The sequence below is a fragment of the Halodesulfovibrio sp. genome (assembly GCF_025210605.1).
Lineage (GTDB): Bacteria > Desulfobacterota > Desulfovibrionia > Desulfovibrionales > Desulfovibrionaceae > Halodesulfovibrio.
In genome coordinates, this window is the sequence record NZ_JAOARI010000036.1 from 1 (window position 1) to 85163 (window position 85163).

Below are 85163 nucleotides of genomic sequence, written 5' to 3' on the forward strand. Positions count from 1 at the left end.
CATATATAATACAGAACGTCCTCACCTGAGCTTACAGATGAAGACGCCTGGATACGTACATCAAAAATGGCTGCAAGACATTCGTCCTACAGCCATCTAGATAACCTTATTACCCGTCAACTTATTCTAGGACGGGACAAACAAAATTCGTGTCGATTGACAGCAGCTTTCATTATTCAGACTGAAGCAACATTACAATTCAATAAGAAAAAACAGCTGTGCAGAAGAGTTAGTCCTTCAACCATCTATTTTTTAGCTGATATCGTAACATGCAAGCCCGTCAATCTGAATTAATGACCGTGCCCGTGGCTGTCGTGCTTAGCATGCATAATGGACTTAAGAATTACATATCCCAGTCCACCAAGAATTACGAACAGAACAGCGTAGAGTGCGCCGAAAAATACAAAATGGTCAGGCATCCACCAAGGAATATCCTGAGGCAGTGCGCTATGCAGAGTTTCACCGTGCAGCATAATGAGCCTCCTGTTACTACTTAACAGCTTCTTTAAGCAGCTTTCCTGGGCGGAATTTAACTACTTTGGTTTCTGGAATGATAATTGCCTCACCGCTTTGCGGGTTGCGTCCTAAACGTTCCTTACGCTCTTCAACAACAAACGTACCAAAGCCTGTCAAAGTCAATTTGCCTTCGGCTACAAGAACATCCTGAACAGATTCAAGAAATGCGTTCAGTGAACGTTCTGCATTTGCTTTAGTAAGATTTGCTTTTTCAGCAATTCGTTCTACGAGTTCCGCCTTGGTCACGGCCACGTCCTCCTCTCTGGGGTTGCAATAAATTTCGCCAAAGCGCACACACTCCAGCTACAATAATTATTACTGTTATTTGAGATATAAGCCCAAACTTGTTAGTCGATACCAGATGCATGCAGCATATGCAACGGTTTATACGCCCCAGAGCCTTACAATTGGGGCTTTCCTACTTCTTTGGGCAAGATTTCAATGCATCTGCGAGCAGTTGGAACTGACGTGGCGTAAGTGTCTCCGGTCTCGCAGTTCCTTGCACACCAGCAGCTTCAAGAGCTTGTTCGATACCGGAGGCTATGCAGCCCTTGAGAATTTTCTGCAATTGCTTGCGACGCTGCTGAAATGTAACTTTAAGTAACCATGAAAGCGCAGCAGGGTCAAAGTCACGTTCTTCCGCAGGAATCGGCATAAAGCTCAGCACAGCAGAATCAACTTTCGGACGAGGAATAAATACCCCAGGAGGCACAATAAATTCTCGTTTCGGTTTACTATGGCTTTGCAACCAAACAGACAACGCACCATATTGCTTAGAAGAAGGAGCAGCAACAATCCTGTCCCCGACTTCTTTTTGAATCATAAATACAGCGCGCTTAAGCCCTGTTGTTTTACTTAAAATATCCCACATAAGCGGCGATGCGACATTGTATGGAAGGTTACCAATGACCTTCCAAGGCTTTTCAGGAGTCAAATTTTCCCACGGAAACAACAAAGCATCAGTAAGCACAACCTGCAAATCAGGAGAACCGGCAGGCGGCTGCCTTTTATGTTCATGTGCCCAGTGATGATCTTTTTCCAGAATAGTAAACCATGCTGGTTTGCGATCATGAATAAGGTGTGTCAACGCACCCGGTCCCGGACCAATTTCAATTACATGATCTTCTGCTTCAATCTGAAGTGCATCAACAATACGGTTCGCGGTGTTTTTATCCTGCAAAAAGTTCTGACCCAAACTTTTCTTTGCGCGAGGTCCCTGCTTAATATCCAATGCCATGTGTATATATCCAGACGGGTAAACTACGTTGTAAAAGCAGATGCAAAAAAACTGTCTACCCATTTAAAAATGTCGTTTTTGCGGATTGATTCCCGCATCCTATCCATCCGTCTGCGCCGTTCACCTTCTTCCATCATATAAGCCTGATGAATAGCAGCAGCAACACCTTCTACATCAAAAGGATTCACCAGTATAGCCCCATTTCTCAACTGTGCCGCAGCACCAGCAAACTCGCTTAAAATCAGGGTTCCGTTTCGCTCTACATTCGCAGCACAGTATTCTTTGGCTACCAAGTTCATTCCATCCCTAAGCGGGGTAACCAGCGCTATCCTGCTGGCGCGATAATATGCGAGTAACTCATCAAATGCCAAATTGCGGTACTGATAATGAATAGGAACGTATCCCGGTTTTGAGAACTCACCGTTGATCTGCCCTACCAGCCGCTCAATTTGCTTTTTTAATTTTGCATATAACGGAATAGTAGCCCTGCTCGGCACAACAACTTGAAGCAGGCTTATTTCACCTTGCAGTTCAGGATACATAGTTAAAAGCTTATGCATCGCTTGAAGGCGTTGGGGGATACCTTTGGTATAGTCAAGACGATCCACACCCAGCACAATATTCTTATGCGGAAACGCATTGTGTACTTCCTGTGCGTAGGTTCGCACTGCCGCAGACCGTGCTATGCGATAAAATTTTTTGTAATCAATACTGATAGGAAACGCGCCAATTTTAACAGATCGTGTCCCGACCTTTGCAGTTACAACCTGCCCACGTCCAGTAACTTTTATATGCGGAGCAAGTACAGATATGGCTTGGATAAAATTACGTCTGTCATGCAATGTTTGAAAACCAATCTGATCGTATTCAAGCAGTCCATGTAGTAACTCGGATCGCCACGGAAGCCGCCTAAAACTATCCGCAGAGGGAAACGGAATATGAAGGAAAAATCCTGTCCGTCGGTTGTCCCCTGCCTCGCGCATATATTTTGCCACATGCATAAGGTGATAATCATGCACCCACACATAGTCGTCAGGTTCACCACTTTCGACAGTGCGACAGGCAAACAGCGCGTTTACATCTAAATATGTCTGCCAAAAATCAGGATCAAAATTACATTCAAATTGCGAATCATGAAATAATGGCCAGATAATTTGATTAGTGAATCCGAAATAAAATTTTTCTATCTGCTCAGAGGTTAAGCCTACCTGCTGCAACGTGTAGCCAGTCTCTTTTGAAAAAAGACGTAATGCCTCATCAACACCTTCAACATCCGGCGCACCAGACCAGCCAATCCATGTGCCCTTGTTCACTGTCAGCACTGGCGACAATGCGGTAACTAACCCACCTGAAACAGGTGATGAATAGCATGTGCCACCTGAGCACTCTAAAGAAACAGGCAATCTGTTTGAAACAACAATAACACCCTGATCGGCTCCAAACGTCTTAGACATGGGGACTCCTTTACTGTTATTCAGCCTATTAGAATACCCATGGAGTGAAATTGAAACAATGAGAGTATCATCCTCTCCGCATAAAAAAATCCCGTACTACCCAAAGCAGTACGGGATTAAAAACGCATATAATATTTACGACAAGGCAGATGCAGCGGCATGTATAAAATCAATAATATGCCTGCCATCAGCGCTTGCTGGCAACAACCATTTTGCCTCAGAGGAACGCTTCTCACGACCAACCAAAATAGAATGCCCCATATTTCCTAGGGCACGAAATGCATCTTCGTCTGTCACATCATCACCAATATAGGCAGTGACTGCATCTTTAGGTTCTTCCGAAAGAACTGAATAGATTGCACGCGATTTATTCATTCCCGGAACACGAATTTCTACACCTTCATGAAAATCCAAAAGTTCCAGTCCAAAATCTTCGGCAACGGGTTCCCACAGTTCTTCAATATCCACAAGAAATTGCGGAATAAGCTCTGCATTAACAGCACTTACGTGCGCAGCAACACTAGCGGGCTTACGCTCTATAGCGTCTGCCGCTAACAAGGAAGCAACTCTCGCCGCCGCAACGTGTAGTCCTTCCTGTGCTTTTTCTGGAATAGAAGCCTGACAAAACTGCCCTGTTGCGCGCAAATGTTCGCCACCATGCGAACCCCATGCTTCGAAAGGTAATCGAGACTGCAAGAGAGGCTGAAGCTCTGTAACACTTCGTCCACTCACAAGCACAGTACGACAATGCTTTATCGCGAGAAGACGTTCAAACGCTTCCCGAACGCCGGGGTATGGACGAGCGTTATTCCTATCTTTCACTATCGGTGCAAGTGTTCCATCGTAGTCAAAAAAAAGCACCGCTCTACGAGAAGCAGCAAGTTGTTGTCCGAAATCAGCCTGTTGCTCAGCTGTCCATATTTTGGTCATTATCTTTGTGGTCTCCATGCTTGCTCTTATACTTATTGATAAGGCGTATCATGCGACGCTGACGAAATCTGTTAACTGCCCTAAACGTAACGAAATAGGAGATAATGGAGCATGGCACTGCCATCACCAATCCCCCAGCCATCATAACAACGACAATTCCCCAGCCCTGTTCGAGCAAATCCTTCAGCTCCATATGCTGAGGGTCAAACGTTACATCAATAGGGATAAGCCAATTGCCGATGATAAAACACGCTGTGTAGAACGGCACCCAGTTCAGTGGATTAGATATCCATGTACCTGCTGCCGCTGCCACTTTGCTGCATCGTACCACAAAAGCCAGCGCAACAGCCACTACAGTTTGAAACGGAAGAATAGGCAGGCAACCGGAAAAAACGCCTACTGCCATACCCAGTGCAACGGAATGCGTTGAAACTTTCAAACGCATCACGCGAAGATAATTGTATCGAATCGCGCGTTTAAATGAGACCCAAAACCGCACCCAAAACTCCTTAGTACTAACCCTTACGACAGACTGTCGAATCGCAAAAATTGAATGACCAATCCTGCACGCCCCTGAGTTGCAGAACGTAAATCTGTTGAAAACCCGAAAAGACTGCACATAGGGGCTAATGCCTGCACCATTTTTAGCCCAGCACGGTCAAACAAGTTTTCAACCTTAGCACCTTTTGCGCCAAGCAAGCTGATAGCGTCCCCGACATTTTCATCCGGAACAGAAATTTCTACATCCATGATAGGCTCAAGCAGTTCCGGCTTTGCATTTTCCAACGCAGCTTTAAGAGCCATGCCCGCAGCCATCCGGTATCCCGGTTCAGAAGAGTGCTCACTCCGCTTGATTTCCTGAATACTTACTTCAACATCCTGTACTGGGTATCCTTTAATCACACCGCATTGCAGACCATCCTGAACACCCTGCTCTACAGCGTCAACCCACGTTTCAGACCATTCAGACACATCAAACGCAAATCTGACAACATTACCGGAACCTCGTTCTCGCGGGGCAACAGAAAGGCTAACATATCCATAATGACGTTTGTCACCAAGTTCACGGTCAAATTCTTCAATACCGGAACCGGAACCTGTCACTGATTCCTGATACACAACCTGCGGATTACCCACACGAGGTGCCACATGATACTCCCGACGGAGACGATCTACAATAACTTCTAGATGCAATTCTCCCATACCAGAAAGAACACGCTGACCTGTTTCAGGGCTTTGCGTATATTGTAAGGTAGGATCTTCCAGCAGCAGTTTTTCCAGCACTTCGTCAAGCTTATCGGCTTCTTCCGAATTTGCTGGTTCAAGCGCACGGGAAATAACTGGACGGTAGCCTGTTATGTTTTCAAGAAGGTACGGAAATTCTTCTGTTGCAAGTGAGTCACCAGTCTTTGCAAACTTCATCCCTGCAAGGGCAACAATTTCACCAGCCCGAGCTTCATCAACCTGTTCTCTGTGACTTGCATGTAGTCGATATAATCGGCTCGGCTTCTCTTTTTTGCTCTGAGTACTGTTGTGGACAGCCTCACCAGAACGCAAGATTCCAGAATAAATACGGGCAAGCACCATTTTTCGCCCTTCATCCATATGCACTTTAAACGCAAGTGCTGCCAACGGTGCATCAGGAGAAACAACAAGCTCTTCGCTTGTCCCTGTTTCCCGTATAATTGCTTTAGGAGCAGGAACATTCACCGGTGCAGGAAGATAGTCAAACACGCCATCCAAGACACACTGCACACCTGCATTTCGCAATGCTGAACCACAAAAAACAGGAGTTATCGCTAATTCAAGCGTCGCTTTTCGGATACACTCTTTCATCTGCGAGATCGGGACTTCTTCACCACCAAGGTACAATTCCATGATGGAGTCATCGATATCTGCAAGAGTTTCCAACGCCTTTTCACGCCATTCTTCAGCAAACGCTAACTCTGCACCTTCCAACGGAGTACGAGTGTACTCACGCCCTTCAGATGCCTGATCGAAGTCAAGGCGTTCCAGCGTCAACACATCGGCAAGCCCAGAAAATTCATCGCCCTCACCAAGAGGTGCAACAAGGAGAAGCGGAGAAGCATGCAGACGCTCTTTCATAGAATCAAGCACAGCAACAAAATTTGCTCCGAGCCTGTCCATTTTGTTAATCAAAGCAATTTTTGGAACGTTGAATTTTTCAGACTGACGCCACACAGTCTCTGACTGCGGCTCAACACCACCTACAGCACAAAAAACGCCAACAGCACCGTCAAGCACGCGCAAGGAACGTTCAACTTCAATGGTAAAGTCTACATGCCCCGGGGTATCGATAATATTAATCACCCCGCCGTTCCATTCACAGGAAGTACAGGCAGAAGCAATGGTGATGCCTCGTTCCTGCTCTTCCGGCATAAAGTCCATGGTTGCAGTGCCTTCATGCACCTCACCCATGCGATAAATTTTATCAGTGTAGTACAAAACACGCTCAGTGAGCGTCGTTTTTCCTGCATCAATGTGTGCAATAATACCGATATTTCTCAAATTTTTCAGATACGAAGTCGTGCCCTTGCTCATTGAATTCACCTTCACTCAAGCGAGATGTTATACTTCAGAAAGAAGAGAAAACCGACGGTGCATAAACCACTGCGGCAAAAGATCAGCCCAAACCCAGCAGCCTTCCTGCCCTGCTCCAAGAGAGACAGGTACTGAATCAGAAACGGAATCCACAATATCAGCTTCACAACAAACCGCTGCAAGCGAAGAGATAGTAGCAACGTCTTCCGCCGCAACGTCCACGATAGTAAAATCAGGATGCGCCCAGGCAAGCAAATCGCGATCAATCATTCCGCCAGAGATCACGCCGATAGTATCGTACTGAGGCTCGAACCATGCACGAAGCCCATTACTCAATACCCCTGCACTATGCACAGCTTTTCCAGCAGCACGCCCGACTGCCAGCAATCTCCCGCTGACATCTTCTGCTGTTATCTCTTGTAAAAAGGCAGCAGTTTTTTCGGTATCAAGCTGCACAGCAGTTTCAATACCTGCCAATTCCAACGCGGCAAGACACTCCGGTGCAACCTGACTCTCACCAGAAAAAACGACAAGTATATCTTCTACGCCACTGAGCAACGGCATCATTGCAGCCGCGAGAAGACGCACACCAGATGCATACTCAGAATCAACAACAACCACAGTCCAATCAACAGGACGAGTTTCTGCAATTGATACATGCCCCTGCCGCCAGTGATTTTCCTGTCTACCCCATGTAACTTGAGGGGTTCCATGAAGAACGTGCAACCGAGCAATGGTCGTTTTCAGCCACGCCCGACGGTTGTCCGGTACAGCGTCATACGCTGAGCCAAAACGTTCATCATCAATCAAAAAAGACTCTAACCATTCAGGAAAAAAACTATCATCAAACATAGTAACTCCATACACCCATATGTGAATGTATGACAAAGATTATTACAATCGAAAAACTGAAATTGTTGTCAGCTCTTAACTCGCCTGTTGGAATCTATGACGCGATGTGTGGCACAAAATGACTTACACAGACAAGATTATTACCCTGCAATACCATTTTGTAACGCGCCACACATCCACGCATTATAATCAATCAGGAAGTTATGCGTTGCTACCGGAAAGAGTCATGGAAGAAGTCTTCTTCACACGAGATCGTGTATACCAGAGAATTCGCCCAAGGGTGACCGTCGCAAACAGGATATTCGAAAACCATGCACCAAGAACCGGATTAATAAATCCACGCTCACCAAGTGCACCAAACCACGTAAAGAGTGCATAAAAAGCGAATGTAAGAATTAGCCCTACAGACACATTAATATACAGGCTATCCCGCCAAGTAAGCAGCATGAGCGCTACCAGCCCCATAATAACAACGGCAGCAGCATACGCTATTTTTTGATGATACGTAGTTCGAAGCGCCTCAACGTTCGACCCGGACTTTTCCAGCCTGTCAATCGCTGCGCCAAGTTCCCACAAAGCCAGACGGTTTAAGTTAGTATTTGTAGAAACAGTTTTGAATACAGCCAGCTTCTGTTTAATCGGCAAAACAAACTCAGGGCTATTGGTCACGGCATAGCTGCCGGGCTGAGTGCGGACAACATCGGTCAAGAGCCAGTCACTCTCCTGCACTGTTGCCCCTGTAGCTTTAATTACTTCTTTAATGGCATTGCCGCTATCTGTTAACTGCATAACAGTCACACCTTCGGCTTTTCCTTTAGCTAAATGGGCAACTTGCAGATTTATGACGTAATTATCTTCAAGAAACCAAATGTCTCTTGCGGTCATATTCTCCGCAACTTCACCTTTAACCTCTTCTTTCCAGATGCGTCGTGATTCCACATCACCCATCACACCGAGGTACTGAGAAAAGCCAAGCTGAACCACCGCCCAGAAAAAGCCTATATATAAGATAAAACGGGCAAGCGACACAAAAGAAACACCGCCAGCCTGCAACGCCACCAATTCTTTGTTGCGGGACATTACACACAACTGCACGGTACATGACAGCAAAAATACCGCAGGAAGGATTTGTGAAATAATCAGCGGCAATTTACAGATAAAATACAATGCGACTGTTGAAAAACCGAGTCCGACCTCGATAAAGTCATCCAGCTTTTCGAATAGGTCTGTCAGTAAATAAATGGCAGTACCTATACCAAGAATGAGCGACATCAAAAAAAAGTTCTGTCGAAGCATGTAGCGAGTCAACAATGTCATCTTACTGTCCCCCTTTCTTCTTGCGCAAATTAAGCGTCAAATGAGTAATCAAGGCAGTAAGATTCACAGTTCGTTCCTTGGCAGTAAAATACAACCCCGCCACAGCCAGCACCGCGAAAAGTGCATTCGGAATCCACAAGCTGATATCTGGTGAAATTCCGCCGCCCCCTTCGCCACTTTTCATACTGATAGAAAGCAAACTGTAGTAGACAAGGAAGTTACCAAGTGCCATCACAACGCCCATCTGTTGACGCATCCCTTCAAAAGCACACGCCAACGGCATAGCAAAGAGTCCCAGTACAAGGCAGGCAAACGGCATTGCCCAGCGTTTAGGAATTTCTACATCAGTCTTACGAATAAACGAACGGCTTTCAGCCAATGACGGGTCTTTCTTAATCGCCAGCAATTGGGAATATGACATGCCGGAAGGGCGAAGCTTCCCTAAATGCACACCCTTTACAAGCTGCGATAATGCAAGCCGCACAACGTATTGATTGAAACCGAGCACGCTAATCTGATTTTTATCCTGACGATAAATTTTACCATCATTCAAAACAAAGCGGATTTCACCATGGTCTGTGTCTGATATAATTTTACCACTCGGCGCAATAATAGTTACATCACCTGCTTGGCTGCTGGCATCACGCACAAGAACGTGTTCCAGCTCACCGGAGGCAAGGTTTGAACTCCGTGAATAGATCATCAGATTGGGAATAGATTTATTAAATATCCCCGGCTGCAACACCACTTTTGCGCGGGTCTGAGCAAGCTCAAGAATTGAAGAGCGGAAATTGTCCATACCCCATGCAATACCGAACATTGATACCCATAGCGTAAGCAGAGTACACAATGAGCCAAACACCACAGGAGCCGGAAGAAGTTGGTATAAGCTGATGCCACTTGCTTTTAACGCCACAAGCTCTCTATCTGAACTCATACGCAAAAAAGTAAGAAACACAGACAACATAGTTGCTATAGGAATAATCATAAGCAGAACAGCCGGTATCAGGTACCCGAAAAGCTTGAGCATTTCGACCAACCCGATATCCAGCCCTAGGAACAACTCTCTAAGCTGTAATACTTTTCCGATTACGATCAGGAAAACCAGTGAAAACATTGCCAGACAAAAAATGGAGATATGCTCCTTAAAAATTTGTCTATGCACTAAACTGACTCTAAACAGAACAGCCCCCTAATGGTCACTTTCTGATTGTTTAAAAAAATCTTTCAGCATTTCTGCTTCCTTAGGACTCAGGTTGAACCGCATCCCCGCCTGATCCAGCAACTTATGAAAGTTTTCTGGATTCTCACTAAGACGTTCCTGTATGTACGCTACAGCTCTTTTCACAAGTTCTTTCTGCGGCATAATGGTAACCATCTGCAACTCCTTGTTACTTGTTGAGGATACAACCTGATCCGTTTACATAGAAAAACACAACAACTTACCCCAGTAACCAACACCTTGCAACTCACTCTACTATGCGGTATTTTTGTAAGATTGTTGCCATTAACACTAACCACATACTATATATATGACTGAACTTTATTCTGCTGTTATTCTTGGTATTATTGAAGGCTTAACGGAATTTCTTCCCGTCTCTTCTTCAGGACATCTCATTATTGCCGGTCACCTTCTTGACTACACCGGTCCTAAAGCGGCTGTCTTTGAAGTATTCATTCAGCTAGGGGCTATCCTTGCAGTTGTCCTGCTGTATCTTAACAGATTCCTAGGACTGTTAAAAAACACACCGGAAATCCCTTTTTCCGGAATACGCGGCTTATGGATGCTTTTCCTCACATCGCTTCCCGCGGGTCTTTTAGGATTACTGTTAAGCGGATTCATAAAAACATACCTTTTCAATCCGGTGACAGTATCCTTCGCGCTTGCTATTGGTGCTGTTTTTATTCTGGTTGTCGAAAAGTACGCTCCATCACATTCAGTTGAAAAAGCGACATTTCATACTCTGGACGAAATGACCCCAAAACTCGCATTCGGCATCGGCTGCTTCCAATGTCTTGCGTTGTGGCCCGGTTTTTCCCGTTCCGCAGCGACTATTATGGGGGGCATGCTTTTAGGTGCGCGAAGAACTCTCGCGGCTGAGTATTCTTTTTTAGCAGCCGTACCTATTATGTTTGCTGCAACCGGCTATGACATGCTGAAACATTATCATCTTTTCAGCACTGCCGATCTTCCTTTTTTTGCTGTAGGATTCATAGTCTCATTCATTTCCGCACTTGTTGCAGTAAAAACATTTATTTCTCTTGTTGGCAAAATGACATTCAAACCATTCGCGTGGTACCGATTAATTATTGCTCCATTAGTATACTTGTTCTGGACATAATTTTTTTTGAAACGCACCCTAGGCAAACTTTTTTTCAAAAAAGACTTGCATTGTGTGTAAGATTTCCTTAAACACTCTCCCGTTGCAACGAAGTGCGACGCACAAGAGATGGCGAGGTAGCTCAGTTGGTTAGAGCATGCGGCTCATATCCGCAGTGTCGGGGGTTCAATTCCCTCCCTCGCTACCACTCAAATGCAGAAAATTTCGGTAGCGACATATAAAAATTGATGGCGAGGTAGCTCAGTTGGTTAGAGCATGCGGCTCATATCCGCAGTGTCGGGGGTTCAATTCCCTCCCTCGCTACCATCAAATTTTACGCACTTGCGAATCATAAAATAGACCCCATTAAATGGTGTGAGCAAAACGCTTATACACTACTTAATGGGGTTTTGTGCGTTTAATGAAAATTCTTTGCACAATCCTCACTCTGAAAAGTCATTCACCTGCCTTCTCCCTATCATGCTACGGTCACGCCTATCTTTTTTGTATGCAAAATAGCCCACTGAATATATTCCCACTCCACTAGAAATACATTACACACCTACACCATTCTTGCTAAGCACAACCATTTGTTATTAATGCTGTTCCCACAAAAGTAGCTTTTGATGCACTAGAAAAATGTAAAATCCTATACATGGTTCGACGTAGTCCAGTACGACTTCTTACTTAGGGGCTATACACATTTTTCAACAGAAATAATTTCCACGTTTATTCCGATGTACTTTCATCGCTTGTTTTCTAAAACCACTTCAACGGCAAAAACATTGTTTGCATCTTTGTACCTGTACTATCTGCTAACAATCACATCCACTATTCTTTTTCTAACATGCTCGCACTACAACTTGTTTGTATTGCAGCATAAAAGAAAAAAGATGCGTTGACGTAACGTCGTTACATTACACTTACTGTACTAGTATAGAGCATAGCCGCTCTCTTTATTTGTAATACAGTAAGTTTTTTTTGAACCATAAGGTTCAAATTTTTGAACGGCTTTGTTTTTGAATTCATGAAATTAAGAAGGAATTACCATGAAACGTATTATCACTCTTGCACTTGCTGCATGTATGATCTTCGGTGCTGCATTTAATGCATCTGCTGCCGATATCAAAGCTTCCGGTGGCTTCTGGGTTGGTTACGACTATGTAAACACAGACAACACTGGTAAAACAAACGACTTTATTCAGCGTTTCCGTGCTCAGATTGACATCATCGCTTCTGAGAATCTCTCCGGAACTGTATTCTTCGAAATTAACAACACATGGGGACAGGCAAACGGCAAAGTTGGCCCTGGTTCCGGTGGTGCTCTTGGTGCTGACGGTGTAAACGTTCAGACCCGCCGCGCTTACATTGATTTCGTTATCCCGCAGACAGCTGTTAAAGTTCGTGCTGGTATTCAGGGACTCGCACTTCCTGGTGCAGTATTAGGCAGCCCAGTGCTTGCTGATGACGTTGCAGCAATCGTTGCATCCGGTGCAATTAATCCAAACATCTCCCTCACAGGTTTCTTCGCACGTCCATACGACGCTGACGAAAGCCAGACAACTATCGACCTGTTCGGTGGTATTGTGAACGCAGATCTTGGAATGGTAAACGTATCCCCATACTTTGTATTTGCAAACGCTGGCGACAAAGCTCAGAAAGGCAGCAGCAATCAGGGTGACCTTACCTTTAATGAAGACGCTCAGTGGTACGGTGTAGCTTTTGAAGTTACTCCTATGCCTAACCTTATTCTGTCTCTCGACGGTGTATACGGTAAAGCATCCGGCACTGACGCAGGCTTCCTCGTTGCTGGTAAAGCAGCTTACACAACTGACCACTTTGTTCCAGCTATCGTAGGTTGGTACGCTTCCGGTAACGACAGTGACGGCGAAGGTCTCATGCCTACCATCGATGGTCAGGACTTTGCTCCGGCAACTCTCGTTGGCGAAGGTGCAACCGGCATCACTTCTGATGCAATCTTCGGTGACGCACTCGGCAAATGGGGTGTTTCCCTTCAGGCTGACGAAATCACCTTTATTGAACGTGTTTCTCACACAGTTCGCGTAACATACGTACGCGGTACAAACGATGACTCTAAAGACATCAAAAACTGGGGTGAAGACGACAGCGCTGTAGAATTTGACCTTGTTACAACTTACAGCATGTACGACAACCTCGACTTTATTGTAGACCTCGCTTACGTTGCAACCGACTTTGATGACGGTGCAGCTGAAGACGTAGACGATGTATTCAAAGCTGGCATTCTCGCCCAATACAGCTTCTAACAATTAGCCTCTTTTTAAAAACAAAGCCTATAGTGAAAGGGAGGAAGCCAGCCAGCTTCCTCCCTTTTTACATTGTCTTCCGCAATTGATTAAATCCACGATCAAAAACTTGAACGAGCAAAACCTATCACCGCCAGATACGTTTGCAATTCAAAGCTATCTACGCCTTATTTAACCAAGTCTAAAAATGCACCATACCCTTCTTTTTCCATAGAATCCTTTGGAATAAATCGGAGTGCCGCAGAGTTGATGCAGTAGCGCAAATGATTTGGAGGAGGTCCATCGTTAAACCTGTCTCCTAAATGAGAATCCGATGTATTACTACGAACTTCATAAGTCTCGCCAAAAAAAGAAAACTTTTTGTGCAACGTTATGTACTTAGGATCAATCGGCTTGGTGAATGACGGCCACCCCGTACCCGAATCAAATTGATCCGTTGTGCTGAACAATGGGGCACCCGAAAGCAAATCTACATAAATGCCCTTTTTTGTGTAAAACTTATAATACGGATTTTCAAAGGGAGTCTCTGTTCCATCTTCCTGAGTTACGCGGTATTGAAGCGGAGTAAGTAGTTCTTTAAGCTTATCTTTATCTGGTTTTTTATAATCATCCCAAGGTGCTGCACTTGCCACAATTGCACCGCTTGCAAAACAGAATATTGTGCATACGGAAACGAAAAGAGTTAGCATACTTCCTATTTTCATTATTCCTCCAAAACCTGCTCACAAACAAAATCAATTATGCCGCAGCAGGTCAGTCAGACCAGTTATTACTCACTGTTGTTATACTCCATCTTAACAAACGGCTCATAGTATATTTGCAGCTGTACTTTCTTCAACGCCTACGTCTTGTATCGGTATAGCACCCCTTCTTGCCAGATAGCAGAATCAAGACTTTCTCGCGAACTTCATCCTGTATAAGTTGATACAGAACAATATGGATATTTCACAACAAAACGCGAGTACTACAAGTTTGACGTCGCTATTTGCGGTATGGGTTGGGGAGAATAAAAAATCTGACTACCGATGAATTCGATATTATATAATGAAGATCAGGCGAATGCCTATAGTGATGAGAGAATAAGATATACTTAAATGACGTGCGGAACTGAGTTGTTTGTAATGCGAACGAAACACACTAGCTACTCAGAATCCGCACAAAATATCGCTAAGATCAGAGTACGTACTGGTGAAAAATTATACTAAGCTGGGAATAATACGAATATTGCACAGCGTCCCCCTGCACAATAATATACTGGTATACTGTGCCCTACTGAGCTTTATTCCATTTAAAATACTTCCAGCTACCTTGAGCATTAAGCCTACGCTTTCCAATGGAAACAAGATTACGGTTAATGTGCGCCAGTAACTGTGGAGTTACAAACGGCAACTCACTGCGCGTATCAGTAATATCAACAGCGCGTTTATTCAGCGTAAATATGCGACGCTCGTCATCTACCCAAAAGATAGCTGTATCAGCCCGCACAATCACTCCGTCACTTAATACTTCTTCAGACCATACTTCAATCTTATCTTGTTCAACTGGAAGCACTACTGAATGTACTAAGCGGCTATACTCTCCTTCAGGAAGAGTTTCTCTGCACCCCATAAGCAACATGCAACACACTGAGATAATAAGTAAATATTTATAAATCATCATTCACCTCCATCCTCAACTGTTGTGCTACCACTAACATAGCAAAAAAAATATGCAACCTAGAGTCACAATATCAAGTTAGATTTTAATCTGTTTCTTACAGAATTTTTTTTTGATATCAATACGCGCCAAGCTGCATATACTTACACCTGCAACCATTGGCACCACTTTATACTTCCAGCTACATTTATGTCACTGCATCCTGTCGTAGACGCTACTGTTTTTATGGCGTATAGACATTGCATGGAACAAGTTCATCAGCAAAAAGCGGCTAAAATGCCGCCATTTACAAAATACACATATTCACGTGAAGGCATTGATTGCGTGCTGTTCTTCGACGACCGAAGAAAATGGCGCATCACTATCAACGGCATTACACCTGATGCAAAATTCAAAAAACCAGACACCTGCCTCGAAGAACTCGTTGGCAATGAGGTTATGACTGCATGGGGTGTAGATTCCGAAATTCTTGCTCTCGTACCGATTGATCTGGATCTTTGGAAACGCCACAAAGCATAAATTTATTATACGCTTGCTGTACAGCGGTGTTGCAAACAAAAGTCCCTGATAAAAATGTCAGGGACTTTTTTTACGTGTCAGCAATACACCATCGCATTGCACGCTTCACAAAGCCATTTATTGCAAACAGCTAGTATAGTAAAGTTAAAAAATATATTAAATATTTCGCTTTTTCAGGTGGTTACATTTTTCAAAAACGTAAAAAAAATGAGACGCTGCACTGTTAACCACACGCACTACGTGTCTTTATCGTGGGATGTGAACAGTGCGCTATGCCACTACCATCTCAAAAACTCGTGCCACTTAATCACTGTCGTTTAGAAGCTGCCCCGCATGTTCCACTCGAACACAACGGCGTCCTATTCCAAGGCATAAGAAGCAACACACGCGCCATACCACAATTGCCAGTGACTCCGGCAAAAATCATTCCTGCACCAAAAAAGGCAACTATAAATAAAAAGGCTGAAGATACCGTGTAGCTAAGTAACAAGGTAATCAGCAATAAGGTTCCCAAAGTGATAAGCACCTGACGATCCAGCGGGATAATTTTTCTACCTTCTTTAAGAGGTAACCCTGTTTTGCTCCACGCAATAATGCCGCCATCCAACACAGCAGAGTCAACAGCACCTGCTACAGCCTGCGCCGCCTGAATTGCTCTACTTCCAGATCTACAGACAAAGACAACCTTTTTGTCTGTCCCGACTGTATCTTTAATCCTATCGGCTGAGACAAGATCAAATGGCATCACAATAGAATCAGGAATTTCTTGTTCTAAAATTTCAGTAGGTGTTCGTATATCTAATAAAACTGCTTTATTATTTTGAACCAACTCTTCTACAGCAGTTGCTTTCATCTTTTGAATGTTGTCCATATTTTTAACCCCTTTTACATAGATAGAAAATTTAGTAGGAATAGTAACTACTAACTGCACGATGTCAACCCTCACAGCTACACATACATTGTAATAAGCATCCGAGCAAACATACAAAAAAAGAAACCATATATATAACAAATTCCGATAAATAGACGACACAAAAGCGTGTAAAAATAACACCGCCACTGAGAAAAAAATTGTGTTTCGCACTAAAAAGAATTATAGCCGCGCGGAGCCAAAGATTTTGAAATTATTTTGGAGAAAAAGTTATGGCACTGAGCATCGGTATCGTTGGGCTTCCCAACGTGGGTAAGTCTACCCTTTTCAACGCCCTCACAAAGGCACAGAACGCAGAATCTGCGAACTACCCTTTTTGTACAATCGAACCCAACAAAGCGACTGTTCCTGTGCCGGACAAGCGCATTGACGTTCTCACAGAAATTGCAAATCCACAGCGCACATTGCATGCAACTGTAGATTTTATTGATATTGCCGGTCTTGTACGCGGCGCAAGTCAGGGTGAAGGTCTTGGTAACCAGTTCCTTGGCAACATTCGTGAAGCGGCTGCTATTTTGCAGGTTGTCCGCTGCTTTGAAGACGAAAACATTACGCACGTTGACGGCACCGTTGACCCTATTCGCGACATTGAGACCATTGAAACAGAATTGTTGCTTGCAGACGTTCAGTCTGTAGAAAAGCGTCATGACAAATTGCAGCGCTCCACTCGTGGCAACAAAGCAATGGTTCCAGTTGTAAACGGCATGAAAGAGCTGCTCGACCACCTTAACGAAGGTAATCCTGCATCCACTTTTGCTAAACGCGACAGCGACGTGCTTGCTGGTCAGCTGGCAGAGCTTGCTTTGCTCACTGACAAAAAAATCATCTACTGCGCTAACGTTGATGAAGACGGTCTTGCAGAAGATAACGAGCATGTAACCAAACTGCGTGAATTCGCAGAAAGCCGCGGCTGTGAGCTGGTAAAAATTTGCGCAAAGGTCGAAGAAGAGCTTCAGGGTCTTGAAGATGAAGAAGCACTGGAACTTCTTGAGTCATACGGCATCAGCGAAAGTGGTCTTGTACAAGTAATTCAGACTAGCTACCGAACTCTCGGACTCATCTGCTACTTTACAGTGGGTGTTAAAGAGGTTCGCGCATGGACTATTGTTGATGGCTACACTGCACCACAGGCTGCGGGTGTTATCCACACCGATTTTGAACGCGGATTTATTCGTGCAGAAGTTATCGCGTATGATGCATTTGTAGAAAATAAAACTGAAGCAGCATGCCGTGCCATCGGAGTTTTACGCTCTGAAGGTAAGGATTATATTGTTAAAGATGGGGATGTTGTTCACTTCCTCTTCAATGTATAGTACACACTTCCCAAATCAATATGGTTACCCTGTTTTTTTAAATAGGGTAACCTGTTTGGGAGGAAATTTTGAAAAAACTATTTGCAGGATTCACTGCTCTTGTCTTCTGCGCCTTATCTGTTCTGCTACTTTCCACACCAAGCTATAGCATTACTCTTTCCGAAATCCGTGCCCGCGGAGAACTACGTCACTTAGGCGTTCCCTATGCCAGATTTGCAGACAACAATGCTGACGGACTTGATTGCCTCCTCATTCGACGCTTTGCGGAACATCTTGGTGTAAAGTACACCTTCATTTCCACCAACTGGGAAAACGCAATCTCAGACCTCACCGGCATCAACCCCTATTCACCAGATCAAAGCCTCGCAGTGCGTCCCCCAAAAGGCGATTTACTCGCAAATGGATTCACAATCCTGCCACAGCGCGAACGCTTTGTACTATTTTCCCACCCAACATTCACCGCCCAAGTGTGGCTACTGGCAAAAGCAAATGCCGACATCCAGCCCATATCTCCCACAGGGAACATTCAAGCAGATATTGAAAAAACGGTTGCCAAAACCATCGGGAAAACGGTGTACGGCATCGAAAAAATCTGTATTGATGTCAATTTATTTCCAAGCCTTCGTCAAGCAGCCGGTTCTGCGGAAAACATCCCGCTTCACACATTTCATCAGCCACTTTCCTTTGTTACTTCGGAATATAATATATTTCTCATGGAATCTCCCAGTGCTTTAATGGCATTAGGTTCTTGGCCCTACACTTTCAAAATTATTGGACCAGTTGCTAAACCACAAAATATGGGCGTGGCATTTGCGAAAGATTCTGCTGAACTAAGAGATGAATTTAACCGTTTTTTCGAACAATTCTGGAAAAGCGGAGAATACCAAAAACTCGTAAACTGCTATTTCCCTAATTCTTTCATTTACTTCAATAAATTCTTTACGAAGAGCTTTCCTTGATGAACAAACCGCTTGAACAACTTTTTTCGGGTAAAAAATCGTTCAATATCATATTGATACTCTGCGTAATAATTGTCTCTGCGTTTCTAATGCTCGGTATTTTACTGCATCGTTCGCAAGGCTCGTTACAACAGATGCGGCAGGAGCAGTTTCGGAATGACTCGGAAAAAGTTGCAAGTGCGTTTAAAGGATACTTTGCAGAACGGAAAAGAGACCTGCGCACACTTGCCTCAGCTCAAGCTTTTTCAAGCTATTTTCATAACAAAGCGCTCGGTATTTCACTAGACTACGGCATGCGTGCCATCATTTGGAATATTGAGGTGGTGCTAAAACGTTTTATTATGGAATACAAAGTCGAAGATGAATTCTTTTTTTCCGAAGTTGCTTTCATCGACTATAAATACCGGATGCGTATCCGCGTACTATCCAACAAAAACGCTGAACCACCTATTTCAATTAAAACAATAACAGAAAAACAACTCATTCCCCCCAGTACTCCCCTTACATTGGAACAGAGTGGCGACAACCCAGAGCTACGCATCTCAATCCCCTACTTCATTATGGGAAAACACGTCGGCGAGCTGTCAGCAACCCTCTCGTCCACAGCAATAGAAAAATATCTTCAACTGCTCCAAAACTCTGACAGCTTCAACCTTGTCTTGCTGTACAATAATATCCTTTTTGCACACACCACGTCACCAGATCTGCAATTCAGTATTAACAAGCTTTCGGAAGTACCTCCAAACACGCTGCTGCAATTAGACACCGCAGCCCACATCAACGACACACTTGTTCCTATGACAGCGCGTCTTATGCCGATCATACAACGCAAGATTGTCGCCATATCTTTCATCGAAAGCGAAAAACTGAATCGAGGGCAGCTACCAGACGGCATTATGCTTATCTTTTACGCCATCTTCTTAGCGGCGGCAGCAAGCATTACATTTGCGGCACATATGATTGTCAAAAATACTTCTCTTGCGCGTAGCCTCAAAGAGGCAGCAGACAGTAAAAAATCAACGGCGGAACATCTGGCAACGCTACAGCAAGAAATTATTGTCCGCCGAAATGCTGAAATGCACGCGCTCACAGCACAGCAAAAAGCAGAACAATTAACACATGTGGTACCGAGCGCAGTCTTTACAATCACAATGGACCGCAAAATAGATAGCTGGAATAAAAGAGCTGAAGAATTAACAGGCTACAGAGCAATCGAAATGATCGGGCAAACCTGCTCGTCTCTTTTTTTAGATACGTGCAAGGACGAATGTGCACTGTTTCCATACAAACAAAAAACAACATGCGGTAACCAGCACACACTGCGGCAAAAAAACGGTTCTCTGAGAACCATCATTAAAAATACCGAGCCGATGCTTGATGGTTTCGGTCAAATTATCGGACTGATCGAATGCTTCGAAGATATTACAGATCAACAAAAGACACTGGCTGCGCTAGCAAAAACAGAAGCCAACTACCGTGATATTATCCAGAACGCACAAGACGGTATTTTTCAAAGCACATTATCGGGTGAAATTTTGAATGCAAACCCAGCGTTCTTGAACATTTTTGAATTTAACACTGTTGAAGAGATGCGCCGGTCATTTCGGGGATTTGAAAACCACTTTTATGTCTGCTCAACGCGCAGAGCAGAATTTGTTAATGCAATGCTCAAAAACCGATTTGTGACTAACTTTGAATCACAAATACGCACCAACAGCGGGCGGTTACTGTGGGTGCTGGAAAGTGCTCGTTTGCGCACCGCACCGGATGGTTCCATCCGCTTTGAAGGCTTTGTGCGCGATATAACCGTTCAAAAAGAAGCTGAACAAAACCTGATCGCTGCAAAAGAAGCAGCAGAAGCAGCCAGTACAGCAAAAAACAACTTCCTCGCAAATATCAGTCACGAATTGCGTACCCCCATGAACGCAATCATCGGGATTTCAGAGTTAGGTTTACGATCTGAAACTGACCCAACCCGCAAGCGCAACATGGAAGTCCTTTATAGAGCCTCTAGCTCTCTGCTCAATCTATTAAATGACTTGCTCGATTTTTCCGCAATCGAAGCGAATGTCCTTTCGCTCAAATCTGCACCGTTTTCCGTTCCAGAAATCATGTGCAACATTCGTGATCTCATGCGAGGGGAAGCTCGCAAAAAAAATCTAGAATTCACTGTCACAACCGACCCATTCTTTCCTCCACTCGTTGTCAGTGACAAAGAACGCGTGAAGCAAATCCTCGTCAACCTTATATGGAACGCGATTAAATTTACAAATGCCGGTGCTATTTCTGTACATTGCTATGCATCGCCCCTTGAATCCGGTGAAGTTGAGACACAATCTCACCACACCAGTACCATTGCGCAAGAAAAAGTGCTGTTAACCTGTTCGGTTTCAGATACAGGAATCGGCATCCCTTCTGATAAGTTAGAAGAAATTTTCGAAAGCTTTGCGCAACTGCAATCTTTTGATGCAGCCCCACATGGTGGCATAGGATTAGGTCTTGCTATCTCACAGCGCCTAGCTCTGCGGATGGGTGGAACGATTACAGTAAAAAGTACCCTTAATCAGGGTTCTACATTCACTGTACAAATCCCGTGCAGTATCCCCTCAGATAACGCTGACCAACCACACTTGCTGTTTGCAGAGTCGCAAGACACTATTTCTTCCATGCCTCCACTTAATGTACTCGTAGCTGAAGATAACGTGTTCAGTCAGGAAGTATTGATACAAATGCTTAAAGAAGACGGGCACACTGTATTTCTCGCAGAACACGGGGAGCAGGTTCTCGAAATTCTTTCCCATACCTCAGTGGATATCATCCTGATGGATGTACAAATGCCGGTACTGGATGGGTTAGAAACAACAAAACGCATACGCGCGGGAGAAGTTCCCAACCTTGATGTCACTATTCCCATCGTTACAATCAGTGCTCATGACCCGATAACCTCAACTGATAGTTTCCATAATGGAGAAGTAACGGAATGGCTTCAAAAGCCTATAACCCTTCACGCGTTGCAACAAGTTTTGCGCTCCATATTCACGCCAAAACACCATATAGCAGTCGATACTCATGATTCTGAATTGCTAAAAGACCAAGATTTTACTACTGCAATGCATATTGATTTTGATGTTATTATCGAGATGGTTAACGGAAAGCATAAGATAGTTGGAACGATACTACGTACGTATTTATCGTCACTTCCTGCCACACTGGAACTTCTGCAAATAGCATGTAATGAGGCTGATGCTGAAAAAATAGCAAGCATCACCCATACACTAAAAGCTACTATGGGGTCTGTAGGCGCGGTTGCACTCGCGCAGACCGCACAACAAATGGAACATTTTGCTCGCAACAATAATATATATGAAGCACAAAATCTTCTTGCAGATTTTATGGAAGGTGCACAGCAGTCTATGGAAGAAGTTACAGACTACTTAGCCCAAAATACTAGAGCGTGTTCGTAAGTTGTATACGTAAAGATTCTAAACAGCTTTTTTCTTACAAGTCAGAGGTAAAAATATCTTGAAGGCATAGCAACGCTACGTCGAAATAATTTTTTTGCTTATGGCGCATCAAAGGAAAAACACTGACAGCAGCACAAGTTTGCTTGTTAGAATCAGGCGCTAATCATAAGCTTCGTAATCGCTAAAAACAGCCGTTTGCCTCAGGCAGCAGTGCCTGCAATCAGTACAGTTATCCTTTCGTACATAAAATGCCCCGTGATAATATTCTATTCTGTCCGTACACATTATTTAGACCACCATACCAAGGATACGCACGATGCCAATCAGTCCCAAAGCCGGAAAAAAAGCACTTCCGTCCGATCTTATAAATGTTCAGAAACTAGTTACAGCCTACTACACAATAGCCCCAAATCCAGATGAACCACAGCAACGGGTTGCTTTTGGCACATCAGGTCATCGTGGTTCAGCATTCACAGCAAGCTTTAACGAGCCGCACATTGCCGCTGTAACACAGGCTATTTGTGAATACCGTAAAAAAGAAGGCTACACTGGACCATTATTCATGGGTAAAGATACCCACGCGCTTTCAGAGCCAGCACACCAGACCGCTCTTGAAGTTCTGGCAGCCAACGGCGTGACTGTAAAAATAGAAAAAGACGATGCCTATGTGCCAACCCCTGTCATTTCTCATGCCATCCTCACATATAATCGCGATAATTCCGATATCGCAGACGGCATTGTTGTCACCCCTTCCCACAACCCGCCACAGGATGGTGGATTTAAATACAACCCACCAAACGGTGGACCTGCTGACACAACAACCACGAAATGGGTTGAAGACCGCGCAAACGAACTCATCCGTAACGGAAATGCAGGCGTCGCACGTATCCCTCTTGCCGATGCGCTGAGTGCCTCAACTACACAGAGATACGACTACCTCACCCCGTATGTTAAAGATCTTGAGAACATTATCGATATGGATGCTATCAAAAAAGCTGGCATCCGCATCGGTGTTGATCCCCTCGGTGGAGCTGGCGAAGCATACTGGGAACCAATTGCAAAGCATTACGGACTCAATATTGAAGTTGTAAATAAAGAGATTGATCCTACCTTCCGCTTTATGCCTATGGACAGAGACGGGGTTATTCGTATGGACTGCTCTTCGCCTTGGGCAATGGCAGATATGATTCGCCTACAGCCACATTATGACATTGCATGCGGCAACGACCCAGATACAGATCGGCATGGTATTGTTTGCAGCAAAGGCCTGATGAACCCGAACCATTACCTTGCAGCTGCAATTGAATATCTATTCACGCACCGCCCGCAATGGAACAAGGATGCCGTGGTCGGCAAAACCCTTGTTTCCAGCCATATGATTGACCTTGTGGTCGAGTCTCTTGGGAAAAAAGTTGCAGAGGTTCCTGTAGGCTTTAAATGGTTTGTTCCGGGTCTTATTGATGGCAGCTATGGTTTTGGTGGTGAAGAAAGCGCCGGAGCAAGCTTCTTACGTAAAGACGGAACCGTTTGGACAACAGACAAAGACGGTATTATTTTGAATTTGCTCGCAGCAGAAATTCTTGCAGTAACCGGTAAAGATCCGCAACAGCACTATGATGCCATGACTGAAAAGTTCGGCACTCCACTTTATGAACGCTTGCAAGCCCCTGCTTCTCCAGAACAAAAAGCTGCTCTTAAAAAGCTTTCACCAGAAATGGTTGAATCGGACACACTTGCCGGAGAGCCTATCATAGCAAAGCTTACACAAGCTCCTGCTAACGGAGCATCAATCGAAGGACTAAAGGTCGTAACAAAATCTGGATGGTTCGCAGCGCGCCCTTCCGGCACAGAAGATATTTATAAAATTTATACCGAAAGCTTCAAGGACAAAGAACATCTCGCACTCTTACAAAAAGAAGCGCAGGACATGGTTTCTGAAGCATTCAAGGTTGCCGGTGTGTAGGCACATGTAGAATTATTACACACAGGCGCGCCTTGCCTTCTTCACCGCGAACCCGTAAGTATGCTTATTGCCACAGATTATAACTCGCAGACACTTTGCAAAAACTAGGCGCAGTGGTATAGCGATAGGCCTATATGGAGGTTTCCCAAATGAAGTTTCTAATCGTTGATGACGACTTCGACAGTCGCCGACTCGTACAAAAAATCCTTCATGCATACGGATATGCTGATCTGGCAGCCGACGGCGAAGAAGGCGTGGAAGCATTCCGCCAAGCGCTGCAAGCAGGCGAGCCTTATGATGTAATTACACTCGACATAATGATGCCGAATATCGACGGACAAGATGCTCTGCGCGAAATCCGTGATCTTGAAAAAGAATATGGGATTCCTCCTGAAAACAGTGCAAAGGTAATCATGATATCCGGATTAGATGACAGTCAGGAAGTACATGATGCTTTTTTCCTTGGTGATGCAACAAGTTACATCGTCAAGCCTATCAGGAAAAAAGTACTCATAGAAGAAATCCAAAACTTGGGAGTCCAGCTGGAGTCCTGATAGAGCGCACAATCCATCAATTTTTGATAAAAAAATGGCCAGATCCAACATTTTTTGTGATCTGGCCATTGTTTTTCCTTCAAATTAGACTTATGACCCAAGTATCTGTTAGACAAAAATTAACCATGTCATAACGATAAAACAAACCATATCCACACAACAATACAAACCTTTTCAGGAGGACTCCAATGGCCTACCCAGAAAACCTTCTTTACAGCAAAAGCCACGAATGGACAAAAATTGAAGGTGATGAAGCGACCATCGGCATCACCAGTTTTGCTCAGGAGCAGCTTGGCGACATTACATTTGTAGAGCTTCCAGAAGCAGGTGACACCCTCGATGTTGGTGATGAAATGGGTTCTATTGAATCTGTAAAAGCAGCAAGCGAACTCTACATTCCTGTCAGCGGCGAAGTTCTCGCTGTTAACGAAGATCTCGAAGATGCACCGGAAAAAGTAAACGAATCTCCTTTTGAAGGCGGATGGCTTATTAAAATCAAGCTGAACGGTGAACCAGCAGACCTCCTTTCTGCTTCTGAATACGCAGAACTGGTAGCTAACGAAGCACACTAGTAATAAAAAGGAGGCGTTATGCCGTTTACTCCGCATACAGCTGAAGAAGTGCAAGCAATGCTTGACGTTATCGGTGTAAGAACCATTGAAGATCTGTTTGCAGACATCCCTGCGGACATGCGTCCTAAAAGCTTTGACCTGCCTCAAGGCTTAAGCGAAATGGAAACATGTGCTTACCTTGAACAGCTTGCAGGTAAAAACAATACTGATCTTGTAAGCTTCTTGGGTGCCGGATTCTACAATCACTATATTCCTAAAGCCATCGACAACCTTGTTGGTCGTGGCGAATTCTACACTGCGTACACTCCATACCAACCTGAATCCTCACAGGGAACGCTTCAGGCTATTTTCGAATTCCAGACTGCAATCTGCCGTCTCCTCGAAATGGATGTAGCTAACGCCTCTGTCTACGATGGTGGAACCGCTATCTTTGAGGCTATGATGATGGCAGTTCGTGCTGGTCGAAAGCGTAAAAAAATCGTAATTGATGAGTCTATCAGCCCGATTTACCGCGAGATGCTGGACACTTACACAAACAACATCGACGTAGACGTTGTTGTGGTACCGCATACAGAGGGTTTGTCCAATGTAGAAGCGCTTAAAGCAGCTATTGACGGTGACTGTGCGGGCGTTGTTGTTCAGAACCCTAACTTCTTCGGCAACGTTCAGGACTTTACAGAATTATTCGAGCATGCCCACGCTAACAAAGCATTAGGCATCATCTCTGTGTACCCTGTCATGCAGTCTGTCATGAAAACTCCTGGAGAAATGGGAGCAGACATTGCCGTTGCAGAAGCCCAGAGCCTTGGTCAGCCACTTTCATTCGGTGGACCTTACCTTGGCGTCATGTCCTGTTCAAAAAAAATGATCCGCCAGATTCCGGGACGCATTGTTGGACGCACAGAAGACATCGACGGCAAAACAGGCTACGTGCTCACGCTTCAAGCTCGTGAACAGCATATCCGACGCGCAAAAGCCACATCAAACATTTGTTCCAACCAAGCCCTGTGCGCTCTTCGTGCCCTTATTCATATGTCATTACTTGGTCCTGAAGGGCTTATACGCACTGCTGAATTAAGCATGGAGCGTGCTCATTACCTTGCAGACCGCCTGACAATGATCGAAGGGGTAGAACTGCTTAACGGTGCGCCATTCGGTAACGAATTCGCTATCCGTCTGCCTATCAAAGCTGAAGAAGCTATTGAGGCACTTATGGACAAAGGCTTTGTAACCGGCTTCCCTGTTGGTCGTTATTACGAAGACATGGACGACGTTCTCCTTGTTGCCTGTACCGAGCTGCATTCATTCGAACAGATTGGTGTATTCACCGAGCTGTTGGGAGGTATTCTCTAATGAAAACCATTTTTTCCCAATCCGTTCCCGGTCGTTCCGCATGTCTGCCGCCAATGCCGGAAGAACGTGCAGAACGTTTTCTTCCTAAAGAGCTTATGCGTGCCAAGCGTCCGGCGTTGCCGGAAGTAAGTGAGCTTGACGTTGTTCGCCATTTCACCAAATTAAGTACGTTTAACTACGGTGTAGATTCTAACTTTTACCCGCTCGGCTCCTGCACAATGAAATACAATCCGAAATTTACGGAGTATGTTGCAGCATTGCCGGGTTACACCACCCCTCACCCTGCTCTTGCACAGCTTCCTAAAGGCTCCCAGTACACACAGGGTTCCTTGGAAGTTATGTACGAGACAGAAAAAATGCTTTGTGAACTTACTGGCATGGATGCTTTTACATCCCAGCCAATGGCAGGTGCTAATGGCGAGCTGACAGGCGCGCTCATTATTGCCGCATACCACAAAGACAAGGGTAACAAAAAAACAAAAATCATATGCCCGGATGCAGCGCACGGTACGAACCCTGCTTCTGCTGTTCTTGCTGGATACGAAGTTATCAACATTGAATCCAAAGACGGCATGGTTGACCCTGAAGCATTAGAAGCAGTCCTCGACGAGGATGTAGCAGCGGTTATGATGACATGTCCGAACACACTCGGACTGTTTGAAAACCACCTGCCTACCATTGTAGAAAAACTGCGCAAAGTTGATGCACTTCTCTACTACGATGGCGCTAACTTTAACGCTATCATGGGTAAAATGCGCATCGGCGATGTAGGGTTTGACGTAGTACACCTTAATGTCCACAAAACACTCGCTACTCCGCATGGCGGCGGTGGTCCGGGTGCAGGCCCTGTTGGTGTATGTGCGCGTCTGGAACCATACCTGCCGAACCATCGTCCAGCTAAAGCAGCGGACGGCACTTTCTATTTAGATACTGACAATCCTAAATCTATCGGACACATGTCACCGTTCTACGGCAGTTTTGCAGTAATGCTCAAAGCATTTGCCTACATGCTCCGTCTCGGTGGAGAAGGTCTGACCAGAGCGACTGAGCTTGCAGTACTGAACGCAAACTACATGCGTAAGCGTCTGGAAGAACACCTGCACATTCCATACAACCGCATTTGTATGCATGAATTTGTTGCATCTGCCTGCAATCAGCAATCAGAATGCGGCGTACGCGCTCTTGATATCGCAAAAGCTCTGCTCGAAAAAGGACACCACGCACCTACTATCTACTTCCCACTGATCGTAAAAGAGTGCATGATGTTTGAACCGACAGAAACAGAAAGTAAAGAAACTCTCGATATCTTCCTTGATGATCTTATTGAGATTCTTGAAACTTCTAAAACAGATCCTCAATCTCTCTTTGATGCCCCTCACAACACTCCTGTACGTCGGCTTGACGAAACAAAAGCAGCTCGTGAAATGGTGTTAGTAGATGAAATATGATCTAATTATAGTTGGTTCCGGACCCGGTGGACTTAAAGCAGCTACCCGTGCTGCGTCTTCCGGTCTGAAAACCGCACTCATAGAAAAAGCCGACATTGGTGGAACATGCCTCAACTGGGGTTGTATTCCTACCAAGATGTATCTTGGCGCTACGGCTGCCAATCCGCTACTGCATACGCAGATAAAAGCAAAGTCTGCCTCAGGAAGCATTGATTTCAATCTGCCTAATATTGTGCAGAAGAAAGACCGCTTCATAAAAGGCACTCGCTCTGCCGCAGAAAAGCAATTGGTCAATCTCGGCGTTGATATAATCAAAGGTGTTGGAGCGTTTAGTAGTCCGAAAGCTATTACTGTTACAACCGATGATGGTACAACAGAAGTTACTTTCGAAAAGCTAATCATTGCCACAGGCTCTATGCCTGCTGCATTTCCAGGGTTAGAGCCTGATGGAGATTGTGTTCTCAACTCCACCCATGCGCTTATGCTTACGGAAGCACCTGAGTCTATGATCGTTGTGGGTGCAGGAGCAATCGGGCTTGAAATGGGCGATTTCTTCAGCCGTCTTGGTGCAAAAATCACCATTGTTGAAGCGCTACCTAACCTTGTACCAACCGAAGATCCTGACGTTGGTGATGCGTTCCGCAAAATTCTCAAACGAGAAAAGTGGGGAGTTCGCACCGGTGAAAAAGTACAGAGCGTCAAAACTGTTGACGGTAAAGCTGTGCTCACGTTTGAATCCGGTGAAACTCTTACAGCGGATAAAGCCCTTATGGCTGCTGGTCGTCAACCTGCATCCAAAGAGCTTAACGCTGACGCAGCAGGTATTGAATGCGTGGGCGCAGGTTGGATTACAACCAACGACTATTTGCTCGCAGCAGAGAACATTTACGCCATCGGAGACGTAAACGGACGCACACTGCTTGCACATGCAGCCGACCACCAAGCTTGCTATGCTGTCGATCATGCTGCTGGTAAAATTACTACAGCATACGACTCTGGTCCAATGCCTGCTTGCTTCTACGGACATACAGAAGTAATGCGCGTAGGTCCAAACACCGCTGACCTGCAAAAAGCAGGGCATAAGGTAGAAACCTCTACCGCAATGCTTGTTGCAAACCCAATAGCACAGTCTTACGGTACCACTCAGGGGTTCGTAAAAGTACTATGGGTCGACAACAAAGTGCATGGTATCGTAGCAATTGGTCACGGGGTTTCTCACCTCGTAACAGCAGCAGCCATCATTGTTAAGCAACAGTGGGCACCAGAAGATGTACATTCCATCATATGGGCACACCCAACGCTTGATGAAGCGCTGGAAATGGCGCTAGTTGCTCCACGTAACCCTGCATAATCTTAGATCACACAAAAGACCGCCTCACAGAGGCGGTCTTTTTTTGACTTCACGTTTCCACTCTAGTTAAAACGTACTAATTTTTTTCCATCCACTCACCCACGCTTTGTACTTAAAATCGAATCACTACCCCTGCTCCCTCTATATTCCTATAACTTCATCTGTTACAACAAGTTGCCACAATCATAGCGGTAACAATCATTAGCGCAAATAAGGAGTTCTTTGATGAACATCACAATACGAGAAACACAGCACAGCGACCTTACCGAAATTATGCGTGTTGAAGAGGAAGCATTTGGCTCCAAAATAGAAGCAGAGCTAGTACAAAATTTATTAAATGACCAAACAGCAGAGCCACGCCTTTCATTATTAGCTTTTGATGGCGAAAACGCTGTAGGGCACATCTTGTTTACAGCCATTACGATTGGGGAATCGACCGTAAAAGCATCAATTCTAGCGCCTCTGGCTGTTACACCTGAAGCTCAAAAGCAAGGAATCGGCGGTAAGCTTATTAAGGCTGGGTTAGCGCAGCTGAAAGCACAAGGCGTGAGCATTGTTTTAGTATTAGGGCATCCAGAGTATTACACTCGATACGGCTTTTCCCCTGTGTACCCTCACCCTATTAATGCACCATATCCTATTCCTGAAGAACACAGGGATGCATGGATGATGCATGTACTTGATGACACCGACCTGAGCAGCATAGCAGGAACAGTCACTGTTTCTGACGAGTTAGGCAAACCTGAATACTGGCAAGAATAGTAAAAAGTCACTCGTAAAACACACATGCCTCTTTTCAAAATACTCTGAAAGAGGCATGTTCAGCAGATTTTTTCCCGTCCCACTCCCTACAAAATACCGCCTTGCAGAACATCTAGAGGATATTACGGATATACTCCGTCTACAGTACAAAAGCAGTAATTTGTCTTTGTATTACAATACGTCAAATTCTAGATCACATCACTACTCTATCTACATGTAATAATTCTCGAAAAAAACGCAAAAAACACTTACAGAAATATAATACTCTTTAACTATGCAATATTTGTATGAATATAGACTGTAGAAATGGAAAAATCCGCATCAAATCATCGTTTTTTACATCATGTTACTTTTGTTAATTGAATTATTCTTATGAAAATAAGCACATAGTTTCATAAACATCCTTGTCGCGCTCCTCTGGTTGCCATATATTACATCTTGACCACGCATAATTTGACCTAAACCAGAAAACTATACTAGCCGGAGGGGACCAGTATGACGATTAAGAGAACATTGCTTATCGCGCTTTCTCTTGTGTTGTTTGCGACATCCGTAGTCCAGGCGCAAGAGTACATCCTTCAACCTAAAGTTGCCAGTTTCAACTTCCTTATTGACGACTCTGGCTCCATGATGATGCACGAAGCGCAAACAGGAGTTAAAAAGATCGTCCTTGCAAAACGAGTAATGCAGATGATCAACCAAGCGATGCCACCATTTGGTTGTATGATGGCAGCAGCGCAAACTTTTACTCCTTTCCAGCCAATTGTCGGCTACGGACCTTATGATCCTGCAGTAATGGCAAAAGCTATTAACTCCATTACTACAGATAAAGAGATCCGCGCACGCTGGACAAGAATTGGTGAAGCATTCCAACTGCTCACACCAATGGCAACTCAGATGGCGCCTAAGAGTGCTGTAGTTATCGCAACTGACGGTGTTAACAACATGGGTCCAGACCCAATTGAATCCCTGATGGGCTTCTACAATGCTAACCCGCAGACCTGCGTACACTTCATCTCTTTTGCTGACACTGCGGAAGGAAGCAGAACAATTATGGAGATGTTCAACCTCAACACTTGCTCAGTAATGGCAGACGGTAAAGCACTGCTTAACGACCCTGTTGCATTCAACGAGTTCATGGTTGACGTATTCTACACTCCTACTGAAGTTGTTGACGAAGTCATGGTAATTGACAACGTGCTCTTCAAGTTCGATTCCTCTAAAATTCTTCCTGCAGCACGTCCTATCTTAGATGAAGCAGCACGCCTCATTATGTGCGGTCAGACTTGCACCACTGTTATCGGCCACACCGATTCCATTGGTACACCAGAATACAACATGGGTCTGTCACTCCGCCGTGCAGCCTCCGTACGCAACTACCTCATTAAGAAAGGCGTACCGGCTGACCGTATCAAAGTGATCGGTAAAGGCGAATTCGACCCTGAATTCTCAAACGATACAGCAGAAGGACGCAGACACAACCGTCGCGTAAACATCCTGCTTAACTAGTACATAAAACAAGTGCCCGGCAGCTCAGGCTGTCGGGCATTTCTGTGCGTCTAACTTAAAATGGCAACACCCTCAGCAGTTGGCCCCTGTAAATTACCAACATCAGCTACATTCGGTTTTGTCACCTAATCTTCAGGAGATTTTCATGAAAAAGATTCTGGTTTTGTTCGTTATTGCGTGTGTTACATGTTTACTCAGCACTCCATCCAGCGCTATCACTCAGGAAGAATTAGAAAGCACATTACGCGTTCACGCAGCAAATAATCTCGACAGCATGTGCAAACAGATGCCGAACTGCGGTGGTAAAGTTGAAACAGAAAAGAAAACAAACGGTCAGTGGGCTCGCTCCTACTGCGACTTGAGAAAAGACACCATTCAAGTTGCTGTGCATCAAGTTAAAGAAACAGGAGCGTATGTCGGCGTTATCAAATACGTTAAAGTAAAATATGAGGCTGTCGGCGATTCAAAAGAATCTGCAATGCAACAGCCTTTCCGCGTGGTTCAACGAAACCGCATTACTAAAATTCGTCAATATAAGAACGGACACTGGGAATAGAGAATAGCCACGCATCGAAGCGACATGACACTGATCGCGCCCTCTGTCGACTGAGACCTGGCACCAACGCTTTTCGATGCTTCTCTTCCCACCCTATTACACACTAAAAAAGACCTGATACATTTCGTATCAGGTCTTTTTTATAACTTTTTTTGACAATCCAAAAATATCTTTAGCTTCGCTTGGTCAACCCATACTTACGCAATTTGTACTGGAGCGTACGGCGACTGATACCAAGTGCATCAGCTGTGCGCTCCCTGTGTCCACCATTAGCATTCAATGCTTCAATCAATGCCTGACGTTCAGCGTCATCCAAGGTTTTCGGGCGGGAAATAGTACGATTTCCGACACCAGCCTGTGGCGGCATAGGTGCTCCCTGCCTGCTATATCCTTGCTGCATGCCATAATTTGATTGACTATTGTACCCGCTCTGCCCACCAAAATCTGTACGGTTAAAGTCAGTAGGTGCAGAATAATTATTTTGTCCGGTGGAATAATCAACTCCAGACGGAGCAGTAAAACTTTGCGCAGAATACGATGATCCCGCTGCCATTGATTCTGCCTGACCATATTGCGGTTGCTGAACAGGTTCAGGCGGAGCCGTAAGTAACGGCGGCAACGATTCTACATTAAGAATTTCCGAACGGGACAAAATAAGTGCACGCTCCAGCACATTCTCAAGCTCACGAACGTTACCCGGCCACGGATGCATGGTAAGCTTCTGCATAAAATCAGGGCTGACACCTCGCACGCTCTTACGGTTTTTCCGTCCCAGTTTGTCGAGGAGCCTGCTGACAAGCAGTGGAAGATCCTCAAGACGCTCACGCAGAGGAGGTGAGATGATTTCGAGAACATTAAGGCGGAAATATAAGTCTTCTCTAAACTCGCCTCTTGCCACAGATTCCCGTAAATTACGGTTTGTCGCAGCAATAATACGTACATCCACTTCAACAGGCTTTACCGCACCAAGCGGTTCAACCACACGTTCCTGCAAGGCACGCAACAATTTTGCCTGAAGTTCAATCGGCATTTCACCGACCTCATCAAGAAATAATGTTCCACCTTTTGCAAGCTGGAAGCGCCCAGGCTTATCCTTTACCGCTCCCGTAAAAGCACCACGAACATAGCCGAACAATTCACTTTCCAGCAAATTGCCCGGTAACGCAGCGCAGTTGACCTTTACCATTGGAAACGCCGCACGGTTGCTCCGCTCGTGCAAGGCTTCTGCAATAAGCTCTTTCCCTGTACCGGATTCACCCATTACAAGCACGGTTGCTTCTGTAGGGCCTACCTGACGGATAAGCTCAAGCATATCCTGCATAGCAGCGCAGCCACCGATGATTTTTTCTGATGGATCATTCCCAATAAATTTTTTGCGTAAATTATCGTTTTCAGCCAGCAGCCTGCCATGTGTGTAGGCTTTTTCAAGCACAGCAATAAGTTCATCATTATCAGCAGGCTTACTCAGGTAATCAAATGCACCGCGCTTCATAGCTTCTACCGCCGACCCTACAGTTCCAAAAGCGGTAAGCATAATAACAGGAAGATTAGGATATTTTTCCTGAATTATTGCCAGAGTCTCACTACCGTCAATACCAGTCATTCGCATATCTAAGAGAACAACATTCACATTGTGGGATGCAAGATGCTCAATACCAGCTTCACCGGAGCTTGCCTCCGCAACGCTCCATCCAGCATCTTCCACAACAGCGCGCACCATCATTCGCAGCGCCGGTTCATCATCAATAACTAACAATTGCTTATTATATGACATACTGTTCCTCATCTTCCACGTCGGGGAAAAAGAGTGCAATGGTGCAACCGCGTCCGGCATTTGATTCAATTAATGCCTTACCTTCGTGCTCCATCATTGTTTTATGTACCAGCGCAAGCCCAAGACCAGTGCCTTTTGACTTCGTGGTGAAAAACGGCTCAAACGCCTGATCTATCTGCTGCTTTTTCATACCTGGACCATTGTCCCGAACAAAAATCCATACACCGTCTTCACCATATGCAGACGCAATATGAATATGCTTGCTCTCAATGTCCGAGGCATCCAGCGCATCCAGACTATTTAACATTAAATTAATAAGTGTCTGCTTCAATAAATCAGCATCCGCCTGCACATACGGAGATTCTAGGCTTACCTCAAACTGTACGTTTTTGCCTTCCAAATCGAACCGCAGCAAGTTGCTGATACCTTCAGCAAGTTCGATAAGATCAACTTCTTCTTTTTGCACAGCACGAGGGCGAGAAAGATACAACAAATCAGTGATAACTCGGTTCAGCCTGTCAGCTTCCGTAATCATTGTTTGCGCGTACGTTTCATCCGGTTCGCTGCCTTTAAATTTTTTCGCAAAATATTGAGCAAACCCACGCAGCGCACTCAGTGGATTTCGAATTTCATGCGCCATGCCCGCTGCAATTGTACCCAGCGCAGCCATTTTTTCGGCATCTTGTAGACTTTTTTCCAACTCACGGAATCGTGTTCGATCACGAACAAGTACAAGGCGCGACCCTGCTTCTTTATGTTCTTTAAGTGGTACAGAAAGAATCTCCAGATGCGTTCCCTGAACAGTGACCTGCTCCCAGTTAGCATTGGAATCTTCCGGCAAATTTTTGAAGCAGTTGGCTAAATCTTCCGGCAACGCGGAAACAGATAATCCGGCGAGTCCGCTACCTTTTGCTTTAAACACATCATGTGCCGCAGGGTTTGCTGCTCTAATTACGTTATCTGGACTGACAATTAGAAGTCCGTCCGGCAGATTATCCAGCAAGCGAGCCTGAAAACGCTCAAGCTGCAACGCTTTGCCAGCAAGCTCGCGTCGTTTAAGCAGAGCCATAGCAAGCGCCCATGTAAAAATCGCAGCTACGAGAATATAAGCAGCCTGAAACAAAGCGTTTTGCTTAAACCCTTTGTACACTGCAAAGTGCTTGGTCATATCCAGACCAACTACAAGAAATGTATTTTTAGAAGGCACATCAGGCTCAAGCGAATGTACATCTAACCCTTTGCTATGCTTTGCATAAACATACACACGGTGTTTTCCGAATTTAGCAATCCCATTCCATGTGCCAGTCTGCACCATTGTCGGAATTGCTTGTTGTGGAAAAAGGATACTATTTGCTGCTCCGCCTTCAAGCGATGAAAGGATTTGTCCGCCTTTTTCATCAAGCAGACCTACAAACATTACTTCTCCGCTTTTTTGAAGCTCGCGGAAGAACTTAGCAGTGCTTGGCAAACCAGCTACTTGCCCATTTTGTGTCAAGATACCAGTGCGCAACGAAATATCAACAGATTGGAGCACAGAACGCGCTGTAAGCTGAAGGTGCTGTAACCGCGCCTCTTCCTGCTGCCGTAATGTTTGTCCTGTTGAAACAATGAGCGAAAGCCCGATGGTAATCAATGTTACAATCGCAATAATAATCGTGCTTCGCTCTTTACTTAAATCAGCAATTTCCATGTAAATCCTAATCTCGTCAAAATAGAAGGGAACTGGAGCAATACACTTGCGCCCGAGCATCTGCTACGCATTTATGAAAAAGTCATGCCAAAGTGACTTTTTTTGCACAAGTGCAGTCATCCCTGCAAGTTATTACACATTTCGTATAATAAAAAAGGTCTTCAACCATAACGGTTGAAGACCAATGTGCATTTTATATCACATTTGCACAAGTTTTTTGTGCAATCAACTGCACAACAAACTTGCACTTAACGCAAAGAAGGCAATAAATCCACAGCCCTGAACGGAATCAAAAGCGCATCTTTGAGTATTGAGAACACACCACCACCAATTTTACCAAAGGTACGTGGAACAACACTCAAGCCATCCACTGTAATCTGAGGGTTATCCCAACTTCCGGTAATCGTGACAGGTACAGTAGGAATACGTGCATAGGTAACACTCACCTTGTAGTCAATATTTCGATTCGGCAGATCAATTTTTCCACCGCCGCGCATATCAACAAATGGAGAAGTTACAGCAAAATTATTGCTACTCATAATCCCCTGTCGGATATTTCCATCGCTGACAGCAGATCTGAATGTTGTTTTATCAATTTCACCTTGTCTGTTTTTACTAAAGCCAAAGAAACCGTCTCTGATAGCTACACCCCATATTCCATCAAGATTAGCTAGAATATCATGGCTGGAGCCAAGGTTTCCGCGAACTTCCAAATACCCTGTTGCTGTACCGCCAAGATAATCCTGTCCAGCTGCTCCTTTAGACGCAAGAGCAAGGTCTACACCATTAATGTTCGCTACAAGGCGACTTTCCAGCCTGTTTTTCAAGACACCTGAAAACTCGCCGGAGAACGTTCCTCTATACATTTGCGCTTCCAGCGGACCTATCTGAACTTGTCCACCGCTAATCGTCACTGGCGTAACAAGCCGCTGCAATTCAATAGGCTCAAAGCGCAAGTTATTGACTTTAAGACTTCCTTTAACATCAACGTCTCTCAGCCATGCAAGATCCCAAGGTTTTTTATTAAAAATTTTAGCGCGATAATTAATGTTATCAGGTGGGAAATAGCGTTTGAGCATAACATCACCGAGTGCAACATCTGCTCGCACTGTCGGTATGTCATTGTTCAGATTGACTAAAAGAGATCCTTGGAGCGTAGAATTATCTATCGTTCCGACAACATTATACAAAGCATAGCGCCCGTCACGAAAATCAAACTCACCGCGCAACGTTGCCCGACCAAAGACTGTAGGGTCGCGCGGCTGCCAGCGTAGTAAATTCATGATACGCAGTGTCGGGCGTAAATCGATGCCGGTTCCGACGAATCTTCCTCGAAATTCCGGTGCACTAACAAATTTTTTGACATCTCCGCTAACAGAGACGCGCTGATTTTGAAACGCAAACACACCATCGCGAATAGATACGTCTTCCGTTTCCAGATTATACGTTGCCTTACTTACTAGCCGTGCAGAAAGAGGTATTACCTGCGCCCGTGAAGTTACATTACCGTACCAAGTTGTATCCAAATCAATGTCAGTACCACGAACAGGCAGCACCCGTTCTGCGCTCATGATAATTGGACCTTTTACTCTGGTAAGGTACGAGTCGTCGCCACTTTTTGTTTCAAAAAATACGGACAAATCCCAATTGTACGGTAAGTCGTTTCCTGCTTCATCTGGCTTTTTGCTCAGGCTATTTCCTGACAAATCAATTTTAAGCTGCTTAAAAAAGTTTTGTTTAGAAACCATGTTGCCGTCAGCATCTTTTTTCGGAAGAGATTTGACATAGCCATTAGTAAAAATGGCGTTAATCTTTCCTCCAAGCCCTGCGACCAATCCATACACAGTACGAGCCTTAGCACGCACATCAACTGTGCCATCCGCAACACCGGAAATAATGGAGTCCCCTGCTAAAATCCGGCTTATATCTTGTGTCTGCACCTTGTTAAAAGTAGCCTGTAGCCGCAAATCATCTGCAATGGTCAAAAGCGCATCCACACTTCCGCCATACGCATTACCTATTTTATATGATGTTAAGGTATCCTCATTGGGAGCAGGCCAACAACGGAAGGCAAGACCACCTATGGTAAAGCCATGTGCAGTCGCTTCTTTTGCACCTATACGAATATCGTATCCAACAGAAAGCTCGGCAAGAGACTGTTCATCTTTTTTTGTTGTATCATCTGAGTCAAGTCGAAAGACAGGTGGCGCATCATTCGCCGGTTTCGGCAATACCTTTGGCGGGTTCACTCCTATCTCAGGAAAGATTTTATTTACATCAACACGGTCACCTGACGCATCGATAAAAATTACAGGCTTCGCAAAATCCTTTACGCCCCCAACACCCGCAAGCGGCATGCCCAACACAGTGGCTGTCAGCTTATCAGACCAGATATGATCTTTTGTAACTTCCAAAGAAAGTTTTCCGTCAATATTATCGAGAGCATGGTTCAAGCTCGTAGGTAAATTTTCTGTAAACCCGAACCAATATGGAAGGCTAAACCCTTTGACTTCAGCGTTGCCTACCAGCTTCCAATTTTCATTCGTCATATCTGACAAGTCACCAGAGAACGTCAGACGACCAGCGGCAACAGACGCCTTCAGCTCTTCCAAAATAAGCTTACTGGCGGGCAAATCCAAGGCCACTTTCGTTTGTATTGACGTAGGAATAGTACGCCCTTCCAGCTCGATGTCCCCTTGCCAATCTACCGTACCGAGAAAGTTCTCAGCCATAAGTGTTGCAGTAGTAAAATCGCTCTCGCCTACAACCTTAAGCTGCCCCTTTGCAGGCAAAAAATTGCTTTCAACTGAACAAGAGAGATCAAACGCAGTCTTTGAAGAAAGGTCTACGTTTAGGAAAATATTCGAAGCAGATACAAACTCTCTACCGTTCGGAGTGGTTCGCTCAAACACGACCTTGCCACGTTGGATGGCAATACCTTGCAAATCGAAGCCGCCAGCGATTTTTCCTAGATCAAATTGCGTATCAACATTCGCAACTTCATCTTTTTTCCCGCTTGCCAAAAGGTCTTCAGAAAGAATAAGTTCTATATCTTGAAGTGTTACATGGTCGATAAACACCTTGCCGGAAAACAGCATTGGTATATCCACGCTGGATTGGATACCACCGACCGCTAGAAACTTCTTCTGCGTAACCGGATCAATCACCTGTACACCTGAGGCATCAATTGCCAATGGCACAATAGATAACTCAAGATCGCCTGTAATCTTCCATTCGTATCCGGTAGCATCAGTTAATCTGCGTTCAATAAGTTCCGGAAAATTGGAAGACTGTATATACCATCCTGCATACGTTAACACACCGCCGATACACACGGTAATAAAAAGAAAAAAATAAAGTACGATACGTGTTGCTGGACGCACTATAGACCTCAAAAAATTTATGGTTCAAGACTATTCAATGTGACACTCTACTATACGCAGTCAATAAAGCAAATACGTCTTGTAAAAACAGCAAAAGAAATACCTTTGCCAAATACTATAGCTAACTCACTGTAAAGCTGCTATTTACACTCTACAGTTTTCAAAAACAACTGTACCATTGCAGTTAACCACGGTGCTATTCACCATAAATAATAATCGTCCCTGCTTATGCAACAGGGGATGCTTATCTACTGGAGTAACGTATTATGAAAGCAGTCATTCTTGATGGTCAAACACTTAATCCGGGTGATAATCCGTGGACTCCAATCGAACGCATTCTTCCTGTCACACTTCACGAAAAAACTGTTAATGAAGACATTATTGACCGCAGTAAAGATGCTGAAATCTTGCTTACAAATAAAACGCCGCTGACGCGAGAAACTCTTTTACAGCTGCCAAAACTTAAATATATCGGAGTGCTTGCCACAGGTTATGATGTTGTTGACATTGATGCTGCCGCTGAATTGGGTATTGTAGTGACCAACACGCCGGGCTATGCCAATAACGCTGTGCCTGAGCATGTATTCGCTCTTATTTTTGAATGCTATCGACAGATAGGCTTACACTCCAAACAGGTAAAACATGGCGAATGGGGACAAAATGGTCAATTCTGCTTCTGGAATACTCCTCAACGGGAATTAGGCGGAAAAACAATCGGAATAATCGGATTCGGTAATACTGGTAACAATGTTGCCCGTATTGCAAATGGGTTCGGTATGAATATTCTCGCCTACGCGCCCCGACCTAAGCCACTACCCAAGTACAGTAACTTCAACTATGCGGAACTAAGTGATGTTCTCGCTCAATCAGACATCGTCACCTTGCATTGCCCTCTCACAGAAGACACAAAGCATATCATCAACGAAGCGTCTTTGAAAATAATGAAGCAGGATGCAATCATCATTAACACTGCAAGAGGTCCACTTTTAGAAGAGCAAGCTGTTGCAGATGCTCTCATTCAAGGCAAACTAGGCGGACTGGCAGTAGATGTGGTGAGTCAAGAACCGATAGCAAGCGACCACCCTTTCCTCAGCACACCAAACACCTTCATCACCCCACACCTTGCGTGGGCAACAATTGAAGCACGTATGGCGCTTATGCAAATTGCTGCGGATAATATTAAAGCTTTCCTTGCTGGAACGCCACACAATGTTGTTACTAGCTAACATGATAAAACATTACATTTTTCACCGAGCATATATACCCGGCAAAGATAGTACGTCTTTGACATTGCATCACTAAATAAAACGACTGCTTCCGAGAAAAGCGTACAGATATTACCTGCAAAAAAAGACCTGATATACATTGTATATCAGGTCTTTTACAATCGGCGCGATTAGTTAGAACACTGTGGATCTTCTTCGATCATCTTGTAAGCGCAGAACTTGCCGCACATGGCGCATTCGCGTTTATCTTTATGTTCTTCTCTACGCTTTTCAACCATCTCAGGATCAAGAGCAAGCCTTTTCATGCCGTCCCAATCGAGAGCTTTACGTGCCTTAGAAATATCAAGTTCACGTTCTACAGCTGCTGGTCTACCCATGCAAGCTTCAGCAGCCTGAGCTGCAATACGGGATGCCATTACACCGGCATGAACATCTTCAATGCTCGGCAGGGTAAGGTGTTCCGCAGGAGTCAGGTAGCAAAGGAAGTCAACACCAGCTTTAACAGCAAGCGCACCACCGATAGCACCAGCAATGTGGTCGTAGCCAGGGCTGCTGTCGATTACAAGCGGTCCAAGCACGTACAACGGTGCACCGTGGGTAAGCTTTTTAATGCTGACAATCTGGGCTTCCACTTCGCTTAATGGAACGTGTCCCGGACCTTCAATCATGCACTGAACGCCAGCTTCGAGACCGCGTTTTGCCAACTGACCAAGTACCATAACTTCTTCCCACTGTGCTGCGTCACCTGCATCAGTGCCAGCACCAGGACGAAGACCGTCGCCGAGGGAAAGCGTTACGTTGTACTTACGTGCAATTTCAAGAATACGGTCGTATCCGGTAAGAAGTGGGTTTTCTTTACCGTTTTTAAGCATCCAGCGCGCAAGAATGGAGCCGCCACGGGAAACAATGCCCATAACACGGCTACCATTTGTAGCAAACTCAGCACCACGCATAGTCAAACCGCAATGAACGGTCATGTAGTCTACGCCCTGCTTTGCCTGCTTTTCAATTTCTTCAAACAATTCTTCCGGCTTAATGTCCGCAGGGTCACGGTCAGAATCAAGATACTGCTGTGCAACAGCATACATTGGCACTGTGCCCAATGGGAGCTTAGTGGAAGAAATCATTTTTGTTCTGATTGCATCAAGATCACCACCGATGGATAAATCCATCACAGTATCTGCACCGGCGTTAATGGCAGTTTGCAGCTTAACCATTTCGCAACGGAAATCGTTTTTCAACGGTGAAGTACCGATATTGGCGTTAACTTTTACAGACGCAGGTTGACCGACCAGCGTCGGAAGAACATCAGGGTGTTCAGGGTTACCAAGCAGCACCATGGTGCCATTCTCGATTCCCTGCTTGATTACATCAGCTTCCAGCCGCTCTTTTTTTACCAACTCATCAATATGTGCTTCAAACAACCCGGCAAGCGCCGTGTTCTGTGTCAAAATAGACATGTTATTCACTTCCTAATGGGTACGAAGAAAGAGGTGTGGAACAAACAACAACGGTTGGCATTACAAACGAATGTTGCATAATAAGCAAGTGGCACAGACAATTTTTATGTAAAATTTTTTCCTGAGCCGCTCAATACGCATTATCCCCCTATAACTTTTCGATAATTATCACGATATCTTTTCATATCCTGCGAAGAAATCTGATTAAAGAGAACAAGCACCTCTGCAACACCCATAGAGCTAATGTTTTTCTTTCTGTACTCTTCAGCTTTTGTAACGTGCTCCTGCGTAATGTACCCTTGCGCTAAAAGGTACTCCACAAAAGTCATATACTTATAGCGTTCTTTTTCAAGATTACGCTCAGTTTCAGCTTGCCTGCTCTCCGCTAAGGAGCGTTCCAGCAGCATATACTCCTTTGTGTACTCAGCAATCTCTTCATTCAAAGACCCTATCTCCGACTCATAGGACTCTTTTCGCATCACCATTCCATTGTTCTCTGTTTCCAGTCTGGCAAGTACGTCACGCATTTCATTGTATTTTTTAAGTAAGGTCAGGAGAATAAGAATTAAAGTAATGCTGCACGCAAGAATAATAAAATACATTGATTCCATACTAAATGGCTCCGTTCAAAATAACACGTATGTGTCTATAACGATACATTTCGGCTATGCCATCGCATCGTCCCCCGAAACACCGCGAATAAAGTTGTAACACAAGGCAGGCACACACAGCAGCGCAATGTGCTGTTATTTACGAGTAAATATGCGTTACTGATAGCGGCAATGACAGTCTCCTGCAACACCGAAAACACAGGATACCATCTACCCTGAACTTTATCGGAGATTTTTCAGGTATCTTGAGTGCATCAGTCAACTTTATTTATGCCGAAAAACAGCAAAAGTACTTTTTGCCAGCATGTATACTTTTATGTATGAAACACCCACCTAACACAAATTCACCATGCAGATAGCATGAGTCTGGTGACAACGCCTTTATCTGCCCATGACGTTTACGCCAACGCAGCATAAGGATTCTGGGAAATTTACATTGCGAAAGCCACGTTGCTCTCTGTTAGTTAAATTTTCCGTGCCCCACCGCAACGTGCGGTTTTGTCATCACCCTCATACTAACTCTGTACTTATATAGAGAGATACTATGGCTTCTTCAAAAATCCGCCCAAAACTTCTTGTGGCAGACAAAGACGGTAATATTTACGACCACCCCGACCTGCTTATGCTGTGCCGTCGCGGTAATGATCTTGCACAACCACGTCCTGATGAACTTATGCCGCTTCCTGAAGGCAGTGATATTTTCATGCTCCCCGGTCGCCGTGCGCTTGGTCTCGATCCAGAAGACGGCGAAGTGGAACAGATGGAAGAATATGCAGTGGCTGCATTTGTGGCACCTGCACACACTCTTACTGCACATGCTGCCTACCAAAGTGATGACGATGCCCCAACGCTGCCGCTGTTTGCTTACGGCGCAGTAGGCTTTGCCAACGGCAAATTTTATGTAGCAGCAAAAAAAGTAGATCAGGACGTACGTCAGGTTTTCCGTGGGTTTTCCGGCAAAAAAATCAAACGGTTTGCGAATACTATTTTAGAAAACTATAAAGAAAACCGCTTGATGCAACACATTATGAATAAATGTGTTCTTAAATACTCCTGCCCTGCTGCCAAAAACCTCGCAATCGGTCGATACGAAGCACCGCTACCTACATCCCGCACATGTAACGCCCGTTGCATCGGTTGTATTTCTTTTCAGGAAAATACATCAAAAATCTGTGCATCACCGCAAGACCGGTTGGACTTTACTCCTACAGCAGAAGAAGTATGCGGCGTAATGCGTCATCATGTTGCTAACGAAACAGAAAAGCCGATCTTTTCATTCGGTCAAGGCTGTGAAGGCGAGCCTCTCACTCAAGCCGATATGATTACAGAAGCTATTACCATGTTCCGTGGAGAAGGTGGGCGTGGAACTATCAACATGAACACCAACGCTTCGTTACCGGACAAAGTAGCACAGCTTGCAGATGCAGGGTTATCCTCTATCCGCGTAAGCCTTAACTCTGCCCGCGAAGAAGTATACAACCGTTATTATCGTCCAAACGGATACTGTTTCGCCGACGTTAAGCAGTCTATTCTGGAAGCAAAAGCACGTAACAAATGGGTTTCCCTGAATTTGCTGTACTTCCCCGGCGTAACTGATTCTGAACCGGAATTTGAAGCGCTGGTTACATTGATTAAAGATACGAAACTGGACTTCATCCAGTTGCGTAACCTTAATATTGACCCTGAAATGTATCTGGAATTGCTCAGCGACATAGACTTTGGGGCAAGTATGGGCTTCACTTTCTTTAGAAAAAGACTCAAGAAAGAATGTCCTTGGATAGATTTCGGGTACTTCAACCCATACATTGACGAAGAATAGCCCTCGAAAAACTTCAAGTCTGCATTCTATCTCCGAATGCAGACTTTTTATTTGCCGGAGCATACCATGACAACCACCGTAGAATCTTTGAACGAACACGCGTACAAGAACGCACCAGCAAAAACGTTTATCAGCATGTCGATCCCCGTGTTGCTGTCTCTCATTGCAGAACCGCTCACCGGCTTAGTTGATACTGCGTTTGTTGCGCGGCTGGGAACTGACCCGCTGGCTGCTCTCGGAATCGGCACAATGGTTCTCACGTCAGCATTTCTTGTTTTTAACTTTCTCGGAGTCGGGACACAAACAGAGATCGCACATACTATCGGTGCGGAAAACAAAAAAGAGACAGTCATCACAGCCAGTACTGCGCTGCTTCTCGCAACGGCTATCGGCATTGTTGCCTCATTATTACCGCTCTTTTTTCTGCCACAAATTTCTGTCTTTATGGGAGCCAAAGGTGCAGTCACAGATCTTTCTGTAGACTACATGGCATGCCGTATATTCGGAGGTCCGGCAGTCCTTTTCACTATGGCAGCATTCGGTATTTTTAGAGGGCTGCAAGACATGCGCACCCCGCTTATCGTTACAACGATAATCAACGTACTGAACGTGTTGCTGGACTGGCTTCTTATTTTTGGTATCGGTCCTTTTCCAGAAATGGGCGTCACAGGCGCAGCATTGGCAACCACTATCAGCCAGTACGTTGGCATGGCGATTACGCTTTACGCTCTTCAGAAAAAACTTGGTTTAGCATTAACGTTCGACCTTCCGCGCTGTAAGCGACTTTTATCCATCGGATGGGATATGACCGTACGAACAGGTCTTGTTATTGCTTTTCTGCTCTACTGTACACGTACAGCCACGCAGGCAGGCGCAATCGAAGGTGCTGCCCACCAAGGCGTACGTCAGTTCGCTGTATTCAACACACTCCTGCTTGATACATTTGCCATCACCGGGCAAAGCCTGACAGGATTCTTCAAGGGCAAAAATGATACACCGATGATTAAGCAGGTTATCCGCCAAACATTCGGGTATAGCTTCGGAACCGGCGTAATTACGGGTGTACTTATGATTGCAGGAGCCAGCCTGTTTGCAAAATTTCTTATTCCACCTGAGGCACATGCTGTATTCTATCCAGCATGGACGGTTACAGCGTTGTTCCAGCCTACAAACTCACTTTCGTATGCAACAGATGGCGTGCTGTGGGGAATCGGGGACTTTGCCTTTACGCGAAATGCTATGTGTATTTCATGCCTTATCGGCATTGTCTTCATCTCAGTCATAACAATGCTTAAACCATCGCAGCCACTCATGTGGATCTGGCTTGCAACTGGCGGCATGATGCTAATTCGTTCAAGCCTCGGCTGTTACCGCTGCTGGCAGCTAACTCGAGCATAACTACGATGCATTACAGCTCACGCAAAATATTGCAGCATTTTTAAACCAAACGTACTGACGTAAACAAATTGCGGGCTACCATCTTCATGATGGCAGCCCGCATTTCCTTTTCAATTCTTTCACACAGTGCCTAAAGCACCCGTGTATCTTTTCAATTAACCACGTTACATGTCAGCAGTTTCGGAAACTCTCTGCTCCTGACTCATGCCTGCAAGGCGTTGAACGAGATTTATATCAAGCCCAAGCCCCTGAGAAACGCGTTCACCGTACTCCGCATCTGCCAGATAAAAGATTGCGCATTGACGAAGTTGTATGCGAAGTGGAACTTCTTTCATGTGCCCGACAATATTTGTAATCAAGCTATCACGATCTGCTTCCGTCATTACGTGCCGATACAGATTCCCTGCTTGCACAAAGTCGTCATTCCTATGTGCAAACTCATAACGAGAGCCTGCGCCACTCAACGGAATATCTGGTTCTTCATTTTTACCTTCCGGTTGAATCTCGCTGAAACTGTTCGGCCAGTAATTTGGTCTACCGCCCCCATTATCATCAACGCGCATTAAACCATCCCGCTGGTGATTAAGAGGCATAGAGTTCTTCGGTTGGTTTACAGGAATAAGATTATAATTAGGACCAAGACGATGTATATGTGTATCGTGATAGGAGAATAACCGTGCTTGAAGCATTTTGTCTGGTGAAACACCTATGCCGGGAACCAAGTTGCTTGGACTGAACGCTGCTTGCTCAACTTCTGCAAAATAGTTTTCTGGATTTTTATTAAGCACTAGCTTGCCGACTGTTAGAGGCGGAACCTGACTGTGCGGCCAAACCTTTGTTATATCTAAAATATCCCATTCAAACTCTTCTGCCTGCTCAGGAGTAAGTATCTGCATTTCCAATGTCCACGAAGGATAGTCACCTTTTTCAATGGAATCGTACAAATCCCGTGTGGCGTGGTCAGGATCTTTACCGCACATTTCTTTTGCTTCTGTACCGGTAAAATTCTTAATGCCCTGATCGGTTTTGAAATGATACTGAACCCAGAAATACTCTCCAGTATCGGTGTACCATTTGTACGTGTGGCTAGAGTATCCATTCATATGCCGGTATGTGGCAGGCGTGCCCCTATCTGAAAACAGAATAGTAACCTGATGGATAGATTCCGGTGTTAATGACCAAAAATCCCAAGCCATCGTTGCACTTTTTAAATTTGTTGCTGGCTCACGCTTCTGTGTATGGATAAAATCAGGGAACTTGAGTGGATCTCGAATAAAGAAAACTGGGGTATTGTTCCCCGTCATGTCATAGTTCCCCTCTTCCGTATAAAACTTTATTGCAAAGCCGCGAGGGTCACGTTCAGCGTCTGCACTGCCCTTCTCGCCACCAACGGTAGAAAATCTAACAAAAACATCAGTCTTTTTACCTACAGCGGACAAAAAAGCAGCCTTGGTATACTTTGTTACGTCCGCTGTGACTTCAAAATATCCATATGCACCTGCGCCCTTGGCATGAACAACACGCTCTGGGATTCTCTCACGATCAAAGTGACTCAATTTTTCGAGCAAATGTACGTCCTGCATCAAAACAGGTCCGCGCTCGCCCGCAGTCAATGAATTTTGGTCGTTACCCACAGGACGCCCGAATGCCGATTTCATGATTTTTTTCTTGGACATGTAATGACTCCTCTCTATCAACATGTGCGAATCTCTCACAACATTGTATTCATTTTAATAGAGACAACGTTACTATATATCCCCCACACCAACTTTGATAAAATCACGCCAATTCTACACGCCCATAACTTTCGAAAACACGAGGCAAAAAAAAAGTCCCCGCAACGGCGAGGACTTTTTTGACATTCGTGCTGTTATAACAGCTTATCACTTTGAGACGGTGGAAGAGATTTTGGCTCAATAACGGTTCCACCTTCAATGGCGGTTTCTGGATCAATATCAATTGGTCCATTCCCTTTTGATGATGAATCAGCAATGAGCATTCGACCATCAGGGGTAATTGCTGTTTTCTGATCGATAATAGCAATACCGGTTTTTTCAAGAACTTCGCGTCTAAATGCATACTCTTCAGATACTCGACGAGTGCGGTACATGAAGTACATTTTACAGACGTAGCTGATAATCCATGCGGAGACCAGACCTACACTAATCCAGATAGCAAGTTCCGCCGCAACTTCACCGAGCTTTAAAATAAACCCGATAATAATATCCATATTATACAACAACATGCCCACGAACAAAAATCCCGCAAGCAGAATTGTTGTTGGCATACCGTTGATAAGATGAATCCAGCTGCGCATTTTTTCAGGAATATGTTCATTATCAACATGTTCCATTACCGGATCACCGTTGATGAAACGGTTAAAGCCCATTCCGATAATTTGAATGATGAACATAACTGCGATTGGAGCGAGCAATACCGCTACCAAGTACGCTTTCCAAGGGAAAAGGTATTCCATACCCCCGTCAGGGTTTGGCTGCAAATTCGTAACACCGTGAAGGATAGCAACTACTGTTACTACACATTCAACAATGATGATACCGAGTGCTATGTATGTAAGAAGAGATTTTTTCTCCTTCTCGTTGAGGACAGCCCCCAAACTGCCGGCCGCAAAAGAATGAGTACTCTTTTTCTGGGTATCGTTTTCGGTTTCGCTCATTATCCTATCTTCCTCCCGCAGCAACGAGTGCTGATTTCTATACAGTCAAGGACTTGCTACAGGACTGAACTGTTTTTTTCAAGCATGTATCAAAGAAAAAAACATTGTATCTAGTTCAATGTCCTGATTTTTATTCGTGAAACGAAGGATTCAGCGTATTATAGAAAATTTTGTACAGGATGCGTCGCTATGTATTTTTGTACATCTTCCGGTAACTGATCTTTTTCTATTGGTGCAAATCGTCTCACCAGAGTTCCGTCTGCCAACTTTTTTTCTCCATAAAATTCCGCTGCCGGTCTTGTAAACCAAGTATAGTCGCTTGGATAGAGTGTCCGGTAGATCACAACAACGTCATCAGTCGTGGTATCAAGCGCCTCTGTGACTGTCTGATAATACTTTCCTTTAAAATGCTTGTAGAACATGTAGCCTCTCTCAATCCAACAACATCCAGCTCGTAATCGTTCGATATTACTGAAAATCAGACAAAATAGTCACATTTTTGACAAGAAAAAAAGAAACACGGTTGGCATGCGGGTCAACAAAAATCCTCCCTGTCACACCAAACCGTGTACTTAGAATACCCTTGCAGTCTACTTCTTGTAAAGTCTACAGGTAAAACTAAAGTAACAGCCTCTCACCACCCGAAAACAGGGACAAAAATATTTTCTGCTACCGAGAGTGTATTTCGCAACTGTACACCTGTGTTGCTGCCATCTTTCGCTCTTTGCTACAGTTTCAGAAAAAAAGCTGTCTCAAGATAACGCTGCTGCGCCTTCAACATCTTTTTCACTTCTACCGCACAAAGGGAAAGTTCTACTTAGCATCACTGTATATACAACCCTAAAGTACACCCTAGTTGCTTGCCATTTTGAGTAAAAAAAAGCCAAACCCGATACCCAATTCTCAGGCAATTCAAAGTCTGGCTTTTATTCTCTAGTACCAGCAGTGCACCAGACGTTTCGACAGAACTAATGTCCTAGTCGAACGAACGTTCCGGCGCACGCCCTTGTCTATTCCGTAATATACACAATCAAGTCCGTAGGACCATGCACTCCGAATTGCAAAATCAATTCAATATCTGCTGTCTTGGAAGGACCTGAAATAAGTAATGCGTTTGTCGGCATTTCCTTATTCCATTTCAACTTTTTGATTGCTTCCTGAAATGAGGTGTATATTTTGTCAGCTTCTACTACGACAACATGCAGCGGTGGAACAATAGACATCAACCGCGGCTCTTCTTCAGTCGGCCATAGAATAACAGCAGCAGATTCTGCAATACCGCCAAGGCAGCCCGTTACTGCGCCGTCGCAAGCAAAGAGTTCATCTTTAAAATCTTCAATAGAGTTTTTCCACTCAACCAGCTTGCACGAGCTGTCTTTTTTCCAATTCGCCTTAAGCGCCTTTCCTGTAGGAGTGGTTGGTGCATACAGTAAGGTTTTCTGCCCACGCTCTTCCACAATAGTCTGGAGCTGCTCTACCCATTCTGCACCTTTTGTTCGGTACACCTCAGTTCGAACTGCGCTCATCCGCTCTTTAAACTCTTCGATATTTTTTTCTTTCGGCTGATTTTTTATATTCCATACTTTTTTCTGCGGGATATATGCGTCACGCCCATACTGCTGGGCATTATACAGACGTTCTAAAATCCGTTCTCTATTCTCAGCACTATTACTCATGACGCAACCCCTCTTTTTTCGCTAAATCTTTGAGGCTGTTTTTGCCAAACTGCGGTTTGCTTCGTACACTCATCCATGCCCGCAGTGGTCCCACAACAGGAATCCACTTACCGAACAGCGCAAGCCCTTTCAGCATTATTTTATTCACAGTTGGACACGTTTGAGACCACTTCCACCCTTTCCAAACCATGCTTTCTACGCAACTACGCTTGTAGCCAGATAGCGCAACTTTACTTGGATCGGCATTCCCGTAGCTTTCATCTCGCATGCGACGGATAAGTTCTGGAATTGGAATCCGTACAGGGCATGCTTCTGCACAGGCGTCACAAAGTGAGGATGCAGTTGCAATAGCACCTTTAGGGTTCAGACCTTCAATTTGCGGCACAAGGATTTCGCCAATCGGCCCCGGATAGGTCGAGCCGTATGCATGCCCACCAATACGGGTAAACACAGGACAATGGTTCAAACACGTACCACAGCGGATACATTTGAGCACATCACCAAGCTGCGGGTCGTTCATAATTTTTGAACGACCATTATCCAGCAAAACAAGATGCACTTCCTTAGGACCATCACGCTCCCCTTTTTTGCGAGGACCAGATATCATATTGAAATAGGTAGTGATACGCTGCCCTGTAGCTGAGCCACACAGCAAACGATAAATGGCTGGGATATCCTCAACATTCTCAATAAGCTTTTCTATGCCCATAAGAGCAATATGCAATGGCGGCACGGTGGTACACATGCGTCCGTTGCCTTCATTTTCCACAAGACAAAGGGTACCTGTTTCTACAATACCAAAGTTAACGCCGGAAATTCCTGCATCAGCTGTTTTGAAATGGTCACGTAAAATGCTACGCACATTCTCAAGCATAACATCAACATCTTCGGTGTATTCCATGTCTTCAATATGCTCTGCGAGAACTTCAGCAATCTGTATCCTGTTTTTGTGTACAGCAGGGACAATAATATGGGACGGAGGCTCATTGCACAGCTGGATAATGAACTCACCAAAGTCAGTTTCAACGATCTCTTTGCCGTGTTCTTCCAGATACGAGTTAAGGTGAATTTCTTCCGAAGCCATTGACTTGCCTTTAACAACTTTTGTTGCTGAATGGCTTTCTAGAATAGAAAGAATCTGCTCGTTGGCGTCCTTGGCAGTTTCTGCCCAGTGCACGATAATACCGTTCTTTGTACACTGCTCTTCGAAGCGTTCGAGCAGTTCAGGTAAATTTGCAAGAACGTCTTTTTTCATACAACTGCCAACATCACGCAGAAACTCAGTCTCTTCTGGCGACGCAAAAACAGTACCGCGCCGTTGAATCAACGTATCGGTTGCGAATCGGAAGTTCGCTCGAAGTTGACTGTCTGCCAGCGCCTCTGCCACGTTTTGTGCAAAATTGAACTTCTCGTTACTAGCCATTGATCCGCTCCCAGATAAATTCCGCTATATGCTGACTTTTTATGTCTATTTTTTCTTTTTCCATATGCCCGCTTATGTTCATAAGGCATCCAGCATCTCCACTAAGCACAACTGATGCACCAGTTGCCACAACATCCGCCACTTTATCCGAAACCATTGCGCCGGAAATTTCAGGCTGCTTAATAGAAAAAGTGCCGCCAAATCCACAGCATTCACGCTCACGCTCAAGTTCAATCAGCTCTACATTGGCAAGTTGCGTCAATAGCGCCTTAGAGTCTTCAATACAGTTAGCCTCTCGCATAGCATGACACGAGGAATGCCACGTTGCCTTAATCGGCAGTCCCTTATCTACATATTGTGCATGCGCGTGCTGGTGTAAAAATGTGGTCAACTCAACGACTCTTTCGCTAAAGCGCTTCACTATGAAAAGATCAGGCGAATTTTTAAAAAGCTTCGGATAATGCACCTTCATCATTCCCGCACACGAGCCGGATGGTACAATGATAGGATATTCATGTTTTGAGAATAGCTGCACCTGCTTCCAGGCAACCTCTTTTGCTTCTTCGGGGAAACCGGAGTTATACGCAGGCTGTCCGCAACAGCTTTGTTCCATTGGGAAAATAACTTCATATCCTTCCCGTTCAACCAGTCGAATTGCTGCCATTGCAGACTCTGCATACATCATATCCGCAAGACATGTTCCAAAGAAATATACCGGTGTTTTTACCGCGCTGTCTTTCTTCATGTTCCACCCTTTGCTGAGAAGCTAAATTGACTATAACCGCTTAGTTTTAAAAACCTTAAAAAACGCTTGATAAGTTAGATGAACAAGCATACAAGCGTCCTCACACTTTTACGTGATTGTCATATTTCACAATAGCACCCAGCAACGCCATTGTCTTTTATAGCAGGTGAAACCATGCCGACATACATAATGCTTACTGTATTTACTGAAACCTTCGTCAAAGTATTCTTTGTACTTACTCCATTTTTTGTTGTGAGTATGTTTTTGGCGCTCACCGTTGACATGTCAAAAGAAGAACAACGCAAAACTGCAATCCGCACTACGCTTGCAGTTATTGTTGCAGCATTTACCCTGTTCTTTTTCGGTAACACGCTCTTTGCAATTTTCGGCATCACCTTGGATGCATTCCGAATAGGTGCCGGTGCGCTTCTTTTTCTGTCTGCTGTTCATCTTATTCAGGGCACCAAAAAGCCTATTAAAAACCCAGACGATATTGAGGATGGTGACATCAGTGTTGTTCCACTGGCTATTCCTGTTATTATCGGACCGGCAACCATTGGTACTTTGCTCATTATGGGTGCTCAGATAACAGATACCCCTACACGCATCGCAAGTAGCTTCGGACTCCTTGCAGCTATCTTTGCAGTAGGCTTCTTACTCATAATGGCACCACATATTCAGCGTCTTATCGGTACGATTGGTCTTTCAATCATGAGTAAAATAAGCGGACTTATCCTTTCCGCACTATCAGCGCAGATCATGTTTACAGGGATTAAAAATTTTCTATTCTAACAGATACTGTTGACGCCAAAAAAGCCGGAACAATTGTTCCGGCTTTTTTTATAGCTGTGTCCAGCCAGCAACCTTGCACCGACTGTAGAACCTCTTCACATCATGCTAATTTCTTAGTATAAAAACATAAAAGATATGATCCAGTAGCCATGCGCGTCTCCTATTTTGGCAAAGCAGATTCTTTCCCTCTAGCACCTTTTTCAATTCAGAAAACAGAGCTAATAACGCACTCATGTGAGGTAACGTCCCATGCCCCTGTTAAGTATCCTAGCAATCATATTTGTGCTTATGTGCTTTCTTTTCGCTGTGGTTACGTACTTGCTATATTGGTATGAGCATCAATCACAAATAGACATGCTATTTGAGTCACGAAACGCCGCTGCGCTAGCTACAAAACATGGCATACTTTCAGCTTTTAAAGCTCAGGTAGTCTGTATTTCTATCCTTCCTTTTGGAGCCTTGGTTCAGATTTTACAAAGAAATCGTCCTGCCCTTCCTGACACTCAGGCTCAGTCCGTTATCATGGTTCATGGCTTGTTTCATAACACATCTGCTTGGATATTTTATAAATACTGGTTTAGAAAACAAGGCATAACAAATTGCGCAAGCTTCTATTATTCCAGCCGCAAAACATTCGAAAGCGTAACTGCCGAATTTGATATGTATATGAACGCAGCATTAGCGCAAAATCCACAAACAAAACCTGTTCTCATCGGACACAGCCTTGGCGGTCTATTACTACGCAACTGGCTTGCACAATCCGAAAACGCTAAAAAGGTTGCAGGTGCAATTACACTGGGTGCACCAATGCAAGGGAGCAAACTGGCAATTTTTTCCGCTACCAATCTTGGAAAGCAGCTAGACTTCAACGGTAGCCTCATTAAACAAATCGAAGCGTGCGAACAGCAAAAAAGCTCTTTACCAATTCCCTGCTATGCACTTTTTTCCCCTGTCGACAATATGGTTTTACCACAAAAAAGCGTAGCAACACCGCCACCCCATTGGGTTACTATCAAAACCAAACCAGTTAGCCATCTAGCAATGTTGAGCGATAAAGACATCGCAATAGAAGTTGCAAACCTTTTGAATACACTTTTTAAAAAATAAATTTATTTTTTCCTATTTCGCTATTCCTAATTCCTTAATCTTATTCTTTTTACTTCCTACAATCGCAAACCAATTCTAATCAAAAGTTGTTAAAACTCGCAAAACCCTCGACAAACGAGGGTTTTTTCGTGTTACAGACTTATTCCAGTTATATTGGTTAGAAACACAATTTTGCCAGTCAGTTTTTTGACTTTACATTCCCCCACACTCCTCCTTCATACAATTTCACCCTAGAACAGCAGCACTACAACAAAAACGGCACACAACTTGCTTAACAAGAACATACGCCACTATTTTCATTTTGATCGGCATAATTTGCCGCAATATTTTTTGGAGGATACCGTGAACGGTCAAACTAAGAAGCTCATGTGGGGACTGGGCATCAGTGATAAGGATGCTGAAGTTATACGGCATGCTGCCGGTGATCAATTTGCACTTACCTGCTTTCCCGTTGGTATTACTCCTTCAGTCGATCAACTCGAAGCAGACAAGCCGTGCCTCCTTTGGATATCCAAGCAGGGATGGGATGCTTTTAAAGCCCTGCCTGCCTCAGCAACCGCGCATATCGATGTTGCCTCACGCATCCTTATTATGGGCGGGAATTATGATCTGGCAGAACTTGAATCACTGCTGGAATGCGGCTTTGCAGAAATAATCAAGCCACCAATCACAGAAGACCGTGCCCGTGAGGTATTACTTTCCGCAGTAGAGACACAAAACCTGTATCAGGATATTGTGCACATGACGCGTGAAATATGCATGGAGCGCGAACTGCTTGAAAGAAAGAATGACGTGTTAAGTTTTCTTGTGTCGTTTCTTGAAAAAGTTACGCAACATCTTGACCCTGCTGAGATTTTGCGTGCTGCACAATCTGAACTGGCAACCTTGCTGCCTGTTTCAGCCATCAATGCCATTTGCTGGCCGCCGCAGAGTTCAGAAAATGTGCACGCCACTATTTATGTTGCGAGTAACAATAAAAACGATACGACCTACACATGGACTGAAAAGCTAAAAAGCCACGCAGAGCAACTGCTCGGCAACGGTGTTGTCAGTATCGACATGAACTACATGGGAAGCACTGCAACCAATATTGAACCGGATCCAGAAAAACTGCTCGCAGTCAATTTGGAATATGGCGGCTCTAAATTCGGAGTAGTCATGGTGCAATGCAGCGATCATCCGCAGCTGGGGAAAGACCAGATACAAGTTTTGCAATCTGCCATCTCGCACCTTACGCTAGGGTTGAATAACGCCATGCTGTACACAGCAGCCCAGCATAACGCGGACTTCGACGGTTTAACAAAGCTCTACAACAGACGTCATTTTGATACACGTCTTCTCGAAGAAAACACCCGACACAGACGCTACGGGCATTCTCTGTGTTTATTGATTGCTGATATTGATAATTTCAAAAAGATTAATGATACCTACGGACATTTAGCAGGCGATGCTGTGCTAAGAGACCTTGGTCGTATCCTTGAACAATCATTGCGTACATCAGATTATATTGCACGCTTTGGTGGTGAAGAGTTTGCCGTCTTACTTCCGTGTACATCCATCAGCCACGCCACCACACTGGCTGAACGCATCCGGGCACAGATTCAAGAGCATGCCTTTGCAACTGACAAGGGTATACTTAACACTACAGCGAGCATTGGCGTAGCATGCATTGATCTGAGCAAAGATGAATCCCCTGTCGAAATTATCCGCAGGGCAGATGCCGCGCTTTATCGTGCTAAACGTGAGGGTAAAAATCAGGTTACTGTGCTTTATCCAACCAGCAGCTTGTTACTCGCTGAAGGCTACGCAACTTGACCTCATAACGAATTGCGCCTATTTACGAAGCCGAGAAATCGGGCTGTTTTCCCGTTTTCTAATCGCTTCAAGGAGTATTCGTCGTGAACGAAGTATTATGGATTAGCTTCGCAATTGCAGATCTTTGCATTGCACTGATGCTCTACAGGTTCTTTGGCAGGATCGGTCTGTTTGCCGTTATTGTCTTCAACCTTCTTTTATGCAACCTTCAAGTCCTTAAAACTGTTGAACTCTTCGGTCTTACAACCACTCTTGGCAATATTTTATATGCCGGTGTGTTTTTAGCAACCGATATGCTCAGCGAATTTTACGGAAAACGTGAAGCACAAAAGGGCGTAATGCTCGGCTTCATCACTCTAGTCCTCATGACGGTGTATATGCAGATAGCTCTGCACTTCTCACCTGCTGCGGACGACTTCGCCCAACCGCATCTCGAAGCCATCTTCGGCTTCCTTCCACGTATCGCGGTGGCATCCATGCTTGCTTATCTTGCATCACAAATGCACGATGTATGGGCATTCCATTTTTGGAAAGAAAAGACGGAAGGAAGAATGCTATGGCTGCGAAACAACGCCTCTACGCTTGTTTCACATATCATAGATTCCGCAATATTCTGTCTTATTGCCTTCTATGGCGTCTTTCCAACAGCAATACTTGTAGAAATAATGATAACTACTGTGCTGTTCAAAGCATTTGTTTCAGTGCTGGACACTCCGTTTATCTATGCAGCTAAACGAGTCCACGCTATGCTTCCGGAGCATGCGCACTAGCCGTCACTTCATTTACCTGTAAAAGCTCCCCTTACTCATAAAGTAGGGGGAGCTTTTTTTCTCCGTTTAGATACCATTTCTAACAACAATACATCATGTCATATTTTTGTTGCCTTTTATAGAGAGTATCCTAACCGGCTATCAACTATTCATCATGACAAAAACATACAGGCAAACTCACTTCTGCCAAGCTGTTCACTCCATACGACAACCAGCACTTTTAACCACCACCCCACCGGCATTTGGGGATCAAAAACAATCGTCCTGCACTCTTATTTCCACACTAAGCTAGTTTAATTTCATGAGTATCCATTGATACTTTTAGTGGATGCATACTTTTGCTATTTCGGATATGCACCCTCGTTTTTTACTCTTACAAAAGATCAAGAAATTAGATAGATAGCATTTTGTTAGTATTTATTAACCATATTCATTAAGTAAAGACTTAACCTTGTCGATAACAACCTTATGTATATATACCACCTGAGTTGAAAAACAATCGCTGGCTGTTTTTCATACGCTTTTGCCGCGCATTCGGTGGTAATGTTACGCATACAACCAAAAGATCAACGTACCACGTATACCACTTGTGTTGCTCTAACTCTATTTCACAACTTCCTAACTACATGAGAGAGAACATGCAGTTTTTAAAAAACCTACGTATCAGTGTTAAAATTTGGGGTGGATTTTCTCTTATTTTATTAGCAATCGCTCTGCTTTCAATGCAGGCAATTGGTAATGTTGAAGAAAACAAAACTGGCTTTATTTCCTACAGAGAACTTGCACGCGATACCAACCTAGTCGGCAGACTTCAGGCTAATATTCTCCTTATGAATATTGCAGCCAACGAGTATATAAACAAAAAAACTCAAACTTCTCTCTCTGAATATGAAAGCCGTGAAAATAACTTCTTACGCTTTTTAGCAATAGCGCAAAAAGAAATTCAAAATCCAAAACGTGCTGCTCTTGTTGATGCCGTTGAAAATAATGCTAAAAAAATTATTGCAGATTTTTCAATGTATCGCCAACTCAGCCAGCAACGTGCCGACACCCTTAAAGTAGTAAAAGAAGTCACAGGCAAACTTGATGCCACGCTAACTACAGCAGTTGCTACTCCAAACCCAAGCAACCCACATTTTGTTCATTCGCTTTCCAAATGCTACATTACATTTACCCAAGCGCGCATGAACATAGTTAAAGCACTGTATGCACCAAGCACCATACTCGATCAGGAACACCTGAATGAAATTATGGATAACACTAAAAAATACTTACGTGTTGCAAACAATAACATCATCACAAATGCAGAACGTGCAGCATACAGTGAAACACGCTTATTATTTGAACAGTACATGGGACTTGCTGAAAAACTTTACAGCAACATGGCAAGTCTACGCGAACTTAGCAGCAGCATTAGTAAATATGGCGAGCTTGCAGCCTCTGACGCAGAAAAAGTTAAGCTTTCCGTTATGGCAGATCAGGACATTTTGGGACCCAAAATGCAGGCAAGCAACGAAAGTTCGTATACTAACCTGCTAACTATTTCTGTCGGCACTCTTCTTATTGCCCTTATTCTTTCGTTTTTCACCTCTCGCTCAATTACAATACCGCTGCATAAAATCCACACATTCGCTACGTCCCTGCGTGATGGTGACTTATCTGCACAAATAGTAATTAACGAGAAAAACGAACTCGGCGCCATTGCAACAGCTCTTACACAAATGGGTACTGCGATTTCCAATATGGAAAAAGAGCTGGATAACCTTGTATCTTCCATTGCAGTAGGCGAATTTTTAGACCGAAGCAATGCATCTGACTTCTCAGGTGGATACCGAAAAGTTCTGGATAATGCGAACAGAATGACAGACATGTTTGTACATTTTATCAATTCGCTGCCAATCCCTGTTTTAACTATGAATAAATCTCTTGATGTCCTTTTTGCAAACAGGCTAGCGCTTTCTCTATCTAACGCTTCCTTGTCTGATTTTGTTGGCAAGTCATCAAATGCATTAGTACCAAGAGACGATTTCCAGACTGATACCTGTGCAGTAACCAAGGCAATCACTTCCGGTTCTGAAAAACGAAGCTTTACCAAAATCCGTACTGATGGTGTGGTTCGAGACGTTGACTGTATTGGCGTGCCAATTATGCAAGACAACAAAGCTGTCGGCGCACTTCAAGTGATGATTAACCACACTGAAATTATTGAGGCACAGGAAAAACTTAAAGCTGTTGCGCACGATATCGAAATTATATCCGAAAGACTCAAAGCAAATAGTTCCAACCTTGCTGACAATTTCAACGAAGTACGCTCTGGCGCTGAGCTTCAAAGCCAACGTACAGCTGAAACTTCTACAGCAATCGAGCAAATGAACACCTCTGTCTCTGAAGTTGCAATGAACGCATCCAAAGCGCACACAAACGCGTTAAAAGCCAAAGAAGAATCAGAAGATTGCTCCAACACCGTCTTCAAAGCCGTACAATCAATCTCAGAAGTAAGCACTACGACTCAAGAGCTACAACAAAACACCGTTAAACTCAGTGAACAGGTCGATGCTATTGGTTCAATTATGAACGTCATCTCTGACATTGCCGACCAAACAAACCTGCTGGCTTTAAACGCCGCCATCGAGGCTGCCCGTGCCGGTGATGCCGGTAAAGGGTTTGCGGTTGTAGCAGATGAAGTACGCAACCTCGCAGAAAAAACCATGCAGGCTACTGAACAAGTAAGCCAGAGCGTAAGCACAATCCAATCTGCTGCGCAGCGCAACTTTGATACTGTGAGCCACTCTGTACAAACAGTCGAACAAGCCAACTCCCTCGCAACTGAGTCAGAAAATTCACTGCGCACTATCATGGAATTAATCGATCAGAACACCTCGCAGGTAGGCGAAATTGCGACTGCTTCAGAAGAACAATCAGCGGTTGCTGAACAGATTTCCCGCTCAGCAGAGGAAGTAGCTTCCACTATTGAAAAGTCGTCCTCAGAAATTAATGAGTCCGCGAACTCTATTCAAGACATTGCAACAATGACAAACGAACTACACGCACTTGTAGCCCGTTTATCTGCGTAATTGCAGCACTCATACAAATAAAAAAATCTCCCTGTGGAAGCCATTTCCACGGGGAGATTTTTTTATTGCTTACAATCTACAAAATAAACAGTGTCGCTAAGCCAAGGAATATAAGGAAACCAAAACCATCTGTCAGCGTAGTAAGGAAAATACTCGACGCCTGTGCAGGGTCACGTCCCAGCTCTTTAAGGATAAGCGGAATAGAAGCCCCCGCAAGAGCACCTAGCAGCATATCCAAAGCCAAAGCCGCAGCCATTACCTGAGCCAGTAGGACATTCTGCGTAAACAAGAATACGCCCAGCATGACAAGTAAGCTGACGATTAATCCTGTTAAAGCCCCGACTTTTGCCTCACGGAGCACTGCTTTCCAGCTTTTCACGCGGTCAAACCGCTCTACTGCAAGTTGACGAATCATAACAGCAAGCGCTTGCTGTCCTGTATTTCCTGCCTGGTTTGCAACAATAGGCATAAGCACGGCAAGAATTGCCATTTGAGCAATAGAGCCTTCAAACAAAAATACAACATATGCTGAAACACTTGAATTCAACATATTGATAAACAACCATGGCAACCGAACCTTTACTGACTCTAGCCACGGCGTATCTACAGTTTCGTCTTGCCCCGCACCAACCATGCCGAGCATATCTTCTGTTGCTTCTTCGTGGATAATATCAATAACGTCATCGTATGTAACAACGCCAAGCAACCTGCCTTCATAATCCACAACAGGCAACGCCATAAAATTGTATCGAGAAAGAAGATGCGCGACGTTTTCTTTATCTTCATCGAACACTGCTGAAATAAGGCTCTGATCGGAAAGTTTTTCTTCAAGAACAGTACCCGGTCGGCACAACAGCAAGTCACGTAAAGAAAGCACACCGACAAGCCGGTCGGCACTGTCTACAATATATGCATAATATGGAATCTCTTTGTCTTCCATTTCCCGTCGTATATGCATAATTGCCTGATCGGCTGTAAGTTCCTGCCCGAGAATAATAATCTCGGTGTTCATAATGCCGCCAGCGGTGTCTGGATCAAACGCCAGCAGGCTTCGAATTTCTTCTGCGTCGTCATCTTCCAGACGTCCAAGAAGAACATCCCTGTGTTCTTCGTCCAGCTCATCAAGAACGTCAGTCGCATCATCCGGCGACATTTCGGAAAGAATACGAACAGCTACATCAACATCGAGGTTTTCGATAATATCAGTCTGGACACGATCTTCCATTTCAGCAAGAGTTTCCGCAGCATCTTCCGTAGAAAGATGCTCCATCATGCAAACCTGCTTTTCGATGGAAAGATTTTCTATATGGTCAGCGGCATCTGCCGGGTGGGCAAACTCGCCTGTAAGAATAGAGCTAACTTCTTCTCGACAGTTATTTTCAGGCATAACCGCCTTATTTTCTTCCGAAGCTTCTGCTGCTCCATCTTCTCTGCTATGCTGCTTTTTTGTACCAGTCATGCTCAACCACCTGAGCCCTACGAGCGTGTGAAATTTATCATTTGTCAAGACCGCTTGACGAAACTGTCGCAGCCACCTAAACACCGCCTAAGAGGGATGGAACGACCCCCACTCTCCCGGCTTTGTGCCTCTACCATTAAGAGGGTCAGTTACACAATCCATGCATACAGAAAAATTTGATTCATTTTTTCAAGGTAACGCACAAGTCTACCTCAACAGCGCCATCGAACTTGCGTTAGAAGAGGATGGTCCAGATCTTACCTCGGAAGGAATCTTCCCCCCAGGTCACAAGCTCTCTGCCGAAATCATCAGTAAAGAAGATACACTTGTTGTCGGTCTTCCACTTATACCGCTCATTATGGCAGCTTGCGCTGATACTGAATGGTCATGGAATGCTTTGACAACAGAAGGCGCTCTTGTTCCAGACCGAACTGTAGTAGCAACTATTGAAGCTGATGCAAGTCATCTGCTAAAAGCTGAACGTATCATACTTAACTTTATAACACATCTTTCAGGCATTGCGAACCTGACCAAGCAATATGTTGACCAGCTTGAAGGTACCGGCACTGCTCTTTTGGATACACGCAAGACGTTGCCTTGTCTGCGATATCCTGAAAAATATGCTGTTCTTATGGGTGGCGGGCAGAACCACCGTAAAGACTTAACAGAAATTCTTATGCTGAAAGACAACCATATTGACCTTGCAGGCAATATGACAGCAGCAGTAAACAAACTGCGTGCAACATACTTCCCGTGTCCGCCAATTGAGGTGGAATGCCGCACAATGGACGAAGTCCACGAAGCCGTTGCATGCAAAGCTGACAGAATTATGTTGGACAACATGGATATTCCAAAAATTCGGGAAGCACTTGCCGTTATTCCTGAATCTATTGAAACAGAAGTGAGCGGCGGTGTCACACTCGAAACAATCCGAAGCCTTGCCCTTGCCTCTGACTCAGGTCCGCATTACATTTCAGTAGGAAGATTAACTCACTCTGCACCAATTGCAGACTTTAGTATGCTCGTCAGTGAATAAGTCCTCATTATACAGGTTGAGGCAACACTGTGCATTCCTCCTTTACTGTAACCCTGTTTTACAACATTGAACCTGTGTATAGCGTAAGAAAACCAAACATTTTAGCATAATACACATGCTATATAATTTGGATTTTTTTAAATACCGTTTAGCAATTATTTATTGATATCTATTTTATACACAATCGATGCGCTTAAGCAGATTACAGCAATGCACTGGATTGCCAGCAATCTTTATTTGGAGAAAATACGTAATGAACCAGTATCAAAAAAGAATTACAGAGCTTCGCAAACAACTCGGTGATGACCTAGTTATTATGGGACATCATTACCAGAATGATGCCGTGCTGCGCCATGTTGATTTAACGGGCGACTCTCTTGAGCTTGCGCGTAAAGTAACAACAATCGACGCAAAACATATCGTTTTCTGCGGTGTTTACTTTATGGGTGAATCAGCAGCGCTGCTTGCGAGTGATGAACAGAATATATACCTGCCGGAAGAAGATGCCAACTGTGTTATGTCACAAATGGCGCCATACATGCTTGCAGACAAAGTGCTTACACGCATTAAAGAATCCGGTCGCAACATTGTTCCACTTACCTACGTAAACTCTTCTGTTGCAGTAAAAGCAGTATGCGGAAAACACGGCGGCTCTGTGTGCACATCTGCCAACGCGGAAAAAATGATGCGCTGGGCAATGGAACGCGGCGACAGTGTTCTCTTCCTGCCAGACAAACACCTTGCACGAAATACTGCAAAAATCATCGGTATCCCTCAAGAGTCTTGGCACATCTTGAATATTAGAAGCGAAGGCTCACAAATTGATATGGATGCCGTAAGCAAATCTAATCTCATTATGTGGCCGGGTTGTTGTGCTATCCATGCTCGCTTTAATGAGCGACAGATTGATGAAGCTCGCGCCGAGAATCCGGATACTAAAATTGTTATCCATCCAGAAGCTGCTCCAAATGTTATCGATAAAGCAGACGCAGCCGGTTCAACTTCCTTTATCATTAAGTATGTTGAAGCTGCACCGGAAGGTTCTACTATAGGTATCGGCACAGAGCTTAACCTTGTTGAACGCCTTGCAGACCAGTACGAAGGGTCAAAAACAATATTCCCGTTACTGGAATCTACCTGTTCTCATATGGCGCGTGTGACAGAACCAAAACTCGCTAATACTCTCGAAGCTATTGCAAATGGAACAGCAAAACCTGTTAAGGTTCCGGCTGGTCTTGTAGAGGACGCAAAAATCGCATTGGAACGAATGCTGATCGCCTGCGCTTAATTTTTTTCTTACGTTAAACAGGACGTTGTGATGAGTGATAACCGTCATTACACAACAGTGCTCGTCATCGGTTCCGGCATTGCCGGTTGTACCGCTGCCCTGCGCCTTGCTGACGAAGGTGTGCATTGTACACTGATTACGAGCAGCTCCAATTTAGATCACGGCAACTCTGCTCTGGCTCAAGGTGGTATCGTCTTTAAAGCAGACGACAACGACCATCAACAGCTGGAAAAAGACATTCTAACTGCCGGACATAGCTATAACTCTTTAAAAGCCGTCCACTCCATTGCCATTCGCGGCCCCCATGCTGTTGAAGACATTTTGGTTAAACGTCTTGGAATTCCTTTTGCCCGCCAGAAAGCTCCTTCTGAATGCGAATGGGATTTAACCAGAGAAGGCGGACACGAAACACCACGTATTTTGCATTGCGCAGATTACACCGGACGCGCGATTATGGATGGGCTTATCCGTGAAATTACGGCACACCCAAACATAACCGTCATGCGGAATAGAACCGCAATCGACCTGCTCACCAGTCATCACCATGCAGACAACCCTCAGTTCAAATACGAGCTTGAAAATGAATGCCTTGGTGCATATGTCTTCAATGAAGACGAGCAGCGCGTCGAAACCATGTTCGCAGACTACACAGTCGTCGCTACAGGTGGCATCGGGCAGATTTATCTGCATACAACCAACCCTCTTGGCTCCATCGGTTCCGGTGTTGCTATGGGCTTCCGTGCCGGTGCAACAGTGCACAACATGGAGTTCGTACAATTCCATCCGACAGCGTTCCACCACCATTCCGGACAGAAATTTCTGATTACGGAAGCCATGCGTGGTGAAGGCGCTAGACTAATGAACTCTAAGGGCGAATACTTTATGCCTAACTATGATAGACGCGCAGATTTAGCCCCGCGTGACATTGTTGCACGTTCTATCGTAGACGAAATGCTGAAAAACGACGATGACTGCGTCTACCTTGATACTTCAGAAATGAAGCATGACCTTGCCAACCGTTTCCCAACTATCTTTAAGCGTTGCCTTGAACTTGGTATCGACATCCGTAAAGAACCTGTTCCGGTTGTACCGGCAGCGCACTACAGTTGTGGTGGTATTCTAGTTAACGAACATGGCAGAACCACTGTTGCACGCTTATACGCGGTAGGAGAATGCAGTTGTACCGGCGTACACGGTGCTAACCGTCTTGCCTCCACCTCTTTGCTTGAAGCGCTTGTATGGGCAGATACAGCCGCGCAGCATATCAAAGATCGTGTAGATAGCCCTGTAACAGAAGAGCTGCGCAATGTTGTTCCTGATTGGAAGCCAATTGGTGACGATCACAACGACGACCCTGCTCTTATCGCTCAGGACTGGAGCCGAATCCGCAACACAATGTGGAACTATGTAGGTATTACCAGAACCTCACAGCGCCTTGCGCGCGCGCATGAAGATATGCGGGATTTATCCAAGCATCTGCATACGTTTTACAAAACCACACCATTGTCTAAACGTCTTATCGATTTATTCCACGGCTGCCTGACAGCGTATATCATTACTATGGCAGCAAAACGAAATACTAAAAGCATTGGCTGCCACTACAGGACAGACTAACGCTGAACAGTATAGTTGTTCTACTTTATGAGTATTATGTAATAAAAAAAGCAATATCCTTTTGGATGTTGCTTTTTTACTTTCAACTATGAGTATCCGATACAGAGTTTACCAGACAAAAAGGAAAAACACCTGAATTCCCGTTATAATTTGAATAAAAACGAGCACACAAAGAAACAACCCGACTACACCATGTGCTACACAAAACGACTGTCGTTTCTTCTTAACAACATCCATCCAATAACCAGAAACAAAGGTTGCAAGCAGCAAGGGAATAGATGCCATACCGACGCGGTAATGCTCTTCCGTGAGGCGATAATTATTCCACTCAGCATGGGTATAGTATATCCCGACACCAATCCCAATTGTCCACAGTAAAACCGCAATTTTGCCAAACAGCACATGCCGTTTCCATGGAAACAAAAAAGACATATCGTTGTGCACTTTCAGAAAGCGTTTCATCCCCCAATACAATGCGATATAGCCAAAAACAATACCGGTAATTTGAATCGCTGGATGAATATACAAGTGAAGCTTCGCTTCCTGAAACATACGGCAAGCTCCTGCATGATTAAAGTTGTACCAGCACAGCTCCCAGTAAAATACACATTGATGCAATATCAAAAAGACGAAGTGACGTAAGCCTTGTCAACGGTAACACACTTCCCAGCAGCAATATTCCCCCAAGAAAAGCACCAACAAGAGAAGAAACTCCTAATGTCCATGTGCACACTAAAGCGAATGACATAATGCTGCATATGTATGCAAAGTACCATACACGCATCAGTACTTTATGGTGCATCAATACAAAATAACTCACCACCAACGGGCTGAATCGAGATAAATATTCTTCTTTATGTGTGTAAATTTGAACCCACCCGTGCGCAATCTGCGCAAAATACCATATAGTACAATTCGTCAAAATCAACGGGTCAGTAATACTACCGCCAGCAGCAACCCACCCCATAAGAGGTGGCAATGCTCCGGCAACACAACCGACAAGTAAGGCGATAGAAGAGCGACGCTTTAATGCGGTATACATGCCATTATAAACAACCACTACTCCGGCACCTAAAGCTAAAGTCTGTACCGAACCTGTCATTGCATACAGGCTGGCAGCCAGTCCAATCCACACTCCTCCCATCAAAGCTGCCATTTTAGCACTAAGATACCCTTGAGGAAGCGGGCGCAGGACTGTACGCGAAAAATATCCGTCTGTCCGTTTTTCCTGCACCTGATTAAGTGCAGAGCAGCCCGCACAAAGGAAGAAACTTCCCAATCCAGCTGCAAACGCGCCGCACGTCACATCCGGCGTATGCAAAAAATAGCCGAGCATAGATACGACTGCCACAACAAAAGAAAGAGGAAAACGCCCAAGAACAACAACGTTCGCCACCATTCTCCGCGCATCAAGTTTAGATTCCAGCCGGTAAATATTCATGCACCAATCCCCCCCGAATTATTGGTTACCGAGCTTTAAGCTTTCCGCATCAAAATCAAATTTATGCAAACACTCCGCAAAAATTACACTGTTAGACAACCAATACGATGAACAACCATACTTGCCAGACAACGCAATTGTTGAATTCAAAATTGTTGATTCACTGTTGAGCCAACTGGCAAACTCTTCTTTAGATAACACCTCAATGGTTGAAACCATATTCGCATGTTCACCGCCACATGATGTTGAACAAACTATATCATGGCTGCCAAGCGACTCCGGTTTAAACCATGCGAACGCTTCGATCCCAGGTACAGCATTTATTTTTATGCCAAAAGCTGGAATATCCAATGCATGTACAACATCGCTTGATGTTATGCTCAACCTTATAAACGTATCGACAGGAACGTATAGAACCTTACTTTGTTTCCCATTTTCATACACAAAGTGCCATTCAGAGGTACTTCCCACAACATGAACCTTCATCGCATTATGCGATGCTGTATGCATTGCTCTAAAATCAACCCAGCCATAATAATACATTGCAACAACAAGAAACAAAGGGAGCAGTATCCATACAACTTCCAGCCAGATTGTATCTTTCTTTTTTGCTGGAACCGGTTGGCGTTCATGTCGATACCGATACACAAGCAGCAACGCTACAAGAGTCATTCCCACCAAAAGCACAATGGAAATGCCAAAAATAACGTAGAAAGCAAAATCAATATGCTGCGCTGAGGGTATCGGTTGATTCATCTCCACCTCGTTACTGGCACATCTTTTGTTTGGAACAAAAATTCACTGCCTGTCATTATAATCTAAGTTTTTTTCGCTTCTTCTTTTTTCCTTTCAAAAGCATTACACAAAGAAAGAGAAGTACCAGTGCGGCAAACGCAAAGCCTGAAATTTTAACAGGATCAAGAACATATTTTTTACTCACAGGGTCATACGAAAAGCACATGCGAATAAGCCGCTGCATGGAAAACAATGGTATATTCGTATCACCCTCAGTAAGAGCCATGGTTACATCAAACGGCAAAATATCCGTTCCGTACAGATACCGAGTGATTTTACCATCAGGCGTTACCGCCACAAGAGCAATGGGGTATACAAACTCATTGTCGACTCGCTTAAACCGAAACCCTATTTCACGCATTAGCGTCTGAATAGTAGATTTATCACCTACAAGAAACTTCCACGCATCCGCGGGAAAATCAGGATCAGTAACATGCAGAGCTTGCAGTAAATTCTGTTTTTTCTGTGCAGCAAGCTCCGGCGTATCATTTTCATCAAAACTCACCATCAGGACCCGATAGTCTTTATTCGGAACCAAAGTAACATTAGGAAGCACCACAGCAATTGCGCTCATCAACACATCACAAGCATCAGTACAGGAGTAATAAACAGGAACAATGAGTACAGGAGTTGTTATAAGCGAGCGTAAATTCACACGCTGCCCTGTTGAGTCAGTAAAGAAGAGTGGAGTCGATATCGTTGCGCCCAAGTGTTCAGTAACGCCCGCCTCAGTGGAACCAAACGGTACCGCAGTTGCCATGACTGGTGCAGAACTGCCATCAACGTTTAACACACGACTATCTGGTTCATTTTCACTCAAAAGAGTTGAACGCGAATGATCGATGGCTCCATCCTGCATAACTTCAGCACCATACCTTCCTGCGTTCACTATAGAGTTATTCGGCACTTCTTTTGTGCGTCCGTCCTTGTCAGCATACGTAGAATCACTGTCGCGGCTACCAAATGGATCCAACCTCGATCCATCCATATAGTGATCGGATGGAGTGTATGCAGGATTGCCTGTTTGAGCCTCTTTCACAGGACTTTCAATCGCTTCATTTCCACTGGAAAAACTCACAATAAGTAACAGCAAGAGACTTATAGGTACGGCAAAACGCAACAGCTGCTTTACAACACGTTGTCTAAGTTCGGACACAACAATTCTCCCTATAGTTTCGCGCTAAAACGTACTGATATATTCCGAAACCTTCACTCTATCCTCTTCGCTCATTCGCTTCACAATGCTCACCATAATGTTCTTTTTGGAACCGCCATACGTGCCATCTACATACCCATTAAGTTTATCAAGAATCTGATTAGCTGTTTGTCCTTTAAGCTTTGCGCTTACACCAAGTGCCATCACTTCACCTGTCTGCCCATGACATCCGGCGCAGGACTGATACAACATTTTCCCGCCAGTATCTTCTGCCATACTTAATGAAACACAAATAAATGTAATACCGGCAATAACTAACCAGATTGATACTTTTTTCATTATAACCCTCCATTAAATTCGAGGAATAGAGATTTAGTACATAACATACCACCAACAATGAAAAAAGATCAATACAACGACAGTTGATAGATATTCAGCAACATTTTGCAAAAGAAAACCTTCGAGTACAAAACTGTAATCGAAGGTACATGGTACAAAAAAAAAGACGCCCCAAATGGAGCGTCTTTTACATCTACAAAGCCAAAGATACTTAAACAGTACCGTCTGCGTGGTTGTGTGATTCCACTTCCGGCTCTGGAATTTCGTTCGGGCTAAATGCGTAAAGCACTGGGCTTGCAACGAAGATAGAGGAATATGTACCAACAGCTACGCCGACAAGAAGAGTCAATGCGAAGTCGTGGATAATTCCGCCACCAAAGAAGAAGAGAGAAACCAATACCAACAAGGTGGTACAGGAAGTAAGCAAAGTACGGCTCAAGGTCTGGTTTACAGCCTTGTTAATTACTTCACCATACGTTGGTGCAGTGCGCTGGTAGATATTCTCACGAATACGGTCAAACACAATAATGGTGTCGTTCAAAGAGTAACCAACAATAGTCAGCAGTGCCGCTACGATGGTCAAATCAAACTCTTTACCAAGAATGGAAAGAACACCAATTGTTATCAACACGTCGTGAATAAGTGCAACTACAGCACCGAGTGCGTAGTTAAGCTTAAGCTTCCAGCAGATGCCAAGTGTAAGCAGCATTGCAATAAGAACCTGCATCTGCTTAGGCGCACCAATAAGATCAAGCATGTACAAGCCGGAAACAAGACCAGCTGCCATAATACCTGCGGTAAACCAACGCTGTTCAAATCGACCAGAAATGTAGATCGCAATAAGCAGTACCGCAAAGTACAGCGCTTCTACCGCTGCTGAACGTAAGTCAGCACCGATTTTTGGACCAACCATATCAAGTCGTTCAATAGTAAATGAATTGTTCGGCATAGATTGACCGAACTGCGCTTTCAAGATTTCAGGCAGACGTTTATCCGTGTCACCTGTGGAAGAAATACGAAGAAGATACTCTTCGTTACCTTCACCAAAGCGCTGTACAGAAAGTCCTTGAATGCTTGAGCTTGCAAGGCTGTCTTTAATATCCTGAGGTGTTACTGCCTGTTCAAAGCGAACCTGTGCAAGAATACCACCGGAGAAATCAATGCCGTATTTTGGACCACCCTTAATAAGAAGAGAAGCCACGCCACACAACAGAACAGCAAGAGACAGGATAAGCGTAATCTTACGCAGACCAATAAAGTCAATTTTGCTGTCAGGTTTAATAATGCTCAGTCCCATAATCTATCTCCTTATATGCTGAGCTTTCTGCTCGGCTTACCGTTGATCCAAAGACCAAAGATAATACGTGCACAGAAGATAGCTGTGAACATGGAAGCCAGAATACCGAGGCTAAGCGTTACCGCAAAACCACGAATCGGACCTGTACCGAACTGATAAAGAATGATTGCTGCAAGCAGAGTTGTTACGTTTGCATCAAAAATTGTCAGTGTAGCGCTGGAGAAGCCTTCTTCAACCGCTTTAAACGGAGTAAGACCGCGGCGAAGCTCTTCGCGAATGCGCTCAAAGATAATTACGTTAGCATCAACTGCCATACCAAGGGTAAGGATAATACCTGCAATACCCGGCAAGGTAAGGGTTGCACCAAACGCGGCAAGACCTGCAACAATGAAGATAATGTTCATGAAAAGAACAATGTTAGCAATAACACCACTGAAGCCGTAGTAGATCATCATGAATACCATTACCAAGGCGCCACCAACGAGTGTTGCGGTAATACCCTGATCGATTGATTCCTGACCAAGGGAAGGACCTACAGCACGTTCTTCGAGAATCTTAACAGGTGCTGGCAAAGAGCCTGCACGAAGTACGATAGCAAGGTCGTGTGCTTCTTCAGTTGTAAATCCACCGGAAATAGAAGCTTTGCCGCCGCGAATTTTATCTTTAATTACAGGGGCGGAATACACCTTACCATCAAGAACAATCGCCATGCGTTTGCCAACATTCTGTCCTGTAAGCTCTTCAAAGCGACGTGCACCGCTGCTATTGAAGCTGATGCCAACATACGGATTGTTGAAATTGTCGTACGCTACGTGTGCGTCTGTAATGGTGTCACCTGTAAGCGCTGCTGCTTTATTTACAACAATTTTAGACTCAGCGTATGAGCCGTCATCGTTGCGACGTAACAAAGGAAGAGCTTCTGTGCCAGCAGGAACAATGCCTTTTTCAGCTTTCGCAGGGTCTACACCCTCGCGAACCATTTTAAATTCGAGGTGCGCTGTTTTACCGATAAGCTTAATTGCACGTTCGGTATCTGTAAGACCAGGGAGCTGAACCTGAATACGGAAGCCCTGCTGTTTACGGATATCCGGTTCGGCAACACCAAACTGGTCAACGCGGTTACGGATAGTTTTTACAGCCTGATCCAAGGTAAGGTCAGACATGTATTTTTTATATTCCGGTGTGTAGGTCAGCGTGTAGCGAACCTTTTTGTTGTCAAGAACGGTAGATTCCGCATTCAAGCGGTTGAAGCTTTTTTTCAACAAAGCATCAAGAGCTTCTTTTTGTGAAGACTTGAGAAGTACGAACTCAAGTTTTTCGCCCTGAACAAGACGCGGCTGCAAAATAAAAATTTTCTCATCGCGTGCTACAGTGCGGATATCCTGACCCATAAGGGAAAGGTTATTGGAAAGTGCCTTATCAACATCTACACCGAGGATAAGATGAATGCCACCTTGCAGGTCAAGACCGAGGCTGACCTTTTCTTCAGGTAAGAATTTTTTGATTGGGGATGTTCCGATCGCCGGAATGCTAGGAAGTGCGTATACCACACCAACCATGAGCACAAAAATCGCGACCAGTAATCTCCATCGCAACCCCTCTCTCATTATAACTCCTTGATACTATTCAAAACAGCAAAGCCCGATACGAAAATCGATCGGGACAACAACTCAGTTGTGCTGAACTGGCAGGAAACTGCATAATAACAGCTCCTGCCCACAAATTATTTCTTTTTACCGTCTTTTGCTTTTTTCTGTGCAGCAGGAGAAGGCTTAAGACCGGAGATGTACTGGCGACCAACGCGAACAGTAGTATCACCAAGGTCAACAGAGACAATGTCTTCTTTAACTTCTACGATGGTGCCGATAAGACCACCAGCGGTAACAACAGACTGACCTTTCTGAAGGTTATCCAATAACGCTTTGTGCTCTTTAGCTCTTTTCTGCTGAGGACGAATGAGAAGGAAGTAGAAAATCACAAACATCAAAGCAAGAGGTACAAACGCCGCAATCGGGTTACCTTCCTGACCTGCCTGACCACCTGCTGTGCCCATAGCCCAGGCTACTTCTGGAAAGAACATAAAAACTCCTTAACGGTTATCAAAAAAACGTAACGTCGCAATAAAAATCATCTACGATTTTTCCATTAAATCAAATGATTATCGAAAAATAGTACACAATAGCGAGCCGTAATCATTAAAGCCTAACTGGCCTTTGTTTTTTACTCGTAGTGAGAAAAAGCTATAAACTTGAATCAAGTACCTTTTCGTTAAGAAACATGCAAGATTTTTAACTGGCGTCATTTCTAACTAAAATAACAGCCATCACATCTAACACCTCGATTCTCCTATCATTTTTCAAAACCACCTACTAGTAAGCAATTTATTTTCATAATTACCCAGCAGCATCAGCACATTACATGCGTATTCAACAGAAAAGCCCCCATGCCAATCATGGGGGCTTCCCGAATTACGGTCGTCTATCAGTCAAGCTTAGGAGAATGTTCCTCAATGTGAGGGAAACGTTCCAAGCCGTCATATAACCAGCACAGTCAGAAAAAGTCTGAACAGCTTAGTTAGTTCCCACATACATGTTGCCGTATGGACGATGGGAAAACGGCGTAACTTTTTTAAACTCGCCTTGCATCACTTCATCTGCATCTTTACCAAATGCTTCAGCCCAGTCTTCAACATGGGAACGGATGAAAGCCGCGTCTTCTTCAGTAATTGTTTCAAGCTGTAAACCTGGACCTAACTGGTATTCAGGAACATCACCACGTATATAAATGATACCGCCATGCATTCCTGTACCAAGGCTCCTGCCTGTAATCGGTGCTTTTTCATCCATGGTAGAATCCATGCCAAGAAGGATAATAGCCCCACCCGCCATATATTCACCAAGGAAGTCACCAGCTTTACCACCAGCTACAATAACAGGCTGCTTATCCATGTAAGATTTCATGTGGATGCCTACACGGTAGCCAACGTCCTGTCTGACGAGAATGCGACCACCACGCATAGCGTAGCCGAGAACATCGCCAGCCATGCCGTTAATCTGAATTTCTCCGTCATCCATGGTGTTGCCTACACCATCCTGAGCATTGCCTTCTACGCGAACAGTAGCCCCGCGCATAAACATTGCAAGATCCTGTCCCGGAACACCGTGGATAGTGAAATGAACTGGTGCTTCTACTGAGTTGCCGATGTATCGCTGACCACGAATATTTTCCAACTCAATTTCAGTAGCACCTTCACGCACAGCTTCACGAATTTGCTCGTTCAATTGGCGGTAGTACACGCCGTTAGCGTCAATTGTACATTTTTTAGCCATGCCTAGTCCTCCAACTTCACGATCACCGGTTCACCGGCTTTAGGTGCCCATACTTTGTCGAGTTCTGGGCAAACTTCACGGATGGAACTTTCTTCACTGGACATGAAAACCATATCGTCCTTTTCACCGATAACAAGTGGACGAAGCTTAACGCGGTCGTTAAGTCCCATCATACCGTTGCTGTCGGTTACAAGGATAGCGAATGGACCGTTGAGCATTGCTGGTCCGTAAACCATGCGTAATGCTTCATAGGCTTCACGCTCGTCTTTCGGCATACGCTCAATTTCATCCCAGAATGGCGGAGCAAAAACTTTACATGCCATTTCGTGGGAAAGACCATGCTTACGGATAAGCAGATCAAGCAGGTAAGCAACAACCTCTGTATCAGTCATCATGTTACATTCGTAATCGTGCTGACACAGGTAACGTCTGTTAATACCGTAAGAGGAAATCTCTCCGTTGTGAACAATCGCCCAATCTAACAGGGTAAACGGATGAGCACCGCCCCACCAGCCCGGAGTGTTTGTCGGGAAACGGTTATGACCTGTCCACATGTAGCCGCTGTATTCATCCAGTCTGAAGAAGTCAGCGATGTCTTCAGGGAAACCTACACCCTTAAACGCTCCCATGTTCTTACCACTGGAGAAGACAAAAGCACCCGGCACTCTGTTGTTAATGTGCATGACGATGTTTACAACGTAATCATCTTCACCAACATCCTGCCACTTAGGACGTTCCGCCTTTGGAGAAAGGAAAAAACGCCACATAAGCGGAGATTCAGTAATTGCTGGCACCTTACGGGTAGGGATCGGCTCAGAAACCTGAATATTAAAGTACTGTTTGATAATTTCTTCTGCACGATCAAGACCAGCCTGATCGTCACACATAAGGTGGAAAGCATACAAATCTGCATGCTCAGGATAAATACCATATGCAGCAAAACCACCACCAAGACCGTTACCGCGATCGTGCATGGTGCACATTGCGTCAATCGGCATAGTACCCGGTATCAGTTTTTTCTTTTTATCAATTACCCCAAAGACACCACAGCCTGAGATGTCTTTATCAAAATGCCAAAAATCATTGGGAGCTTTCATACTCTATCTCCAAAGCCCTCTACTCAGCAGCAAGGGTCCACTTTGTATCAAATTCTTCTTCCGGCCAGAGCAATGCAGATGGTTGACCTGCAATAAGCTCTTCTTTCACATCCGGCGTAATATCCAGAGCGAAACGAACAAAACCGGTGTATAACCCTGCAAAATCGACCTCTCCCACAAGCACATACCCGATGAGTTTTTCATTACGGAAAATCAGCTTGCGATACACTCCGTTCTCTTCATCAAGATGTGTAAAGACTTCACAGTCTTCATCTTTAGACGGATTTACGTGACCAAGAGATGCCGTTGGCAGACCGTAAAAAGAAATTGCGTTCATCGGTAACCCGCCAGGGTGCGGAGAAGCATCATCGCTCGCCATATTAAGACCAGCGTGGTAGCCCTGACTGAAAGCGTTTGGCCAAATAGGTGTAACCCTAGCCTCCTGTGCAATCATGTCCGGAGCTTCTGCAACATCACCAGCGGCATAAATACCGTCGACGCTTGAGCACATGTTGTCATCAACCTGAATGCCTCTGTTCACAGCAAGCCCTGCATCTTTTGCAAGGTCAAGACTTGGAACAACACCAATGGCAACAACTACAGCTTCACAAGCTAGCTTCTGCCCATTGGCAAGACGTACACCGATAACTTCACCCTGCTCTGTTCGCAGAATTTCTTCTACGGTAGTACCGCAGCAGATAGTTATACCTTTGTCTTCGAGCTGCTGTGCCACAAGGTTACCTGCAACATCATCGAACGCGGCAGAAAGTACGCGACTTCCGAGTTCAACAATAGCAGTGGAAAGACCATTGTAACGCAAAGCTTCTGCGGCTTTAAGACCGATAAGACCACCGCCGATAACAACTACTCTGTGAATCTTTTTGGAAAGATCAAGCAGCATGTGCGCGTGGTTCAACGTAGTAAAGTTAAAGACCCCTCTTCCTTCAATGCCTTTAATTGGCGGCATGAAGGGAACACCACCTGTTACCAGAAGAAGCTTTTCGTAAGTTATCACTTCACCGGCTTCAGTAGTAATGGTCTTTGCTGCCTTATCAACAGCAGCTACGCGAGTATTGAGCTTAACTTCAACATTATTCTTTTCGTAAAATTCATCTGGTCGCAGATTTACTCTGTCGAGTCCGATTTTTCCTGCAAGAAAATATGAAATAAGCGGACGTCCATATGTAGGAGTATCTTCTTCACTGACGACAAGAATCGGGGTATTTTTATCAACCTTACGAATTCCTTCGATAGCTCCGACAGATGCTACACCGTTCCCTATTATGACATACGACATGGAGAGCTCCTGCTATCAGCGAGATTCGTATACCAGTGCGCCGTTCGGACACGCTTCCACACATGCTGGAATATCGCGTCCTTCGCACAGGTCACATTTGATAATCTTACCCTTAGTTTCATTGCGGCGCACAGCACCGTAAGGGCATGCCATGAGACATGACCAGCAGCCCACACACTGTTCTTCATTATAACATGTGCGACCTGTTTCCTGATCCTTGTACAGTGCACCTGAAATACAGGCGGACACACAAGATGGGTTCTCACAGTGGCGACAACTGAGTGCTACAGAAATCTGTCCTTTATCATACACTGCTTTGCAAGGCTGCAACCCTGTGGCTACTTCTTCTTTAGCAGCAATAACAACATCATGACTTGCAGAATGAGCTGTTAGACAGGCAACCTCGCAAATGTGGCAGCCGATACAGACGTCTTTATTAGGATAAACTCTACGCATATCTACCGTCCTGCGTGTTTAACGCCAAGGATATCCAGTTCTGTCTCATTAAGACCAAGACCACGCAACTTATCACGGTTACCGCGCAAGCTTTCAATGGAGTTAAGTCCCATACCGCCGAGCATTTCTTGAATTTCATGTCCCCATGCGCGAACAAGGTTGGCAAGACGTTTGGCAGCAATGTCTGGATTCTGACGTTTTTTAAGGCGTGCTTCGTTAGTTGCAATCCCCCAAGGACATTTACCTGTGTAGCAACGTCCACACAGAGTACAGCCCACAGAAACCAACGCAGCGGTACCAATATAGATGGCGTCCGCACCAAGTGCGATTGCTTTAATTGCATCAGCAGAGCAACGGATACCGCCAGCTACAACCAGTGAAGCATGGTTGCGGATACCTTCATCACGCAGACGGTTGTCTACAGCAGCAAGAGCAAGTTCCATCGGGATACCAACGTTATCACGGATCATGGTAGGTGCTGCACCTGTACCACCTCTAAAGCCGTCAATAACAACAATATCCGCACCTGCGCGAACAATACCGGATGCAATTGCAGGAGCATTGTGCACTGCCGCAATCTTTACAGAAACCGGAACCTTGTATTCGGTTGATTCTTTGATTGCGTAGATAAGCTGAAGCAAATCTTCAATAGAGTAAATATCGTGATGCGGCGCAGGAGAAATAGCATCCGAGCCGACTGGACACATACGGGTTTTAGAAACCTCTTCATCGATTTTTTCACCCGGCAAGTGACCACCGATACCCGGCTTAGCGCCCTGACCGATTTTAATTTCTACCGCGCTACCAGCGTTCAAGTAATCTTTGTGAACACCGAATCGACCTGATGCAACCTGTACAATAGTATTCTGACCGTACTTGTACAGATCAGGGTGCAGACCACCCTCACCAGTGTTGTACGCAATACCAAGCTCTGTTGCAGCCATTGCCATAGCTTTATGGAGGTTCAGGTTAATTGAACCAAAAGACATAGCAGAAAACATAAGCGGGTAATTAAGCTTAAGCTGCGGTCCTACTTTAGTGGTAAGTTTTGGACCGTCCGGCGTAGACTCAAAGCTCACGTTGTCCGGCTTAGAACCAAGGTAGGTAGTCAGTTCCATTGGCTCACGAAGAGGGTCAATGGACGGGTTGGTTACCTGACTGGCATCAAGCTGAAGGTTATCCCAGTAGATAGGCTTATCGGATGGAGAACCCATACCGGAAAGCAGAATACCGCCAGTATCCCCCTGCTTGTATACATGCTTCATGTACGTAGGAGTCCACAGAGCATTGTCCCTGAAATCAGCCGGATTCTTTTTAATGGTAAGACATCCGGTTGGACAGAATGCTTCACAACGGTGACACCCAACACATTTAGTATGGTCATGGCTTACACACTGACGTGCATCATCCCAGTAATGGGCTTCGTAAGAACACTGACGCACACAAACTTCGCAATTGATACAACGATCATTTTCACGATCAATAACAAAGTCGCTAAAATTCTGGCTTATTGGCTTAAACAGCAAAACAATCTCTCCTCGTGACACAAAGCGCCCGCGCGCGTCATTCGCATTTTTTCTGAGCTAAATCTTCAATAGGGAGGTCAGTTACCACTAGCTGGCAACTGCCATGGATTATATTTACCGAAAAATGGTCAAATTTGTCAAGATTGTAATTTTTAGTTTTTATACTAGCTCGAATTAGAACTTTATCTCAATATAGACCGGATAGTTAACTACACTTTATACAAAATTGTCATAAAAACAATATTCTTCATTTTTTACATTTTTGTATAAAAATGTGTTTTGATGAATTCTCGAACCAATTGAACTATCTTTTCAGAGGTTTCTACATGCGTCGTAATTATATGATGCCCTGTGACTTTTTCTTCAATCCGTAACAATTTTATTGTCACATCTTTGGAAGAAACACTCTTCGCAAGCAAGAAAACATTCCCGAGAGGCACACTCCTGTCCGTAGGAGCTTGAACAATAAGGATAGGGGCAGTTATGGAATTCACCTCTTGCCGCACTTTTTTTACTCCATTCATAAGCTCATGTAATTGTTGTAAACTTACAAATTCGTCATATCCTTCCCATGGTGCAATTTTTAAATGCGTTTCATCGCGCCGCCCTAAAGGAAATACTGGCTTAAGATGCTTAATTATAGGCGTAAACGGAATCCGCCAGTCTTTCATCTGCCATGGAAAAAGTGAATACAGATACAACGGGGCTGCAAGAGACACCACACCTGCAACAGGAAACTTGGACGCAACATGCAAAGCCAGCGTCCCTCCCATTGAAATTCCCACAACAAAAACAGCATCTACTTGTTCTGCAAGCGCTGCGTATTCTTTTTCAGCAGCCCATTCCCAATCTGACCAGCCAGTTGTTTGAAAATCCTCAAACGTCGTTCCATGACCGGGCAACATTATATTACGCACAACAACACCGTCTGCCTCCAGCGGCTCTACAAACGGTTCCATCTCAAACGAGCTTCCAGTCCAGCCGTGAATCAACAAGCACCCTACTTTCATATTCTACCCTTTTTAGTATTCCGAAAACAACCTTTTCTCCGCGGCATCTATCTACCTAAAAACAGAGACTATACAAAAGAGCGCGAAACACGCCCTTCCAGCGACAGAAACAATGCATATACAATGCGGCACGCTGCTAGAATCTAGAGAAGTTGCAAATCCCAACAGGCGAACGTCTAATCAACCTTGTTTAAGCCAACACAATACACTACAGTACCGCACCAGCAACGTATGACAATAATGAGGAGTTTATGAATGCAACCATGTGACACTTTACTATTTGCGGAGATCATCGTCACTCAGAACGAATCACGCTCTATCATATATAACGGCGGCATCGCTATTTCTGAAAGCAAAATCCTGTGCATTGATGCGGCTGATGTCGTGCGTTCGCAATACACCTCAAAAAACACAATAGAACTCGGCAGCTCACTACTCATGCCGGGACTCATAAACAGCCACACGCACGCAGCTATGACGTTGCTTCGCGGTGCAGCAGACGACCTCCCGCTCATGGATTGGCTCAACAACCATATTTTCCCTGTTGAACAGAACCTAACAGCCGAACAGGTTGAGCTTGGAGCACTGCTGGCATGTGCAGAGATGACACGCTACGGAACCACATCGTTTACTGATATGTATCTGATTGAAGATGCAACATATAAGGCTGTAGATCAATCTGGATTACGTGTCCTTGGTGGCGAAGCGCTCTTTATGTTCCCGTCCCCTGCCTATAAAGATTTTGACGCTGGAATAGCACTTGTGCGTGAGCTAAAGGCAAAGTGGCAGAGCAATCCGCGAATCCGTCAGGCTGTCATGCCACATGCCGTGTACACAACCACACCGGAAATCCTTACAACGTGTCGAGATGTTGCAGAGGAACTAAACTTACCTATTCATATCCACCTTGCAGAAACCCCGACAGAGACAGCAGCCTGCATAGAAAGCTTCGGCAAACGTCCTGTCGAATATGCGCATAGCCTTGGCTTACTGGGCAAACGTACAACCGTGGCACATGCTGTTGATCTGACCGATGACGAAATTTCCTTACTCGCCGAAACCGGTACAGTTGTAGCGCACAACCCAGAGAGCAACATGAAACTTGCTTCCGGCATGGCTCCCATTGAAAAAATGCTTGCCAAAGGAGTCACCGTAACACTGGGCACTGATGGCGCAGCCTCTAACAACGCCCTCAACATGTTTACAGAAATGGCTTCCTGCGCGTTTCTACACAAAGTTCAGCATATTGATCCAACCGTCGCTTCTGCACAAACTGTGCTGGATATGGCAACACGAAATGGGGCATGCAGCATGGGACAGTCCGATATCGGGGCATTAACAGTCGGGAATCAGGCTGACATAATCGCACTCGACCTCACCCAGCCAAACATGCTGCCTATGCATAACCCCGTATCTCAACTGGTTTATGCAACATGCGGAGCTGAAGTGCACATGACCATGGTCGCAGGGGAAATTCTATATCACGACGGCAGATACACGAAAATTGACTACCCTGCCCTAATTGAGTCTGCAAAAGATGTTGCTAAATGGGTACAAAAGAAGATACAGAAGCGCAGCTAACTGCGTACGACATTTTTTACACATGCTTTTATGCCACTACACAATCTTGGCTATTGAATATTTTTTCGTTCAAAAGCTTGCCGGATAAAACACTGTGTATGTCTACGCTAGTCATTGTTTATCAGTGCTCAATCACATTTAATACCACAGTGTGATTACGCAACTGCACATTGACACGTTGTTTTTTAGTTGACTTTTCGTCAAAAAAATATAATTGGACATCGCTTCAAAGATAATATGCGCGCGTAGCCCGCGCGACCTCAGGAGGAAATTAATATGAGTGCTAAAGCTGTAAGCTTCGCCGATGCTAAAATGACTGAAGAAGGCATGCTCTACAAAGGGTTTGTTTGCCAGCCAGTGGTCGAACAGTGTCAGGGCTGCGAACGCACCGGTGAATTCGAAGGCCAGACATACTGTACAAGCTACGCAACCCCTAACACCAAATGGGCTCTTGGTGGTTGCAACTTTGCTACCCACGTTAAAGCTACCGTGGATAAATCTGGTAAAGTTAAAATTAACCCACTTAAGGCTTCCAAACGTGCCGCTCGCGGTCGTTAATCTGCTATATTTTGGTTAGAAATAGGGAAGGTTGCATACAACCTTCCCTTTTCTTTTTTCAGCAAGAAAAAAAGCTGGCATAACGATGTGCTACTTCTAAAGAAGACATCTTTGTTATACCTTCCAGCAACAGAAAAAAGTATTGCAACCAACTAGCCGTGCTTCTTTCTTATCGTGTCCGTGTCAGTAGCCTTGCGTTACACAGCACGGCATTCTTTCTGAAAAATGTTTTACGTATAAGACTGTTGGCAACTGTCCGTTTTTCCAGATTACATACTATCTGTGCAGCGAACAGCGTAAAGAGTAAACGCACATACTTGTTGCAAACGCCTTCCTTTTACCAGTGCCGCCGCAACATGCAGTGTCGTCATCAGCCTAAAGCATAACTGCGTTATTATTCACCCTGATTCTCTGACGGAGAACTTTCATGAGCGAAAAACTTCTCGCATTTCTTGATGCCCAGCATGATTTAGTAATTGAACTTCAAAAAGAAATGACGGCACGCCCCGCGCTTTGCCCGTCCAGCGGCGGACAGGGAGAAAAAGATAAGGCTGATTACCTGCACGGCTGGCTTAAAGAAAACAATATTACTGACGTTGAAGAGCTGCGTGCCCCTGACACCCGAGTCAGTTGCGGCTACCGCCCGACCATTATTGCTCGCGTGCCGGGAAAAACAGAAAAAACACTCTGGATCATCGGTCACACCGATGTTGTACCTACTGGCGACCTGAACCTGTGGGACAGTGATCCTTGGACTATCCATGTTGACGGCGACTTCATCTATGGTCGTGGCGTAGAAGACAACCAGCAGGCAATCGTTTCCGGTCTTCTTGTTGCAAAAGGACTCGTAGATAACGACATCACTCCTGAGTACACTCTCGGGCTTATTCTGACCGCAGATGAAGAAACCGGCAGCAAATACGGTCTTGAATACGTAATGAAAGAGCGCCCTGAGCTCTTCAAACAAGAAGATTTAATCCTTGTTCCAGATATCGGTGACGCAGACGGAACTATGATTGAAGTCGCTGAAAAATCCATTCTTTGGGAAAAAATTTCTGTAGTCGGCAAGCAGTGCCACGGTTCTACACCATGCGAAGGCATCAACTCTCTGGAAGCTGCCTCCACGTTCATTCTCAAAATCAAAAAACTGCACGAAATCTTTGATCGAAAAGACGACCTCTTCGATCCTCCGATTTCTACATTTACACCGACTAAAAAAGAAGCGAACGTGCCGAACATCAACACCGTACCGGGACTTGATGTATTCTTTGTCGATTGCCGTATTCTCCCTGGATACGACCTTGAAGATATCCGCAAAGAAATTAAAAAACTCGGCGACGAAGTTATCGCAGAATACGGTGTGCAAATCACCTATGAAGACGATCAGGCAGGTCAGTCAATCAGCCAGACTTCTGTAGACAGCGAAGTTGTGACCAAGCTTGAACGCGCTATTAAGACAGTCTACAATGTAACTCCGCAGCCAAAAGGCGTTGGCGGTGGCACTGTAGCAGCACATTTGCGTGATGAAGGACACCCTGTAGCTTGCTGGAGCAAACTCATTCCGAACGCACATGTGCCAAATGAAAAAACCCGTATTTCCTGCAACATTGGCGACGCAAAAGTTATTGCCACAATGTTGTTTGATACCGCCGAATAAATACAAATAGAATCTCTGACGCTATGTAGGGAATCCTGCACATAGGGTTCCCTACATCATAGCGACGGCTTAGCAACGCTCAAAATCTGTTTTCAGGCAAGATATGGTACTACCAATGTGCATTGCCTAAAAAAGATCGTCAAAGCCCGTGCAAACGTCCAGAGCACGCTTTGAACATGGCAAAATAAAAGGCGACCTCGCTGATACAAGTTTTGAAATTTTTACGATCCTTTTTCAAAAAAATTCGTAAAACTCCGCTGACAAGCGCCGTCAGAGACACCACGTAAGACACACGCAGTATTTATATAACGAAGAAAAATTATGATAAAAACACCCCCACCAGCTATTTTTGATGTCATTGTCGTAGGCGCAGGTCATGCCGGTGCCGAAGCTGCTATGGCTGCCAGCAATCTTGGAATGACAACGTTGTTGCTCACGATCAACTTGGATCATATCGGCGCACTTTCCTGCAACCCTGCCATCGGCGGTCTCGCCAAAGGGCACATGGTGCGTGAAATTGATGCACTCGGCGGCATGATGGGGGTATGGGCAGACCAATCCGGTATTCAATTCCGTACATTGAACACCAGTAAAGGTCCTGCTGTACACGCGACTCGTGCACAAATTGACCGCGACGAGTACATGCGCGTGGTAAAGCGCGACATTTTCGCACAGGAAAATCTCTGGGTATGGCAGGATACAGCTCACGAACTGATGGTAGAAAACGGACGCTGCTCCGGCGTGCGTACACAGCTTGGACAAGAATTTGCTGCAAAGACTGTCATTATTACTACTGGCACGTTTATGCGCGGTCTCATCCACGTAGGACTCAATAATTTCTCTGGCGGACGCCTTGGCGATCCGGCAAGCAGTGGTCTATCCGAATCCTTCAAAAGCGTAGGATTAGAGCTTGGTCGCTTAAAAACCGGCACAGTACCGCGTATTCTTAAAGACAGCATCGACTTTTCCGTAATGGAGCCACAGCATGGTGATACACCTCCGCCTCCATTCAGCTTCCGCACTAAAGAAATTCCACTGCCTCAACTGCCATGCTATCAAACATGGACAAATGAAGAGACGCACGAAATCATCAAAACCGGTTTTGACCGTTCTCCACTCTTTACCGGAGTTATTGACGGAACCGGAGCGCGTTACTGCCCGTCCATTGAAGATAAAATTGCGCGTTTCCCAGACAAAGTTCGACATCAAATTTTCGTAGAGCCTGAAGGATTAAACAGTCCTGAGTGCTACCCTAACGGCATATCTACAAGCTTACCGCTGGACATTCAAAAAGCAATGCTCAAGACCATTCCGGGACTTGAAAACGCACAAATCATTCGTCCGGGCTACGCTATTGAATATGACTACGCCAACCCGACCCAACTGCGCCCAACTCTGGAAACAAAAGTTCTTCCGGGGTTATACCTCGCAGGTCAGGTTAACGGCACATCCGGTTATGAAGAAGCCGCCGCACAAGGGCTGTGGGCTGCTCTTAACGCTTTCAGCGCACTCACGGGACGCGATCCATTTATCCTTGGACGCGATCAAGCTTACATCGGTGTACTTATTGATGACCTTGTTACAAAAGGCACCAATGAACCGTACCGTATGTTTACATCCCGCGCAGAACACAGACTGTTATTAAGAGAAAGCAATGCAGATATGCGTCTTACTGAAATTGGTCGCAACATTGGTCTGGTTAAAGATGACCAATGGACTATGTTCGATGCAAAACGTACAGCACTTTCCACTCTGCTTTCAGAGCTTGAAGAGCGCCGCATTAAACCAGACGCAGGTGTACGCGCTATCTTTGATGAATTAGGTGAAGCGCATCCGTCAAAGAGCCTTACACTGGCAGAAGTCCTGCGCCGCCCTGCATTGAACATTGACGACCTCGCGCCGTTCTGGTCTGACATTGCAGACTACGCAGAAGATGCAAAAAAAGAAGCTCAGGTTGTTGTTAAATATGCTGGTTACTTAAAACGCCAAGATGAACTGGTTCAACGTTTTAGTCGTATGGAAAGCGTGCCGCTCCCAGCTGATCTTGATTATACGCAAGTTGCAGGACTCACTAGAGAGGTAGAGGAAAAACTTGCCTCCGTGCAACCTCTCAACCTCGGGCAAGCCTCACGTATCTCAGGTGTTACCCCGGCAGCAATTTCCTGCCTTGAAGTTCATCTAAAAAAGCTTGGCAAAATCTAATTTAAATCCTCTGAAAAGCCACCTTCTACGGTGGCTTTTTTTTTGACTTTTTTTGTATTCCTGTCCCGTCCTTGAATAAGTTCACAAGAAAAGGACTTATTATGAGAAAGCAAACAAGAACAAAGACTAAGCGAACACAACGGGACTACACATTAGGCTTTAAACTGGCTGTTGTTGCTCAAGTGGAGAGTGGTGACATGA

General features: G+C 44.8%; 70 protein-coding genes and 2 tRNA genes. 32 read left to right on the forward strand and 40 right to left on the reverse strand.

Annotation, left to right across the window (positions count from 1 at the left end; all coding sequences use genetic code 11):
- Positions 1 to 290: 290 nt before the first annotated feature.
- The 11 genes from N4A56_RS14125 to N4A56_RS14175 form a co-directional block, all read right to left on the reverse strand.
- On the reverse strand, positions 291 to 473 hold the full coding sequence (locus N4A56_RS14125) for a hypothetical protein (RefSeq protein WP_293667981.1): 183 nt from the start codon (positions 471 to 473) through the stop codon (positions 291 to 293).
- A 16-nt stretch (positions 474 to 489) separates the two neighbouring features.
- On the reverse strand, positions 490 to 762 hold the full coding sequence (locus N4A56_RS14130; protein ID WP_293667983.1) for an HU family DNA-binding protein: 273 nt from the start codon (positions 760 to 762) through the stop codon (positions 490 to 492).
- A 172-nt stretch (positions 763 to 934) separates the two neighbouring features.
- A complete protein-coding gene (gene rsmA / locus N4A56_RS14135) occupies positions 935 to 1753 on the reverse strand; it encodes a 16S rRNA (adenine(1518)-N(6)/adenine(1519)-N(6))-dimethyltransferase RsmA (RefSeq protein ID WP_295548312.1) in 819 nt (272 codons plus the stop codon).
- A 23-nt stretch (positions 1754 to 1776) separates the two neighbouring features.
- Positions 1777 to 3207 (reverse strand): trehalose-6-phosphate synthase, encoded by a 1431-nt coding sequence (locus tag N4A56_RS14140; protein ID WP_295548315.1) that lies wholly within the window; start codon positions 3205 to 3207, stop codon positions 1777 to 1779.
- Positions 3208 to 3342: 135 nt separating this feature from the next.
- Complete coding sequence (gene otsB / locus N4A56_RS14145) at positions 3343 to 4137, reverse strand: trehalose-phosphatase (protein WP_295548317.1); 795 nt, start codon at positions 4135 to 4137, stop codon at positions 3343 to 3345.
- Positions 4115 to 4636, reverse strand: a complete 522-nt coding sequence (locus N4A56_RS14150) for a DUF2062 domain-containing protein (protein ID WP_295548319.1) — start codon at positions 4634 to 4636, stop codon at positions 4115 to 4117. Before N4A56_RS14150 ends, otsB begins: the two co-directional genes overlap by 23 nt.
- Before the next feature lie 23 nt (positions 4637 to 4659).
- Positions 4660 to 6699: an elongation factor G gene (gene fusA / locus N4A56_RS14155; RefSeq protein WP_295548320.1), complete on the reverse strand. Its 2040-nt coding sequence runs from the start codon at positions 6697 to 6699 to the stop codon at positions 4660 to 4662.
- 27 nt (positions 6700 to 6726) lie between these two features.
- Entirely contained in the window at positions 6727 to 7551 is an 825-nt protein-coding gene (locus N4A56_RS14160) for a hypothetical protein (protein ID WP_295548321.1), read from the reverse strand.
- 201 nt (positions 7552 to 7752) lie between these two features.
- Positions 7753 to 8868, reverse strand: a complete 1116-nt coding sequence (locus N4A56_RS14165) for an LptF/LptG family permease (RefSeq protein ID WP_295548322.1) — start codon at positions 8866 to 8868, stop codon at positions 7753 to 7755.
- Position 8869: 1 nt separating this feature from the next.
- The gene (locus N4A56_RS14170; RefSeq protein WP_293667993.1) at positions 8870 to 10033 is read right to left on the reverse strand and encodes an LptF/LptG family permease; all 1164 of its coding nucleotides are present in this window, start codon (positions 10031 to 10033) and stop codon (positions 8870 to 8872) included.
- Between the two features lie 27 nt (positions 10034 to 10060).
- Entirely contained in the window at positions 10061 to 10246 is a 186-nt protein-coding gene (locus N4A56_RS14175) for a hypothetical protein (protein ID WP_293667994.1), read from the reverse strand.
- A gap of 154 nt (positions 10247 to 10400) precedes the next feature.
- Between N4A56_RS14175 and N4A56_RS14180 the strand changes: the two genes are divergently transcribed.
- The 4 genes from N4A56_RS14180 (at position 10401) to N4A56_RS14195 (ending at position 13474) form a co-directional block, all read left to right on the forward strand.
- On the forward strand, positions 10401 to 11210 hold the full coding sequence (locus tag N4A56_RS14180; protein ID WP_293667995.1) for an undecaprenyl-diphosphate phosphatase: 810 nt from the start codon (positions 10401 to 10403) through the stop codon (positions 11208 to 11210).
- 110 nt (positions 11211 to 11320) lie between these two features.
- Positions 11321 to 11397, forward strand: a tRNA-Met gene (locus N4A56_RS14185).
- Positions 11398 to 11439: 42 nt separating this feature from the next.
- Positions 11440 to 11516, forward strand: a tRNA-Met gene (locus N4A56_RS14190).
- Positions 11517 to 12238: 722 nt separating this feature from the next.
- A complete protein-coding gene (locus tag N4A56_RS14195; RefSeq protein WP_295548327.1) occupies positions 12239 to 13474 on the forward strand; it encodes an outer membrane homotrimeric porin in 1236 nt (411 codons plus the stop codon).
- 167 nt (positions 13475 to 13641) lie between these two features.
- Here the strand turns inward: N4A56_RS14195 and msrB are convergent, their stop codons facing one another.
- Complete coding sequence (gene msrB / locus N4A56_RS14200; protein ID WP_295548329.1) at positions 13642 to 14178, reverse strand: peptide-methionine (R)-S-oxide reductase MsrB; 537 nt, start codon at positions 14176 to 14178, stop codon at positions 13642 to 13644.
- Between the two features lie 565 nt (positions 14179 to 14743).
- Positions 14744 to 15133, reverse strand: a complete 390-nt coding sequence (locus tag N4A56_RS14205) for a hypothetical protein (protein WP_295548332.1) — start codon at positions 15131 to 15133, stop codon at positions 14744 to 14746.
- Positions 15134 to 15373: 240 nt separating this feature from the next.
- On the opposite strand from N4A56_RS14205, the gene N4A56_RS14210 reads away from it, so the two are divergent.
- On the forward strand, positions 15374 to 15649 hold the full coding sequence (locus N4A56_RS14210) for a hypothetical protein (RefSeq protein WP_293668003.1): 276 nt from the start codon (positions 15374 to 15376) through the stop codon (positions 15647 to 15649).
- Between the two features lie 307 nt (positions 15650 to 15956).
- Here N4A56_RS14210 and N4A56_RS14215 read toward each other — a convergent pair whose 3' ends face one another.
- Positions 15957 to 16580 (reverse strand): rhodanese-like domain-containing protein, encoded by a 624-nt coding sequence (locus N4A56_RS14215; protein WP_295548336.1) that lies wholly within the window; start codon positions 16578 to 16580, stop codon positions 15957 to 15959.
- A gap of 212 nt (positions 16581 to 16792) precedes the next feature.
- Here N4A56_RS14215 and ychF point away from each other — a divergent pair, with 212 nt between their 5' ends.
- The 12 genes from ychF to N4A56_RS14275 all read left to right on the forward strand — a co-directional run bounded on the left by ychF (position 16793) and on the right by N4A56_RS14275 (position 32384).
- Positions 16793 to 17893, forward strand: a complete 1101-nt coding sequence (gene ychF, locus N4A56_RS14220) for a redox-regulated ATPase YchF (RefSeq protein ID WP_293668007.1) — start codon at positions 16793 to 16795, stop codon at positions 17891 to 17893.
- Positions 17894 to 17961: 68 nt separating this feature from the next.
- Positions 17962 to 18852 carry a transporter substrate-binding domain-containing protein gene (locus N4A56_RS14225; protein ID WP_295548339.1) on the forward strand — a complete coding sequence of 297 codons (891 nt, stop codon included), beginning with the start codon at positions 17962 to 17964 and terminating at the stop codon, positions 18850 to 18852.
- The gene (locus N4A56_RS14230) at positions 18852 to 22316 is read left to right on the forward strand and encodes a PAS domain-containing hybrid sensor histidine kinase/response regulator (RefSeq protein WP_295548341.1); all 3465 of its coding nucleotides are present in this window, start codon (positions 18852 to 18854) and stop codon (positions 22314 to 22316) included. The genes N4A56_RS14225 and N4A56_RS14230 overlap by 1 nt, the downstream gene beginning before the upstream one ends.
- A 316-nt stretch (positions 22317 to 22632) precedes the next feature.
- Complete coding sequence (gene pgm, locus N4A56_RS14235) at positions 22633 to 24279, forward strand: phosphoglucomutase (alpha-D-glucose-1,6-bisphosphate-dependent) (protein ID WP_295548344.1); 1647 nt, start codon at positions 22633 to 22635, stop codon at positions 24277 to 24279.
- A 149-nt stretch (positions 24280 to 24428) separates the two neighbouring features.
- Complete coding sequence (locus N4A56_RS14240) at positions 24429 to 24833, forward strand: response regulator (RefSeq protein WP_293668013.1); 405 nt, start codon at positions 24429 to 24431, stop codon at positions 24831 to 24833.
- Between the two features lie 188 nt (positions 24834 to 25021).
- Positions 25022 to 25405, forward strand: coding sequence for a glycine cleavage system protein GcvH (gene gcvH, locus N4A56_RS14245; RefSeq protein ID WP_293668015.1), 384 nt, complete (start codon positions 25022 to 25024; stop codon positions 25403 to 25405).
- A gap of 18 nt (positions 25406 to 25423) precedes the next feature.
- On the forward strand, positions 25424 to 26758 hold the full coding sequence (gene gcvPA / locus N4A56_RS14250; RefSeq protein ID WP_295548348.1) for an aminomethyl-transferring glycine dehydrogenase subunit GcvPA: 1335 nt from the start codon (positions 25424 to 25426) through the stop codon (positions 26756 to 26758).
- Positions 26758 to 28206: an aminomethyl-transferring glycine dehydrogenase subunit GcvPB gene (gcvPB, locus tag N4A56_RS14255; RefSeq protein WP_293668018.1), complete on the forward strand. Its 1449-nt coding sequence runs from the start codon at positions 26758 to 26760 to the stop codon at positions 28204 to 28206. Before gcvPA ends, gcvPB begins: the two co-directional genes overlap by 1 nt.
- The gene (locus N4A56_RS14260) at positions 28196 to 29557 is read left to right on the forward strand and encodes an NAD(P)/FAD-dependent oxidoreductase (protein WP_295548350.1); all 1362 of its coding nucleotides are present in this window, start codon (positions 28196 to 28198) and stop codon (positions 29555 to 29557) included. Before gcvPB ends, N4A56_RS14260 begins: the two co-directional genes overlap by 11 nt.
- Before the next feature lie 225 nt (positions 29558 to 29782).
- A complete protein-coding gene (locus tag N4A56_RS14265; RefSeq protein ID WP_295548352.1) occupies positions 29783 to 30319 on the forward strand; it encodes an N-acetyltransferase in 537 nt (178 codons plus the stop codon).
- Positions 30320 to 30814: 495 nt separating this feature from the next.
- Entirely contained in the window at positions 30815 to 31828 is a 1014-nt protein-coding gene (locus tag N4A56_RS14270) for an OmpA family protein (protein ID WP_293668023.1), read from the forward strand.
- A 145-nt stretch (positions 31829 to 31973) separates the two neighbouring features.
- Entirely contained in the window at positions 31974 to 32384 is a 411-nt protein-coding gene (locus N4A56_RS14275; RefSeq protein ID WP_293668025.1) for a hypothetical protein, read from the forward strand.
- A 172-nt stretch (positions 32385 to 32556) separates the two neighbouring features.
- Here N4A56_RS14275 and N4A56_RS14280 read toward each other — a convergent pair whose 3' ends face one another.
- The 3 genes from N4A56_RS14280 to N4A56_RS14290 all read right to left on the reverse strand — a co-directional run bounded on the left by N4A56_RS14280 (position 32557) and on the right by N4A56_RS14290 (position 39231).
- Positions 32557 to 34158: a sigma-54 dependent transcriptional regulator gene (locus tag N4A56_RS14280; protein ID WP_295548354.1), complete on the reverse strand. Its 1602-nt coding sequence runs from the start codon at positions 34156 to 34158 to the stop codon at positions 32557 to 32559.
- Complete coding sequence (locus N4A56_RS14285; RefSeq protein WP_293668028.1) at positions 34148 to 35848, reverse strand: ATP-binding protein; 1701 nt, start codon at positions 35846 to 35848, stop codon at positions 34148 to 34150. The genes N4A56_RS14280 and N4A56_RS14285 overlap by 11 nt, the downstream gene beginning before the upstream one ends.
- Positions 35849 to 36096: 248 nt before the next feature.
- Entirely contained in the window at positions 36097 to 39231 is a 3135-nt protein-coding gene (locus N4A56_RS14290) for an AsmA-like C-terminal region-containing protein (RefSeq protein ID WP_295548358.1), read from the reverse strand.
- A gap of 266 nt (positions 39232 to 39497) precedes the next feature.
- On the opposite strand from N4A56_RS14290, the gene N4A56_RS14295 reads away from it, so the two are divergent.
- Positions 39498 to 40457 carry a D-2-hydroxyacid dehydrogenase gene (locus N4A56_RS14295; protein ID WP_295548361.1) on the forward strand — a complete coding sequence of 320 codons (960 nt, stop codon included), beginning with the start codon at positions 39498 to 39500 and terminating at the stop codon, positions 40455 to 40457.
- Between the two features lie 170 nt (positions 40458 to 40627).
- On the opposite strand, the gene thiC is transcribed toward N4A56_RS14295, so the two are convergent.
- Together thiC and N4A56_RS14305 are read right to left on the reverse strand one after the other, a co-directional pair.
- Positions 40628 to 41917, reverse strand: coding sequence for a phosphomethylpyrimidine synthase ThiC (gene thiC / locus N4A56_RS14300; RefSeq protein WP_293668033.1), 1290 nt, complete (start codon positions 41915 to 41917; stop codon positions 40628 to 40630).
- A 140-nt stretch (positions 41918 to 42057) separates the two neighbouring features.
- Positions 42058 to 42528, reverse strand: a complete 471-nt coding sequence (locus tag N4A56_RS14305; protein ID WP_293668035.1) for a hypothetical protein — start codon at positions 42526 to 42528, stop codon at positions 42058 to 42060.
- Positions 42529 to 43072: 544 nt separating this feature from the next.
- On the opposite strand from N4A56_RS14305, the gene N4A56_RS14310 reads away from it, so the two are divergent.
- Together N4A56_RS14310 and N4A56_RS14315 are read left to right on the forward strand one after the other, a co-directional pair.
- On the forward strand, positions 43073 to 44347 hold the full coding sequence (locus N4A56_RS14310) for a radical SAM protein (protein ID WP_293668037.1): 1275 nt from the start codon (positions 43073 to 43075) through the stop codon (positions 44345 to 44347).
- 66 nt (positions 44348 to 44413) lie between these two features.
- The gene (locus N4A56_RS14315; protein ID WP_293668039.1) at positions 44414 to 45745 is read left to right on the forward strand and encodes an MATE family efflux transporter; all 1332 of its coding nucleotides are present in this window, start codon (positions 44414 to 44416) and stop codon (positions 45743 to 45745) included.
- 164 nt (positions 45746 to 45909) lie between these two features.
- Here the strand turns inward: N4A56_RS14315 and N4A56_RS14320 are convergent, their stop codons facing one another.
- The 6 genes from N4A56_RS14320 to N4A56_RS14345 all read right to left on the reverse strand — a co-directional run bounded on the left by N4A56_RS14320 (position 45910) and on the right by N4A56_RS14345 (position 52266).
- Positions 45910 to 47421 carry a catalase gene (locus N4A56_RS14320; protein ID WP_295548365.1) on the reverse strand — a complete coding sequence of 504 codons (1512 nt, stop codon included), beginning with the start codon at positions 47419 to 47421 and terminating at the stop codon, positions 45910 to 45912.
- A gap of 194 nt (positions 47422 to 47615) precedes the next feature.
- A complete protein-coding gene (locus N4A56_RS14325; protein WP_293668043.1) occupies positions 47616 to 48422 on the reverse strand; it encodes a hypothetical protein in 807 nt (268 codons plus the stop codon).
- A gap of 158 nt (positions 48423 to 48580) precedes the next feature.
- A complete protein-coding gene (locus N4A56_RS14330) occupies positions 48581 to 48844 on the reverse strand; it encodes a DUF1653 domain-containing protein (RefSeq protein WP_295548367.1) in 264 nt (87 codons plus the stop codon).
- Between the two features lie 588 nt (positions 48845 to 49432).
- Complete coding sequence (locus N4A56_RS14335) at positions 49433 to 50098, reverse strand: lactate utilization protein (protein WP_293668047.1); 666 nt, start codon at positions 50096 to 50098, stop codon at positions 49433 to 49435.
- Complete coding sequence (locus tag N4A56_RS14340; RefSeq protein ID WP_295548370.1) at positions 50091 to 51521, reverse strand: LutB/LldF family L-lactate oxidation iron-sulfur protein; 1431 nt, start codon at positions 51519 to 51521, stop codon at positions 50091 to 50093. The genes N4A56_RS14335 and N4A56_RS14340 overlap by 8 nt, the downstream gene beginning before the upstream one ends.
- Entirely contained in the window at positions 51514 to 52266 is a 753-nt protein-coding gene (locus N4A56_RS14345; protein ID WP_293668051.1) for a (Fe-S)-binding protein, read from the reverse strand. The genes N4A56_RS14340 and N4A56_RS14345 overlap by 8 nt, the downstream gene beginning before the upstream one ends.
- A 174-nt stretch (positions 52267 to 52440) precedes the next feature.
- On the opposite strand from N4A56_RS14345, the gene N4A56_RS14350 reads away from it, so the two are divergent.
- The 5 genes from N4A56_RS14350 to N4A56_RS14370 all read left to right on the forward strand — a co-directional run bounded on the left by N4A56_RS14350 (position 52441) and on the right by N4A56_RS14370 (position 59824).
- On the forward strand, positions 52441 to 53058 hold the full coding sequence (locus tag N4A56_RS14350) for a MarC family protein (RefSeq protein ID WP_293668053.1): 618 nt from the start codon (positions 52441 to 52443) through the stop codon (positions 53056 to 53058).
- A gap of 354 nt (positions 53059 to 53412) precedes the next feature.
- Positions 53413 to 54165 carry an alpha/beta fold hydrolase gene (locus tag N4A56_RS14355; RefSeq protein ID WP_295548372.1) on the forward strand — a complete coding sequence of 251 codons (753 nt, stop codon included), beginning with the start codon at positions 53413 to 53415 and terminating at the stop codon, positions 54163 to 54165.
- A 342-nt stretch (positions 54166 to 54507) separates the two neighbouring features.
- Complete coding sequence (locus tag N4A56_RS14360; RefSeq protein ID WP_295548374.1) at positions 54508 to 55980, forward strand: GGDEF domain-containing protein; 1473 nt, start codon at positions 54508 to 54510, stop codon at positions 55978 to 55980.
- Positions 55981 to 56063: 83 nt separating this feature from the next.
- Positions 56064 to 56750 (forward strand): queuosine precursor transporter, encoded by a 687-nt coding sequence (locus N4A56_RS14365; protein ID WP_295548376.1) that lies wholly within the window; start codon positions 56064 to 56066, stop codon positions 56748 to 56750.
- Between the two features lie 638 nt (positions 56751 to 57388).
- Positions 57389 to 59824, forward strand: a complete 2436-nt coding sequence (locus N4A56_RS14370) for a methyl-accepting chemotaxis protein (RefSeq protein WP_295548378.1) — start codon at positions 57389 to 57391, stop codon at positions 59822 to 59824.
- 76 nt (positions 59825 to 59900) lie between these two features.
- On the opposite strand, the gene mgtE is transcribed toward N4A56_RS14370, so the two are convergent.
- Positions 59901 to 61283, reverse strand: coding sequence for a magnesium transporter (mgtE, locus tag N4A56_RS14375; RefSeq protein ID WP_293668062.1), 1383 nt, complete (start codon positions 61281 to 61283; stop codon positions 59901 to 59903).
- Between the two features lie 160 nt (positions 61284 to 61443).
- On the opposite strand from mgtE, the gene nadC reads away from it, so the two are divergent.
- The 3 genes from nadC (at position 61444) to nadB (ending at position 65221) form a co-directional block, all read left to right on the forward strand.
- A complete protein-coding gene (gene nadC, locus N4A56_RS14380) occupies positions 61444 to 62319 on the forward strand; it encodes a carboxylating nicotinate-nucleotide diphosphorylase (protein ID WP_295548381.1) in 876 nt (291 codons plus the stop codon).
- 253 nt (positions 62320 to 62572) lie between these two features.
- A complete protein-coding gene (gene nadA / locus N4A56_RS14385) occupies positions 62573 to 63607 on the forward strand; it encodes a quinolinate synthase NadA (protein WP_293668066.1) in 1035 nt (344 codons plus the stop codon).
- Between the two features lie 30 nt (positions 63608 to 63637).
- Entirely contained in the window at positions 63638 to 65221 is a 1584-nt protein-coding gene (nadB, locus tag N4A56_RS14390; protein WP_295548384.1) for an L-aspartate oxidase, read from the forward strand.
- Positions 65222 to 65329: 108 nt separating this feature from the next.
- Here the strand turns inward: nadB and N4A56_RS14395 are convergent, their stop codons facing one another.
- The 14 genes from N4A56_RS14395 to N4A56_RS14460 all read right to left on the reverse strand — a co-directional run bounded on the left by N4A56_RS14395 (position 65330) and on the right by N4A56_RS14460 (position 78964).
- Positions 65330 to 65773 (reverse strand): hypothetical protein, encoded by a 444-nt coding sequence (locus tag N4A56_RS14395; protein WP_293668070.1) that lies wholly within the window; start codon positions 65771 to 65773, stop codon positions 65330 to 65332.
- Positions 65774 to 65792: 19 nt separating this feature from the next.
- Entirely contained in the window at positions 65793 to 66662 is an 870-nt protein-coding gene (locus N4A56_RS14400) for a UbiA family prenyltransferase (protein ID WP_295548386.1), read from the reverse strand.
- 18 nt (positions 66663 to 66680) lie between these two features.
- Positions 66681 to 67418 carry a cytochrome c oxidase subunit II gene (locus N4A56_RS14405; RefSeq protein WP_295548388.1) on the reverse strand — a complete coding sequence of 246 codons (738 nt, stop codon included), beginning with the start codon at positions 67416 to 67418 and terminating at the stop codon, positions 66681 to 66683.
- A gap of 55 nt (positions 67419 to 67473) precedes the next feature.
- A complete protein-coding gene (locus N4A56_RS14410; RefSeq protein WP_295548390.1) occupies positions 67474 to 68613 on the reverse strand; it encodes an SCO family protein in 1140 nt (379 codons plus the stop codon).
- A gap of 24 nt (positions 68614 to 68637) precedes the next feature.
- Complete coding sequence (locus tag N4A56_RS14415) at positions 68638 to 68952, reverse strand: c-type cytochrome (RefSeq protein ID WP_293668077.1); 315 nt, start codon at positions 68950 to 68952, stop codon at positions 68638 to 68640.
- A 211-nt stretch (positions 68953 to 69163) separates the two neighbouring features.
- Positions 69164 to 70249 (reverse strand): protein translocase subunit SecF, encoded by a 1086-nt coding sequence (secF, locus tag N4A56_RS14420; protein ID WP_293668078.1) that lies wholly within the window; start codon positions 70247 to 70249, stop codon positions 69164 to 69166.
- 11 nt (positions 70250 to 70260) lie between these two features.
- Positions 70261 to 71856: a protein translocase subunit SecD gene (secD, locus tag N4A56_RS14425; protein WP_295548393.1), complete on the reverse strand. Its 1596-nt coding sequence runs from the start codon at positions 71854 to 71856 to the stop codon at positions 70261 to 70263.
- Positions 71857 to 71972: 116 nt separating this feature from the next.
- Complete coding sequence (gene yajC / locus N4A56_RS14430) at positions 71973 to 72329, reverse strand: preprotein translocase subunit YajC (RefSeq protein ID WP_293668081.1); 357 nt, start codon at positions 72327 to 72329, stop codon at positions 71973 to 71975.
- 490 nt (positions 72330 to 72819) lie between these two features.
- Positions 72820 to 73578 carry a hypothetical protein gene (locus N4A56_RS14435; RefSeq protein WP_295548395.1) on the reverse strand — a complete coding sequence of 253 codons (759 nt, stop codon included), beginning with the start codon at positions 73576 to 73578 and terminating at the stop codon, positions 72820 to 72822.
- A 2-nt stretch (positions 73579 to 73580) separates the two neighbouring features.
- Positions 73581 to 74675 (reverse strand): glutamine amidotransferase family protein, encoded by a 1095-nt coding sequence (locus N4A56_RS14440; RefSeq protein WP_293668086.1) that lies wholly within the window; start codon positions 74673 to 74675, stop codon positions 73581 to 73583.
- Between the two features lie 19 nt (positions 74676 to 74694).
- Positions 74695 to 75972, reverse strand: a complete 1278-nt coding sequence (locus tag N4A56_RS14445; RefSeq protein ID WP_295548398.1) for an FAD-dependent oxidoreductase — start codon at positions 75970 to 75972, stop codon at positions 74695 to 74697.
- 15 nt (positions 75973 to 75987) lie between these two features.
- On the reverse strand, positions 75988 to 76428 hold the full coding sequence (locus N4A56_RS14450) for a 4Fe-4S dicluster domain-containing protein (protein ID WP_293668089.1): 441 nt from the start codon (positions 76426 to 76428) through the stop codon (positions 75988 to 75990).
- Between the two features lie 2 nt (positions 76429 to 76430).
- Positions 76431 to 77954, reverse strand: a complete 1524-nt coding sequence (locus N4A56_RS14455) for a glutamate synthase-related protein (RefSeq protein WP_295548400.1) — start codon at positions 77952 to 77954, stop codon at positions 76431 to 76433.
- A 254-nt stretch (positions 77955 to 78208) separates the two neighbouring features.
- Positions 78209 to 78964, reverse strand: coding sequence for an alpha/beta fold hydrolase (locus N4A56_RS14460; protein ID WP_293668092.1), 756 nt, complete (start codon positions 78962 to 78964; stop codon positions 78209 to 78211).
- Positions 78965 to 79219: 255 nt separating this feature from the next.
- Here N4A56_RS14460 and N4A56_RS14465 point away from each other — a divergent pair, with 255 nt between their 5' ends.
- The 4 genes from N4A56_RS14465 to mnmG all read left to right on the forward strand — a co-directional run bounded on the left by N4A56_RS14465 (position 79220) and on the right by mnmG (position 84962).
- Entirely contained in the window at positions 79220 to 80545 is a 1326-nt protein-coding gene (locus N4A56_RS14465; RefSeq protein WP_295548403.1) for an amidohydrolase, read from the forward strand.
- A 276-nt stretch (positions 80546 to 80821) separates the two neighbouring features.
- Positions 80822 to 81103 carry a PxxKW family cysteine-rich protein gene (locus N4A56_RS14470; protein ID WP_293668095.1) on the forward strand — a complete coding sequence of 94 codons (282 nt, stop codon included), beginning with the start codon at positions 80822 to 80824 and terminating at the stop codon, positions 81101 to 81103.
- A gap of 427 nt (positions 81104 to 81530) precedes the next feature.
- Positions 81531 to 82760: a M20 family metallo-hydrolase gene (locus N4A56_RS14475; RefSeq protein WP_295548405.1), complete on the forward strand. Its 1230-nt coding sequence runs from the start codon at positions 81531 to 81533 to the stop codon at positions 82758 to 82760.
- 321 nt (positions 82761 to 83081) lie between these two features.
- On the forward strand, positions 83082 to 84962 hold the full coding sequence (mnmG, locus tag N4A56_RS14480; protein ID WP_295548407.1) for a tRNA uridine-5-carboxymethylaminomethyl(34) synthesis enzyme MnmG: 1881 nt from the start codon (positions 83082 to 83084) through the stop codon (positions 84960 to 84962).
- The last annotated feature ends 201 nt before the right edge of the window (positions 84963 to 85163 follow it).

Excerpts from the sequence above, each read along its gene's own strand:
- N4A56_RS14125 (WP_293667981.1), bottom strand. The coding sequence starts at position 473 with ATGCTGCACGGTGAAACTCTGCATAGCGCACTGCCTCAGGATATTCCT.
- N4A56_RS14350 (WP_293668053.1), top strand. The coding sequence starts at position 52,441 with ATGCCGACATACATAATGCTTACTGTATTTACTGAAACCTTCGTCAAA.
- N4A56_RS14285 (WP_293668028.1), bottom strand. The coding sequence starts at position 35,848 with ATGGAAATTGCTGATTTAAGTAAAGAGCGAAGCACGATTATTATTGCG.
- N4A56_RS14335 (WP_293668047.1), bottom strand. The coding sequence starts at position 50,098 with ATGAGTAATAGTGCTGAGAATAGAGAACGGATTTTAGAACGTCTGTAT.
- N4A56_RS14445 (WP_295548398.1), bottom strand. The coding sequence starts at position 75,972 with ATGTCGTATGTCATAATAGGGAACGGTGTAGCATCTGTCGGAGCTATC.
- N4A56_RS14370 (WP_295548378.1), top strand. The coding sequence starts at position 57,389 with ATGCAGTTTTTAAAAAACCTACGTATCAGTGTTAAAATTTGGGGTGGA.
- N4A56_RS14270 (WP_293668023.1), top strand. The coding sequence starts at position 30,815 with ATGACGATTAAGAGAACATTGCTTATCGCGCTTTCTCTTGTGTTGTTT.
- N4A56_RS14405 (WP_295548388.1), bottom strand. The coding sequence starts at position 67,418 with ATGAATCAACCGATACCCTCAGCGCAGCATATTGATTTTGCTTTCTAC.
- N4A56_RS14435 (WP_295548395.1), bottom strand. The coding sequence starts at position 73,578 with ATGGCTAAAAAATGTACAATTGACGCTAACGGCGTGTACTACCGCCAA.
- N4A56_RS14395 (WP_293668070.1), bottom strand. The coding sequence starts at position 65,773 with ATGTTTCAGGAAGCGAAGCTTCACTTGTATATTCATCCAGCGATTCAA.
- N4A56_RS14260 (WP_295548350.1), top strand. The coding sequence starts at position 28,196 with ATGAAATATGATCTAATTATAGTTGGTTCCGGACCCGGTGGACTTAAA.
- N4A56_RS14240 (WP_293668013.1), top strand. The coding sequence starts at position 24,429 with ATGAAGTTTCTAATCGTTGATGACGACTTCGACAGTCGCCGACTCGTA.
- N4A56_RS14450 (WP_293668089.1), bottom strand. The coding sequence starts at position 76,428 with ATGCGTAGAGTTTATCCTAATAAAGACGTCTGTATCGGCTGCCACATT.
- secF (WP_293668078.1), bottom strand. The coding sequence starts at position 70,249 with ATGGGACTGAGCATTATTAAACCTGACAGCAAAATTGACTTTATTGGT.
- N4A56_RS14195 (WP_295548327.1), top strand. The coding sequence starts at position 12,239 with ATGAAACGTATTATCACTCTTGCACTTGCTGCATGTATGATCTTCGGT.
- N4A56_RS14275 (WP_293668025.1), top strand. The coding sequence starts at position 31,974 with ATGAAAAAGATTCTGGTTTTGTTCGTTATTGCGTGTGTTACATGTTTA.
- gcvH (WP_293668015.1), top strand. The coding sequence starts at position 25,022 with ATGGCCTACCCAGAAAACCTTCTTTACAGCAAAAGCCACGAATGGACA.
- fusA (WP_295548320.1), bottom strand. The coding sequence starts at position 6,699 with ATGAGCAAGGGCACGACTTCGTATCTGAAAAATTTGAGAAATATCGGT.
- N4A56_RS14305 (WP_293668035.1), bottom strand. The coding sequence starts at position 42,528 with ATGGAATCAATGTATTTTATTATTCTTGCGTGCAGCATTACTTTAATT.
- N4A56_RS14400 (WP_295548386.1), bottom strand. The coding sequence starts at position 66,662 with ATGAATATTTACCGGCTGGAATCTAAACTTGATGCGCGGAGAATGGTG.
- N4A56_RS14295 (WP_295548361.1), top strand. The coding sequence starts at position 39,498 with ATGAAAGCAGTCATTCTTGATGGTCAAACACTTAATCCGGGTGATAAT.
- N4A56_RS14465 (WP_295548403.1), top strand. The coding sequence starts at position 79,220 with ATGCAACCATGTGACACTTTACTATTTGCGGAGATCATCGTCACTCAG.
- mnmG (WP_295548407.1), top strand. The coding sequence starts at position 83,082 with ATGATAAAAACACCCCCACCAGCTATTTTTGATGTCATTGTCGTAGGC.
- otsB (WP_295548317.1), bottom strand. The coding sequence starts at position 4,137 with ATGACCAAAATATGGACAGCTGAGCAACAGGCTGATTTCGGACAACAA.
- gcvPA (WP_295548348.1), top strand. The coding sequence starts at position 25,424 with ATGCCGTTTACTCCGCATACAGCTGAAGAAGTGCAAGCAATGCTTGAC.
- N4A56_RS14345 (WP_293668051.1), bottom strand. The coding sequence starts at position 52,266 with ATGAAGAAAGACAGCGCGGTAAAAACACCGGTATATTTCTTTGGAACA.
- N4A56_RS14325 (WP_293668043.1), bottom strand. The coding sequence starts at position 48,422 with ATGAGCGAAACCGAAAACGATACCCAGAAAAAGAGTACTCATTCTTTT.
- N4A56_RS14460 (WP_293668092.1), bottom strand. The coding sequence starts at position 78,964 with ATGAAAGTAGGGTGCTTGTTGATTCACGGCTGGACTGGAAGCTCGTTT.
- nadB (WP_295548384.1), top strand. The coding sequence starts at position 63,638 with ATGAGTGATAACCGTCATTACACAACAGTGCTCGTCATCGGTTCCGGC.
- msrB (WP_295548329.1), bottom strand. The coding sequence starts at position 14,178 with ATGAAAATAGGAAGTATGCTAACTCTTTTCGTTTCCGTATGCACAATA.
- gcvPB (WP_293668018.1), top strand. The coding sequence starts at position 26,758 with ATGAAAACCATTTTTTCCCAATCCGTTCCCGGTCGTTCCGCATGTCTG.
- N4A56_RS14340 (WP_295548370.1), bottom strand. The coding sequence starts at position 51,521 with ATGGCTAGTAACGAGAAGTTCAATTTTGCACAAAACGTGGCAGAGGCG.
- N4A56_RS14175 (WP_293667994.1), bottom strand. The coding sequence starts at position 10,246 with ATGGTTACCATTATGCCGCAGAAAGAACTTGTGAAAAGAGCTGTAGCG.
- rsmA (WP_295548312.1), bottom strand. The coding sequence starts at position 1,753 with ATGGCATTGGATATTAAGCAGGGACCTCGCGCAAAGAAAAGTTTGGGT.
- N4A56_RS14205 (WP_295548332.1), bottom strand. The coding sequence starts at position 15,133 with ATGATGATTTATAAATATTTACTTATTATCTCAGTGTGTTGCATGTTG.
- nadA (WP_293668066.1), top strand. The coding sequence starts at position 62,573 with ATGAACCAGTATCAAAAAAGAATTACAGAGCTTCGCAAACAACTCGGT.
- N4A56_RS14140 (WP_295548315.1), bottom strand. The coding sequence starts at position 3,207 with ATGTCTAAGACGTTTGGAGCCGATCAGGGTGTTATTGTTGTTTCAAAC.
- N4A56_RS14355 (WP_295548372.1), top strand. The coding sequence starts at position 53,413 with ATGCTATTTGAGTCACGAAACGCCGCTGCGCTAGCTACAAAACATGGC.
- N4A56_RS14310 (WP_293668037.1), top strand. The coding sequence starts at position 43,073 with ATGGCTTCTTCAAAAATCCGCCCAAAACTTCTTGTGGCAGACAAAGAC.
- N4A56_RS14230 (WP_295548341.1), top strand. The coding sequence starts at position 18,852 with ATGAACAAACCGCTTGAACAACTTTTTTCGGGTAAAAAATCGTTCAAT.
- secD (WP_295548393.1), bottom strand. The coding sequence starts at position 71,856 with ATGAGAGAGGGGTTGCGATGGAGATTACTGGTCGCGATTTTTGTGCTC.
- N4A56_RS14165 (WP_295548322.1), bottom strand. The coding sequence starts at position 8,868 with ATGACATTGTTGACTCGCTACATGCTTCGACAGAACTTTTTTTTGATG.
- N4A56_RS14320 (WP_295548365.1), bottom strand. The coding sequence starts at position 47,421 with ATGTCCAAGAAAAAAATCATGAAATCGGCATTCGGGCGTCCTGTGGGT.
- pgm (WP_295548344.1), top strand. The coding sequence starts at position 22,633 with ATGCCAATCAGTCCCAAAGCCGGAAAAAAAGCACTTCCGTCCGATCTT.
- yajC (WP_293668081.1), bottom strand. The coding sequence starts at position 72,329 with ATGTTCTTTCCAGAAGTAGCCTGGGCTATGGGCACAGCAGGTGGTCAG.
- N4A56_RS14440 (WP_293668086.1), bottom strand. The coding sequence starts at position 74,675 with ATGAAAGCTCCCAATGATTTTTGGCATTTTGATAAAGACATCTCAGGC.
- N4A56_RS14475 (WP_295548405.1), top strand. The coding sequence starts at position 81,531 with ATGAGCGAAAAACTTCTCGCATTTCTTGATGCCCAGCATGATTTAGTA.
- nadC (WP_295548381.1), top strand. The coding sequence starts at position 61,444 with ATGCATACAGAAAAATTTGATTCATTTTTTCAAGGTAACGCACAAGTC.
- N4A56_RS14315 (WP_293668039.1), top strand. The coding sequence starts at position 44,414 with ATGACAACCACCGTAGAATCTTTGAACGAACACGCGTACAAGAACGCA.
- N4A56_RS14265 (WP_295548352.1), top strand. The coding sequence starts at position 29,783 with ATGAACATCACAATACGAGAAACACAGCACAGCGACCTTACCGAAATT.
- ychF (WP_293668007.1), top strand. The coding sequence starts at position 16,793 with ATGGCACTGAGCATCGGTATCGTTGGGCTTCCCAACGTGGGTAAGTCT.
- N4A56_RS14180 (WP_293667995.1), top strand. The coding sequence starts at position 10,401 with ATGACTGAACTTTATTCTGCTGTTATTCTTGGTATTATTGAAGGCTTA.
- thiC (WP_293668033.1), bottom strand. The coding sequence starts at position 41,917 with ATGTCTATTTTGACACAGAACACGGCGCTTGCCGGGTTGTTTGAAGCA.
- N4A56_RS14330 (WP_295548367.1), bottom strand. The coding sequence starts at position 48,844 with ATGTTCTACAAGCATTTTAAAGGAAAGTATTATCAGACAGTCACAGAG.
- mgtE (WP_293668062.1), bottom strand. The coding sequence starts at position 61,283 with ATGACTGGTACAAAAAAGCAGCATAGCAGAGAAGATGGAGCAGCAGAA.
- N4A56_RS14470 (WP_293668095.1), top strand. The coding sequence starts at position 80,822 with ATGAGTGCTAAAGCTGTAAGCTTCGCCGATGCTAAAATGACTGAAGAA.
- N4A56_RS14415 (WP_293668077.1), bottom strand. The coding sequence starts at position 68,952 with ATGAAAAAAGTATCAATCTGGTTAGTTATTGCCGGTATTACATTTATT.
- N4A56_RS14210 (WP_293668003.1), top strand. The coding sequence starts at position 15,374 with ATGGAACAAGTTCATCAGCAAAAAGCGGCTAAAATGCCGCCATTTACA.
- N4A56_RS14160 (WP_295548321.1), bottom strand. The coding sequence starts at position 7,551 with ATGTTTGATGATAGTTTTTTTCCTGAATGGTTAGAGTCTTTTTTGATT.
- N4A56_RS14280 (WP_295548354.1), bottom strand. The coding sequence starts at position 34,158 with ATGTCATATAATAAGCAATTGTTAGTTATTGATGATGAACCGGCGCTG.